Raw genomic sequence first — 101,250 nt, forward strand, 5'->3', positions numbered from 1 at the left:
GGGGTGGGTTGAATTTTTGTGGGGGGGGGGGGCGGTTCCCCCTCCGGGCCCCCCCCCCGCAAAAAATTGGGGGGGGGGGGGGGGGGGCCCCCCCCCCCGGCCCCCCCCCCCCCACGCCGTGGGGTCTCAGACCTCCAGCTCGCCCTCGATCCGGCGCAGCTGGTGGCGGGCCATCGCCAGGTTGGCGCGGTTGGCGTCGAGCACCAGGTAGAGGAACAGGCCGTTGCCGCCGCGCCCCTTGAGCAGGCGGATCAGGTGGTACTGGGTGCTGAGGCTGATCAGGATGTCCTCGATCTCCTCCTTGATGCCGAGCAGTTCCATCGTGCGCAGCTTGGCCCGCACCACGTCCGTGTTGCCGGCGGCGGCGACCTCCAGGTTGAAGTCCTTGCTCCCTCCCACGGTGCCGAGCGCCATGCCGCTGGTGTAGTCGACCAGCGCGGCGGCGGTCGCTCCGTCGATGGCGCTGAGGCATTCCTTGAGCGCGGTCTCCAGGTTGGCCATGCGTGGGTTTCCTTCCGTACGGATCGGTGGACACCTGACGGAGGTCAGGTGGGCCGGCGATGGCCGCCGGCCTGGGGTTGCGATGAGTGTGCGGGCCGTTGCGGGGTGCGCACCGGCAGGGTGCCGATCGGCCGCGCCGGGTCGGCGGGCGCCGTGGTGCCGTGCTCGCCCGCCAGCGGTCCGTCACCGGCGCGGCCGATGTGGGCGGCGACCAGCTCCGCTATGCGGGCGCCGGTGCGCCGGCCCTCCAGGTGCAGCCGGCCCACGTTGACGCGGCCGTCGGCGAGCAGGGTGAGGACGGCGGCCGGTCCGGCCGCGTAGGTGGCGACGTAGCCGTCGGCGCCGCGCAGCAGCAGTTCGCGGAAGCCGCCGCGTGCGGTGGCCTCGGCCATGCGGTGGGCGACGCCGAGTGCGGCGGCGGTGAGCGCGGCCAGGCCCTCGGGTTCGGTGCCCGGCGCGTCGTGGGCGAGGACGAGACCGTCGACGGTGGCCGCGAGCGATCCGGTGAGCTGGGGCACGCGGGTGCGCAGGCGGTGCAGTTCCTCCAGGACGTCGCTCTCGACGGCCATGATGAGCAGTCTCCTTTCGGCACGCCGGCGACGCGCGCGGATCACAGGGCCTCCAGGGCGTCTCGGAGCCGCCGCAGCAGTGCCGTGTCCGGGTCGGTCCAGGCCACCGGGTACTCCTGCTGTCCCGCCGGGACCGGCGCGGTGGTGCGCGGGGCGGCGGCGACGAGTCCGTCGGCGGCCAGACGGCGCAGTTCGACGAGGGTGTGGTACGTGCGGCAGGCGAGGGACGCGGCGATGTCCGCGGCGGTGCGGACGCCGTCGACCCGGTCCAGGATGCGGCGGCGCCGGGCCGGCAGGTCGCCGGCGCCGGCGCCGGGCACCCGCGCGATCGGTACGACGTCGATGTCGGGGTCCGGCCAGATGCTCTCCAGCAGGGCGCGGCGGCGCCGGGACTCCCGTACGACGGTGTCCACGGGCACGGAACGCACCGCGCCGAGCCAGTGCACGGCGCCGGGCCGGAAGCGGTGGGCGCGCGTGTCGTGGGCGAGGACGAAGTAGGCGGCGTCGAAGAGCGCGCCCAGGTGGCACACCTCCAGGGCACCGGCGGCGAGCCGGCCGCTGTCGACCAGCCGGTGCCCGACCCGGTGCTGGGTGCCGCCCCGGTCGACCGCCTCCCACCATCCGTCCGGCGGGACGGCGCCGCTGCGGGTGAGCAGCGCGCCGAGGTCGGGGGCCGAGGCCGACTCGACGTGCACGACGCGGCCCGCGCAGAGGTAGACGATGCCGCGCTCGCCCGACAGGGCGCCGGTCGCGCCCTCGGCGGCGAGGGCGCGCAGGGCCTGTGAGGTGGTCCTTCGGGCGGCCCAGGCCGCGGTCGCCGCGGTCATCCGAGCACCAGGCGGTCGGCTATCTCGGCCAGCCGGATGCGGGCCAGCGCGAGGTTCCCGTCGCCGCGGTCCAGCCAGAGGTGGAGGAAGACGGTGCTGTCGAAGGGGGTGCTGACGAACCGGAGCAGGTGGTAGGAGTCCGCCGTCGTGACGATCAGGTCCTCGACCGGCGGTTCCTTGGCCGCCGGCGCGGTCTCGCCCGCCGGGGCGAGACAGCCGCTCTCCGCGACCTGGCGGGCGAACTCCGCGGTCTCCGCCGCCGTCGCCTCCGCGTCGCCGCCGGGGGCGTCGCCCACCGCGCCGAGCGCGAGACCGCTGATCCAGTCGACCAGCGACGCGCCCCGCGCGCCGGGCAGCCGCACGGCTTCCAGCAGACTCTCGTCGATTCCGGGCACGCCGGATCCCCTCCCCACGCACGGCTGTACCGCGAACGTGACGCAGACACTACGGAAGGTGCACGCGTGCGGTGAGGGCTTTGGCATTTTCCAGAGGAACGTGCGCCCGCTGCGGCATACTGCGGCGTTTCGGGGGTCCGCGCGACCCCGCAGGCGTGATCGCGCCGCGGCGGGCTACCCGGGGCGGCATGGCCGAACAGCCCCCTTCCCACGACGACAGCCGCACACCGGACCGGGAACCGGAGGAACCCCGCGACTACGGACCGGACGCCTCCACCGAGCGGGCCGCCCCCGACTCCCCCACCGCGCTCCCCAAACGCTCGTGGTCCGCGCTGCTGCGGCGCGTGCTGTCCGAATTCAAGGACGACGAGCTCACCGACCGCGCCGCCGCCCTGACCTACTACGGGATCCTGTCGCTGTTCCCCGCCCTGCTGGTGCTGGTCTCCCTGCTGGGGATCGCCGGGAGCTCCGCCACCCAGGAGGTCCTGGACAACATCCGCAAGATCGCGCCCGGTTCGGCGCGCGACGTGCTCACCAACGCGGTCGAGCAGTTGCAGGCCAAGGCCGGACTCGGCTCCGCGCTGGCGGTGGTGGGCCTGCTCGGCGCCGTCTGGTCGGCGTCCGGCTACGTGGCCGCGTTCATCCGCTCGGCCAACGCCGTCTACGACGTGCCCGAGGGACGGCCGGTGTGGAAGGTGCTGCCGCTGCGGGTGGCCCTGACCGTGGTGCTGCTGGTCCTCGCCGTGGTCAGCGCGCTCATCGTCGTGTTCACCGGCAGCCTGGCCCGGCAGGCGGGCACCGCGCTCGGCGTCGGCGACACCGCCATGACGGTGTGGACCTACGCCAAGTGGCCGGTCCTGGTGCTGCTGGTCACGATCATGATCGCGGTTCTGTACTGGGCCACCCCGAACGCCCGCCTGCGCGGCTTCAAGTGGATCACGCCGGGCAGTCTCGTCGCCCTGCTGATCTGGCTGGCGGCCTCCGCCGGGTTCGCCGTCTACGTGGCGAACTTCGGCTCGTACAACAAGACGTACGGCACGCTGGCGGGCGTCATCATCTTCCTGGTCTGGCTGTGGGTGACGAACCTGGCGATCCTGCTGGGCCTGGAGTTCGACGCCGAACTGGCCCGCCAGCGCGTCATCGACGGCGGCCACCCGCCCGAGGACGAGCCCTACGTCGAACCGCGCGACACGCGGGCCTGGGACGACGCGGACCGGCGGCGCGCCCAGTCACCGGACGAGTGACCACATGGCTCCGCCCCGCAGGGGTACGCGGGACGCCATGACCGAACGCAAGAACCCGAACCCGCGGGACGAGGCACGGACCGAGCGGTCCGAGGAGGAACGTGCCGCGGCCCGCCCCTTCGACTACCGGTACCCCGAGCGGCGCGCGGGCGTGCGCGCCACCCGGCACATCAGCCGTGCACAGGCCGACGCCGACAGCGTGCCCGGCGTACCGGGCGGCTACGGCAGCACGGGCGGCGGACAGCCCGGCGGCCGGTCCACGCCCCGGCCCGGCGACGACACCGCCGACGAGTCCGGCGTCACCGACGTCGTCGGCGGACGCGAGCCCCGGCCGGCCCGGAGGAGCGAGAAGCGGTAGGCGGACCGGCCGCCGCCTACGGCAGGATCGAGTCGACGTACCCGCCGTCGACGCGCACGGCCGCGCCGGTCGTCGCGGACGCCTGTTCGGAGCTGAGGTAGACAACGAGGTTGGCGATCTCCTCGGGTTCGATCAGCCGCTGGAGCAGGGACTGCGGGCGGTGCTCGCGCATGAAGACGCGCTGCGCCTCGTCCCAGGGAAGGTCGCGGTCGACGAGCTGGTAGACGAACTCCTCGACGCCCTTCGTACGGGTGGGCCCGGCGATGACCGAGTTCACCGTGACGCCGCTGCCCGCCGCTTCCTTGGCGAAGCCCCGGCTCACCGCGAGCAGCGCCGTCTTGGACATCCCGTAGTGGATCATCTCGGCGGGGATGACGACGGCCGAGTCACTGGCGATGTACAGCACACGCCCCCAGCCCCTGTCCCTCATTCGAGGGAGAAGCGCCCGCGTCAGCCTGACGCCCGCGAGGACGTTGATCTCGAAGTAGCGGCGCCACTCGTCGTCGCTGATCTCCAGTGCGGGCGCGGCGCCGAAGATGCCGAGGTTGTTCACCAGGATGTCGGCGTCGGGCAGTGTCTCCAGGGCCCGTTCCGCGCCCTCCGCGGTGCCGAGGTCGGCGGCGACGGCGACGAAGTCGCCCTCCGGCACCTCGGCCCGCAGTTCGTCCAGGGTCTCCTCCAGGCGTGCGGCGTCACGTCCGTTGACGCCCACGCTGGCGCCGGCCCGCGCCAGCCCGACGGCGATCGCCGCCCCGATGCCCTGCGAGGAGCCCGTCACCAGAGCCGTCCGTCCGCCGAGGTCGATATTCATCGGGTCGCTCCTTGTCGTCGTGCGGTCTTCGCCGTCCCTCCTGCCCACCCTCGCCCACGTACCACCCCCGCCCCGGCAGACCCGGCCGCGCCCGCCCGGCGCCCGCCCGGTCGGCGGACCCCGGGTGACCTCCGGTGATCCCGGGCGACGATACTGGCCTTCCACCGTGCCCCCGTCTCACAGATGGACTCATGCCGACCTCACCCACCGCCCGCCCCACGACTCCGCCCACGGTGTGGCCGGCTCGCGGCCGCCACGTCGGAACGGGCGCGGAGGACACCGTCCGGCGCACCCTGCGACGGCTCAAGGACAGCGACGTCCTCGACGACTTCGCGGAACTGTCCGAGGATCCGCCCGTGGGCACGCGGATCTTCGAGGCGCGCTGGAAGGCGGGCGGTACCGTCACCGTGCGCGCCCGGCTGACGCTGGCGCCCGCCTCGGCGGGCGGACAGGAGTGGACGCTGCTCGCGGAGGCCGAGGAGGCCTGGGACCCGGCGTGGCCGTCGCCCGCCACCATGTTCTGGCCCGACGACCCCGACGTCACCTGGGACCGCGACATCGCCACCGGCCTGCGGCTGCGCGGGCTCAACACCCTGCCGGACGACGACAAGGCCGTACGGCGGCTGCTGAAGGACGCGGGGCGCGGCGCCTGGAACATCCACGTCGTCGTGCACGAGGCGATGACCCCCGACCACCGGGGCCGGGTGCCGCTCGCCGACCGGATGCCGCCGGGACTGCGCCACCGCGTGGTCGAACACCGCGCCGCGCCGCAGCAGTTGCGGGTCGTGAACTGGGCGCTGGAGGACTTCGGCGTCCAGGTGCCGCGCGGCGGCGCGGTGGTCCTGCCCGGCACCCCGGCCCCGGCCGGCTACGACGCCGAGGACTTCTCCGTCCGCACCGTCTTCCTCGACGGCACCGAGCCCACCGAGCTGGTCGCGGCGGTGACGGCCTTCGCCGAGCTGCCCAGACCCCTCGTGGACGGCGCCGAGGAGGCGCTCACGGCGCTGCGGGAGGACTGGCGGCTGCTGACGCTGGAGGAGGAACTGGCCCGCGAGCGCAAGCTGGTGGCCATGTACGCCGAGGCGCTGGAGGCCATGACGCAGTCCCGCGACCTGTACCGGGAGGCGGCCGAACGGGCGGCCGAGGCACTGGCCGCGTACCGGGAGTCCGCGGAGGCTGCGCCGGGCCGCCTGCCGCCGTCCGACGGGCCCGCCGTCTCCCCGCTGCGCCAGCTCGGCCGCACCCTGGAGCGCTTCCGCCTCCCCGGCAAGGCGTCCCGTCCCTCGCCGTCCCCCGGCACCGGTGACGGTCCGGGGCCCGAAGGCTCGCAGGACACCCCGCCGAAGGACCCCGGCGACTGACGGCACCCCGCCGCCCGGGCCCGGCGGCTGAGAGGCCCGGTCGGCCGACCGGTCCCTTGGTCCCGCGCGCCCTCGGCCGGGCAGCCGCCGTGCGGGCGGGGGCGGGGCGCACGGCTCGCCGGGACCCGGCAGACGGCGGGCCCCGCGCAGGCCCCGGAACCGCGGTGGTCCCCCGCGTCCCCCGGAGGGCCCCATGTGTCAGCGTCGCCAACCTGGATACGCGGTCTGGACATCACCACGGCCCGTCCCGGAAGGTCATCGACGCCATGGACAGCCAGCACCGCGGTGCCGCGCCCGCTTCCCACTCGTCCGGCCCCCCGCGCTCGGACACCACCCTGCGGGTCAACGGCAAGCCCCACACCCTCACCGTCGACCACCGCCGGGTCCTGCTGGACCTGCTGCGCGAGGATCTCGGCCTCACGGGCGCCAAGAAGGGCTGCGACCACGGGCAGTGCGGCTCCTGCACGGTCCTGGTGGACGGCCGGCGCGTCAACAGCTGCCTGCAACTGGCCGTCGCCCTGGACGGCTGCGAGGTCACGACCGTCGAGGGCCTCGCCGGGGACGGCGAGGAGCTGCACCCCATGCAGCGCGCCTTCCTGGAGCGCGACGCCTTCCAGTGCGGGTACTGCACCCCCGGCCAGATCTGCTCCGCGGTCGGCGCGCTCGCCGAGGCCGAGGCCGGGCACCCCTCGCAGGTCACCGACCCGGCGACGCCCTCCGGCCGGCCGGTGCCGCTGGGCCGCGAGGAGATCCGCGAGCGGCTCAGCGGCAACCTGTGCCGGTGCGGGGCCTATCCGCGCATCGCCGAGGCGGTCGAGGACGTGATCCCGTGAAGCCCTTCGCCTACGTACGGGCCGGCAGCGTCGAGGAGGCCGCCGACGCGTTCGCCGCCCACCTCGGCGCCCGCTACCTCGGCGGCGGCACCAACCTGGTCGACCTGATGAAGCTCGGCGTGGAGACGCCCGCCGCACTCGTGGACGTCACCCGGCTCCCGCTGGACGCGGTCGAGGAGCTGCCCGACGGTTCGCTGCGGGTGGGGGCGACGGTGCGCAACAGCGACCTCGCCGCCCACCCCGCCGTACGCGACCGCTGGCCGGCGCTGTCCCAGGCCCTGCTCGCGGGCGCCTCGGGACAGCTCCGCAACGCCGCGACCACCGGCGGCAACCTGCTCCAGCGCACCCGCTGCCCGTACTTCCAGGACGTGACCAAGCCCTGCAACAAGCGCGAGCCCGGCACCGGCTGCGGCGCGCTCCAGGGCGTGCACCGCGACCACGCCGTGCTCGGCCACTCCGAGCGGTGCATCGCCACGCACCCCTCGGACATGGCGGTGGCCCTGGCCGCCCTGGACGCGCGGGTCGAGCTGTACGGCGCGGAGGGCGCCCGCAGCGTGCCCGCCGCCGAGTTCCACCGGCTGCCCGGCGAGCATCCCGAGCGGGACACCGAGATCGGCCCCGGTGAGCTGATCACCGGCGTGGTCCTGCCGGCCGCCACCGCCGGACTGCCGTCGGCCTACCGCAAGGCCCGGGACCGGGCGTCGTACGCCTTCGCGCTGGCCTCCGTCGCCGTGGTGCTGCACCTGGCGGACGGGGTGGTGGAACGGGCCGGCATCGCGTTCGGCGCGCTCGCGCATCGCCCCTGGCGGGCCCGCCGGGCGGAGGAGGCGCTGCGCGGAGCGGCGCCCACCGAGGCGGCGTTCGAGCACGCCGTCGATCTGGAGCTGGCCGCCGCCGAGCCCCTGCGGGACAACGCCTACAAGGTGCCGCTGGCCCGCCGGCTGGCCCTCGACGTACTGGGCCGGCTCGCTCCCCCGGCCGCGATCTGAGACCGGCGTCCACGAGGAGGACTCCATGACCGGCACCGAGACCGTGCTGGGCGCTCCCGTCGAGCGCCGGGAAGGGCGGGAGAAGGTCACCGGCACCGCCCGGTACGCCGCCGAGTACCACTTCCCCGGCCGCGTCCAGGCCTGGCCCGTGCCCGCAGCGGTCGCCCGCGGCCGGGTGACCGGCGTGGACGCCGCGTCCGCGCTGGCGCTGCCCGGCGTCCTCGCGGTGCTCACCCACGAGAACGCGCCCCGGCTCGGAAAGCCGGACGATCCGACGCTCGCCCTGCTCCAGAGCCCTCGCGTGCCGCACCGGGGCTGGTTCGTGGGCCTGGTGGTGGCCGAGACGCTGGAGGCGGCCCGGGCGGGCGCCGCCGCGGTCCGCGTCACCTACGAGGCGGAGAGCCACGACGTGACGCTCACCGCCTCCCACCCCGGCGCCTACGTCCCCGAGACGGCCAACGGCGGCTTCCCGGCCGCCGCCGGGCACGGCGACCCCGACGGCGCCTTCGCCTCGTCGGCGGCCCGCGTCGACGTCGAGTACCGGGTGCCGCCGCTGCACAACCACCCCATGGAGCCGCACAGCAGCACAGCGGTGTGGGACGGGGAGCGGCTGACCGTGCACGGCTCCAGCCAGGGCGGCACCGCCGTACGGCGGGAACTCGCCCGGCTGTTCGGGCTGACCGAGGACCGGATCACGGTCCTCGCCGAGCACGTGGGCGGCGGGTTCGGGTCCAAGGGCACGCCCCGTCCCGACGTGGTCCTGGCCGTGATGGCGGCGCTGCACACGGGCCGGCCCGTGACCGTCGCCCTGCCGCGCCGCTACCTGCCCACCGTCGTCGGCCACCGCGCGCCGACGCTGCACCGGCTGCGCCTCGGCGCCGACGCCGACGGACGGTTCACGTCGGTCGCGCACGAGGTGACGACGTCCACGTCGCGGGTCAAGGAGTTCGTGGAGCAGGCCGCGGTCCCCGCGCGGGTCATGTACGCCGCTCCCGCCCTGCGCAGCCTGCACCGCGTGGTGGCGCTGGACGTGCCCACGCCGTCCTGGATGCGGGCCCCGGGCGAGTGTCCCGGCATGTACGCGCTGGAATCCGCGGTGGACGAACTCGCCGTCGAACTCGGCGTCGACCCGGTGGAGTTGCGGATCCGCAACGAACCGGAGACCGAGCCGGACAGCGGCAAGCCCTTCAGCAGCAGGCACCTCGTGGAGTGCCTGCGGGAGGGCGCGCGGCGCTTCGGCTGGGCCTCACGCGATCCGCGCCCCCGCTCCCGCGAGGCCGGGCCGCTGCTGGTGGGCAGCGGGGTGGCCGCCGCCACGTATCCGGTCATGGCGATGCCCTGCCGCGCCTCGGCCCGGACCCTGCCCGACGGCGGCTTCCTGGTACGGGTGAACGCGACCGACATCGGCACGGGCGCCCGGACGGTGTGCGCGCAGATCGCGGCGGACGCGCTCGGCGTCCCGCTGGACCGGATCCGCATCGAGATCGCCGACAGCGACTTCGGGTTCGCCCCGATGGCGGGCGGCTCGTCGGGCACCGCGTCCTGGGGCTGGGCCGTGCACGACGCGTGCACGGAGCTGGCCGGCCGGCTGACCGAGCGCGCCGGCTCGGTGCCCGCCGAGGGCCTCGTGGCCGAGGCCGACACCTCCGGCACCGCGGACGCCGAGAGTCCGTACGCGCGGCACGCCTTCGGGGCGCACTTCGCCGAGGTCACCGTCGACACGGTGACCGGGGAGGTGCGGGTGACGCGGATGCTGGGTGTCTTCGCCGCGGGGCGCATCCTCAACGCCCGCACCGCGCGCTCCCAGTTCATCGGCGGCATGACGATGGGGCTGGGCATGGCGCTGACCGAGGACAGCACGGTGGACCCGGCGTTCGGCGACTTCCCCGAGTCCGACCTCGCGTCGTACCACGTGCCCGCGCACGCCGACGTCCCGTCCCTGGAGGCGTACTGGGTGGACGAGGACGACCCCCACCTCAACCCCATGGGCAGCAAGGGGATCGGCGAGATCGGCATCGTCGGTTCGGCGGCGGCCGTAGGCAACGCCGTCCACCACGCCACCGGCATCCGCTTCCGGGAACTCCCCCTCACCCCGGACCGGGTGCTGACCGGTCTGCTCGAACACGAGCACCCCGCGGGCATGCTGGGGACGTGACACCGTCACGGCGAGGTCCGCGCCGGACGTGCGGCGCGGACCTGTCAGCGTCGTCGCGTGCGTCCGGCGGTCAGTCCACGACGCGGCGCACGAGGGCCACCGGGCGGGCGGGCCGGGGCCCGGCGGGCTCCCGCGCGGCGACCCGTACGCACAGGGCCGTCAGCGCGACCAGTGACGCGAGCACGGCGGCACCGACGGCGGCCCAGGCGGGTGCCAGGGTGAGGCCGACGGTCCCGGAGACTCCCGACGACGGGGTGGCGGTGCCGTAGAGCCTGGCCGCGGCCAGCGCCGCCGGTGCCACGACGGCCGCGGCGAGCACCGGTACGGCGGCGCGCAGGGTGAGCAGCAGGGCGACGACCAGGCAGAGCGCCGACAGCCCGAGCGCGACCGCGTAGGCGCCCGCGGAGGTGCCGTCCCGGTGCAGCGGGAAGTAGGCCACGCCGCAGCCGGCGAGGGTGGCGACGGTCAGCCACGTCGGCCACATCGCGAGGCCGACGGCCCACCGCGCCGCGGGATCGCCGTCGCGCGGCCCGCGCCCCCGGCTCCAGGAACGCCACAGGGTCGGCGCCGGACGGCGCCGTTCACGGCGGTCGGCCGCGGCGGGCGTCCCGGGGTCGCCGACCGCCCCCGCCGCCTCGGCCGCGTACGTCCGCGCCGGGGCGTACGGCGGCGGCGCCGGAAGCTCGTAGTACTCCCGCTCGTCCTCGGCGAGCCGGCCGATCAGTTCGACCAGCTCCTCCACGGGCCGGCCGACGGCGGCGGCCCGTACCGCGGCCCGGCCGCAGTGCGGCTCCAGGGGCGTGCGGTGCAGGAGGGCCATCAGGCGGGTCACGTCCTCCACCGAGCGGTACTCCACCGCCGCGCGGATCGCCTCGTCCGCGCTGTCGGGATGGCGCGGCGGGCGGGTCAGCAGGGCGGCCAGCCGGGCGACGTCCTCCACCGGCCGCCGCACGCCGGCCGCGCGCAGCGCGTCGCCGGTGGCCCAGGCGTACCGCGGTGACTGCTCCAGCATCGTGATGAGGTCGGCGACCTCTTCCAGCGGCCGGTCGGCCACGGCGGCACGCACCAGGTCGCCGACCGGGTCGCCGTGCGGCCAGGGCACCTCCACGGGGGCGGCGGCTTCCGGGGCGGCGTACTCGGCGGTCCCGTCGGGGCGGCGGTCCTCGCCGGTGCCGAGGTTCCCGTCGAGGTCCGGGCCGGTGAAGAGGTCCTCGTCGAACAGGTCCTCGTCGGACCGGTCCGGGCGCGGACCGACGGTGTGCGTGCCGGTCCCCGCGGTCGTCTCCCCGGCGGGCGGATCCATGGTGGATACGGCGTCCTCGGGCGAGCGGGGTGAGGAAGGTCCGGTGGTCATGCTCTCTCCGTCGAAGGGGGAAGTGCGGCCGCCCTGTGTCCCCGACGTGCGACACGCCTTGTGTGGTGCCCATTACTAAACGCGTCCGCCGTGCGGGGCCACCCGGTGTGGGCCATGAGGATGAGAGGCCCGGTCCCCGGCCTTGCCGGCGCCCCGAGGGGGAATACGACAGGCAGTCATGTGCCGCGCACCACGAGGAGGGGCGGGGTGGATACGACCACAGCGGTGATCGTGGCGGCGGCGGCGCTCGCGGCGGTCGCCCTCTGCGTGGCCGTCGTCGTCCTGGTGCGGCTGGTCCGCACCCGACGGGACCTCAGGAGGGCCGGGCTGCCCAGCGGTCCCCGGTGGGTGTTCTGGGGCGCCGTCCTCTACTTCGTGCTGCCGGCGGACCTCGTGCCCGACCCGGTGTACCTGGACGACATCGGCGTGCTGCTCCTCGCGCTGCGTTCGGCGCGGGGCTCCCTGGGCGCGCGCGAACGGGGCACGCGCCCGCCCCGTGACTACGCTGCGTAAGGAAACCATTCACCCGTTCGATTCGTATAAGTCTCTGGAAGCCGAAGGAAGTCGGCGGACCAGGCGACGGCGCACAGGAACCATCGCTTGATCGGCGCAGCACCGACCAGGGAGAGACGATGCAACCGTTCGCGCTCAACTACGCACGGCCGGCGGTGGAGTTGGAAGCCACCACTCCGTACGTCTACGACTCCGGGCTGCAGTTGAACGTGCTTCTCGACGGGAGGGTGGCGGCCTGCGATCACGCGCTGCTGAGAGAACTGGGGACCACGACCTCCACGGCGGGGTCGAAGACTCACTTCGACGACTGAACGCGGGCCGCCGAGAATGACCGTGCTGATCCTGACCTGTGAAGAGGACGTCACCGCCGACATGGTGGTCGTGCACCTCAACGCGTCGGGAGTGCCGGTGGTCCGTCTGGACCCCGCCGATCTGACCCGGAGCGTCTCCCTGTCCGGCGAGTTCGCGCACGGCGCCTTCCGCGGGCATCTGTCCGCGGGAGGCCGTCTGGTGAGCATCGGCGGGCTGCGGTCCGTGTGGGTGCGCAGGCCGGGCAGTGCGGCGGCACGGGCCGCCGAGCCGTCGGCGTGGCTGACCGAGGAGTCCGCGCAGGCGCTCTACGGGATGCTGCGCGGCTGCGGCGCGCGCTGGATGAACCAGCCCGACGCGGCCCACCGGGCCCGTCACAAGCCCTGGCAGCTCCGGCTGGCCCAGCAGTGCGGGCTGCCCGTGCCGGCCACGCTGATCACCACGTTCCCGCGAGCGGCCCGCGAGTTCGCCGAGCGCCATCCCGATCTGGTGGTCAAGCCGGTCTCCGGAGCGCATCCGCAGGATCCGCCGCTGGCGGTGCCGACCAGCCGGGTGCCGCCCGAGACGGACTTCTCCGCCGTCGCGCACGGCCCCACGCTGCTGCAACGCCGGATCGCCAAGCGCGCCGACGTCCGGCTGACCGTGGTGGGCGACCGGCTGATCGCCGCCCGCAAGACGGCCCTCGCGGACGTGGACCCCGAGGAGGTGGACGTCCGGTTCGTCCCGTCCGGCGGACCCTGGCGGCCCGCCGACGTGCCGGCGCGTGTGGCCGAGGCCGTCCTCGCCTATCTGCGCGCGGCGCGACTGGCGTACGGGGCCTTCGACTTCGCCGAGGACGGGGACGGCACCTGGTGGTTCCTGGAGTGCAACCAGTCGGGGCAGTTCGGTTTCGTGGAGGTGGACACGGGCCAGCCGATCGCCCGCGCCATCGCCGAGTGGCTCGCCCGTCCCGCCGGCGCCGAGCCGCCGGCCGGGGACGGCGCGGATCCCGTCTTCGCCGGGTGACGCGTCAGTGCGGGCGCGGGCCGGGCAGCAGGGCGGTGCGCTGCCAGCCGGCACCGGGGGACGGGGTGCGCTCGCTGCCGGGCAGATGGCCGGGCGCGTGCAGGGGGCGCATGACGACCTCCAGCTCCCTGTTCACGCGCTCGGCCTCCCGGCGCACCTGCGTGGGGACGTCGCCGCATTCGGCGACGAGTCGGTCGTAGATGGGGGAATCCTGGAACACCCGTCAACGCGCCTTTCGTCTCGTCCGTCTCCGTACGGAGACACGACTGAGCAGTCTAGGCGTCCGCCCGGGTGACGGTCGCGCTTTCCCCCCACGAGGTGACGGCTGCTCAGGTCCGCGCGTGCGCGGGGCCCGTCCCGCGGACGGGCTCGGTGTTCCGGCCCGGTCCGCGGGACGGGCCCCGGTACCGCGGTGTCAGACGGCCAGCGACAGGTCGCTCTCCCCGTCCGGGTCCCCCGCCCGGGTGGGTTCCGGTGTCCGCCCCTTGGCGAGCAGCAGCGCGTCCGCCTTGGCGACCGCGTCGTGGATGCCGGTGGTCGCCATCATCACGCACAGCGTGTAGCTGACGTCCGCCAGCTCGCGCGCCGCCGCGGAGCACTCCCTCTCCGCCTGAGCGATCCGCAGCGACGCGTAGCGCGTCAGCAACTCCCTGACGACCTTCGGGTCCGGTTCGAGCACGAAGCGCCCCTCTCTCGATTTTCGCTGCGTATGCCCGGACCGACACAAACCATTCACCCCATGCGTACCCCTACTCGCAATTGACGGAATTCGTGCGCTTCCTGTCCGATCCTGTCCGACTGCCACTTCAGGCAGAGAGGCAACAGGGTGGAAAGGGGGCGGATCGTCCATGCGGCGACGGCAGTCGCCTGCGTTCCGTACGGCGGGTGGGAGGCCCGCGCCTTCTCCCCCGCGGAGGGCGCGGGCCTCGGTCTCGGAGGGTGCGGATCCTCAGTCGCCGAGGGTGCGGGCCAGCTCCGTGGTGGCCCGCGCGATCTCGCTGTCGTCCTCGTCGAGCAGCCGCTTCAGCTCGTCCCGCCGGGCGCGCACGGCCTGGCGTGCGGCGCGCTCCCAGACCACGGGGTTCTCCCGGTGGTTGAGCAGCTTCGGGTAGACGGTGGCCGTGCTCTCCCACTGCCGGGCGTCGGCGATGCTCTTGAGCAAGCGGATGATCTGCGCGCGGCAGTTCACGTGGGGACGCTGCGCCAGCTCCCAGAGGAAGGGGACGGTGGCGGCGGTGGCCTGGTCGACGACGAAGCCGTACTGGCAGATCCGCCTGCGCAGGTCACCGAGGGCGGCGCGGGCGGTCTCGGCGTCGCCCCGGGCGACCTTGTCGAGCAGGCGGGGGATGGCCGCGGCGGAACCGCTGGAGTCGCGGATCTCACCCCAGGGCACGCGGTCCAGCCCGGCGAGGGGTGCGGTGCGGTGCGAACCGGCCGCACCCGACGCGGGTCGGTCGGTGCGCGGGATGCTCGGTCGTGGGGTCGGAGCGCTGCGCATGGTGTGGGGCCCTTCCGCGGCAGTCGGGTCAGGTGAGGGGGCGGGTCGACAGCGTCGCCCAGACGGTCTTGCCCGTCGGGGTCCTCGGGGTCCAGCCCCAGTCCTCGGCCAGGGCGTCGACGATGCGCAGTCCGCGCCCGTGCTCCAGCAGGTCCCGGTCGTCGGACGGGGTGGGGACGGGGGCGCCGTCCCCGGGGTCGGAGACGCTGAGCATCAGGCGCCCGGGCTCCAGGGCGAGCCCCAGTCGGATCTCCGGCTCGCCGTCCGTGGGGGTCGCGGACACGTGCGCCTCGGCGTTGGCGGCGAGTTCGGTGACCACGAGGGCCGCGTCGTCACCGTGGTGGTCGAGGGACCACCGGTGCAGCGTCTCCCGTGTGAAGCGCCGGGCCCGGGCGAAGCCCTCCCGGCTGCAGGTGACGCGCAGCACCTCCGGCGCGGGCCGGGCGAGCGGCGAGCACGGCGTCGCCGCGGTGACGGGGACCGGCCACTCGGCAGGGCGGACGACCTGCCGCGCCCTGCCCGGGAGCGCGCCCGACCGGCTCGCCGCTCCCGTCTCCGGCACGATCTCGCCGGGTGTCCGGAGTGTTCGTTGCGCAGATGACGGCGACACGGAAACTCCCTGATGCGACGTCAGGACCGGGCGCCCGCCGAGGGGTTGACGCCACGGCTATTATCCACGCAGACAGCGCTCGCGTGCAATTGCACGAGAAATTGCGCGAAAAAATCGGCCGGGAGCGCACGGGGCCTACGTGACGCGGTCCGCTCCCCCGAACGGCAAGGAGACTGCGGTGCCATCAGTGCGCAACGGAGTGCGGGCCAGCTCGTTGGACGCCTGCTGGAAGAAGAGCCGGCACAGCAACGCGGAGGGCAACTGCGTCGAGGTCGCCCTCGTGGACGGAGGCATCGCACTGCGCAACTCCCGCGACCCCGACGGCCCCGCGCTCGTCTACACCCCGGCCGAGGTCGCCGCATTCCTGGCCGGCGCGAAGGAGGGCGAGTTCGACCACCTGCTGTGACCCGCGGCCGCGGGGACCCGCCGGTGGTGAAGCGGAGGCGCACTACCCGATTCCGGCCGGCCCATGCCATGGACGGCGACGAGGTGGGATAGTGTTTTCATCAAGTCTGCCGTTCTGCTGGGAGCCAGGATGTCCGCCGCGTCACCTCGCATCTCCCGCCTCGAACCCTATCTGGACCGGACCGAGCCGGCGCCCACCCTGCTGAAGATGCTCGTCGGAGTGCAGCTCGCGGGCTTCCGCGAGGACGCCGGACTCTCCCAGGACCAGGCCGCACGCGAACTGGGGTTCAGCGGGGCCAAGCTGTCGCGCATCGAGTCGGGCAAGGGTCGCAGGCCTCCCACGGAGAAGGACGTCCGTGCCCTGCTGGAGCTCTACGGGACCGACCCCTACGAGGCCTCGGTGCTCTTGAAGCTGCTCCGGCGTGCCGGTGAGCCGGGCTGGTGGCAGCGGTACGACAAGCGCCTGATGCCCGAGTGGTTCGACCGTCTGGTCGGCCTCCAGGAGGCGGCGGCGACGATCCGCACCTTCGAGATCCAGTACGTCCCCGGACTGCTCCAGACGGCGGCGTACACCCGCGCCGTCGTCCAGCGGGGCCTGCCGAGCGCGCCCGCCGGCGAAGTGGAGCGCCGCGTCGAACTGCGGATGCGCCGCGCCCAGTTGCTGACACGGGCGGACGCCCCGCAGCTCTGGGCGATCATCGACGAGTCGGTGCTGTGGCGCGTACTGGGCAGCCGCGACGTCATGCGGGAACAGCTCGGGCACCTGATCAGGATGGCGGAGCTTCCCCATGTGACGCTGCAGATCGTGCCGTTGGACGTGACCAACGCGTCGGCGCCCGCGATCCCGGTGACCTATCTGCGCTTCGGCGGTGCCGACCTGCCCGACGTGGTCTATCTGGAGCACATCAGGAGCGCCAACTTCCTCGAGGACCGCGACGAGACCGAGGAGTACCGGGTCGCGCTGGACCGGCTGGCCGACGAGGCGCTGACCCCGCGCGAGTCGCTGGAGTCCCTGCGCTCGACGATGACGGCGCGCTACCCGGCGCCGTAGACGGGTGCGCGCCCCGACTGGCCGATGCGGCCGAGGCCCCCGAACTCGATCCACTCGTCGGTGAGTTGTCGGGGGGCCACCTCGTTGTCCGGACGCCAGGTGGAGACCTCCACCAGCCCAGGCTCCAGGATCTCCATTCCCTCGAACCAGGCCTCGACGTCCTTGGGTTCGCGCACACGGCCCCAGTTCCCGTGCGTCGCCTCGTTCATGAACTCCGTGACGGACTTGCGCACTTCGGGGTCGTCGCTGACGAGCTGGCACATCACGGCGTAGCTGCCGGGCACGAGCCGCTCGGTCACGCGGCGGACCACGGCAATCGGCCCGTCGGTCTCGCTGTCCGGTATGCAGTGGAAGACCGAGTTGAACAGCACCGCCACCGGCTGGGAGAAGTCGATCAGACGCCGGGTCTCCGGGTGGGAGAAGATCTCCTCGGTCGAGCGCATGTCGGCGTGAATGACGGCGGTGCGGTCGTTCTGGTCGAGCAGGGCCCGGCCGTGGACCAGGACCATCGGGTCGTTGTCGACGTAGACGACGCGCGACTCCGGGTCGACGCGCTGGGCGACCTGGTGCACGTTGTCCTGGGTGGGCAGGCCGGAGCCGTGGTCGAGGAACTGGCGGATGCCGTACTCCTGCGCGAGCGTCCTGACGACGCGCTGCAGGAAGCGCCGATTGTTCAGGGCGAGCCGGCGGGTGCTGGGAACGACCTTGTCGAGTTCCCCGACCGCCGCCCGGTCGGCCGCGTAGTTGTCCTTGCCGCCCAGGTAGTAGTCGTACATACGTGCGGCCGTGGGTATGTTGGCGTCGATCTCCGTGGACAACCGCTTGTCGGCTCGCATCGTTCTCCCAGCTCCGTACCGCGCCACCTGCACCGGCCTGACCGAGGGTACATCCTAGGGACCGGGCGGTCGGATGAACCAGTGCTCTGGCCGAAGGGACGTCAAGAGTGGTATGGCAAGGGTGACTTGGGCGCCCGTCGGGTACTGGACGCGGCACATGGCCGGCCGCGTCGACGGACGGGGAAGGGGGCACCCCGTCCGTGTGGCAGGCTCGCGGCCGGGTCGGGTTCACGTGGAGAGGCGGCGGTATGCGCATCGGACTGCTCGGTACCGGTCCCTGGGCGGACCTGGCGCACGCGCCCGCCCTCGGCGGGCACGACGGCGTGGACTTCGCGGGCGTGTGGGGGCGCCGCCCGGAGGCCGCAGAGGAACTGGCCGCGCGGCACGGCACACGCGCCTACGACGACGTGGACGCCCTCTTCGCCGACGTGGACGCCGTCGCCGTGGCGCTGCCGCCCGCCGTGCAGGGCGAGCTGGCGGTGCGCGCGGCTCGCGCCGGATGCCATCTGCTGCTGGACAAGCCGCTCGCGGCGACGGTCGCGCAGGGGCGGGCGGTGGTCGAGGCGGCGCGAGGGGCCGGTGTCGCCTCCGTCGTCTTCTTCACGACCCGGTTCCAGCCCGCGACTCAGGCGTGGATCACCGGGCAGGCGGGCACGGGGGGCTGGTTCACGGCGCGGGCCCAGTGGCTCGGCGCGGTGTTCACCGGCGACAGCCCCTTCGCGCGCTCGCCGTGGCGTCGGGAGAAGGGCTCCCTGTGGGACGTCGGCCCGCACGCCCTGTCCGTGCTGCTGCCGGTCCTGGGTGACGTACGGCGGGTGGCGGCGGCCGTTCCGGGCCCCGGGGACACCGTGCACCTGGTGCTCGACCACGCCGGCGGTGCGTCCAGCACGCTCACGCTCAGCCTGACGGCGCCGCCCCAGGCGGCGGGTGCCGCGGTGGAGCTGCGGGGCCGGGCCGGGGTGACGCTGATGCCGGAGAGCCCGGAGGGGCCCGTGCCCGCCCTGCGGCGGGCGGTGGACGCGCTCGTGGCCGCGGCGCGCGACGGGCGCCCGCATCCGTGCGACGCCGCGTTCGGACTGCGGGTCACCGAGATCCTGGCCGAGGCGGAGACCCTGCTCGGCGCGGGCGCCGGGTGACGCCGGTCAGGCGTCCGCGTCCGGCGTCCCGAACGGTTCCTCGCTCCACCGGAACCAGGCCCGGTCCCCGTCGATGTGCAGGAGGAACTCGGCCACCGGGCCGTCGGGCGAGGCCAGGGACACACGGGCTCTGATCTCGTCGTAGGCGGCCTCCCACTCCTCCCGGTGCCCCTCGCCGTCCCGCTCGACGAGGGCGAGTTCACGGGCGAACAGGTCCCGTACGGCGGCGTACGCCGGTTTGGGGGTGAACCGTCCGGAGAGCCAGGGGAAGTCCGCGTCCTCGATGACGATCTCCCCGACCTCCGCCTCCGCCCGGTCGCGTACGCGCCAGACCTCGCCCTCGAACCCCACCGTGCCTCCGCCGTCCGTTCCGGTGACCGACCCGCCGGCCAGCATGCCACCCCTCTCCGGCGTGCCGCCCGGCGCGAGGCCGCGTTTCCGGGCGAGGCGCGTTCCCCGGCGTGCGCCGGGCGGCCCGCCGTAGGAGCGTGGTGGTGTGCGAAAGGTGCCCGCCCCGCCGCAGCGCCGTAGTGAGGACCGGCGCGGCTGGCTGCGGGGGGCGCCACCGCCCCGCTGGGTCCGGGCGCTGCCCCCCGTCCTGATCGTGGCCATCTGCGCGGCGACGCTGATCAGCCACGACCCTCTCGACATCGGCTTCCTGCTGGGCGCCATCCCGCCGCTGGCCGTGCTGTCGTACAGCCCGCTGGCGACCGCCCTGCTGGGCGGCGCGGTGGTGGCCCTGCTGAACATCCCGGCCTTCCAGCTCGACCGGCCGGGCAACACCGACCTGCTGACCATCGTCTTCGTCTCCGTGCTCAGCGTGTTCGTGTCCTTCGTGCGCAGCCGCCGCGACGCCCAGCTCGATCTGGAGCGCACGGTCGCCGAGGCCGCCCAGCGCGCCGTCGCGCCCCCGCTGCCCGAGCGGGTCGGGGCCGTCGGCTGTACGGGGCTGTACCGCGCGGCGCAGCGCGGAACGCTGGTCGGGGGCGACTTCTTCGACGTGCGGGAGGGTCCCTTCGGCACCCGGGCCGTGATGGGCGACGTCCAGGGGCACGGCCTGGCCGCCGTCGCGACGGTCGCCTCGCTGCTGGGGGCGTTCCGGGAGGCGGTGCTCGACCAGCCCGAGCTGGTGTCGGTCGCGGCCCGGCTCGATCGCAGGCTGCTGACGGACTCCGCGGACGCGCGGCACGCCGAGCTGTTCGCGACGGCCGCGCTGCTGGAGTTCTCCGCCGACGCCCGGGAGGTGCGCGTCGTCGTCTGCGGCAGCCCGCCGCCCCTTCTGCTGCGCGGCGCGAGCGCCACGGAGCTGAAGGTCTCGCCGTGGACACCGCTCGGGCTCGGACTGGCGGACGCGGGCGCGATCGAGGTGAGCACGTTCTCCCTGCTCCCCGGCGACCGGCTCTTCCTCGCGTCCGACGGTGTGGTCGAGGCCAGGGACGACCGGGGGGCGTTCTATCCGCTGGCCGACCGGCTGGCCGCGTTCGCCGCCGGGGAGTCCGCCGCGCTCGCCGAGCGTGTGTGGGCGGATCTCGTGCGCTTCAGCGCGACCGTGGACGACGACGTCACGATGCTCGTGCTGACCCCTTCGCCGTCGCCCGCGCGCTGAGGTCCTGCTCGTGCCCCTCCGCGTCGATGCGGGGCAGGATCCGGTCGAGCCACCGGGGCGTCCACCAGGCGTGCCGTCCCAGCAGGGTCATCACGGCGGGGACGAGGAGCAGGCGTACGACGGTGGCGTCGATGAGCACGCTGACGGCCAGGCCGAGGCCGAGCATCTTGACCACGATGTTGTCGCTGACGACGAACGCCGCGAAGACGCTCACCATGATCAGGGCCGCGCAGGTGATGACCCGCGCGGTGATCTCCAGCGCGTGGGCCACCGCCCCCTTCGCGTCCCCGGTGCGCAGCCAGGCCTCGTGCACGCGGGAGAGCAGGAAGATCTCGTAGTCCATGCTCAGCCCGAAGATGATCGCGAACATCATCATCGGGACGTAGCTCTCGATGGGCACGGTGCCGGAGACCCCGAGCGCGGGTCCGCCCCAGCCCCACTGGAAGACGGCGACGACGACGCCGTAGGAGGCCGCGATCGACAGCACGTTGAGGACGGCGGCCTTCAGGGCGACCAGCAGGCCGCGGAAAACGGCCAGGATGATCAGGAAGGCCAGGGCGACCACGACGCCGATGATGAGCGCCAGCCTGCTCGCCACGATGTCCCGGAAGTCGACCTGGGCGGCGGTGGTGCCGGTGACGTAGCCCTTGGCGTCCGTGCCGGCGACCGCGTCCGGCAGGGTGCTGTCGACCAGGCGGTTGGTCAGGTCGGTGGTGGCGGCGTCCTGCGGTGACTGCCGGGAGTAGACGGTGGCGAGCAGGACGTCGCCGTCCGGGGTCGGCGTCACGGGCGTCACCGCGGCCGTGCCGGGCACGTCGTCCAGGCCCTTGGTGACCCGGGAGGCGAGGTCCGAGCGCTGCGACTGGGGTACGCCGCTCTGGTCGACGACCACGGTCAGGGGGCCGTTGGAGCCGGGCCCGAACGCGTCGGTCATCAGGTCGTACGCCCGCCGGTCGGTGAAGGAGGTGGGGTCGGCGCCGTCCCCGATGTGGCCGAGCTGGATGGAGAACACGGGGACGGCCAGCACCACGAGCACCGCCACGCCCGCGCTCAGGAAGTGCCACGGTCGCCGTTCCACCCGCCGCGCGTAGCGGTGCCAGGTGCCGTGCGGCTCCGTGCCCGGCTCGGCGTCGGTCTCGGCGACGGGGCGGCGCACCCGCAGGCGGTCGATGTGCCGGCCGACGAGGCCGAGCAGGGCGGGCACGAGGGTCAGCGCGCCGAGGACGGCCGAGACGACCGTCACCGCGGCGGCGATGCCCAGCTTGCCGATGAAGGACACCCCGGAGGCGTACAGGCCCAGCAGGGCGACGATCACCGTGCAGCCGGAGACGAGCACCGCGCGGCCGCTGGTGGCGGTGGCGTGTCCGGCCGCCCGGACGGGGTCGGCGCCGTTCATGAGGTTCTGCCGGTGCCGGGTGATCAGGAACAGGGCGTAGTCGATGCCGACGCCCAGTCCGATCATGGTGGCCAGGGTCGGGGACACGGTGGCGAAGGTGAACGCCGCGGCGAGCAGCCCGAGGCAGGCCAGGCCGCAGATCACCGCGATCAGCGCGGTCACCAGCGGGGCGACGGCGGCGAGGACGCTGCCGAAGCCGACCAGCAGGACGACGATGGCCACGGCGAAGCCGATCAGCTCGCTCACCCGGTCGTCGGCGGCGGGGCGTGCCAGTTCGCCGAGCGGCCCCCCGTACTCGACCTCGGCGCCGGCCGCGCGCAGCGGCCGGACGGAGTCGTCCACCCCGTGCAGGTAGCCGTCGCCGAGTTGGGAGGGCTGGATGTCGAAGCGGACCGTGATGTAGCCGGTGCGGCCGTCCGAGGACAGCGGGCCCACGTTCGGTCCGGACGACGAGCCGGAGGCGGGGGCGGAGGTGAGCGGGTTCTGCGCGGACAGGACGTGCGGCAGCTTCTGGAGGTCGGCCACCGTGGTCGACATCTGCGAGCCGAGCGAGGTCAGCGGCTCGTCGGCGTCGTGGACGACGATCTGGGCGCTGTAGCCGCCGGCCGCGGGGTCGTGCCGCTTCAGGACGTCCAGGCCCTTCTGCGACTGGGCCGAGGGCAGGGCGAAGTCGTCCGAGTACTCGCCGCCGAACGAGCGGTTCACGATCTGGAGGGCCACCAGGGCGACGAGCCAGGCGACCAGGACGACGACACCGTGCCGGGCACACCACTCGCCGCACCGGCGCAGAACGCCCGCCTTGCCCGCGGTCCCCGGTTTCGGGGCGTCGGCACCCATTTTTGACATGCGCCTGCCCTTACTGCCGGGCCGATTCGCTCGATGCGTCTCATTAGACGGCGCGTCGCCGGACGCGGCATGTCAGGGCCGCCGCCCTGCGGATGCGGGGTGTGCTCGGGCATTGAATGGTGTTATCGGGATAGTCGGGACCGATAGCGCAGCATCGGCACCGACGCAGCGATCCGGACCGAGGAGCAGTCACATGTCGACGTCAGAGCCTGATCCCTCCCGGCCGTCCGAAGTCCGCGCGAGCGACGACCGCGCCACTCCGGACGACCGGCTCCACGTCCGCACCGGCACCGAGGTGACCCCTGAGGACCTCGTTCTCGCGGCCGGCCGCGACATCACCCCCAAGAATCTCGAATGGGCCAGGAACAAGCTGGCCGACGAGGGTCCCGCCGCCCTCGACAAGTTGCTGCCCTGACCGAACCGCCGTGAGGGGACCGCCCGGCCGGGCCGGGCGGTCCCCTCACGGCGTCGGGCGCCGCTAGCGCTGCCCGCCGTCCGGCAGCGCCGTCCCGTCCTCCACGACGTGCATGGCGGCCTCCTCGGCGCCGGCGGCACCGCCGTCGATGCCCACGTCCTCGGCGACGGTCTCCTTGGTGGTGTCGGCGCGCACGCCCTCGTCGGGGGCGACCAGGCGCCCGGAGCGTTCGGTGCCCGCCTCGGGGTCGACCGGTTCGCCGTCGCCGTCGGACTTGTCGCCCACGCCGTCGCCGGCCGGGACGGACACGTCGGGGACCTCCTGGGACAGCCGTTCGTCGAGGGTCTCGCCGTCGTGCTGCTCGGCGGCCGTGGTGCCGTGCTTGGTCACGCCGAGGGGCTTCTCCGGCGGCGAGTAGCCCTCGTCGAGCGTGTCGTCGTAGTCCCGCTCGTCGACGGCGTCCTGAAGGTCGAGGGGCGCGGCGTCCTCCTGCTCCTCATTGCTCCCGGTGGGCTGGTAGGCGTCGTCGGCCATCGGGTCCGTGCCCATCGCTGCCTCCTTGCGCTGCGTCGGCTCGGTGGTCTCGTGTGCGGTTCGCGTTTCCCGATCCGCGATCTCTAACCCGGTGACGCGACCCGGATGTCCAGGTCGTCCACGCGGTGGGGGCTCCACGTGCGGGCGTACGCGGGCGGGGTACCGCCCGGGCCGGTGACGGCGGCGACGGGGATGCGGCGGGCGGTGTCCAGGATCTCCGCGGCCGTGGTGTTCCCGTTGTTGCCGCCGATCGCCCCGGAGGAGCAGCCGGCGTAGTAGCCGATCGGGATGGCCTCGTGCCCGGTGACCAGGCAGGGCGGGCGGACGCCCAGCCGGTGCAGGGCGTCGGCTGCGCGGGCCCACTCCTCGCGGCCCGCGGCGGTGCGGTCCACCAGGTACACGAGGACGACGAGCTGCACCGCCAGGTGTCCGGCCAGCCCCAGGGCGACGAGCGGCGCGCCCACCCGCCGCCACCCGCCGTCCGGCCTGCGGGCCAGGTGCCACAGCGCGTCGGCGACGGGGACGGCCAGCAGGGCGTAGGCGGGCTGGAGGAAGCGGGGCGCCGCGTATCCGATCATGAACAGGTACGGCAGGGCGGCCGTGGCGGCGCAGGCCAGCGGGACGAGCGTGCGCGCGGTGCGCCGGGCCCGGACCGCGACGGCCAGCGCGACGAGCGCGAGGACCGGCAGCAGGAACCACCACAGGGTGACCACCAGGGGCGGCATCGACCCGGTGCAGGGCCGGCACAGGGCGCGTCCGCCCAGGCTGCGGAGCTGGTCGTCGACGGCGATCTGCAGGCCGAGCCCGCCCTGGACGCGGGACGCCTCCTCCAGCCTCGCGCCGAGGCCGCCGTACCAGGCGTACGCCTCGATCACCCACTCCCCTCCCCCGGCGACGAGGCCGCCCGCGAGGGCGAGCAGCATCCGTCCGTGCCGGCGCGCCACGGCGAGGACCAGCAGGGGCAGGGTCACCCAGACGGCGTCGGTGGGCCGCACCCAGGCCATGAGCGCGACGCCGGCCACCACGCCCCACAGCGCCGCACGGCCGGACCGGTCCCGGCGGGCCCGCAGGAAGCAGCCGACGCAGATCAGGGCCCCGATGGCGACCCAGTAGTTGGGCATGGCCTGGGGGCCGTAGAAGAGGGTCACCCACAGGGTGGCGAAGAAGGCGCCCGCCGTGGTGAGGACACGGACCGGGAACAGGCCCCGCCAGGCCCGCATGCCCAGGTAGAGGCCGGCGCCGGAGAGCACGGCCAGATAGACGCGCAGCAGCGCGGTGGAGGAGGACCAGGAGGCGACGGGCGCCACCAGCAGGGAGACGCCGCGCGAGCGCGGGGCGCTGAAGAAGGCGGCCGGGTGGTGGGTGGCGACCTGGCTGACGTAGACCGTCTCGTCCCAGCCGAGGGCGAGTCCGGGGCGTACGAGGACCAGTTGGGCGAGGGTGAAGACGGCGGCCACCGCGGCGAACGGCAAGGCACCGCGCCGGCGCCCGGGGGTGCCGGGTCCCGGCGCCGTGCCGTGCCGGCGCCCGCCGGCGAGTGTGGTGTGCGCGCCGTCGGCCATGGTGCCCCTCATCCCCGCCGTGCGCGGGGCCGCTCGAACCTCGCCCCTGCCGCGGTCGGCAGAAGTCCGGCAAACCGGATGACAAGGGCAAGGTATCCGTCAGCGGGCGTTGGGGCTGCGATGCGGGGGCTGTTCGGGCGTCGGACGCCACTTATGGGCGGGGATGGCGCGGGTGACGGGGCCGTCGCCGTTCATGAACACCGGGCGGCCGTGGTGGTGGATCGTGATCGGGTCACCCATCAGCAGGGTGTACGTCGCCTTGTCGGCGTCGATGTCGACGCTCAGGCACCGGCCTCGGAACTGGAGCCGGAAGGCGAGCCGGCTGAACTTCTCGGGCAGCCGCGGCGTGAAGCGCAGGCTCTCGCCGTCGCGGCGGGTGCCGCCGAACCCGGCGACCAGCGCCATCCACGTCCCGGCCAGCGAGGCGATGTGGAGCCCGTCGCGGGTGTTGTGCTCCAGGTCCGCCAGGTCCATCAGGGCCGCCTCGGAGGCGTAGTCGTAGGCGAGACGGAGATGTCCGGTCTGCGCGGCGACCACGGCCTGGCAGCAGGCGGACAGGGAGGAGTCCCGCACGGTCAGCGGCTCGTAGTAGGCGAAGTTGCGGGCGATCTGCTCCTCGTCGCAGTGCTCGTCGAACCAGCTTCCGCAGGTGTACATGGCGAGGACCAGGTCGGACTGTTTGATCACCTGCTTGCGGTAGAGGTCGAAGTAGGGGAAGTGCAGCATCAGCGGGTACTGGTCGGCGCCGGTGGAGGCGAAGTCCCAGCGCTGGTGGCGGGTGAAGCCGGCGTGCTGCTCGTGGACGCGCAGTTCGTCGTTGTAGGGGATGTACACGGCCTCGGCGGCGTCCCGCCAGGTGGCGCTCTCCTCGTCGTCCACGCCGAGCCGGGCCGCCTGGTCGGGGTGGCGTTCGCAGGCGTCGGCGGCGGTGAGGAGGTTGGAGCGCGCCATGAGGTTCGTGTACACGTTGTCGTCGGTGATGGCGCTGTACTCGTCCGGACCGGTGACGCCGTCGATGTGGAAGACGCCGTGGTGGTCGTGGTGGCCGAGGGAGCGCCACAGCCGGGCGGTCTCCACCAGCAGCTCCAGGCCCGTGTCGCGTTCGAAGTCGGCGTCGCCGGTCGCCGCCACGTACCGCACCACGGCGTGCGCGATGTCGGCGGCCACGTGGAAGGCGGCGGTGCCGGCCGGCCAGTACGCGGAGCCCTCCGAGCCGTCGATGGTCCGCCAGGGGAACGCGGCCCCGGCCAGCCCGAGCTGCGCGGCGCGGTCCCGGGCCGCGGGCAGGGTCTCGCAGCGCCAGCGCAGCGCCTCGGCGACGGCCTTCGGCTCGGTGTAGGTCAGCACGGGCAGCACGAACATCTCGGTGTCCCAGAAGGCGTGGCCGTCGTACCCGGAACCGGTCAGTCCCTTGGCCGGGATCGCCCGCTGCTCGGCGCGGGCGCCGGCCTGCAGCACATGGAACAGGGCGAAGCGGACGGCCTGCTGGATCTCCTCGTCGCCGTGCACCTCGACGTCGGCGCGGGCCCAGAAGTCGTCGAGGTACGCCTGCTGTTCGGCGACCAGCCCCTTCCAGCCCTGCTGCGCCGCGGCGGCCAGCGCGGCCTCGACCTGGTCGCTCATCGCCGGCCGGGAACGGACGCTGGACCAGCCGTGGGCGACCGTCTTCTGCACGCACAGCCGCTGTCCCGGCTCCAGGGCGGAGGTGATGGTCAGGCGGGCCACGTCCACGTTGCTCTCGCTGCTGGTGGTGGTCTGCTCGGGGCCCTCCACCACGTGGTCGGCGGCGACGGCGACGCGCAGTCCGCTGCGGCGGGTGCGGTGGACCAGACGCAGCCGGGGGCCGAGCGCCAGGTCCTCCTCGGGCTCCAGCGGGGACTTGAGCGCCTTGGCCGTCCGCGGGTCGCCGTCCGGGCCGGGCAGGCTCTCGTTGGTCACCAGCTCGGACTGGATGACCACGCGGATGCGGCTGTCGACGGGCTCCACCTCGTACTCGACGGCGGCGATGGCCCGCTGGGTGAGGGAGACCAGGCGGGTGGAGCGCACCCGGACGGTCTTGCCCGCCGGGGAGGTCCACTCGCAGAAGCGTTCGAGAACACCGCGCCGCAGGTCCAGGGTGCGCTCGTGCTTGACGAGCCGCCCGTAGCGCAGGTCGAACGGCTCGTCGTCCACGAGCAGGCGCACCAGCTTGCCGTTGGTGACGTTGATGACGGTCTGCCCGGCCTCCGGGTAGCCGTAGCCGGCCTCGGCGTACGGCAGCGGGTGGAGTTCGTACACGCCGTTGAGGTAGCTGCCCGGCAGGCCGTGCGGTTCGCCCTCGTCGAGGTTGCCGCGCCAGCCGACGTGTCCGTTGGACAGGGCGAAGACGGACTCGCTCTGGGCGAGGAGGTCGAGGTTCAGCGCGGTCTCGCGCACCGACCAGGGCTCGACGGCGTAGGTCCGGTTGATGATCACGCGTGGCTCTCCAGTTCGGCGAGGTCCTTGACGACGCGGTCCGCGCCGTGGGCGTACAGGGCGTCGGTCTGGCCGACGCGGTCGACGCCGACGACGTAGCCGAAGCGGCCGGAACGGCCGGCGTCCATGCCGGCGAGGGCGTCCTCGAAGACGGCGGCCCGGGACGGCTCGACGCCGAGGTCGCGGGCGGCGGCGAGGAAGGTGTCGGGACGCGGTTTGCCGGGCAGTTTCCGCTCCCGCGCCACGACCCCGTCGATCCGTACGTCGAACAGGCGCTCGGCGTCGATGGAGCGCAGCACGTCCACCGTGTTGGCGCTGGAGGAGACGATCGCGGTGGCGAGGCCCGCGGCGCGGACGGCGTCGATGTAGCGCAGCGTGCCCTCGTACGCCTCGACGCCCTCGGTACGGATCTTCTCCAGGACCAGCCGGTTCTTGCGGTTGCCGACGCCGTTGACCGTCGGGGCGTCGGGCGGGTCGCCGGGATCGCCCTCGGGCAGTTCGATGCCGCGCGAGGCGAGGAAGGTGCGCACGCCGTCCGCCCGGGGGCGGCCGTCGACGTACTCGTCGTAGTCGGAGTCGGTGAAGGGCCGGAAGTCCGCGCCGTCCCGCTCGCGCAGGAAGGCGTCGAACGTCTCCTTCCAGGCGGCGGCGTGCACCACCGCCGTCCGGGTGACGACCCCGTCGAGGTCGAAGAGGCAGGCCTGGATGCCGTCGGGAAGTCCGAGCTGCGTCGTCATACCCGTCACAGTTCCCCGGCGGGCCGGATCCCATCGGGTGGGACGTGCCACAAAACGCCCCGGACCGGGGCGGGGCGGGCCGGGTGACACACTCGGGGTGTGCCGCTGACTTTCGACGACCTCCTCCTCCGGGCCCGTTCCCTGCCGCGGGACGGGCGGCGCGCGATCCTCGGCATCGCCGGAAGCCCGGGCGCCGGCAAGTCGACGCTCGCCGAGGCGCTGGTGCGGGAGCTGAACGGGACGGGCGGGGCGTGGGCCGCGCACGTCCCCATGGACGGTTTCCACCTCGCCGACGCCGAGCTGGAACGGCTCGGCCGCCGGGACCGCAAGGGCGCGCCGGACACCTTCGACGCGGCCGGGTACGCGGCACTGCTGCGCCGGCTGCGCGAGGAGGGGGACGGCGACACGGTCTACGCGCCGGGGTTCGAACGGGTGCTGGAGCAGCCGCTCGCCGGGGCGCTCCCGGTGCCGCCCGAGGCGCGGCTGGTCGTGACGGAGGGCAACTACCTGCTGCTGGACAACGGGCGCCTGGGCGCGGGTGCGGTCGTGCCTGGACGAGGTGTGGTTCTGCGAGGTGCCCGAGGAGGAGCGGGTGCGCCGGCTGGTCGCGCGGCACGAGGAGTTCGGCAAGTCCCACGAGGACGCGGTGGCGTGGGTGCTCCGCACGGACCAGCGCAACGCCGACCTGGTCGCCGCGACCGGCCGGCACGCCGACCTCGTCGTGCCGGAGGCGGCGGTACGGGGGGCGGGCGGGGCGGGGGTGGGCTCGGGTACGGATACGGGCTCGGGTACCGGTTCGGGCTTGGTTCACTGAACTCGGTCGCGGCAAGCGGGGCTTGGGGGTCTCGGGGCGCCGGTGGGGATGCCCTGAGGGCGCGCGTCCGGGGCCGCACGCCGGGTGCGCGGTCTGCCGGGGCGGGGCCGGCTCGGCGCCGGGTGGCACAGCGGCAGGGCCAGGCGGCCGGGCGCCGCGATGGCCTCCGGCCGCCCCCGTCGGCCACTCGGCCGGGGTCCGCCGCTACGCGCCCCGCCGGGACGCCGCCTGCGGGAACCCTTCGGCGCTGACGTGCCGCATCACGCCGCTCGCCACGCGGTAGCGGCCGTTGGGTACGTCGTCGGACCTGCCGACGTGCACCGTCAGCGGGCCGGCCCACTCGTAGCCGCGGCGCTCGGCGTGCCGGGCCAGGCTGTCGGTGAGCACCTGGCCCACCCGGCCCCCACGGCGCGCCAGTTCCTCGTGCACGACGCCGGCGAGTTCGACGTCGTAGGCGTTGGGGACCATGACCCGGCCCTCGGCGCAGATCACGGCCTTGCTGTCGCACTCACTGCGCAGGGCGTCCAGGATCTCGACGGGCTCCTTGTCGAGTACCCGCGCCCACAGCGCTTCCCATCCGTTCTCCAGGGCCTTCTCCAGAGCGCTGATGGCGCCCATGCGTTGTCACCTGCCGGTGGTATCGGGGTCGGATGCCGTGGGGGCGCGCGGTCGGCGCGCGGTTACGGCGCGGTCATTCCTCGTCGTAGTCGTCGGGGCGTACGTGGGCCTCCTCCAGGGCCTCGCGCATGGTCCGGCCGGTGCCGCCGGGCGGGCGGGGTGTCTCCTCGGCACGCTGGTCGAGGACGTCGTCGGTGGTGTCGGTCTTCGGCCGGTTCTCTTCCGGGACGGTCATGACGGGGACTCCTCGTCGACGGTGTCGGGTGCTTCAGGGGCGCGGGTTCCCGTCCGGCGCGGTGCTATCCCCGGCGGTCCGGTGGGCGTCGGGGCGTCCCGGGTTCGCGCCCGGGCGGTGGCGGCCGGTGGGCTATGTTGACCTTCGTGGGAGACAAGGGAGGCGCACCCGTGCCATCGCCGCAGCAGGCACGCGCGCAGGCATCGGCGATCAGCTCCGGACGGGCGGCGGTCCCGGAGGCGGAGTTCTCCCCCACGTCCCGGCTCAGGACGCTGTTCGACCGGCCCCGCCTCTCCCCCGGCCAGCGGCGCATCGCCCAGTACCTGATCGAGCACCTCACGGAGGCCGCGTTCCTCTCCATCACCGACCTCGCCGAGCGCGTCGGGGTCAGCCAGCCGTCGGTGACGCGGTTCGCTTCGGCGGTCGGCTTCAGCGGCTACCCGGCGCTGCGGGAGCGGCTCCAGTCCATCGCGCTGGGCGGGCGCGGCGGCACGCCGGCGGAGGAGAGCGGCAACGAACTGCAGGCGGCGGTGGACGCCGAGATCGAGAACCTGGAGAACCTGCGGCGTGACTTCGCCGACCCGGGACCGGTCGTCGAGGTCGGCCGGAAGCTCGCCGCGTCGACGCCCCTGACCGTGCTCGGGCTGCGGATCTCCGTCTCGCTCGCCGAGTACTTCGCCTACGCCGCCCGCCGGGTCCACCCCGACGTGCGCCTGGTGACCCGCGGCGGCAGCGTCGCCTACGACGCGCTGCTGCAGTCCCGCGAGGCGGGCGGGACGTGGGTGCTGGCCTTCTCGCTGCCGCGGCACGCCCAGGAGACCCTGGGCGCCGTGCGGGTGGCGCGCGGAGCGGGGCTGAAGGTCGCGCTGATCACCGACCTGGCGCTCGGCCCGATCGCGGACGAGGCCGACGTCACCTTCGCCACGGGCACCGGGTCGCGGCTGGTCTTCGACTCGTACGCGGCGCCGGGCGTGATGTGCGCGGCGCTGCTCCAGGCCATGACCGACGCGGATCCCGAGCGGACCCAGGCGCGGCTGGAGGAGTACGAGCAGATCGCCGAGCAGCACCAGTTCTTCCTGCGGGACTGAGGGCGGCGCCGGGGCGTTCGGGGCTGTCCCGACAAGCGGACATGAATGTTTTCATACGTCTTGCCAAGCGGATGGCATATATAAATACTGCTCACGGATCGCGGCCCGGACAACGCCCGGAACCGCGTCCGCCTCCGCGCGAACGGTCCTGGCTGCCGGACCCTGCCCGCTCCGGCGCCCCGGGCCGTTCGGTCGGGCGCCGCCTCCGCGAGCGCCCGTGGCGGCCCCGGCCAATTCCCCTGGGCCGGGGCCGCCCCGCACCTGTCGCCCCACCCCCGACGACGCCGCACCCCCGGAAGCGATGATCATGCACCTGACGACCACGCGCATCAGCCCGGACTGGCCGTGCCAGGTCAAGACGCCCGGCAGTTACGACTGGGAACGCTCGGCGGCCAAGTGGCTGCGGGAGCTGGTGCCGGCCCGCTACGCCGGCTACCCGGCGCTGATCCGGCACCCCGTACTGCTGGCCCGGCACGCGCAGATCCAGGTGCAGCAGGAGATCCGCGTGGCCCGCACCGCACTCCAGACCGCCCGCGCCGACCTGCCCCGGCTCGGCCTCCCCGAGTCGGTCATCGAACACACGATCAAGCTGTACGCCGCGGAGATCGGCCAGCTCCAGCACATCGCACGCAGCGTCCGCGCGGTGACGGAGGCCCTGACCGAGCGGGGAACGGCGGGACGGCAGCCGTAGCCCCGGCCGGGCGGGGCGGGCCCGGTCGCGCACCCGCCGGGCCGGACGGTGCAGGGCGCTGTACGCCACTGCCGAGCGCCCCTGGACCAGGACGCGGAAGTCGAGGGGCCGTCGCGGGCTGGGCTGTGCAGGGGCCCCGGCGAGCGTGGGTTCCGACCGCGCGGGACAGGGGCGGTGCCCCGGGCCGACGCACGGCACATCACTGCGTGCGCGCCCAAGCAGCCTGCCCACCAGCCCCCTCCCGCCCCGGCATGCCCCCGCCGCGCAGCAGCGTCCTCGGCCGACGCGGGACACGGCGACCGGGGGCGAGCAGTCCCACAGCCCCGCCGAGGCACGCGGCGGGTCATCACCGCGTGCACGCCCGAGCGGTCTGCCGACCAGACCCTCGCCCCGGCATGCGCCAAGCCTCGCAGCGGCGTCCCTGTCCGGTGCGCGCCACGGCGACCGAGGGCGAGCGGTCCGGCAGACCTGCGAGGCACGCAGCGCTCGCCCCGGCGTGTGCGCCCGGCCGCGCAGCGGTCCTCGACGCCCTGCCGGCCCGGCGAAACAATCAAGTGGCGACGACCTGCCGTCGAAGCCCGGTGTATGTGCCATGCTCGACGCGTGACGAGCGAGCACGCCACGCCGACGGAATCCGGCGCCGCGCCCGACCTGGGCACTCTGGCCGAAGTCGTCGCCAGGCAGCGTGCCGAGTTGGACCGGCTGCGCGACCTGGCCACGGCGTCTGCCGTCGTGGAGCGGGCCAAGGGCGCCGTGATGGCCCTCACCGGCGGCACCGCCGAGGACGCCCACGAGACGCTGGTCCGGCGCGCGAAGGCGGAGCGGCGCACGCTGCTGGAGGAGTGCCGGCGCACGCTCGGCGCCCTCACGCCGCCGCCCGCCGCGGCACCCGCTTCGCACGCCCTGGGCGCCATGCCCGTACCGCCCGCACCGGACCTCTCCGGCGACGCCGCTCTCGCCGGCCTCACCGATGCCCTGGCCGGCGCGGGCACGCCGCGGGACCTCGCCCGGTGTCTGCTGGAGCGGCTCGCGCCCGGCGTCGCCGCGGACGCCGTACTGCTCTACGCCCCGCTGCCCTCGGGCGGCCTCGAACTGGTGGGCCACGCCGGCCTCGGCGACGCGGCGGCCGCTCGGTGGCGGGAGGTGCCGCCGCTGAGCGGGACCCCGGCGCTGGACGCCCTGCGCACCGGTGAGCCGCGCTGGCTGGACTGCCCCGGGCACGACGACGGGCCCGATCCGCTCGGCGCCGGTCCGCGGGGACGCCGGCGTTCCCGGGCCTGGCTGCCGGTGCCGACCGGCCTCTGCCTCGGGGTGCGGCGCCGCGACGGCGCCCCCTTCCCGCCCGACGCCAGGGAACACCTGCGCGCCGTCGCCCGCCTGTGCGCCGGGTGGCTGACCACGCCCGGTCCCCGGCGCCCGCCCGCCGGGGACGGTGCCGCCGAGGCCGTACGACGGGTCTTCGACGCCCTGCCCGGCGCGGCCGTGCTGCTCACCCCCGTGCGCGCGCCCTCGGGAGAGGTACGGGACCTGCGGATCGAGGCCGCGACGGCGCAGGCGTCGCTGTTCACCGGCGGCCGGACCACCGACCCGGTCGGCCGGCGGCTCCTGGAGTGCGTACCGTCGGCCTGTGCCGGGCCGGTGCTGCGGGCGTGCCTGCGTACGCTGACGACCGGGGAGCCGAGCGAGGGCGAGCCGTTCCCGCTGCGCGAGCCGGCGGACGAAGCCGCGGAGCCGGTCACGCACCGGCTGCGGGTGGCACCGCTGGACGACGCGCTCGTGCTGTCCTGGGTCCGCGAAGACCCCTCCGACCGCCAGGAGCAGCGGCTGGCCGACGTGCAGCGGCTCGGCAACCTCGGCTGGGCGAACTGGGACCTGGTCACCGACGAGGCCACCTGGTCCGCCCAGGTCTTCGCCATCTTCGGCCGGGACCCCGCGCACGGCCCCGTCCCGCTGACCGGACTGCCCGCCCTCGCCGTGCCCGACGACGCGCCCGCGCTGACCCGTGCCGTGGGTGAGCTGACCGGCGAGGGGCGGCCCTGCGACGTCCCGTTCCGGGCCAGGACACCCGGCGGGGTCCGGCATCTGCGGATCGTGGCCGAGGCGGCGACGGACGGCCGGGGCACCCCCGTGGAGGTGCACGGCTTCGTCCAGGACGTGACCGCCCGGCGCCGCGCCGAACTGGCGCTGCTGGAGAGCGAGCGGGCGATGCTGACCCAGCACGACGTGCTGCTGGCCGAGCGGACACTGGCCGCCCGGCTCCAGGACGCGCTGCTCCCCCTGCCCCGCGGACCCGTGCGGCCGGCCGGGCTGCGGGTCGAGGTCGCCTATCTTCCCGCGCAGGCCGGCGTGCAGGTCGGCGGTGACTGGTTCAGCGCCATAGAACTGCCCGACGGGGACGCCCTGTTCGTCGTCGGCGACGTCGCCGGGCACGGGGTGGACGCCGTCGCCACGATGGCCCAGCTCCGCTTCACCGCCAAGGGCATGGTCGTCACCGGTTCCTCCCTGACCGGCGCGCTCGCCCGCCTCAACACGCTGCTGCTGCACTCCCGCGGCGCCCACGGCACGGCGAGCATGGTGCTGGCCCGCTACTCGGCCGCGCGGCGCCGGCTGGTGTGGGCGCAGGCCGGTCATCTGCCGCCGCTGCTGCTGCGCGACGGCACGGCCCGCTTCCTCGACCGGCCGAAGGGCATACTCCTCGGGGCCGGCACCGCCCCGGTGTACGAGGAGGCGGAGTGCCTCATGGAGCCGGGCGACCGCCTCATCCTCTACACGGACGGTCTGGTCGAGCGGCCCCCCGAGGGCATCGACCGGGGCCTGGACCGGCTGGCGGCGGCCGCCGCGGCCCACCACGCCAGGGAGGCGGGCACGCTGGAGCCGCTGCTGGCCTCGCTGCTGCCGGCCGCCGAACTGCGCGACGACGTCTGCGTCCTCGACATACGCGTGCCCGACGCCGCGGCGCACCGGCCCTAGCCGCCCGGGTCACTCCACCGGGTGGCCGGCCTCGATGGTGCGGGCGTCGGCGAGCCGCAGCAGCGGCCCGCCGGGCTTGTCGCGCCCGCCCCACTCCACGGGGTCGAGGACGTGACCGACGTGGTCGCCGCCGGGCACCCGCGCCACGACCCGGCCGACGAACCACGCCTCGGCGTCCTCCAGGAGGACCGTCCCGCCGTACCCGTGTCGCCAGCGGACACGCGCGAACTTGTCCACCTCGTCGCCGGTCTCACCGCCGAACACCTCGGCCGCCGCGCACTGGTCTCGGGCGAGCAGATGGACGGCGAGGTACTCGGCGGCCCCGGCGACCCGGAAGGTCCGGTTGACCTCGGACAGCCACACGACGAACCGCACCGGGTCCATGGAGCACTGGGAGGAGAACCCGACCAGGCAGCCCGCCCGCTCCCCGCCCGCGGCGGCCGTCACCACGCACATGTCCGGGTCGAGCCGGCCGAGAAACACGTCCATGACGGACATGCTAGGACCCGGCGGCCGGTCCGTCAGATCTCGAGCAGGCGGTGCAGGGCCCGTTTCATCGCCTCCACGAACGCGTCCCGGCGCCGCTCGTCGAGGGCGTCCAGCGACAGGTACGGGTTGAGGTCCTCCAGCTCGACCAGCAGCAGCGCGCCGTCGGGGGCGCGGCAGGCGTCGACGCGCTGGATGCCGTGCTCGATGCCGTTCCACTCGACGAAGCGGTGGGCGAACTCGAGGTCGTCCGCGGTGGGTTCGTACGGCTCCAGGTCCCAGCGGCGGTCGGGGTGGGGCGCGTGGAGGGCGTACTGGAAGTCGTGGTCGACGAAGTAGAAGGACACCTCGTAGGCGAAGTCGATGCGCGGCTGGACGAGGACGTCGCCGCTCCCGGCTCGCACCGCCTCCTGGATCCGGTCGGCGGGGACGAACCGCAGGCCCACCGAGTCGGCGCCCAGCTTCGGCTTGACGACGTACTCCGCGGCCGCGGGCAGCCGGTCGAGGTGCTCCGGCCGGTCGACCGTGGGTATGACGGGGTGCCCGGCCGCCGTCAGGTCGAGCAGGTACTGCTTGCCGGCCATGTCCGCCCGGCCGGTGAGCTGGCTGTAGACCCGGGTCCCGGACCGCGTCGCGCGCTCGCGGAAGGCGTCGTAGGCGGCCCGGTACCCCAGCACCGGGCCGCTGTTGCGGACGACGACGGCGTCGAAGGCGTCCATCAGCGCGGCGGCGTCGCGCGGGTGGCACAGGGCCAGGTCGAAGTCCTCGCGCAGCCGGGAGGTGAGGAAGATGTCCTCGTCGCAGTAGCGCCGCCCGCGAGCCGGGTAGGCGAGGTCGGTGACGTAGAGGACACGGGAACGGGCGGACGGCATCGGGAGCTCCTCGGGACGACGGCAGGCGATCGTATGCGATCGGTGCCGCCCCGCGGGCCGTCGACGGGCTTTCCCGCCGGCCGAACGGAAAGCCCGTCAACTACACTCAGTGCCTTTACGGGTGGCACTGAGTGCCATACGCTGTCGTCGTGCGCGGTGGCACGGTCTGCCGCGCACCGAGGTGCCCGGGCGACCGGGGCACGGAATTCCGGCCCGAGTGCAGGGAGTTGACAGCGTGTACCACCCCTCAGCAAGCGCCGTTCAGCAGGCAGCGGGCTCCTCCACGGGCCTGCTCGCCCCCAAGGCCCCGGAGACCGAGGCCGTCTACTTCCAGCGTTGCACCTGGTGCGGGACGGCGATGTACCACCGGCTCCTGTGTCCCGTCTGCCGCGGCAGCGACCTGCGGACCGAGCGCAGCCAGGGCACCGGCACGGTCCGCCACTCCACCGTGGTGCACCGCAACACCCCGGGCGCGCGCAACGTCTCCCTGATAGAGATGGCCGAGGGTTTCGTGGTGCGCGGCCGGGTCATGGGCCCGCTCATCGGCATCCACAGCGGGGACCGGGTGCGGCTGTCCACGGCCAAGGACCCCGTACGGGGCGAGCCCGTCTTCCAGTTGGTCGACGAGCCGTACCGCGCCTGGACCTGAGGGCGCGCTCAGGGCGTGAGCGTGATCCGGATGCCGACGGTGCCGTCCAGGCCCCGGCGCAGCCGGCTGCCGAGGAGCACGATCCTGCCGGTGATGCCGTACTTGCGGGCGATGAGGGCGCGGAAGCGGCCCGCGGTGGCCGCGTCGCCGATCTCGGCGGTCGCGGGGATCCGGTCGCCGGTCGGGTTGCCGCGGACGTCGCAGGGGCCGACCAGGACGTCGGCCCGCCTGCGGATGCGCTTGACCTTCCAGGAGTCGGCGGCGGTCCACACACCGAGCGTGCCGCCGTCGCGCACGACCCACACCGGGGTGGCGACCGTGCTGCCGTCCTTGCGGTAGCTCGTGACCAGCAGGTACTTGCCGGCGCCGAGCCGGGCCAGTGTCGCCTCGTCCATGGTCCGGCAGTCTAGGGGCACCGGCGGCCGGGGAGCCGCGGGCACCCTCCGGACACCCCGAGGTGCCGCCCGCCCGGCGCCCCGCCGCTCAGGTCAGGGCCGACGCCATCCGCCGGACCGCCTCGGTGAGGACGTCAGGGGAGGTCGCCAGGTTGAGCCGTACGTGTCCCGCGCCGCCGGTGCCGAAGTCGGTGCCGGCGCTGAGGGCCACCCGGCCGCGTGCGAGGAAGACCTCCGCCGGGTCGTCGCCGAGGCCGAGCGCGCGGCAGTCGAGCCAGGCGAGGTACGTCGCTTGCCCCGGGCGGTGGACGACGCCGGGAAGGTGCGCGGCCAGCAGGTCGGTGAGCAGCCGCCGGTTGTGGTCGATCCCGCCGAGCACGGCGTCCAGCCAGTCGGTGCCGTCACGCAGGGCGGCCGTGTGCGCGATGACGCCGACATGGCTCGGCCCGTGCCCGACCTCCTCGGGCATCCGGGCCAGGTCGGCGGCGGCTCCGGGTCCGGCCAGGGCGAGGGCCGCCTTGAGGCCGGCCAGGTTCCAGCCCTTGGACGCCGACATCAGCGCCAGGCCCCGCTCGGCGCCGGGAACGCTCAGATAGGGCACGAACCGTACGCCGGGCGTGACGACGGGCGCGTGGATCTCGTCCGCGACGACGCGGACCCCGTACCTCTCGGCGAGGGCGGCGACGGCGGCCAGTTCGTCGGCGGTGTGCACGGTGCCGGTCGGGTTGTGCGGGCTGCACAGCAGGTGAGCGGCGCGTCCCCCGCCGGCGACGGCACGCCGGAACGCCTCTTCCAGCGCCCCGAGGTCGATCCGCAGGTCCGGGCCGAGCGGGGCCTGAAGGACGCGCCGGTCCAGGTGGGTCACGAACTGGTAGAACGGCGGGTACACCGGCGGGTTGACGATCACCGGGTCGCCGGGGCCGGTGACCAGCTTGAGCATCTCGACGACGCCCAGCATCACGTCGGGCACGATCGCGGTGCGTTCCACGGCGAGGTCGTCCCAGCCCCAGCGTTTGCCCGCGAAGGCGGCCAGCGCCTCGGCGTAGGCAGTGCCGACGGGGTAGCCGGTGTCGCCGAGTTCCAGGGCGTCGGTGACGGCGCGCACGACGGGTGCGGCGAGCGGCACGTCCATCTCGGCCACCCACAGCGGCAGCACGTCCGCGGGGTGGGTGCGCCACTTCATGCTCGTCCGCCGGCGCAGCACGTCGAGGGTGAGGGCGTTCAGGGGACTGGGTTCACCGGGCGTCTCCTGCGGGATCCTGGTCATGGGGCCCAAGGTTAGGGGGCCGTGGTGTGACCGGGAAGCGGGACGACGGGGTGCCCAGGGCGCCGGAGGGAGCGTTCCTGGAGGTGGCGTGCGACGAGTCGGGCTCGGACGGGGAGAACCTGACCGGCGGGAACACCGACGTGTTCGCGCACGCCAGTGTGTGCCTGCCCGTGGCCCGCGCGGCCGGGGCCGTGCGGGAGATCCGGGACCGCATCCGCTCACCCGCCTCGGAGTACAAGGCGAACCACCTGCTGCGGGTCAAGCACCGGGCCGTGCTGGAGTGGCTGCTCGCCCCGTCGGGGCCGCTCCACGGGCACGCCCATGTGCATCTGACCGAGAAGGCGTACTTCGTGGTGGACCGGACCGCCGCCCTGCTGCTCGGCGACCCGGCCGAGGCGCTGCCACTGTTCCGGGAGGGGCGGCGGGGCTTCGGAGCGGACGGCTGGCGGGAGTTCCTGACGACGGCCAACCGGCTCCTGTGGGTGCGCGGCGACGGCTCCGGGGAGCGGGCGGTCGAGGCGTTCTTCCGCACGGTGGACGCGCTGCTCCGGGCCGGGCCGCCGTCCGGTGCGGCCGCGGTCCTGGGGCGGCTGGCGGCCGCCCGGCCCCGGGCGGCCGCCTTCCGGGCCGGGCTCACCGCGGGACCGGTGACGATCCCGGTGCTGGACCCGCTGCTGCCCGCCGTCGTGGCGACCGCCGCGTACTGGAGCGCGGCGGGACGTCCGGTCCGCCTGGTGCACGACCGGCAGAACACGCTCACGCCGGAGCGCATCGCCTGGATCGAGGAGCGGGCGCGGGCCGGGGGCGTCCGCCTCGACGGGCTGCGGCTGGTGCACGCGCGGCTCGACGCGCGGATCCAGCTCGCCGACTTCCTGGCCGGGATCGCCCGGTCGATCGCCTCCGACGTGCTCGACGGGGGCGGCGACGCCGTGCTCACCGGGCTGCTGCGGCCCTACCTGGACCCGGCCTCCGTGTGGGGCGACGAGGGCAGTTGGCTCCGGCTCGCCGACGGCCCGCCACCCGCCGGGGGCCGGGCACGGTGAACGCGGTCCGCCCCGGCGGTGATCACCTCGCCGCCGGACGGATCCGTCCGCCCCGGCCGCGGGGGACGGTGGGGCGGGTGCGGGTGGCCGGCCCTGGTGTCACGGCTCACGGACGGCCGTGCCGTGGGGCCGGGCCCGCTGGTGATCACGGGAAGCCTGGCCGCGCCGGCGGCCATACGGCGTCCGCGTACGGAAAGGGACCGCGAGGCGGTCCGGCGGCATCGCTCGGCCACGTGGGGCAGAGCTGCCGAGGTGACGGAAAGGGCACCCCGCACGGGGTGCCCGGACCGGGACGGCGAGGCGCCGAGGAGCAGCGGGCGCCGTCAGGCGGCCTTCACGGACTCCGGGGCCGCGGCGGCCCACTCCAGGACGAGCCGCTGGTACTCCTCGCGCTGCTCGACGCTCAGTGTCCCGCCCGACCGGAGCCACAGGGCCCGGATCTCCTCGTTGACCTCGGCAGCCGATCGCTCGGAGGAAGGTTCAACACTGGTGGACATGATGTGAAGCATACGGGGCCGGACGTGAAGACGATGTGAGTAATCACCTTCGAAAGGGACATAACGGACCGTGTTACTGATCACGTCGACCACCCCATCTGTCAAGGGGCGGCGGGGAGTTCGTTGCGACGGGTGTGTTCCGCCACACACGGCACGCCCGTTCACCGTTCACCGCCGCCCCCGTCCCGGTCAGGTGCCCGGCTTGCGGCCGTACACGTAGACGTCGTCGCCCTTCTTCAGCAGCGACCAGTACTTCTTGGCGTCGTTCTTCGTCATGTTGACGCAGCCGTGGGAGCCCGGCGGGCTCCACACGCTGACGCCGACCGAGTGGAAGGCCTGTCCGCCGTCGAAGAACTGGCTGTAGGGCATCGGCACGTCGTAGATGGTCGAGACGTGGTCGATGTTGCGCCAGTAGATCTTCTTCAGGCCGGTGCGCGTCTCGTAGCCGTTGCGCCCGGTGCGGACCGGCACGGGGCCGTAGACGAGCTTCTTGCCGTCCTGGATCCAGCTCAGTTGGAGGGTGAGGTCCACGCAGGCGATGCGGCCCTTGTTCACCGGGCACTTGCCGGACTTGTTCGGGTTCTTCCCGACGGCCTTCTGCCTCTGCATGAGGTCCATCACACCCCAGGTGACGGGACCCGCGTAGCCGATGTTCGGAGAGATGCCGTGCTTGGTCTGGAAGGCGCGGATCGCCTTGCAGTCGGTGGTGGACTGCCTGCCGTCCACCGGGCGGCCGAGGAACTTCTCGACCTTCTTCTGGTACGGGCCCGTCTTCGTGGTGCAGCTCGCGGCCTGCGCCGGCGTGGCGCCCAGCGCGATTGTGAGCGGCGCCACCAGTGCGGTGAGCCCGAGTGCGACGGCACCCCGTCTGCGGATGTCCCCCATGGGCCGGTCAGCCTTTCGCGTCGAAGCGTTGGAAGGGCGGAAGGTCGCCCCGAGTGCGATCCCCCTGTGTTGGACATCCGTCCGGCCCCTTCGGTTGCCCGCCGGCCCGCACCGCGACAAAAGAGTGATAATCGACACCGGCCGCCCCCGTCCGGCGGCCCGCTCACCGGTGCCGGGCGGATCAGCGGTAACCGGCCACGTCCGCCGGTTTGTTCGCGTCCTGCACCTCGACGAGGTAGCGCCAGGCGTCGGGCCGGCTGCCGTCGAGGTCGGTGAAGCCGTACTCACGCGCGAGCCCGCCGCTGGAGAGGGACTGGCCGTTGAAGCGCGCCACGCCCGGATCGGCGGCCAGCGCGGCGACGGCACGGCCGGGGTAACGGGGGCTCTCGGAGATGGCGAAGTGGGGGACGCGGTCGAGGGCGTCGCGCCAGTTCTCCTCCCGTACGCCGAAGTGGTCGAGCATGATCTCCGAACGCAGCCAGCCCGGCGTGAGGGCGACGGCCGTGGCGCCGCGCGGGCCCAGCTCGTGGCCGAGGGCGAAGGCCATCCGCAGCACGGAGGTCTTGGCGAGGTCGTAGAAGAAGGAGACCCGGTAGTGGTCCCGGTTGTAGTCGGCGGTGCCGTCGGTGACCTCGACCACCAGTCCGCCGGGGCTGCGCAGCATCAGGGGCAGGGCGTGGTGGCTGGTGATCGCGTGGGTCTCGACGGCGAGCCTCAGGAGCCTGAGCCCCTTGTCGAGGTCGTGCTCCCAGACCGGGCTGTCCCACTCGAAGAGCGTCTCGCCGCCCCAGATGTCGTTGACCAGGACGTCGAGGCGGGCCTGTTCGCGGGCGATGCGGTCGACGAGGGCCGCGACCTCGGCCGGTTCCAGGTGGTCGGTGGGGACGGCGATGCCGTGGCCGCCGGCCTCGGTGACCAGGTCGGCGGTGTCCTCGACGGTCTCGGGCCGGTCGTACTCCGAGCGCCGGGAGCGGGTGGTGCGGCCGGTGACGTAGACGGTGGCGCCGGCCGCGCCGAGTTCCACGGCGATGCCGCGTCCGGCGCCGCGGGTCGCCCCGGCGACCAGTGCGACCCTGCCTTCGAGTGACTTTGCCATGCCCGGCTCCCGTTCCCTCTCCTCACGGACGCTCCCGCGCGGGGCGCGGGAGCGGTGTCGTGATCGAGAGTGCCCGGGAAGCCGGACATCTTCTGTCACCTTTTCCGCGTGTCTCCCAGCTTCACCGCGTCACCGGCGCGGTGAAGCTGGGAGGGCGGTTCAGTGGCCGCGCCGGATCCACTCGTCCAGGTGCGGGGCCTCGGCGCCGATCGTGGTCGCATCGCCGTGGCCGGTGCGCACCTCCGTCCCGGGCGGCAGCACCAGCAGCCGGTCGCGGATCGAGTCGATGATCGTCGGGAAGTGGGAGTAGGAGCGGCCGGTGGCGCCCGGCCCGCCCTGGAACAGGGTGTCGCCCGTGAAGACGGTGCCGAGCCCGGGGTCGTACAGGCAGACGGCGCCGGGCGCGTGCCCCGGGGTGTGCAGGACCGTGAGGTCGGCTCCGGCGGCCTCGATGACCTGACCGTCGGTCAGCCAGGCGTCCGGCTCCCGGTCGGGGTGGGTCTGCCGCCACAGGGGCAGGTCGTCGGGGTGCAGCCAGATGGTGGCCCCGGTGCGCTCGGCGAGGGCGGGCGCGGCGTTCACGTGGTCGTTGTGGGCGTGGGTGCACACGATGGCCGTGAGGCGGCGGTCCCCGACGGCCTCGGCGATGGCGTCGGCGTCGTGGGCGGCGTCGATGACGACGACCTCGTGGTCGTCGCCGACGAGCCAGACGTTGTTGTCGACGTCCCAGGTGCCGCCGTCGAGGCTGAACGTGCCGGAGGTGACCAGGCGTTCGATGCGGGTGGTCATCACAGCACCACCACCGAGCGCAGCACGTCGCCCGCGTGCATCCGCTCGAAGGCCTTCTCGACCTCGTCGAGCCGGATGGTCTCGGTGACGAACCTGCCGAGGTCCAGGCGGCCCTGGAGGTGGAGGTCGATGAGCATCGGGAAGTCGCGGGAGGGCAGGCAGTCGCCGTACCAGGACGACTTGAGGGAGCCGCCGCGGCCGAAGAAGTCCAGCAGCGGCATGTCGAGCCGCATCTCGGGGGTGGGGACGCCGACGAGGACGACGGTGCCGGCCAGGTCGCGGGCGTAGAAGGCCTGCCGGTAGGTCTCCGGGCGGCCGACCGCGTCGATGACGACGTCGGCGCCGAAGCCGCCGGTCAGTTCGCGGATCGCCTCGACGGGGTCGGTGTCGCGGGAGTTGACGGTGTGGGTGGCGCCCATGCCGCGGGCGGTCTCCAGCTTGCGGTCGTCGATGTCGACGGCGATGATCTTCGCCGCCCCGGCCAAGCGGGAGCCGGCGATCGCCGCGTCACCGACGCCGCCGCAGCCGATGACGGCGACGCTGTCGCCGCGGCCGACGTTGCCGGTGTTGATGGCGGCGCCGATGCCGGCCATCACGCCGCAGCCCAGCAGTCCGGCGACCTCGGCGGAGACGGCCGGGTCGACCTTGGTGCACTGGCCGGCGGCGACCAGCGTCTTCTCGGCGAACGCGCCGATGCCGAGGGCCGGGGAGAGCTCCTGGCCGGTGGAGGCGAGGGTCATCTTCTGCTCGGCGTTGTGGGTGTCGAAGCAGTACCAGGGGCGTCCGCGCAGACAGGCGCGGCACTTGCCGCACACCGCGCGCCAGTTGAGGATCACGAAGTCGCCGGGGGCCACGTCGGTGACGCCCGCGCCGACCGATTCCACGACGCCCGCGGCCTCGTGGCCGAGCAGGAAGGGGAAGTCGTCGCTGATGCCGCCCTGCTTGTAGTGCAGGTCGGTGTGGCACACGCCGCAGGCCTGGATCTTGACCACGGCCTCGCCCGGTCCGGGATCGGGCACGACGATCGTCTCGATCCGCACCGGCTCGTCCTTGCCCGGTGCGATCACGCCGCGTACTTCCTGCGCCATGGTCCTGACTCCTTCTTCGGCCACTCGTGGTTCCTCCCCGACCCTACGCGCAACTGATCGCCGGGAGGCGGGTGGCGGGGCGTTTCGGCGGGGCGCCGGGCGGTGGTCCGGCCACCCGACGCCGGAGCGTTGCGGTCACGGTCCGCAGACGTCCGGGGGCCGCCTGTACCCGGACGGCCGTACGGCTTGCCGCGGCCACGTGGGCGGAGGAAGCTCGAAGAAGAGGCCCTCAGCGGCCCGTTCCCCCTCGGGCCGCGACCTTCGAAGGAGGTCGTCATGGCCACCACCAAAGGCTCCGGCTTCGACACCGAAGCGCTGCGCCGGGGCATCGAGGACGAGACGGCGGCAACACTCCTGTCGCTCTACGCGGACGACGCGGAGGTCCGCATCGTGGACCGCTACACGCAGCCCAGCAGTCCCAAGGTCCTGCACGGCCGCGACGAGATCGCGGAGATGCTCGACGACGTCTACAGCCGCGACATGACCCACCGGTTGGAGAACTGCGTCGTCCAGGGCGACCAGGCCGCGTACACCGAGTCCTGCGCCTATCCCGACGGGGCCCGTGTCCTCGCGGAGTCGATGATGTCGCTGCGGGACGGCAAGATCGTGCGGCAGACCATGATCCAGGCGTGGGACGAGTAACAGCTGTCCGAGGACGAGTCACGGCGAGGGAGCGGCGAGCGACAGCAGGGATGCGGGGAGTCCGGAGGGACGGCGGGGTCCTTTCTCGTGCACACGGTCTTGTGCGGGAGGACCCCCTTCCTTACTTTTCAGTAAGTTCCTCCGAACGCGGCCGTGTTCAGCTCCACGCCCCCACCTCCCTCCAGAAGAGAGAGCCGCATGCCCGTCCTCGGCCCCAGGCGTCTTCGCTCCGTCGCCGCCGCCCTCGCGCTCGCCGTCACCGTCCCCGTCACCGCCGCCACGGCGTCACCGGACTCCCCCGCCGCGCTGCGCGAGGTGATGTTCGTCGGCAACAACTGGGACGGCACCGCCGACGTCATCGCCTCCACCGGCGACTTCGCACGGATCGGCCGGATCGACGTCGTCCCGGACCGGGAGCAGCGGATGGCCGAGATCAACGCCGATCCGATCCGGTGGATCTACTTCCAGGCCATCCGCAACGGCGTCGGCGAGGGGCACGACCAGTTCGTCGACGACATGTACTCGACGCCGGACGGCGCCTCGGTCGTCGTCTCCCGCCCCAGCTTCGCGGACGTCGTCTCCGTCGACCTCGCCACGGGGCGGATCAACTGGCGGTTCCCCGTGTCGGGTTACCGCTCCGACCACATGGCGGTCTCGCCCGACGGCACCCGCGTCGCGGTGTCGGCCTCCACGTCCGGAAAGGTGCACGTGCTGGACATCCGCACGGGCGAGCAGCTCGGCTCCTTCGGCACGGGCGACAAGCCGCACGAGAACATCTTCACCAGGGACGGCAAGTACATCTGGAACATGTCCATCGGCGACGTGAACACGGCGCTGGACGCCCCGTGGCTGGACTGGACGAAGGGCGACCGGCGCATCACGGTCGTCGACGCCACGACGTACCGCCAGGTCAAGGTGATCGACATGCGTGAGCGTCTCGACGCCGCCGGGCTCGGCGGCCATTCCGACGCCGTACGTCCCGCCGTGTTCTCGCCCGACGAGTCGAAGCTGTACTTCCAGGTCTCCTTCTTCAACGGCTTCTTCGAGTACGACGTCGCCGGCGACCGGATCACCCGGACCAAGAGCCTGCCGAAGAACCCCGCCACGAGCGAGGACCGCACCACCTGGGTCAACGACTCGCGGCACCACGGGCTGTCCATGAGCCCGGACGGAGCCAAGCTGTGCGTCGCGGGCACGATGGACGACTACGCCACCGTCGTCGACCGCGCGACGCTGAGCGAGGGTCCGCTCGTGACGGCCGCCAAGCCCTACTGGGCCACGGTCAGCGGTGACGGCACCCACTGCGTGATCTCGGAGAGCGGCGCCGACCGGGTCACCGCCATCGACTTCGCCACCGGTGAGAAGTCGGTGTCGGTCCCGGTCGGCGACCACCCCCAGCGCGTCCGCCTCGGGCATGTCCCGGCCGGCTGGGCCGGTCCCTCGGCCGGCTGAGGCTCCCTCCGCGGTCCCCCTTCTCACATCTCGGCCGTCCCGGGTGTGTGAAGCGGGAGGAGAGGGGTAGTCGCCCGGCATCGGATGAGGCATGCATGTCCTCGGCAGTACTCCTGACGGAAGGAGGTCCGTGACAGCGCACACTCGTGTCGCCCGGGCCGCTTCCCCCGACATGGAGCGACCCGGTACGCACAGGGCAGCGTCCGCTCGGGCGCTGCCCGTCCCCGTGCTCGCCTAGCGCCGCGGCAGGCGGTGCAGGACGAGGTCGTCGAGGCGGCCGCCTACCGCCGTGGCCGTCATGTAGGTGCAGTACGGCTGGCGGCGGCGGTCGGTCGGAGAACCCGGGTTGAGCAGCCGCAGACCCGTCTCCGCCGTGGTGTCCCAGGGAATGTGGCTGTGCCCGAAGACCAGGACGTCGAGGCCCGGGAAGCGGGCGGCGCACCTGGCCTCCCTGCCCCGGGCGGCGCCGGTCTCGTGGACGACGCCGAAGCGCAGGCCGCCGAGGTCGGCGTACGCCACCTCGGGCAGCCGGGCGCGCAGTGCGGGTCCGTCGTTGTTGCCGTACACCCCGATCAGCCGTCTGCTGCGTTCCTCCAGCAGGTCGAGGGTGGCCGTGTCGACCCAGTCCCCCGCGTGCAGCACGACGTCGGCGCGCGGGATCTCCGCCAGCAGGGGCGCGGGCAGTTCCTTGGCCCGCTTCGGCAGGTGGGTGTCGGAGACGAGGAGCAGGCGCACGTCTCTCAGGCTAACGGTGCTCCGGCGGGCGGCTCGAGCCGAGCGGACGCCTCGGGACCGGTCCGGAGACGGGCCGCGCCGGCACGATGGCCGGCGCTCGGCTGTCCCGGTTCTCAGGGGTCGCGGTTCAGTCCTCACCCCTGACGATGTTCGAGTCCTGGCCCGCCTGCGGCGCGCGCGGGCCGTCGCCGTCCTCGACGGCCGGTACCCAGGTGCGCAGGGCGCCCTTGGCCCGCAGGCGGCGGGCCGTCGACCAGCCCGTCTCCAGGCGGCGGACAACGGGTTTCTCGCTGGTGTCCGCGGTCACGGTGGCATCATCTTCCTTCTGTCTGCGGTTCGGGCTGCCCTTCCGGGTCCCCGGACGGGCGGCGCTGAAACAACGGGGGGCCGGGGCGCGCCCCCACGCGTGGGCGGGCCGGTCCGGCCACGCCGGCGCCCGCGCGGACGGGGTCAGCGGCTCAGGGCGATCTCGCTCCACACCTGCTTGCCTCCGCTGACCGGCAGCGTCCCCCAGGCAGCGGACACCGCCTCGACCAGCAGGATGCCGCGTCCGCCCGTGGCCTCCCAGCCGATGCTGGTCGGTTTCACGGGGCTCCGCGGCGACGCGTCGGCGACCGCGACGCGCAGCCGGCCGCCCACCAGGGTCAGGTCGAGGCGGACCGCGCCGTCGGTGTGCACCAGGGCATTGGTGACCAGCTCCGAGACGACCAGGAGGACGGCGTCGGTGTCGGCCGGCGGCACGCCCCAGGAGCGCAGGGTGCGGTGGGTGAAGCGGCGGGCGTGCCGGACCGCCTCGGGCAGCCGCCACACCGTCCAGGTCTCGCGCAGCGGATGGGTGTCCGTGCCGTCGTAGCGCACCAGCAGCAGGGCGACGTCGTCGCTGCGGCGGGCGTTGCCGAGCAGGGCGTCGGCGACGAGGCCGAGGTGCGCGGGGTCGGACACGGCGAGCGCGTGCGCGAGGGCGTCCATGCCCTCGTCGATGTCGGCGTCGGCGGACTCCACGAGCCCGTCCGTCGTCAGGGCGATCACGGTGCCGGGCCGCAGCCGCAGCGGACTCATCGGAAAGGCGGCCTGCGCCACCACGCCGAGCGGCGGGCCGCCCTCCGCCTCCGCGATCTCCGTGGTGCCGTCGGGGTGGCGCAGCACGGGCGGGAGGTGTCCGGCGCGGACGCACCAGGCGGAGCCCTCCTCCAGGTCGAGGTCGACGTAGGCGCAGGTGGCGAAGAGGTCGCCGCCCATGTCGGCCAGCAGGCGGTTGGCCCGGGAGACGACGACGTCGGGCGGGTGCCCCTCGACGGCGTAGGCGCGCAGGGCGGTGCGCATCTGCCCCATGAGGGTGGCGGCGCCGGTGCTGTGTCCCTGGACGTCCCCGATGACGAGGGCGACGTGGTGGTCGGGCAGCGGGATCACGTCGTACCAGTCGCCGCCGAGCTCCAGTCCGGCCGTGCTGGGCAGGTAGCGGGCGACGGCGACCGCGCCGGGCAGTTCGGGCAGGCGGCGTGGCAGGAGCTGGCGCTGGAGCATGCCGACGAGTTCGTGCTCGGCGTCGAAGGCGCGGGCCCGCATCAGGGCCTGCCCGGCGAGGCCGGCGGAGGCGGTGAGCAGGGCCCGCTCGTCGGGGCCGAAGTCGTGCGGGGCGTCCCAGCCGATCAGGCAGACGCCCGCCGTGCGGCCCGCGGCCGAAAGCGGCAGGACGGCCAGGCCGCCGGGGCCGACGTCGGCGAGCGCGGGTTCCAGGGCGGTGCCCGCGGGCCAGATCTGGGCGCGGCCCTCGCGCAGCGCCGTGGCGAGGGTGGGCATCGCGCGCACCGGCGCGTCCGGCCACTCGGTGCGCCACTCCAGCCGCCACAGTTCCGGCCAGGAGTCCGGTTCGGGCGGATCGAGGACGGTGACGGCGAGCCGGTCGTTCTCCAGCTCGGCCAGTGCGATCCGGTCGGCGCGCAGGGGCCGGCGCAGGGCGGCGACCACGGCCTGGCTGACGTCGCGGACGGTGCCCGCGGTGGCCAGCGCGGCGGCGAGGCGCTGGACGCGGGCGACGTCGGTGACGTCGGGGCGCAGGGTGGAGGCGTCGGCGACGGTGCCGACCAGGCGGGCGGGGCGGCCGTCGCCGCCCGGCTCCAGGCGCCCGCGCAGTTGCAGCCACTTCGGCGGGCCGGTGGGCTGGAGTACCCGGAACTCCAGCTCGCGGTCGCCGATGGACATGTGGTCGGCCTCCACCACCGACATCAGCGAGGGCAGGTCCTCGGGCACGGTCAGGCCGAGCAGCGTCTCGACCCGGCCGTCGAAGTCGGCCGCGGTGAGGGCGAACAGCCGCAGGATCTCGGCGCCGACCTCGACCCTGCCGGTGTCCATGGCCAGGGAGAACGCGTCCGGCCGCAGCTCCGGGCCCTCGTCGGTTTCGGCCGGGGCGGGGGCGACGACGGCTTCGGCGACCCGTTCCAGACAGGCGCGGTCCTCGGGGCCGAAGCCGCCGGTGCGCTCGGTCAGGGCGAGGAGGCAGCCGCCGTCGCCGGGCAGGGGCAGGACGGCGAGGGAGAAACCGCTCGACGGGACGCGCCGCGATCCGGCGGACCCGGCGAACTCCTCGGGGCCCAGCCACACCGGCGCGCCGGTCCGGTGGGCCTCGGCGACCGGGGAGCCGCCGGCCGCGGAGTAGCTGTCGCGCACGCCGTACAGCGTCCTGGGCGCACCGGCCGACTCGGCGAGGCAGAGCAGTTCCCGGTCCTCGCCGGGGGTGTACGCGGCGGCGAGGGCGGCGCCGCCGAACACGAGCGCCTGTTCGAGGACCCTGCGCAGCCGTCCGGCCCGGTCCGGGAGGGCGTCGACCGCCTTCAGGGCGTCCTCGACGCGCAGAACCCTCGTTCCGCGTGCGGCGGCGCCCTCTTCGACCACGTCGCCATTACAGCGTGTACGGGACGGTCGCGCAGCCCCCGTGCGCGGGGGAACCGCTGGACGGGACACGCGGGGCGTGTCCGGGACGGGCGGAAATGCCCTCACCGCGGGAGCTGCGGGCCGGCTCACCCGGCGCCCGTACGGGCGCGGCCCCTCCGGCACACGCGGACCGGGACCCTCCGCTCACATCCGGGAACCCTGCGTACAGGGCACGTAGCGGAATCACCGCTTCAGCGAATCTGCACACCGGCTGCCCAACCCGGTCACCGCGACTGGCCGATCTCCACAATCCCCGGGCGCCGCGCACGCCTTTGGGGTGGGAGTGCCGGATTCACCACAGCGCGGGCAAGGGACGGCGCGGGGCGATGCCGTGACCCGTGTGAAGAAGTCGCCGCGAAGACGTGCGCAGGCCTGCACGGTTGGGTGCCCCGGCGTTGCAACTTCCCAGGTGGGAGGGGTGATTGATTGGAAGGGCGGACCGGCCGCGTGCTTTGATCCATCGCACCGCGGCGGTGCGGACGCTCCGGAAGCGGGGCCCCGGCCGCCCGTGGCCGCGGCCGTCATCTGTCCCCAGAGGGGGCCGCTCCCCCCTTGTGAAATGGCTATACGAAGGGAAGTTCCATCATGAACTCCACCCCCCAGGTCGAGACCGTCGAGATCTCCGACGCCGAGCTGGACAACGTCTCCGGCGGCCTGAGCGTCAACGCCGTCGGCACCGTCACCGGCCTGGTGGACGGCGTCGCCCCGGTCTCCGGCCTGCTGAACACGGCCGTCGGCACGGTCGAGGGCGTCACCGGCCTGAACACGGCCCCGGTCACCGGCCTGGTCGCCGGTCTCTGATCGCGCCCCCGTGCCGCTGAGTCCCGGAGCCGTTCCCCCGGCTCCGGGACTCTTCGGCCGTTCCTCTCTGGCTTCTCCGGGATCTTCTGGGATACGTCCGACGTGCAGTTCCGCCAACAGGCCCTCACCAAACTCCAGTCACCGGAGGAACTCGACCTCCCGGTGCGCCTCGCCCGCCCTCAGGGCTGGCTGGTGCTGTCCGTGACCGTCCTCGCCATGGCCGCCGCCTCCGTGTGGGCGGTGACGGGCTCGGTGACCTCCACGGTCGGCGCACCGGCCGTCCTCACCCACGGGCAGGGCAGTTACGTCCTGCAGAGCCCGGTCTCCGGCCAGGTCACCGCGGTCCTCGCCCGGCAGGGCGAGCGGCTGGCCGCCGGCTCCCCGGTGCTGGAGGTCCGTACGTCCGAGGGCGAGTCCGTGGTCCGCTCCCTCGACGCGGGCCGGGTCAGCGCGCTCGCCGCCTCCGTGGGACAGATCATCTCGACCGGCGCGGACGTCGCGTCGGTGGAGAAGGTCGCCCGCGCCGGCGACCCGCTCCACGCCACCGTCTACGTCCCCGCCGAGAAGGCCGCCGCCATCCCCGCCGGCGCCCCGGTCGACCTGACCGTCCAGTCGGTGCCGGCGCAGGAGTACGGCGTGCTGCGCGGCCACGTGACGTCGGTGGACCGCTCGGTCCAGTCGGCGCGGTCGATCGGCGCGTTCCTCGGCGACGCGCAGCTCGGCGAGCAGCTCACGAAGGAGGGCAGGCCGGTGGCCGTCACGGTCCGGCTGGACACCTCGAAGTCCACCGAGAGCGGCTACGCCTGGTCGTCCGCGCAGGGGCCGCCGTTCCGGCTGACCTCCATGACACCGGCCACGGGCTCCATCCGGCTGGCCGACCGGCGTCCCGTCGACTGGCTGCTGCCGTGAGCGCCGCGACCGGCACCCGGGGCAGACGCCGGGCCGCCCCACCGAAGCGCACGGTGCCCCGGGGGCGGGCGAAGGCGGTGCGCACGCACACCGTGCTCCAGATGGAGGCCGTCGAGTGCGGCGCCGCCTCCCTCGCCATGGTCCTCGGCCACTACGGCCGGCACGTGCCGCTGGAGGAGCTGCGCATCGCCTGCGGTGTCTCCCGCGACGGGTCGCGCGCCAGCAACCTGCTGAAGGCGGCCCGCGGTTACGGGCTGACCGCCAAGGGCATGCAGATGGACCTGGCCGCGCTCGCCGAGGTGACGGCGCCGGCCATCCTGTTCTGGGAGTTCAACCACTACGTCGTCTACGACGGCATGGGACGCCGCTTCGGCCGGCGCGGGGTGTTCGTCAACGACCCGGGCAAGGGGCGCCGTTTCGTGTCCCTGGAGGACTTCGACGGCAGCTTCACCGGGGTCGTGCTGACCATGGAGCCCGGCGAGGACTTCAGCACGGGCGGCCGCCGGCCCGGCGTGCTCGGCGCGATGCCGGCCCGGCTGCGCGGAACCGCGGGGACGCTGCCGGCCGCGGTGCTGGCGAGCCTGCTGCTGGTGGCGGTGGGCGCCGCGGTGCCCGCGCTCAGCCGTACCTACATCGACACGTTCCTGATCGGCGGGCAGACCTCGCCTCTCGGGGTGCTGTTCGCGTCGATGGCCGCCTGTGTGCTGCTCACGGTGGTGCTGACATGGCTCCAGCAGGCCAACCTGCTGCACGGCCGCATCATCTCCTCCACCCTCTCCAGCGCCCGGTTCCTGCGCCATCTGCTGCGGCTTCCGGTGACCTTCTTCTCCCAGCGCAGCCCGGCCGACCTGGTGCAGCGGCTGCAGTCCAACGACGCGGTCGCCGAAACGCTGGCCCGCGACCTCGCGGCGGCGGGCGTCGACGCGATCGTGGTCGTGCTCTACGCGGTGCTGCTCTACACGTACGACCCCCAGCTCACCTTCGTCGGCATCGGCGTGGCACTGCTCAACATCGCCGCGATGCGCGTCGTGATCCGGCTGCGCGCGACGCGTACCGCGAAGCTGCGTGCGGACACGGCCCGGCTGACCAACACGGCGTACACCGGCCTCCAGTTGATCGAGACGATGAAGGCGACCGGCGGCGAGGACGGCTACTTCCGCAAGTGGGCGGGGCAGCACGCCACCACGCTGGAGGAGCAGCAGCGGCTCGGGGTGCCGGGTGCCTGGCTGGGTGTGGTCGCGCCGACGCTCGCCACGGTCAACAGCGCGCTGATCCTGTGGATCGGCGGTGTGCGCGCGGTCGAGGGCCACATCTCGGTCGGACTGCTGGTCGCGTTCCAGGCGCTGGTCACCCGTTTCACCGCCCCGCTGACCCGGCTGAACGGGGTCGCGGGCCGCATCCAGGACTTCGCGGCCGACGTGGCCCGTCTGAAGGACGTCGAGAACTTCCGGACGGACCCGCTCTACGGCAGGCGCGGCGCGGGCGACTCGACGCGCCGGCTGCACGGGCACGTCGAGCTGGAGAACGTCTCGTTCGGCTACAGCCCCCTCGACAAGCCGCTGCTGAGCGGCTTCGACCTGACCGTCGGACCGGGGCAGCAGGTGGCGCTGGTCGGCGGCTCGGGCAGCGGCAAGTCCACGGTGTCCCGGCTGATCTCCGGCCTCTACACCCCCTGGGAGGGCGTGATCCGCATCGACGGGCAGCGGCTGGAGGACATCCCTCGCGGGGCGCTGGCCGCGTCCGTCTCCTTCGTCGACCAGGACGTGTTCCTCTTCGAGGGCACGGTGCGCGACAACGTGGCGTTGTGGGACCCGTCTGTCCCGGACGACGCAGTGCTGGAGGCGCTGCGGGACGCCGCGCTGTACGACGTCGTGATGCGCCGCCCCGGCGGCATCCACAGCCCGGTCGAGCAGGACGGCCGCAACTTCTCCGGCGGGCAGCGCCAGCGGCTGGAGATCGCGCGGGCGCTGGTGCGCAGGCCCAGCATCCTGGTCCTGGACGAGGTGACCAGCGCGCTGGACGCGGAGACCGAGCTGGTGGTGATGGACAACCTGCGTCGGCGCGGCTGCGCGTGCGTGGTGATCGCCCACCGGCTGAGCACCGTGCGCGACAGCGACGAGATCGTCGTGCTGGAGCACGGCGGGGTCGTGGAACGCGGGCGGCACGGGGAGCTGGTGGCGCGCGGCGGCGCGTACGCGGCACTGGTCGGGGAGCGCTGAGATGACGACGGTGCACGAGGGGCAGGGCGATCTCGTCCTCGGCGCGCTGGGCACGCTCGGCACGCGCGTCGACTGCGCCGGGTTCAACCGGCTCGACCTGGAGGGCCCGCAGGTGCTGTGGCTGGTGGCGTCCGGCGCGGTGGACCTGTTCGCGGTCGACGCCGGACAGCAGGGCCACTGGCACCACCTGGGCCGGCTGGAGGCGGGCTCGGTGCTGCTCGGGCCGGTGGCCGGGCCGCGGCACACGCTGGTCGCCCGCCCGTTGCGGGACTGCGTGGTGCACCGCATCGGGCTGCGCGAGCTGTACCAGCCGGCGCCCACGCAGACCTGGTCGTACGACGCGTACGGCAACCCGCAGTACGTGCCGCCGACCACGAGCCCGCTGGAGTACGCCCTCGCCCTCGGCGTGGGCCGCGGGCTGTCCGTCCTCTTCCAGGCTCCGATGGCCTCCGAGGGCGCGGCGGCACCCGCCGACGACGACGTGTTCTGGATGCAGGTCCCGCCCGGCAGCGTGCGCTACGGCGCCGAGTACGGCGACGAGGCGGCCGCCGACCTGCTGATGGACCCGGCGCTGTGGCAGAGCATGGTCGACCAGCAGTACCGGCTGCTGACCACGCTGGACCGCTGGATCGAGCAACTGGAGCAGACCCACGAGACCCGGACGGCGGCCGGCATCCGGGCCGGGGAGGCGGTGCGGGCCCGGGCCGACCGCACGCTGCTGGCCTCCATCGGCAGACGGCAGGGCACCCGCACCACGGCCGCCGACGCCGACGCCACCTGGGCGGCCTGCGAACTGGTCGCCCGCGCGGCCGGGATCACGCTGGCCGAGCCCGCGCGCGACGGCACCGGGAGCGACCGGCTGGACCCGGTGGAGCGGGTCGCCCTCGCCTCCCGGGTCCGCACCCGGGCCGTACGGCTCCAGGGCCGCTGGTGGCGCGACGACGTGGGCCCGCTGGTCGGTCACCGGGCCCTGTCGGGCGCGCCGGTGGCGCTGCTGTGGCGGCGCGGCGGCTATGTGGCCGTCCATCCGTCGACCGGCCGGGAGACACCTGTCGAGAAGGCCAACGCCGAGGAGTTCGAGCCGCGAGCGGTGATGTTCTACCGGCCGCTGCCCGAACGCGGGCTCGGGCCGCTGCGGCTGCTGCGGTTCTGCCTGCGGGGCACCCGCCGTGATCTGGGCGTCCTGCTGCTCGCCGGTCTGGTGACCGTGGCGATCGGCGCGCTGGTGCCGGTCGCCACCGGGAAGGTGCTCGGCGAGTTCGTGCCGAAGGCGCAGACCGGGCTGATCGTGCAGGTGTGCCTGGCGGTGATGCTGAGCAGTGTCGTCGCGGCGGCCTTCACCCTGTTGCAGAACCTGACCGTCCTGCGCCTGGAGGGCCGGATCGAGGCGACCCTCCAGCCGGCCGTGTGGGACAGGCTGCTGCGGCTGCCGACCGGGTTCTTCACCGAGCGCTCCACCGGTGAGCTGGCCAGCGCGGCCATGGGCATCAGCGCGATCCGCCGGCTGCTGGCCGGGGTCGGCCCGACGGTGGCCCAGTCCGTGACCGTCGGGGCGACGAACCTGGGGCTGCTGCTGTGGTACAGCGTGCCGATGGCGCTCGCGGCGATCGCCATGCTGGTCGTCGTCGCCGGGGTGTTCCTCGGGCTCGGACTGTGGCAGGTGCGCTGGCAGCGACGGCTGGTGCGGCTCACCAACAAGCTGAACAACCAGGCGTTCCAGACGCTGCGCGGGCTGCCCAAGCTGCGGGTCGCGGCGGCCGAGAACTACGCGTACGCGGCGTGGGCGGAGCGGTTCGCGCACAGCCGTGAGCTCCAGCAGCGGGCCGGGCGGATCAAGAACCTCAACGCGGTGCTCGGCGCGGTGTACCTGCCGCTGTGCACACTGGTGATGTTCATGCTGCTGGCCGGCCCGGCGCGCGGTTCGATGTCGGCGGCGGACTTCCTCACCTTCAGCACCGCGGTGACGATGCTGCTGACCTCGGTCACCCAGCTCACCGGCGCCTTCGTGTCGGCGGTGGCCGCACTGCCGCTGTTCGAGGAGATCCGGCCGGTGCTGGAGGCGACCCCGGAGGTGCGCACGGCGAGCACCCGGCCGGGGCCGCTGTCCGGGGCGATCGAGGCGCGGCGGCTGTCGTTCCGGTACACCGACGACGGGCCGCTGGTCCTGGACGACGTGTCGTTCGAGGTGCGGCCGGGCGAGTTCGTGGCGGTGGTCGGGCCGAGCGGCTGCGGCAAGTCGACCCTGCTGAGGCTGCTCATCGGCTTCGACCGCCCGCTGTCGGGCAGCGTCCTGTACGACGGCCAGGACCTGGCGGCGCTCGACCAGTCCGCCGTACGCCGCCAGTGCGGGGTGGTGCTCCAGCACGCGCAGCCGTTCACCGGTTCCGTCCTGGACGTCATCTGCGGCACCGAGCCGTACACGCCGGAGGAGGCGATGGCGGCGGCCGAGATGGCGGGGCTCGCGGAGGACATCGGGCGGATGCCGATGGGGCTGCACACCATCGTGTCGGGCAGCGGTGCGGTGTCAGGGGGCCAGCGGCAGCGGCTGATGATCGCGCAGGCGCTGATCCGCCGGCCGCGGATCCTCTTCTTCGACGAGGCGACCAGCGCCCTGGACAACGCGACGCAGCGCACGGTGATCGAGTCGACCAAGGCCCTCGACGCCACCCGCGTGGTCATCGCGCACCGCCTGTCCACGGTGCTGGACGCCGACCGCGTGATCGTGATGGAGGAGGGCAGGATCGCCCAGCAGGGTCCGCCGGCGGAGCTGCTGGCGGACACGGGCGGCCGGCTGCACGAGCTGGTGCGGCGGCAGCTCGCCTGAGAGGCAGGCCGTCCGTGGCGGCCGGGTGCCGTTGTTTCGGCGCACAAGTGGGTACCAGCGCCTGCATGCGTATCAGTGTGGTGGACGTGGGGTCGAACACCGTCCGGCTGGTCGTGGCGGACGCGGAGGGCGGGGTCCCGTTGCCGGTCCACACGGCGAAGTGGCGGCTGCGGCTGTCCGAGCAGGTACCGCCGGGCGCCCCGGTGCCCGAGGAGGCGGTGGAGCGGCTGGTGGCGGCTGTCGCCGACGCGAGCCGTACGGCGGACCGGTGGGGCGCGTCCGGGCCGCCGGCCTTCGCCACCGCCGTGGTGCGTGCCGCGCCCAACCGCCAGGAGGTGCTGCGCGCCGTCCGTGACCGCACCGGGGTCGCCCTGTGCACGCTGCCGGGCGAGGTGGAGGCCGAGCTGACGTTCCTCGGGGCGCGGCGCTGGATGGGCTGGCGCTCGGGGCCGCTCGCCCTGCTGGACATCGGGGGCGGCTCGCTGGAGGTGGCCTTCGGCCGCGGCCGGCTGCCCGACTTCGTGGCCTCGCTGCCCCTGGGGGCGGGCCGCCTCACCCACGAGTTCCTCGCCGGCGGCCAGGACCCGCCGCATCCGGAGCAGCTCAGGGCGCTGCGCCGCAGGGTCCGCCATCAGCTCAGGGACGTCGCGGCGCGGATCCGCTGGGAGGGGCCGCGCACGGCGGTGGCGACCTCGCGCACCTTCCAGCAGCTCGGGCGGCTGTGCGGGGCGCTGCCCGGCCGTCACGGCCCCTTCGTGGAACGGCGGATGACCCGCGCGGACCTGAAGCAGGCTGTCGCCAGGCTGGCCGCCCTGCCCGCCGCCGAGCGGGCCGGGCTGCCGGGCATCTCCGCGCCGCGCTCCGCGCAGAGCCTGGCCGGCGCGGTGGTCGGGCACACGGCGATGAAGCTGACCGGCCTCACGTCGGTGACGCTGTGTCCGTGGGCGATCCGCGAGGGAATCCTGCTGCGCCACATCGAGGACGGACCGTCCTGGTGGGCGGAGATCGCCCGCCGCGACGACGAACCCGCGGCCCCCGGCCCGGTGCCCCTGCGCATCGCGGCCACGTCCCCCTGACACCGAACCGTACGAGAAGACCGCACGAGAAGGAGAGCTTCGTGACCCACGACGGCGAGCACGGCGGCAAGCGGCCCGAGACGGCCATCGAGGAGGTCCTGCGCGAGATCGAGGACGCCGGGAGGCGCGATCCCGAGTCCGCGCGGGAGCGGCGGCACCGCGGCGAGGCCGGCGACGCCACCTCGCCCAACGTCGAGGCGCAGGAGGAGTCCGGCAAGGAGTAGGGACGACGTCGCGGGCACCCGGCGCGACGCGGATGCGAGGGCGCCGGCCGGGTACCCGCGACGCATGGAGAACGTCCGCGAAGAACCACTGCCGCCGACGGCCCGGGGCCCGCTCTCCGCGGCCGTCGGCGCCTTTCTGCTCGGCACCGGCCCGCTGCCCCGCGTCGAGGACGCCGCCGCCGCCGAGCCGTACGGAGACGACCTGCAGCTCGCCCTGTACCAGTGCTACGAGATGCACTACCGCGGCTTCGCCGGCGTGTCGCCCGGCCTTGAGTGGGACCCGGGCCTGCTGCGCGTCCGGGCGGCGCTGGAGGACCGCTTCCTGTCCGCGCTGCGCGCCGACACCCCGGTCCACGACAGTGTGGAGGAGGCGGTCGGGGCGCTGCTCGTCGAGCCCGTCGACGGCACCGGCGTCAGCCACTTCCTGCGGGACGAGGGCGAACTGTGGCACCTGCGCGAGTACGCGGCCCAGCGCTCCCTGTACCACCTCAAGGAGGCCGACCCGCACGCCTGGGTGCTGCCGCGGCTGTGGGGCCGCGCGAAGGCGGCGATGGCGGCGGTGGAGTTCGACGAGTACGGCGGCGGCCGCGCCGACCGGGTGCACGCGCGCCTGTTCGCCGACCTGATGACGGACCTGGGCCTGGACACGACGTACGGGCGTCATCTCGACGCGGCGTCCGCCGAGTGCCTGGCCACGGTGAACATGATGTCGCTGTTCGGCCTGCACCGGTCCCTGCGCGGGGCGCTGGTCGGTCACTTCGCGGCCGTGGAGATCACTTCCTCCCCCGGGTCCCGGCGGCTCGCGGAGGCGATGCGCCGCACCGGTGCCGGTCCGGCCGCCGAACACTTCTACGACGAGCACGTCGAGGCCGACGCGGTGCACGAGCAGATCGTGCGGCACGAGGTGATCGAGGGGCTGCTGGAGCAGGAGCCCCACCTGGCGGCGGACGTCGTCTTCGGCATCGACGCCACCGGGTACCTGGAGGACCGTTTCGGCGACCGGCTGCTGGCCGACTGGCGGGCCGGCCGGTCCTCCCTGCGCACCCCCCTGGCCCCCCTGCCCCGCACCCCGTCCGAAACAGCCCATATTTCGTGACGGCGGGGGTACGTGGGTGCCGTGAATTTCATGGTGCTACCGGGCGTCTACGCCCCTCAGGAGGACACCGCCCTGCTGGTCGGGGCCCTGTCCGACGAGTCGCTGCCACCGGGCGCGGCCGTGCTCGACGTGGGCACCGGCTCGGGCGCGCTGGCGCTGGCGGCGGCCCGGCGGGGCTGCCGGGTCACCGCCGTGGACGTGTCCCGGCGCGCCGTGTGGGCCGCCCGGCTCAACGCGGCGCGGACGGGGGTGCGGCTGCGGGTCCTGCGCGGCAACCTCTTCACCCCCGTGCGGGGGGAGACGTTCGACCTCGTCCTGGCCAATCCGCCCTACGTCCCCGCGCCGGGCGGCGGCCCGGGGCCGCGCGGCGCGGCGCGGGCCTGGGACGCGGGCCACGACGGCCGGCTCGTCCTGGACCGGATCTGCGAGCAGGCGCCGGCCCTGCTGCGGCCCGGCGGTGTGCTGCTGCTGGTCCAGTCCTCGCTCAGCGATCCGGACCGCACGGTCGCGCGTCTGCGGGACGCCGGTCTGAAGGCGGCGGTGACCCGGCGGCAGCGGATCGCGTTCGGTCCGGTGGTACGCGGCCGGGTGCACTGGCTGCGGCAGCGGGGCCTGCTGTCCCATGCCGACAACGATGAGGAACTGGTGGTCGTCCGTGCCGAACTCCCCGTCTGACCGGCCCCGCCGGATCACGGTCCGGCGGCGGGGGCCGATGCTGGTGGAGGGCCCCGTGGAGGTCGAGCTGGAGGACGGTACGACGGTGTCCTCCGACCGTTTCCGGGTCGCCCTGTGCACCTGCCGCCGCAGCCGCCGCTTCCCGTGGTGCGACACCAGCCACCGCGCGAGGTCGTCGGGTGCGGGCGGGAGGCCGGCGGACGGGGACTGAGCGCGGGTACCGGAGAACGGCGGACGGCCCCACTCCGTCCGCCGTCCCCGGTGCGGGGCCGCCGCCTTCCCACGCGCGGGCGCTCGCACTCCCCAGCAGCGAGCAGCCGGTCACGGCGCGCGAGCCGCACGGCCCCGGTCCCCGCCGCCGCCCCGTTCGGTCGGCACCGGGGGCGGCGAGCGCGAGTCTGCCGACTCCGGCGCAGGAACTCACATCGACCCCATGGATTTCAGTAACCTTGCGTATTGAATCAGTGGCGTGAAGTGACGGAGTCGGAGCGTTTCGCACCCGGAACGGTGCGGTTCTTGATCACGCGGCCCGGCTGGATGGCGTGATCCACTCGTTCGTCAATAGACCGGAAACACTCCTGGAACAGTCCGGCCTCCGCCCGCCCCCCCCATGACCTACTCACGAGTATGGTGCTGGCGGCGCGCGGGTCCCACGACGAGAGGCGGACGTACGGTGGCGAAGCACTGGGCGGACTTCCAGTACGAGATCTACCTGAACGGGACGACCGGAGCCGTGCCCCGGCTGCCGACCGACCTGACCCGTCTGGAGGAGCTGGCGGAGCGCCGTCTCGGGCCGGGTCCCGTCGGGTACGTCGCGGGCAGCGCGGGCGACGGCAGCACGGCCCGCGCCAACCGCCGGGCTCTGGAGCGGCGTCGGATCGTGCCGCGGATGCTGCGGGACGTGCGCGAGCGCGACCTGACGGTCGAGGTGCTCGGGCGCCGCCTGCCGGCCCCGGTGGCGCTGGCACCCGTGGGCGTGCTGTCGATCATGCATCCGGACGCGGAGCCGGCCGCCGCCCGGGCCGCCGCCGCGCAGGGGGTGCCGTTCGTGCTGTCCTCGGCGTCCAGCACACCGATGGAGGAGGTCGCCGGGGCGATGGGCGACGCCGAGCGCTGGTTCCAGCTCTACTGGCCGAAGGACCGCGAGGTCGCCCGCAGTTTCCTGGGCCGGGCGAAGGCGGCCGGGTTCACCGCCCTGTTCGTCACCCTGGACACCCCGCTGCTGTCGTGGCGCCCGCGCGACCTCGACCAGGCCTACCTGCCGTTCCTGCACGGTGTCGGCACCGCCAACTACTTCACGGACCCGGCCTTCCGCGCGGGCCTGGCCAAGCCGGTGCACGAGGACCCGAACGCGGCCGTGATGCACTTCGTCGGCATGTTCTCCGACCCCGGCAAGACCTGGCCGGACCTGGCGTTCCTGCGGGAGAACTGGGACGGCCCGATCGTCCTCAAGGGTGTGCTGCACCCGGACGACGCCCGCCTTGCCGCCGACGCCGGGATGGACGGCGTGGTGGTGTCCAACCACGGCGGCCGCCAGGTGGCCGGCGCCCTCGCGGCGGCCGACGCGCTGCCGCGCGTGTCGGAGGCGGTCGGCGACCGGCTCGCCGTGCTCTTCGACAGCGGGGTGCGCACCGGCGACGACGTCTTCAAGGCCCTCGCCCTCGGCGCCCGCGTGGTGCTGCTCGGCCGCCCCTACGTCTACGGCCTCGGACTGGACGGGCAGGCGGGCGTCGAGCACGTGGTGCGCTGTCTGCTCGCCGAACTCGACCTCACCCTGGCCCTGTCCGGCCACGCCTCCCCCTTGACGCCCGGCCCGGCCGACCTGGTGGAGCAGCACGTGTGAGGCCGCGCCGTTTCCGGCTTCTCCGACGCACCCCGTGCGAAAGGCGCGCACTCGCCGGGTGCGCCGCGCACGCTCCCGGTGCATGCCCCGGCGTAGTGGACTGGCGCCGGCCCTTCCCGGAAGGCCCAGCACGGGACGGCCGCTCTCCCGCGCGCACCGGCCGCCGGCCCCGATCCTCCCGCCCTCGGCCGGCGGCCCCGGGAAGGCACCGGGCGCGGGACTGCGTCAGATCTGCCAGGAGCGCAGCCGGTCGGCCGCCGCGTAGACGTCGGCCTCACCGGCCAGCAGGTCGCGCGCCAGGTCGACCAGCGCACCGTAGGGCGGGTCGATGCCGGCGCCGCTGGCGAACATGTACGCCACGGCCGTCGCACAGGCGAAGCGGGCGTTGGCCGCGGGCAGGGGCCGGAGCACGGCGAGGGTGTGCAGCAGGGCGGCGGCCCGCCAGGCGGGGTCGGAGTCCACCCCGAGGCGGGGCGGATCGACGCGGTGCCGGGCGACGGCCGCGACCAGGGCGGAGAAGTCGTTGATCACGGGCTGCTCCGGCAGCACCTCCTCATGACGCTGGAGCAGCCAGGGCACGTCGATGTGCAGGGCGGATGCCATGGATCAGGCGGCCCGCCCCTCGCCTCGCGCGGGCGGCGGTTCGTCCTCGGGGAAGGCGGCGGCGAACTCGTCGGCGTGGGCGGTGAAGAACCGGCGGAACGCCTCCGCCCCCTCCTGGAGCGCCCGGTGCCGGGCGATGTCGGCGGCGGCGGCCTCCCGCACGAGCGCCTTCATCGACGTACCGCGTTCCTTGGCGATCTGCCGCAGGTCCTCGAGCTCGCGGTCGCTGAACTCCACGTTCAGAGCTGGCATGGCCCCACGGTACCGCCCGGGTACTGACGCGTAAATACCGCCAGGTCAGCACCGTAGTGCGGCGGTACCCCGGTCCGGCGGGCCCGGTCCGCCGGGCCGAGAACCGTCCGGGACGCCCGCGCCGTCCCGCCGGTGGGGGCGCCCTCCCGCAGGGCCCCCGGGACGGGTGGTTCGGGTCCGCGCGGAGCCCGGACGCACTACGCTGGTGACCAGGTGACGCGCTGATCACTGTGAGTGTGCGCAATGGAGTGGCGACGATGAGTCCGGTCAACCCGTACGACGATGCCGCCGCGGCCCGCGTCGTCGTCGACGACTCCGGCACACTGCGGGAGTGGAACGAGGGCGCGCGTCTGCTGCTGGGGCACCCCGCCGCGGACGTCGTGGGGCGTCCCGCCGCCGAACTGCTGGCCGACGGCACCGAGCCCCCGGCGCCCCGGCCCGGCGACCAGCGCTGGTGCGGCACCCTGGCGCTGCGCCACCGCGACGGGCACACAGTGTCCGTGTGGGTGCTCGCCCGTCGCAGGCCCCCCGGGGACGGCGGCCCGGGCACCTGGCTCGCCGTCACTCCGCTCGACCCCGGCCCCGACCAGCCGGACGACCCGCTGATCAGGGCCGCTCTGACCCAGTCGCCCTGCGCCACGCTCATCTTCGACGACCGGCTGCGGCTGCGCGGCGTCAACGACGCGATGGCCCGGCTCCTCGGACTGCCCGCGGACCGCATCCGCGGGCTGAGGGCCACCGACGTCGGCGGCCGGCCGCACTCCGCGGAACTCGAGGAGCACATGCGCGACGTCCTCGACACCGGTCGCGGCCACGACATGCACACGCATCTCAAGGCCCCCGGCGAGAGCCGCGCCCACGCCTGGCTCGCCAGGATCGCCCCGCTCACCGACCCGGAGGGCCGGGTGCGCGGGGTCTGCGTCAGCGCCCACGACTTCACCGAGCAGCACCTCGCCCGGGAACGGCTGCAACTGGTCAACGAGGCCAGTGTGCGCATCGGCACCACGCTCGACGTCACCCGCACGGCGCAGGAGCTGGCCGACGTGTGCGTCCCGGCGCTCGCCGACTTCGTCAGCGTCGACCTGCTGGACCCTCAGGAGCACGGCGGCGAGCCCGTCCGGGCACCGACGCCGCCGGTGACCCTGCGCCGGACGGCCCACCAGTCCGTCAACCCGGGCTGCCCGGAGGCGGTGGCGGAGCCGGGCCGGCTCGACCTCTACCCGGCGGGCTCCCCGCAGGCCGAGAGCCTGGTCACCGGCCAGACGGTCGTGGCCGCGGTGCCCTCCGGGGACCTCGAGCAGTTCCGGGGCTGGGACCCCGTCCGCCTGGAACGCGTCGAGGAGTTCGGCATCCACTCCACGATGTCCGTGCCGCTCCAGGCCCGCGGCACCACGCTGGGCATCGCGGTCTTCACCCGGTACCGGCACCCCTACGCCTTCACCCACGACGACGTCCTGCTCGCCGAGGAGGTCAGCGCCCGCGCCGCCGTCTGCATCGACAACGCCCGCCGCTACTCCCGCGAGCGCGAGACGACGCTGATGCTCCAGCGCAGTCTGCTCCCCCGGTGGCTGCCCCCGACCGCCGCGGTGGAGGCGGCCTCGCGCTATCTCCCGGCGGCCCGCTCGGGGGTGGGCGGCGACTGGTTCGACATCATCCCGCTCTCCGGGATGCGGGTGGCGCTGGTCGTCGGGGACGTCGTCGGCCACGGCATCCAGGCATCGGCCACCATGGGCCGGCTGCGCACCGCCGTGCGCACCCTCGCCGACATCGACCTGGCCCCGGACGAACTCCTCACCCACCTGGACGACCTGGTCGTCCGGCTGTCGGAGGAGTCCGGCGGCGACGACACGGGCGAGGTCGGCGCCACCTGTCTGTACGCGGTGTACGACCCGGTGTCCCGGAACTGCACCCTGGCCCGGGCCGGGCATCCGGCGCCCCTGCTGATCCCGCCCGGCGAGGCGCCCCGGCGGGTCGAGCTGCCCTCGGGACCGCCGCTCGGCGTGGGCGGCCTGCCGTTCGAGTCCGCCGAACTGCACCTGGGCGAGGGCAGCGTGCTCGCCTTCTACACCGACGGGCTGGTCAAGAGCCGGGGCCTGGACGCCGAGGCCGGCCAGGAGGTGCTGCGCGAGGCGCTGGCCGCCCCCGCCGGCACGCTGGACGCGGCCTGCGACCGGGTCCTGCACGCCCTGCTCCCGGCGGGCGGCACCGCCGACGACGTGGCGCTGCTGCTGGCCCGTACCCGCGGGCTGCCCACCGGCCAGGTCGCCACCTGGGACATTCCCGCCGACCCGTCGCTGGTCGCGCCGATCCGCAAGCAGGTCCTCGACCAGTTGTCCGAATGGGAGCTGCTGGAGGCGTCGTTCACCGCCGAACTGGTGGTGAGCGAGCTGGTCACCAACGCCATCCGGTACGGATCGCCGCCCATCCGGCTGCGGCTCATCCACGACGCGTCGACGCTGATCTGCGAGGTCTCCGACACCAGTCACACCGCGCCGCACCTGCGCCGGGCCAGGACGTGGGACGAGGGCGGGCGCGGTCTGCTGCTGGTGGCCCAGCTCACCCAGCGCTGGGGCAGCCGGCACACCCCCGAGGGCAAGACGATCTGGGCGGAACTGGCACTGATCGACGAAGGGTGAGCCGCGGTTTCCCGGCCCGTGCCGCGGGACACTCGTCAAGGCAGGGCGTACGGCGCCCGCGCCGGGCCGTGCGCGACGAACCTCACGGGAGTGTGGAGCAGCGATGGCGAAGAGGTCCCAGCCCGTACGCGGGACGGCCCTGCTGGCGAGCACGGTGGCCGTGCTCGGCGTGCTGAGCGCCTGCGGCACCCAGAACGGCACGGCGGGCGCGCCCCGCTCCGGACAGGCCGACACCACGGCCGCCGCGACCAGCGGTTCGGCCGCCCCGCACGACACGGGCGGCGGGCCGTCGGCCGGCACCGTGCCGGGCGCCACGGCCGCCGGATCCGCGTCCGCCTCCGCCCGCACCGACGGCCGCTGCCACACGTCCGAACTGCGCGCCTCGGTCGGCCGCGTCGATCCCGGTGCCGGACAGCGGAACTTCCCGGTCGTGCTCACCAACATCTCGCAGCGCACCTGCACCGTGCACGGCTATCCGGGCGCCGCCTTCGTGGACGCGTCCGGCAAGCAGCTCGGCCCGGACCCGCACCGCGCCCCCGCGTCACCGCGGACGGTCACGCTGACGCCGGGCAGCAGCGCGTGGGCCGGACTGTCGTTCTCCAGCCCGCAGATCAGCGGCGCCCGTACGGCCACTCCGGCGACGCTGCTCGTCACGCCGCCGGACGAGCGGGACCCGCTCACGGTGCGGTGGACCGCCGGTGAGGTCCCGGTGGGCGGCAACGCGTCGCAGGTGTCCGTCACCGCCCTGGAGGCCGGGACCGGTCCGTGAGCGCCGGGCGCCCGCGCGGTCAGTGACCGGCGATCGGGTGCGGGGCGTAGGGCCGCTCCAGTTCCTCCAGCTCCTTGTCGGTGAGCGCGAGTTCGACCGCCGCCACGGCGTCCTCGATGTGCCGCGGCCTGGCGGCACCGATGATCGGGGCGGTCACCGTGTCCTGGTGCAGCAGCCAGGCGAGGGCGACCTGGGCGCGCGGCACGCCGCGCTGCTCGGCGATGCGGGTGACGGCCTCGACGACGGCGCGGTCGCCCTCCTGGTAGAGGGTGCTGCCGAAGGTGTCGGTGGCGCTGCGTCCGGTGGCGGTCCCCCAGTCGCGGGTGAGCCGCCCGCGGGCGAGCGGGCTCCAGGGCAGCACGCCGACGCCCTGGTCGGCGCAGAGCGGCAGCATCTCGCGCTCCTCCTCGCGGTAGAGGAGGTTGTAGTGGTTCTGCATGGAGACGAACGTCGTCCAGCCGTGCCGCTCGGCGGTGTACTGCATCTTGGAGAACTGCCAGGCGTACATCGAACTGGCCCCGATGTAGCGCACCTTGCCGGCCTTCACCAGGTCGTGCAGCGCCTCCATCGTCTCCTCGACGGGCGTTTCGGGGTCGAAGCGGTGGATCTGGTAGAGGTCGACGTAGTCGGTGCCCAGGCGCCGGAGGCTGTGGTCGATCTCGGTCATGATCGCCTTGCGGGACAGTCCGGCGCCGTTGGGTCCGGGCCGCATCCGGCCGTGCACCTTGGTGGCGAGCACGACGTCGTCGCGGCGCGCGAAGTCCCGCAGCGCCTTGCCGACGATCTCCTCGCTGGTGCCGTCGGAGTAGACGTTGGCCGTGTCGAAGAAGGTGACGCCGGCCTCCAGCGCCTGCCGGATCAGCGGGCGCGAGGCCTCCTCGTCGAGCGTCCACTCGTGCGTGCCGCGGTCGGGGACACCGTAGGTCATGCATCCCAGGCAGATCCGCGACACGTCCAGACCCGTCGAACCAAGCTTCACGTACTGCATCGTTGCTGCTCCCGCCTTCAGGATCGGTACGGGGGGAGCGTACGTCCTCGGGCGGACGCGGACCCTCGACGGGTCAGCGCTCCTCCAGCAGGTCCAGGGCCCGCTCCCAGGCGATCGCCCGGCGGCGGCCGTCCCCCGGGCCCGGTCCCGCGTACGGGTCGGCGAAGCGCACGCCCATGCCGCGCAGCCGGGTCAGGCTCTCGCGGTAGGCGGGGTGGGCGGCCAGGGCGTCGGCCACGCACGGCAGTACGGCGACGGGAATTCCGAGGCCACTGGCTTCGCACAGGGTGGCCACGGCGAGGGTGTCGGCGAGGCCGGCGGCCCACTTGTTGATCGTGTTGAAGGTCGCGGGCGCGACCACGACGGCGTCGGGCGCCAGAAAGGGGCGCGGATCGGCGGGCCGGCGCCAGGCGGAGCGGATCGCGCGGCCGGTCGCCGCCTCCACGGCCTCGGTGTCGAAGAAGCCGCCCATGGCGACCGGCGTCGCGAGGACGCCGACCTCCCAGCCGCGGCGCCGGGCCTCGGCGATCAGTTCGCCGACGCCGTCGGCCGCGCCCGCGGCGCAGACGACGACGTAGAGGAAGGGCTTCTCGGTGGTGGGGGCCGGTCGGGTCACGCCGCAACCCTACTCGCCGCGCCGGACCGTCAACCGCGGTGGGCGGAAAGCTCTTCCCTCCGGCCGAGGAGGCATGGCGGCGGGCCTCCCGGCGGTACGGAACCGGCGCGGGAGGCGCGCGAGGCGGCCCGGATGCTGCGCGGGGCGGGGCGGTCTGCCGGGCAAGGGGAGCTGCGCCGCGCGGGTGCCGGGGGTTCGCGGGCCGGATGCGGTAGGGATGGAGGTGCACCGCACGAGGACGCACCGCGGTGCCGGTCAGCCGTACGACGCGACGAATGGGACGGAAACCATGCCTCTTGAGGGCGAGTACGAACCCAGCCCGACGAAGTGGGTGCGCGAGCAGGTGGAGCTGTACGAGAGCTCCGGCGGCACGAAAGGGGGGACCCTCGCGGACACGGGTCTGCCGGTGATCGTGCTGACCACGCGCGGCGCCCGCACCGGCAAGATCCGCAAGACGCCGCTGATGCGCGTCGAGCACGAGGGGCGTTACGCCGTGGTCGCCTCGCTGGGCGGGGCCCCCAGGCATCCGGTCTGGTACCACAACGTCAAGGCCGATCCCCACGTGGAGCTCCAGGACGGCCCGGTGAAGCAGGACATGACGGCCCGTGAGGTCACCGGCGCGGAGAAGGCCCAGTGGTGGGAGCGCGCCGTCGCGGCCTACCCGCCGTACGCCGAGTACCAGGAGAAGACGGAGCGGGAGATCCCGGTGTTCGTCCTGGAGCCGGCCGGCGGGAGCTGACCGGAACGGGGAACGCACCGCACCCGCGCGCATGGTTCGGCCGTCGCCGGGCACCCGTGGGTCAGGCCCCGCCGCGTTCCCCCGTCGCGGCGGGGCTTTGCGCTGCCTCGCCCGCGGGCCGGTCGGTGACGTCGAGGAAGATCTGCCGGGCCTCGGGCACGGTGTGCGCGATGGACCTCTTGATGCGCACGGACACCTCCTCCACCCGCTCGCTGTCCAGACCGGGCACCAGGTCGACGCGGGCGGCCACCAGCGCGGAGTCGAGGCCCGTCTTCATGGTGAACAGCGCCTCGACGCTGTCGATCTCCGGCTGTGCGCGCAGCAGCGCGCGGATCCGGCCGCTCGCCTCCGGGTCCGCGGCCTCGCCGATCAACTGGTCGCGGGCCTCGCGGCCCAGCCGGTAGGCCACGTACACGAGCAGCGCGCCGATGGCGAGCGAGGCGCCGGCCTCCCACGCGACCTGTCCGGTGACCATGTGCAGGGCCATGCCGGCCATGGCGAGGGTGACGCCGAGCACCGCCGTGCCGTCCTCGGCGACGACGGTGCGCAGGGCCGGGTCGCGCATCCCGGCGGCGGCACCGCCCTGCTTGCGCACCTGGTGCAGGGCCCGTACCAGCGAGGCGCCCTCGGCGAGCAGGGCGACGCCGAGCACGATCAGGCCGGCGACGTAACCGCTGAGCTTCTCCTCGGCGCCGGTGCGCAGAGCCTCGACGCCCTGGAAGAAGGAGAAGCAGCCGCCCATGACGAAGATGCCCACGGCGGCCAGCAGCGACCAGAAGAACCGTTCCTTGCCGTAGCCGAAGGGATGGCGGCGGTCGGCGGGGCGGCGGCTGCGGCGCAGCGCGGCGAGGAGGAAGACCTCGTTCAGGCTGTCGGCGACCGAGTGCGCCGCCTCGGACAGCAGAGCGGGGGATCCCGCGAGAAGGCCGCCGATCGCCTTGGCGACCGCGATCACCAGGTTGGCGCCGAGGGCCACCAGCACGGTGATCCGCGTCCTGCGGTCGGCCCCGCGGTCCGTCGCGCCGCCGTCCGCCCTTCCGCCCGCCTCGCCGTCCGTCGTCGCGTCCGCCTCGCCGTCCGTCCGGCCGTCCGTGGTTCCGTCCCCCTCGCCGCGTCTCCTGCCGTCCGTCGCGCCGCCCTTGTCGGGTTCCGTGGGGCGGTCCGCCTCTCCGTCGGCGTGTCCTTCGTTCGCTGTCCTGTCCGCAGGTGTCCGGCTCACGATTCGCCGACTGCCCTGCCGCGGCCCGGCTCACACCCGCCGCGTGGGGTGGCTGGGCAGTGCCGACGGCAGAAAACTGGGAACGCGTTCACCAGGGCACGGCGACGACAGGGAGGTACGTCCGATGAGCGGCGGCGACGGCGGGACGGCCGGCAACAGCGCCTACGGCAGGAAAGCGTTCAAGCGGTCCAGGAGCCACTTCGCGGACCGGATCACCGCCGACGGCCGGGACGGCTGGCCGGTGGAGGCGGGACGCTACCGGCTAGTCGTCAGCCGCGCCTGCCCGTGGGCGAGCCGGGCCCTGGTCTCCCGGCGGCTGCTGGGGCTGGAGGACGCCCTGTCGCTGGCGGTCGCGGACCCGGTCCAGGACGACCGGAGCTGGCGGTTCACCCTGGACCCGGACGGCCGTGACCCGGTCCTCGGCATCCGCTTCCTCAGCGAGGCCTACGACAAGCGGGAGACCGGCTACCCCGGCGGGGTGAGCGTGCCGGCGATCGTGGACGTGCCCAGCGGGAAGCTGGTGACCAACGACTTCCAGCGGATCACCCTCGATCTCGCGACCGAGTGGACGTCCCTGCACCGGCCGGGCGCGCCCGACCTGTATCCGCACGCCCTGCGCGACGAGATCGACGAGGTGATGGCGGGCGTCTACGAGGACGTCAACAACGGCGTGTACCGGGCGGGCTTCGCCACCGGCCAGGAGGAGTACGAGGCCGCCTGCGAGGGCGTGTTCCGGCGGCTCGACCTGCTGACGCCCCGGCTGGAACGGCAGCGCTACCTGGTCGGGGACACGATCACGGAGGCCGACATCCGGCTGTTCACGACGCTGGTGCGCTTCGACGCCGTCTACCACGGCCACTTCAAGTGCAACCGCTGGAAGCTGGCGGAGAACCCGGTGCTGTGGGCGTACGTCCGCGATCTGTACCAGACGCCCGGCTTCGGCGACACCGTCGACTTCGACCACATCAAGCGCCACTACTACCAGGTCCACACCGGCATCAACCCGACCGGCATCGTGCCCGTCGGCCCGGACCTGTCCGGCTGGCTCACCCCGCATCACCGGCAGGAGCTGGGCGGACGCCCGTTCGGCGACGGCACGCCTCCCGGACCGGTGCGCGCCCAGGAGGAGGTGCCGGCCCGCGGCAGGCCCTGACCCGGGGCCCCGCATCCCGACGTCCCGTTCCCCGACTCGAACTCAAGGAGACCCACGTGGGCAAGAAGAAGAAGCAGAAGCTCCCGCTGGCCTACAAGCCCGTCGGCTTCGTCCTGGGCTGGGCCGGCGGTGCACTGGCCGGGATGGCCTTCCAGAAGACGTGGAAGGTGCTCCGGCACGAGGACGACGCGCCGGACGCGCTGGACCCGGACCGCGGCTGGGGCGAGATCCTGCTGGCCGCCGCGGTCCAGGGCGCCATCTTCGCCGTGGTGCGCAGCGCCCTGGACCGGACGGGCGCCAAGGCCATCGAGCGTTCGACCGGTGTCTGGCCGGCCGCCGACAGGAAGGGTCGGGACTGACCGGAGGCAGTCCGGCCGCCCGGCACGCGCGCCACGCCGGCGGCACCCGGCCGCGGGGTCTCAGCCCTGCTTGGGTGCCGTCGGCGTCGTGTCGCGGCGCAGGGTGAAGGAGTGGCCCGCCGGGTCGGAGAAGCCGCGCTCCTCGTGCGGGCCCGCCGCGTCCTTCGCCTCCAGCGGACGCCCGCCGAGTCCCACGATGCCGCGCTCGGCAGCGTCCAGGTCGTCCACCACGAAGTCCAGGTGGGCCTGGAGGGAGTTCTCGGGCCGGGGCCAGCTCGGCGGGGTCGCGTTGACGTCCCGGCGGAACGCCATGCGGAAGCCGCCGGGTCCCCCGATCTCGATGCGGTTGGCGGTCGCCTCGGTCTCCACCGCGCCCAGCAGGCCCTTGTAGAACTCGGCGAGCCTCTCGGGTTCCGCGCAGTCGAGCACCACGACGCCCGCGTTGACCAGTGCCATGTCTCCTCCGAAGGATTCCGGGCACGGGACGCTCGTGTCCCGCGGCCCCTTGCCTTGCGGATGTCCCGGCCCGGCGGATTCAGTCGGCGTCCGGTCAACCCGGGCCGCCCACAGACGAGGTGACTGGGCGTCAAGCACCGGCCGCGGCGCGGAACGTACGGCGGTACGCCTGGGGCGAGACGCCGATCGACGCCTGGAGGTGCTGCCGCAGCGAGGCACCGGTGGCGAAGCCGACGCGGCCGGCGATCCGGTCGACCGGGAGGTCGCTGGACTCCAGCAGATGCCGGGCCCGGGCGACGCGCTGCTGGATCAGCCAGCGGCCCGGGCTGACGCCCACCTCGTCGTGGAATCGCCGGGCGAAGGTGCGCAGGCTCATCCGGGCGTGCGCGGCGAGATCGGCCAGCGTCAGGGGCTCGTCGAGGTGGTCCAGCGCCCAGGCGCGGGTCGCCGCCGTGCTCGCGGCGCCCTGCTCGGGCACCGGCTGCTCGATGTACTGCGCCTGTCCGCCGTCCCGGAAGGGCGGGACCACGCAGCGGCGGGCGACCTTGTTGGCCAGTTCGCTGCCGTGGTCCTCGCGCACGAGGTGGAGGCACACGTCGACACCGGAGGCCGCGCCCGCCGAGGTGACGACGCGGCCGTCGGCCACGAAGAGCACGTCCGGATCGAGGGGGATGTGCGGGTACGTGCGGCGGAACAGGTCGGCCAGCCGCCAGTGGGTGGTCGCCCGGCGTCCGTCGAGGAGCCCGGCGGCGGCCAGGACGAAGGCGCCGGTGCATATGGAGACGATGCGGGCGTCGGGTCGTACGCGGGCGAGAGCGGCCATGACCGCGGGGTCCGGTTCCCCGGTGACCAGCGAGGGCGAGACGGCCGGGACGACCACCGTGCCGGCCGAGTCCAGCACCTCGGGGCCGTGGTCCGCGGTGATGGTGAAGTCGGCGTTGGTGCGCACCGGACGGCCGTCGACGGTGCAGGTCAGCACCTCGTAGCGGTCGTCGGCGGCGCCGAGGATCCGGCTGGGGATGCCCAGCTCGAAGGGGTAGACGCCGTCGAGGGCCAGGACCACGACCCGTTCCGTCCGCCCGGCCGGGCGCTGCTCATGCCGCATGGCACGATTCTATCGGAGCATGGCAATCATGCCGTTTCTCCGGGAGCCACCGCCCGGCAGGCTGGGGCGTCATGAGCGATGTGAACACGATGCGGGCCGTCAGCCAGGACACCCTCGGCGGTCCCGAGGTACTGCGAGAGGTACGGCTGGAGCGGCCCGAACCGCGCCCGAACGAGGTGCTGGTGCGGGTGCGTGCCGCCGGGGTGAACCCGACCGACTGGAAGCACCGCGCGAACGGCGGCTTCCTCGGCGAACCGCCCTTCGTCCTGGGCTGGGACGTCTCGGGCGTCGTGGAGGCGGTGGGCATCGGGGTCGCCGCGTTCCGGCCCGGCGACGAGGTCTTCGGCATGCTGTCCTACCCGTTCGGCCACGGCTCCCACGCCGAGTACGTCACGGCGCCCGCCCGTACCTTCGTCCGCAAGCCGGCCGCGGTCGACCACGTGCAGGCGGGCGCGCTTCCGCTGGTGTCGCTGACGGCGTGGCAGGCGCTGGTGGAGCGGGCCGGAGTGCGGCAGGGGCAGCGGGTGCTGATCCACGCGGCGGCCGGCGGCGTGGGCCATGTGGCGGTGCAGATCGCCAAGGCCCGGGGCGCGTACGTGATCGGCACCGCGAGCGCGGGCAAGCACGAGTTCCTGCGCTCCCTCGGTGTGGACGAGCCGGTGGACTACCGGGAGACGGACGTCACCGAGGCCGTGAAGGACGTCGACGTCGTCCTGGACACCCTCGGCGGCGAGACGTCGCTGCGGTCCCTGCGGGTGCTGCGTCCGGGCGGGATCGTGGTGTCGATCCTGCCGGTCGGCTCGGACGAGTTCTACGAGGAGGCCGAGCGGCTCGGGGTGCGCGCGGTGCGGATGCTCGTGGACGCGGACCGCGCCGACCTCCAGGAGATCGCGGGCCTGGTCGAGTCGGGCGCGCTGCGGCCCACGATCGAGCGGACGTTCCCGCTGGCCGAGGCCGCCGAGGCCCACCGGCTGGGCGAGAGCGGCCGTACGACGGGGAAGCTGGTGCTCGTGGTCGACTGACGGGCCCCGCTGTGAGAAATCGATGACATATGTCAATCGAGCATGCTCAAATTCGCTCGACCGGGGTAACTTTCGAGTGAGGCTGGGCAGTTGGCCCCCGGAATCGGCTGGAGGCGTTGTCGTCGTGCGGCAGGAACCCGCGTCGCTCACCCGGCATCTGCGCGTCCGGCGCGACCGGGGGCACACCGTGCTGGAGTTCATCGGCGAGATCGACATCGCGTCGGCCGCCGAGATCGGCCCGCATCTGGACCGGGAGACGGGGCGGCCCGGCGCCCGGGTCGTGCTCGACCTCGGCGGGATCGAGTTCTTCGACTGCTCCGGGCTGCGGCTGCTGTACCGGGCCCGTCGCCAGGTACTCGAGGGCGGCGGGCAGGTGCACCTGGTGTGCGCCCACCCGCTGACCCTGCGCATGCTGCGGATCACCGGGCTCGCGCGGCTGCTGCCCCCGCGGCCGACCCTGGAGGAGGTGCTCGGCGTCAGTCCGACGCCGGAGGATCGAACAGGGCGCTGACCGACTCGCCGTTGTGGATGCGGCGCACGGCCTCGGCGAGCGCGGGGGCGATGGACAGCACCCGCAGCTTCTCGGGGTGCCGGTCCGCCGGGACCGGCACGGTGTTGGTGCACACGATCTCCAGCACGTCGCTCTGTTCGCCGAGCTTGTCCAGCGCGTCGTCCGCGAACAGCCCGTGCGTGCAGGCCAGCCGGATGGTGCGCGGCCCCTGCTCCCGCAGCCGGTCGAGCAGTTCCAGCACCGTGCTGCCCTTGGCGATCTCGTCGTCCAGCACGATCACGTCGCGCCCGGTGACGTCCCCGATCACGGTGCTGATGCTGACCCGGTCGTCGGCGAAGCGCTGCTTGGCGCCGGCCGCGACCTGCGCCCCGAGCATCCGGGCGAACGCGGCGGCCTCCTTGGCGTTGCCGAGGTCCGGCGAGACGACCGTGGTGCGGGACAGGTCGTACCGGCGGAAGTGCGCGGAGAGTTCGCGCAGCGCGTGCAGGTGGTCGACCGGGACCGGGAAGAAACCGTGCACCTGGGGCGAGTGCAGGGTCATGGCGAGCACCCGGCCGGCGCCGGCCGCCACCAGCAGGTCCGCCACCAGGCGCCCGCCGAGCGAGATGCGGGGCGCGTCCTTCTTGTCGGAGCGGGCGTAGGAGTAGTGCGGCATGACGACGGTGATGCGGCCCGCCGACGCCCCGCGCGCCGCGTCGCACATCAGCAGCAGCTCGACGAGGTGCTCCTGGACCGGCTTGACCAGCGGCTGGACCAGGAAGACGTCCCGCTCGCGGCAGTTGGCCCGTAGCTGCACCTCCAGGCAGTCGTTGGCGAACCGGCTGACCCGGGTCGGGCTGAGGGGCACCCCCAGATGGGCGCAGACCTCCTCGGCCAGCTCGGGATGGGCACTACCGCTGAAGACGGCGATGTCTCGCACGGACCGCTCCTCGCGTGATCCTGTCCGGCCGGAATCCTCAGCTTACGGAAATCCGGTTGCGGCGGAACCGGGGGCAGGGGCCATGATGACGCCGTCCGTGTTCCCTCAGGTCAGGATCCCTCGCATGCGCCGACTCCTCGACATCACCCAGTGCCCCTTCCGGCCCACGGTTCTCGAGGACTCGACCCCGCATGCACACCCTGAACATCGGAATTCTGGCCCACGTCGACGCCGGTAAGACCAGCCTCACCGAGCGGCTGCTGTTCGACCACGGCGCCGTCGACCGCCTCGGCAGCGTCGACGCCGGTGACACCCGTACGGACGACGGCGAGATCGAGCGCCGCCGCGGCATCACGATCCGCTCGGCCGTCGCCGCGTTCACCGTCGGCGGCACCCAGGTCAACCTGATCGACACCCCCGGGCACTCCGACTTCGTCGCCGAGGTCGAGCGCGCCCTGGAGGTCCTGGACGGCGCGGTGCTGCTGCTGTCCGCGGTGGAGGGCGTCCAGGCGCGGACGCGCGTGCTGATGCGCACCCTGCGCCGGCTGCGGCTGCCCACGCTGGTCTTCGTCAACAAGATCGACCGGCCCGGCGCCCGCACCGGTGACCTGCTCGCCGACATCCGGCGCCGGCTCACCCCGCACATCGCGCCGCTGAGCGAGGTCACGGACGGGCTCGGCACTCCCGCCGCGCGGGTGCGGCCGCTGCTCCTGACCGATCCCGCGGTCCGCGCCCGTACCGCCGAGGCGCTGGCCGAGGTGGACACGGACATGCTGGCGGCGGTCGTGGACGGCCCGCGGCCCACCGCCGGCGAGGTGCGGACCGCGCTCGCCGCCCGTACCGCCGACGGCTCGTTCCACCCGCTGTACTTCGGCTCCGCGCTCGGGGGCCAGGGCGTCGCCGAGCTGGTCGAGGGCCTGGTCCGGCTGGTCCCCTCCCCCGCCCCGGCGGCCGGACCCGGCCCGGCACGCGGCACGGTGTTCGCCGTACGCCCCGGACCGGGCGGCGAGCGGACGGCGTATCTGCGCCTGTACGACGGCGAGGTGCGCCCGCGTCAGCGGCTGACCTTCCTGCGGCGCGAGGCGGACGGCCGGACGGGCGAGGTCGCCGGCCGGGTGACCCGCCTCGACGTGGTCGGCGGGTCCGGCACGCTCACCGCCGGCAACATCGCGGCCCTGTCCGGCCCGTCCGTGCGGGTCGGCGACCGGCTCGGCGACGCCGTCGGCGGCGCCCCGCAGTTCGCGCCGCCGACGCTGGAGACCCTGGTGCGGGCCCGGCGCCCGGAGCAGGCGGCGCCGCTGCGGTCGGCGCTGCTCGCCCTCGCCGACCAGGACCCGCTGCTGCACGCCCGGCCGGCGGAGTCCGGCGCCACCGCCCTGCTGCTGTACGGGGAGGTCCAGATGGAGGTGCTCGCGGCGACCCTGGCCGGGGACTTCGGCATCGAGGCGGAGTTCTCGCCGGGCCGCGTCCGGTTCCTGGAGCGCCCGGCCGGCACCGGTGAGGCCGTGGACGAGCTGCCCTGGCACGACCACACCCGCTACTGGGCCACGATCGGACTGCGCGTCGAGCCGGGACCGCGCGGCTCGGGCGGGGTGTTCGCCTACGAGACGGAGCTCGGCGCGCTCCCCCGCGCCTTCCACCAGGCCGTCGAGGAGACGGTCCACGCCACGCTGCTGAACGGCCTGAGCGGCGCCGCCGTCACCGACTACCGGGTGACACTGATCCGTTCCGGATTCTGCTCGCCGGTCAGCACGGCCGCCGACTTCCGCGGGCTGACCCCGATCGTGCTGCGCCGGGCGCTGCGGCGGGCGGGCACGGTGCTCCACGAGCCGTACCACGCGTTCGAGGCCGAGGTCCCGCCCGACGCCCTGGCCTCCGTGACCGCCCATCTCGCGTCGCTGGGCGCGGACTTCACCGGCACGACGGGGGGCGATCCGGCCTGGCTGATCACCGGCGAGCTGCCGGCCAGGCGGGTGCGGGAGGCCGAACTGCGGCTGCCGGGGCTCACGCGCGGGGAGGCGGTCTGGTCGTCCCGCCCGACGGCGGACCGTCCGCTGAGGCCGCGCTGAGCCCGCCCCTCACCCGTGCGGCGACGCCAACCCGGCTGTCTGACGGGGGAGATGGCGGGCATCCGGACAGCAGGAAGGAGGACCGTCGCCATGACGACTCCCATGAGGCACCTCCCTCGGCGCGTGCCCGGCTGGGCGAAGGCGGTGAGCGCCGTCGTGCTGGTGCTCGCCGTCCTGTTCGCGGGTCTGCGGCTGAGCGTCGTACCGGGGCTGAAGGACCTGTTCGGCTCCGAGACCCACGACCGGTCGGGGCCCGCGCTGCTGAAGTCCGTACGGGACCTCAGCCGTTACGAGGCCGCGTCCGGCAGTTTCCAGGTCGTCGTGGACCTGGAGAAGGACACCAGGTTCCTGCCCGACGCGATCCGCGGCACCCGCACCCTGTACGTCGGCGCGGGGACCGTCGACGCCTACGTGGACCTCGGGAAGGTGGGCGAGGACGACGTGACGGTGAACGAGGACCGCACCTCGGCCACGCTGCGGCTGCCGCACGCCGCGCTCGGCGAACCGGCCCTCGATCCGGAGCACTCGTACGCGGTCTCCAAGCAGCGCGGGCTCCTCGACCGGCTCGGCGACCTGTTCTCGGACAACCCGAACGGCGAACAGGCCGTGCAGAGGCTCGCCGCCCGGCACATCGGCGAGGCGGCGAAGGACAGCGGGCTGACCGCGCGGGCCGAGGGCAACACCACGGCCATGCTGCGGGGCCTGCTGCGCTCCCTCGGCTTCGAGGAGGTGCGGGTGACCTACGGCCCCTGAGGCCCGTGAGGCCGCTCAGCCGGAGAGGATCGCCGGCAGGGCCAGCACCGCCAGCAGCGTCGTCCCCACCAGCAGCCAGGCGACGTAGTCACCGATGTGCCCGGACTGGAGCCGCCGCAGCGGGAGCATCCGGCCCGGCGCGCCCAGCGCCTCGGGGCGGGCGACGGCCGCGGCGGCCAGTGCGACGGCCAGCACGGTGGACAGCAGCCCGAGGCCGGCGCCGAGCGGCGTCCAGTGCACGGAGGAGTGCACCAGCCCGGCGGTGGCGGCCTCGCTCATGGCGCGGGCCACCGCGTCGCCGAAGCCCGGGACGACGCCGGCGGCGAGCGCCCCGGCGAGCAGCAGCGCGGGGACGGCCGTCATGGTGTCCGGGACCCGCCCGAGGCGCCGCCCGGTCTCGGGCTCCTCGCCGCTGCCGGTCGTCTCGTAGGCGTCGGGGCCGCGCACCCGGTCGGCGTCCGGCGGCGGGGGGCCGAGGCCCAGGAAGACGCGGGCCGCGACCCGCAGCACCGCCGCCGCGGTCACGGCGCTCGCCGCCACGTACACGACGGTGAGCGGTGCGCCCACGGCCTCCTCCGCGACGGACTTGCCGAGCGCCGTGCCGAACGGCGGGAGTCCGGCCAGGCCCAGGGCCCCGGCCGCGAACATCACGGCGACGGCGCGCAGCGGGCGGGCCCTGCCGTGCAGGGCGTGCTCGTCGACGCTTCCGTAGCGGTCCAGGAGGATGCCCGTGCAGGCGAACAGCGCGGCCTTCACCCCGGCGTGGCCGACGACGTACAGCGCGACGCCGTCGTCGCCCTCGGGGGTGAGGGCGCCGACGCCGAGCAGGAACAGGCCGGTGTGGGCGATCGTCGAGCAGGCCAGCAGCCGTTTGATGTGCCGCTGGTACCAGCACATCAGCGCGCCGACGGCCGCCGTCAGCACCCCGAGCACCGTCAGGGCGCGCTCCACGTCGGCGGCGGGGAGGCCGCCGGGGCCGGAGAGGACGCCGTCGAGGACGCGCCACACGCCGAAGACGCCGAGTTCCACCATGACGCCGGACAGCAGCATGCACACGGGGGTCGGGGCGACGGCGTGCGCGTCGGGCAGCCAGAAGTGGAAGGGCACGGCCGCCGACTTGACCAGCAGGCCGGTCAGCACCAGGACGAACCCCGCGAGGACCAGCGCGTCGGGCGGCCCCTGGGCGTCCAGGGCGTGCCCGATCCCGGCCATGGACAGCTCGCCGGTGCGGGCGTACAGCAGCGCGATGCCCATCAGGAGGGCGTAGGCGCCCAGGGAGTTGACGGCGGCGAAGGCGAGCGCGCCCTGCACGGCCTTCGCCTCCTCGACCCGGTGGCCGGTGAGGGCGTAGGCGACGACGCTCATCAGCTCGAACCAGACGAACGCGTTGAACAGGTCCCCGGCGACGGCGAAGCCGCACATGCCGGCCTGGAAGAGCAGCACCAGCGCCGGGAAAGCGCCGGCGTGACCGTGCGGCGGCTCGTCGAAGGAACGCCAGGAGTACGCCAGGGCCGCCAGGGTCAGCAGCGAGACCAGCGCGGCCATGCCGAGGCCCGGACCGTCGCCGACGAGGACGATGCCGACGCTGTGGCCGCGCACGGGCTCCCAGCCGCCGACCCACTCCACCAGCGGCGGGGAGGCGTGCGGCAGCAGGGCGACGGCGAGCGCGGCGGTGCCGCCCGCCACCGCGCAGGCGACGGTCTCGGCGACGACCCGGGGCACGACGCGGCCCAGCGCGGCCAGCAGGGCGGCCCCGAGCAGCGGGACGGCGACGAGGAGGGGCAGCAGATGGCGCATCAGCCGCGCAGCTCGGACAGTTCGTCGGGGTCGACCGTGCCGTGCCGTTTGGCGACCTGGACGACGAGGGCGAGCAGCAGGGCGGTGACGGTGGCGCCGACGACGACGTCGGTGAGGGCCAGCGCCTGCACGACGGGGTCGACCACGGGCCGGGAGCCGGGCCGGACGTCGGAGAACACGGGGGCGGTGGCGCCGTCGCGGTAGCCGACGGCCAGGAGCAGCACGTAGGTGGCGGCCTGGCAGACGGACAGGCAGCCGACGGCGTGGATGAGGTTGCGGCTGGTGGCCAGGCCGTAGCAGCCGGCGAGGAACACCCATGCGGCGACCAGGTAGGGCAGTACGCGCAGCACGTCGGTCACAGCGGTCTCACTTCCCGTGCTCCTTGTCGTGGTCGTTGCCGTCGTCCTCGGTCTCGTCGACGATCTCGACGGCCTGGTCCAGGAAGCCGGCGAGCAGGACGACCACGGCGCAGGCGACCTCCATGCCGACGGCGGCGTTCAGCAGCGGGACGGTGCCGCCGGAGGAGAGGGTGTTGAACGTGCCGTGGGGCAGCAGGGTGTTGGCGAGGAAGGAGCCGGTGCCGAGCAGACACGCGACGCCCGTGACGAGGTAGGCCGAGGTGGCGACCGCGTCGGCCGCCTCGTACACGCCGACGGGCCGGACGCGTTCGAGGGCGTGGTAGTCGGCGCCCAGGTAGAGCAGGTGCAGGGCGGTCGCGGCGACGACGCCGCCCTGGAAGCCGCCGCCGGGGCTGAGCTGTCCGTGGGCGATGACGTAGAGGCCGGTCAGCAGGGCGACGGGCAGGACGAGCAGGGCGTAGCGCCGCACGGGGGGTGCGACGTCGGCGGGTTCGGGGCGGGCGCGGTGCTCGTCGCGGGTCTGCCGCAGCAGGACCACGCAGCCGAGCACGGCCGCGAACAGGATGGTCAGCTCGCCGAGGGTGTCGAAGGCCCGCAGGTCGAAGTTGACGGAGGCGACGGTGTTGGCGGTGTGCCGGGACAGGGACGCCTCTACGGCCCGGTCCCCGTACGGGTGCCGGTCGCCGCCGAAGCCGGGCAGCCGCAGGCAGGCGGCGACGAGCAGCGCGGCGAGGCCCGCGCCGCCCGTGGCGACCAGCCAGAGCCTTACGCGCCGGGTCACCGTCCGCCCTCCTCGTCCCGCCGGGCGCGGCGCCGGACCTTGCGGACCGTCAGCAGCAACAGCAGCGGCGTCAGCGCGGAGCCCACCGCCAGTTGCGACAGGCCGACGTCGGGAGCCTGGAGCACGGTGAACAGCACGGCGAGGACGACGCCCATGACGGCGAGCACGAGGGACTGGCGCACGGGGTCGCGGGTGGTGACCGCCGCCGTGGCGGACGCGGCGACCAGCAGCAGGGCGACGACGATCACCGCGTCAGTCATGGCGCGCCTCCTCCGCCCCGCCGGACAGCGCCCTGGAGGCGACGAGGTTCCCGCCGATCAGCAGGACGCCGACGACCAGCAGCTTCACCAGGGCCCTGCTCGGTCCGACGGCCACGCACACCGCGACGACGACACCGCCGCCGAGGGCGGCGGACGCCCAGGTCGGGCCGCGGGCGCAGGGCGGGTCGGCGGCCAGTTCGCCGGCGAGGAGCCGGGCGAAGACGAGGGTGCCGACGGGGCCGAGGAGGGCGAGGACGAGGGCGAGGTCGACGTACGCGGGGCGGTCGTAGCCCTGGGCGAGCAGCAGGAGGACGGGGCAGGCGAGCGCGGTGGACAGGTTCTGGGCCACGGCGCGGCGGCGCAGGGGGCCGGTGGCCACGCCCCACAGGGTGGTGCCGACGCCCGCGGTGAGGACGACGGCCGCCGCGAGGACCCAGCCGTTCACCGTCGGGACACCGCCCGCCGTGCTCCGCGTGCCGCGAGGGCCGCGACGGCGGCCGCGACGGCGCCCACCGCGCACTCCAGGGTGTCGACGGTGCCGACGAACACGAGCCACAGCGCGGTGAGGAGAACCCACCAGGCGGCCGTCTCGGCCACGGCGAGGAGTGTCCCGCGCCCCTTCACACGCCACCTCCACGGTCTGTTCCCCGCGCCCGGCGGTCCGTGATGCCCGCTGTGCCGCCCTTGGCGGTTTTCGTTCCGGCTTCGCCGGTCATCCAAGCACCGCGCGGGCGGTGCCGGGGGGCGGCGCGCTGCGCCCCGCCGCCCGGAGTGCCCCGGCGGGGCGGCGGAAAACCGGGGCACACGCCCGGCCCCGTTCCGGCATCGTCACCCCCTTCGCGGGTAACCGCCTCTTCACGCGGGGAAGTTGACCACTGGAGGACCGAATGGCCCGTGCCGTCCCACGACCGCGTTTCCTGTCGCGCCCCCGCGCCGCCGAGCCGAAGGACGCCGGCCGGCGCGAACGGCGCCCGCTGGCCCTGCCGCTGCGCCTGCTGGCGATGGCCTGCGCCTTCGTGTTCATGGTGGCGTTCGCCGTCGTACTGGCGCGGCTGACGCTGCACCCCTCCCCCGCCTCCGAGGCGCTGACGCACACCAACATGCGTCCGGGCCGTTCCCTGCGGGCCTATCTGGACCAGCCCGCGCTGCGCGACGCGGTGAAGCAGATCGGCGGCAACCTGCTGCTGGGCGTCCCCTTCGGGGTCCTCGTGCCGGTGGTCGCTCCGCGCACGCGCGGGGTGCTGCGGGTGCTGCTGCTGACCGCCGTGGTGATGCTGCTGGTGGAGTTCGCGCAGGGCGCGCTGGTCACCGGGCGGGCCTTCGACATCGACGACGTGATCCTCAACAGCGCGGGCGCGCTGGCCGGTTACCTGCTCGTGGGCCGGCGCGTGAGCCGCGCGGTGCACGCCCGCCGGTCCCGCGCCTGAGGCCGCGGCGCCGGCTCGACCCTCACGCTGCGGGAGGCCGCACACTCGTCGCCGTGGACGATTACTGGACCGTGGGACATGTGGCCGGGCTGGCCGGCGTGAGCGTCCGCACGCTGCACCACTATGACGAGATCGGGCTCGTCCGGCCGTCGGCGCGGACCGCGGCCGGGTACCGGGCCTATTCGGCGGGCGACGTGGAGCGGCTGCGCGAGGTGCTGGCCTACCGGCGGCTGGGCTTCGGGCTGCGCGAGGTCGCGGAAACTGGTCGGCGACCCGTCCACCGACGCCGTCGCGCATCTGCGCCGGCTGCGTGACCTGCTGCTGGAGCGGCGTGACCGCGCCGACGCCATGGTGGCGGCCATCGACAGGGAACTCGAGGCACGGGCGAGGGGGCTGAGGGTGACACCCGAGGAACAACTGGAGCTGCTCGGTGCCCGGCTGTACGACACGATCGGCGGCTTCTACACCGCGACACGGCGTACCGAGCCGCGGATCGCCGCGCGGATCCGGGACGCGCTCGGGGACGCGCGGACGGTGCTGAACGTGGGGGCGGGCACCGGCTCCTACGAGCCCGTCGACCGTGAGGTGACCGCGGTGGAACCCTCGGCGGTCATGCGGGCGCAGCGGCCCGCCGGCGCGGCGCCGTGCGTGGCCGCCGCCGCGGAGAGCCTGCCGTTCGGGGACCGGTCCTTCGACGTCGCGATGGCCGTCTCCACCGTTCACCACTGGAGGGACCCGATGGCGGGGCTGCGCGAGATGCGGCGTGTGGCCCGCCGGGTGGTGGTGCTCACCTTCGACACCGACGAGCCCGGATGGCAGGGCCGGTTCTGGCTCACCCGCGACTACCTGCCCGAGTTCGCCGGCGCTCGCCGGCATGGCCGACGCGATCGGGGCCCGCGTCGAGCCGGTGCCCGTCCCGTGGGACTGCGCCGACGGCCTGTTCGAGGCGTACCGGCGCCGGCCGGGGGCGTATCTGGAGGATCACGTGCGCCGCGCGGTGTCGGTGTGGACGAGGGTGGGCCCCGAGGCCGAGCAGCGGGCGGTGCGACACCTCGGCGACGACCTCGCCTCCGGCCGGTGGGCCGAGCTCAACAGCGACCTCGCCGGCCTCGACGCGGCGGATCTCGGCCTGCGCCTGCTCGTCGCCCGAGGCGACCGGACCGGGGCGCTGCGGCCTCGACGGCCCGCGGGCGGGCCGGGCCGTGTCTAGTGCGGCGTCCAGGTGAACTTGTCCCCTCCCACCCAGCGGACCACGTCGGGGTCGTCGAGGTCGTGGACCTTGATGCCGAAGGCGGCGGCGGCCTCGAGTACGTCGATGAGGGTCGTCGCCTCTCCGACCACCTGTCCGTCGATCTCCACGATCCGGAACGGCGGCGTGCCCGGCTGCACCCCGAGCACGAGGATCCGCGGACTGCCGATGTGCGGGCTCGCGATTTCGGTCATGGATAGAGCGTAGGCCGCAAACGCCGCGAGCGGCCTCGTGAGGGCGTGCCGCTCAGGGCCTGCGCCAGTCGTCGCCGGTCAGATGGGACCCGGCCATCGGGCCCATGCGCAGCATCCCGCCGTCCACGCTCCAGGACGCTCCGGTGACGTACGAGGCGTCGGGTCCGGCGAGGAAGGCGATGACGGCGGCGACCTCGCGGGCGTCGCCGGGGCGGCCGAGGGGGACGCCGGGGCGGTGCTCGGTGTGCGGGTCGGTGTCCTCCTGGCCGGTCATCGGGGTGGCGATCTCACCGGGGGCCACCGCGTTGACGGTGATGCCGTGCTCGGCCAGCTCGATCGCCATGACCTGCGTGAGCAGGCCGAGGCCGCCCTTGGCCGCGCAGTACGGGGCCGCGCCCACCCGCGGCTGGTGCTCGTGCACGGAGGTGACGTTGACGATCCGGCCGCCGCCGCCCTGGCGGATCATGCGCCGTGCGGCCCTCTGCGCGCACAGGAAGGGCCCGGCCAGGTCGACGTCGAGGACGTGCCGCAGGTCGTCGAGACCCAGGTCGAGGAAGGGCGTCGCGGTGCCCGTGCCGGCGTTGTTGACCAGTACGTCGATCCGGCCGAGGCGTTCGCACAGCCCGTCCACCGTGTCGGCCGCCTCCGGCAGCCGCGTCAGGTCCACCCGGGCGGTCTCGGCGCGGCGTCCCAGGGCGCGGACCTCCCGCGCGGTCCGTTCGGCGCCCTCCTCGTCGGTGTGCCAGGTGATGCCGATGTCCATGCCGGCCTCGGCCAGGCGTACGGCGGTGGCGCGGCCGATGCCCGAGTCGGAGCCGGTGACGACGGCCACCTCGGGACGGGTCGGTGTGGGGCTGGGCACGACGGGCCTCCTCTGCGTCTCGGGGCGGGGCGTCGCAGTACCCGGGCGCGGCGGGGCCAAACCACCGCGGCCGTGGTGCGCTCCTCCGCCCGCTGGGCAACCCTGGAGGTGCCGGACGAGGAGGTGGCGATGGATCCCGTCACGGCGCTGGAGCGGATCGCCTTCCTGCTGGAGCGGTCCCAGGCGCCGACGTACCGCGTGCGTGCCTTCCGCACCGCGGCCCGGGTGCTCGGCGAGCTGCCCGCCGACGAGCTGCGCGAGCGGGCGGGGCGGGCCGGGGCGCTGGAGTCGCTGAAGGGGGTCGGTCCGAAGACGGCGCAGGTGGCGCGGGAGGCGCTGGACGGACAGGTGCCCGGCTACCTGGAGAAGCTGGAGGGCGAGGCCGGGGCCCCACGGGCCCAGGGCGGTCAGGAGCTGCTGGCCCGGCTGCGCGGTGACTGCCATCTGCACTCCGACTGGTCGGACGGCGGCAGCCCGATCGAGGAGATGGGCCGGACCGCGGCGGCGCTCGGGCACGAGTGGGCGGCGCTCACCGACCACTCCCCCCGGCTGACGGTGGCGCGCGGCCTGTCCCCCGAGCGGCTGCGCGAGCAGCTCGACGTGGTGGCGGAGCTGAACGAGACGTGGGCGCCGTTCCGGCTGCTGACGGGCATCGAGTGCGACATCCTCGAGGACGGCTCGCTCGACCAGGAACCCGGGCTTCTGGAACGGCTGGACGTCGTGGTCGTGTCCGTGCACTCCAAGCTGCGCATGGACGCCCGCTCGATGACCCGGCGCATGGTGGCCGCCGTCCGCGACCCGCACGCCGACGTCCTCGGCCACTGCACCGGGCGGCTGCTGACCGGCAGGGGGCGGCCGGAGTCGGAGTTCGACGCGGACGCGGTGTTCGCGGCGTGCGCGGAGTCGGGAACGGCCGTGGAGATCAACAGCCGGCCGGAGCGGCTGGATCCGCCGCGGCGGCTGCTGCGCCGGGCCCTGGACGCGGGCGTGCTGTTCTCCATCGACACCGACGCGCACGCTCCCGGGCAGCTCGACTGGCAGATCAACGGCTGCGCGCGGGCCGAGGAGTGCGGGGTGCCCGCCGAGCGGGTGGTGACCGCCTGGTCGCTCGACGAGCTGCTGGCCTGGACCCGCGAGGGCCGTACGCCGGCCGGAGTGGCGGGCCGCTGAGGTGGTACCCGGCGGTCCCACGCAGCACCGAGAGGGGAATGTGCATGGAACGGGCGGCCGTGTTCGACGTCGACGGAACCCTCGTCGACACCAATCACCTGCACGTCGTCACCTGGTGGGAGGCCTTCCGGCAGGCGGGGCACCGGGTGCCGATGCACGCCGTGCACCGGGCCGTGGGCCTGGCCTCCACGGACCTGATCGCCCATCTGCTGGGCGAGGACCGGGACACCGACCAGGACGCGCAGCTCAGCGCCGCCCACAAGGCCCTCTACGGGCAGTACTTCGACCGGCTGCCGGCGCTGCCGGACGCCGGTGAGCTGCTGCGGCGCCTGGCCGGCGACGGCTGGACGGTCGTCCTCGCCACCTCGGCGGGCGGCGCGGAGCTGGACGCGCTGCGGCGGGCGATCGGCGCGGACGACGCGATCACCGCCACCGCGAGCGCGGACGACGTGGACGCCGGCAAGCCCGCTCCGGAGCCGGTGGAGCACGCCCTGGAGCTGGCCGGGGTGCCGGCCGGGCGGGCGGTGTTCGTCGGCGACACGGTGTGGGACATGCGGGCGGGCAGCAGGGCCGGGGTGCGGTGCGTGGGCGTGCTGTGCGGGGGCCTGCCGCGCACCGACCTGGAGGAGGCGGGAGCCGACGCGGTGTACGCGGATCCGGCCGGCCTGCTGGCCTCGCTCGAGGACAGCCCGCTGGCATGAGGGAGGACGTGATCGTGGGGACCGTCGAGCGCCTGTGGACCGCATGACGGAGACGGAACGCGCCGCCCGGCGTGAGGCCGGGGGCGAGGGCGCGAAGGACGCGGAGGGGCGCCGGGGCCGGTGGCGGGCCGCCGGAAGGCAGATGCTGCGGGGGACGCGTCCGCTGGACCGGGTGCGGCGGGAGGCCGTCGCCGTCGGGCAGGCCGTCCGGGCCGCCTGGCAGGGGCCCGGGCGGGAACGCGACCTGGTCGTCCAGTCGCTGAAGGCCGCGGGCGCGGGTCTGCTCGCGTGGGCGGTGGCCGGTGTCTGGCTGGGCGATCCGATGGCGCTGATGGCGCCCTGGGTGGCGGTGGTGCTCGTCCAGGCCACGGTGTACAGCTCCGTGCGGCAGGGAGGGCAGCAGTTCGCGGCGATCTGCCTCGGGTCGCTGGTGGCGTCGGGGGCCCAGGCGATCACGGACGACAACACGGGTGCGCTGGCGCTGTCGCTGCCGCTGCTGATGCTGCTCGGCAACTGGTCCCACTTCGGCCGGCAGGGCGTCTACGCCGCCACCACGGCGGTGTTCGTTCTGGCCGCGGGGACACCGGTGTCCGCGTCCGCGGTCGGGCACCGGGTGGGGCAGGCGGCACTCGGCGCGCTCATCGGCATCGCGGTGAACGCGTTCGTGCTGCCGCCGATCCATCTGCGGGACGTGCGCGAGAACCTCGCGGCGCTGCCCCGGGAGGCGGGCGACGTGCTGCACACCGTCGCGGCCGACCTGCGGGAGACGGAGTGGGACGCGCAGACCGCGGCCGGCTGGACGAGCGAGGCGGCACGGCTGCAGCGGCGCGTCGAGGCGCTGTCGTCGGCCAGGTCCTGGAGCCGGGAGAGCCTGCGCCTGACGTACGGGCCGCTGCGGGTGCTGCACCGGGCGCCCCCGCCCGCGCCGCCCGAGGACGAGGACCACCGGTGGCAGCGGGTCACCGGGAACATCACGGCGCTCACGCGGACGCTGGCGGTGGCCGCCGACGAGCACCGCACGCCCGCCCCGCCGGAGGGGCCGGTCCTCGACCTGTACGCGCGGCTGCTGGGGCTGATCGGCGACTCCTGCCACGCGGAGGCCGCCCGGCTGCTGGGCGAGGACACGGGCTCCGGTCCCGAGGACGCGACGGAGGAGACGATGGAGGAGCTGCACCGGCAGTTGCAGGACGGTCTGCGCGAGCACGCCGGCCAGGGGGCCGCGCAGGCGGCGGTACTCGGGACGCTGCTGCTGCAGGCGGAGAACCTGTGGGCCGACGTGGTGCCCGTGTCCCGGGACCGGTGACCCGGATCACGCCGCAGGGCGGAACAGCGGGCGGGGGTCCGCCGTTGAAGACGGCGTGGGTACGGACGGGACAGCGTCCCCGGGCCTCACCTTTTGCCCACAGGGACGATCGTTCGGCTGAAGCCCTGTGGAGCCTTTCGCCGAGAGGCGACCGCCGTCCGTATCCACCACTGACCGCCCCGACCGTGATCCCCCCGTCCGGTCGGGGCTTTTCTCTGCCCTTTGCCGGGCTCCGTGAGGGGTACCCGGGCGCCTGCGACCGGGCAGCCGGACGGGAGGAGCCGAAGGTGAGCAGCTCGACGGGCAGCAGGATCGTGGTCACGGGTGCCACGGGGAACGTGGGCACCAGCGTGGTGAAGCTTCTCTCGCAGGATCCGGAGGTCGGTTCCGTACTGGGGCTGGCCCGGCGGATCCCCGAGTGGTCGCCCCCGAAGACGGAGTGGGCCGCCGTCGACCTGGCCTCCGACCTGGCCGGTGCCGCCGGTCATTTCGCGGGCGCGGACGCGGTGATCCACCTGGCGTGGGCGTTCCAGCCGACGCACGATCCGGCGACGACCTGGCGCACGAACGTCCTGGGCTCCCTGCGGGTCTTCGACGCGGTGGCCACGGCCGGGGTGCCGACGCTGGTGCACGCCTCGTCGGTCGGCGCGTACTCGCCGGGGTCGAAGGAGCGGGCCGTGGACGAGTCGTGGCCGACGCACGGCTGGCCGGACGCGGCGTACTGCCGGGAGAAGGCGTATCTGGAGCGGGTCCTGGACACCTTCGAACGCGACCATCCAGGCATCCGGGTGGTGCGCATGCGGCCGGCCTTCCTCTTCAAGCGGGAGTCGGCGAGCGAGCAGCGCCGGATCTTCGGCGGCAGGTTCCTGCCCGGCCCGGTGGCCCGGCCCGAGCGGCTGCCCTTCCTGCCGGACGTTCCCGGGCTGCGGGTGCAGGCGCTGCACACCGACGACGCGGCGGGCGCCTACCGGCTGGCGGTGCGGACGGAGGACGCCCGGGGCCCGTACAACCTGGCCGCCGAACCGGCGGTCGACGCCGCGCTGCTCGGCGAGATGACGGGCGCGCGCCCGGTACGGCTGCCCCGCACGGCGGCCCGTTCGGCGATCGCCGCGGCGTGGGGGCTGCATCTGCTGCCGGCGTCGCCGCACCTGTTCGACGCGGTCCTGCGGCTGCCGCTGATGGACTGCACGCGCGCGCGTGCGGAACTCGGCTGGCGCCCGGTGCACACGGCGACGGAGGTGCTGGAGGAGTTCCTGCGGGGCTTCCGGCAGGGCGCGGGTGCGGCAACCGAGCCGTTGCGGGGGCGGAAGGTCGGCTGAGGGGCCGTCCCGTGGGTGCGGGCCGGAGGCGACGCGCCCTCCGGCCCGCACCCACGAGCACCGTCCGCCAGCCGTCAGCCGTCAGCCGTCAGCCGTCACCCGGAGGATTCGTCGGGCACCGGGTGCTCGGGGTGGACGTTGCCCGACTGCGGGGCGCCCCGGCGGCCGGAGCCCGCCTCGTCCGTGTCGGGGACGTCGGTCTCCTCGGAGTCCGAGGGCTCGCCGGCGCCGGAGCCGCCGGTGCCGGGCTCCCGGGCCGTGTCCTCGGTGTCCTCGGACGTGCTCCCGGTGTTCTCGGACGCGCTGGAGGACGCGGCCTCCCAGGGGTCCTCACCGGCGCCGGCCTGCTGGTCGGGCATGTCCCTCGGCACGGGGGCGCCGTTCTCGCCCGGTCCTTCGAGGCGGTGGTCGGTCACGGCGCTCTCCCTTCCGCATGCGGTCCGCGGTCGTGCGGACGCGTCGGGTACCTCCGCGCCGGCCGGCGAAACCTCCCGCCGCACCTCGAGACGTGGCCCAAGAAAAACCGTTGGCCTCTTCGCCGCACAGCTATTTACCCTAGGTGAAAACCTAGGCTCCCTAGGATTGCCGGGACGTCCGGCGATCACCTCCGGAGGTTTCCCATGAGAACACTGACCGAGCGGGACATCCGCGGCTCCTTCGTGAACTGCTCGAAGGGCGAGGCCAAACGACTGGCCGTCCCCCGCGATCTCGAGGAGCGGCCGTGGGAGGACCTCGACTTCCTCGGCTGGCGCGACCCCGGAGCGCCCGACCGCAGCTACCTGGTCACCGAGCAGGAGGGTCGTCTCGTCGGCGTGGCCCTGCGCTTCCAGCAGGCCCGGCCCGGCTTCTTCCACCGCAGCATGTGCTCGCTGTGCCTGACCACGCATCCCCGGGGCGGGGTCTCGCTGATGACGGCGCGCAAGGCTGGCCCGGCCGGCCGCGAGGGCAACTCGGTCGGCCTGTACATGTGCACCGACCTCGCCTGCTCCCTGTATCTGCGCGGCAAGAAGGTGCCGGAGACCGGACCCCGCTTCGAGGAGACCCTCACCCTGGAGGAACAGATCGCCCGTACCACCGGCAATCTGTCCGCCTTCCTCGCCAAGCTCGCCGCCTGACATCTCACCGAGAGCGCCGGAACGGCGCTCCCGGCCATCCCGGCACATCGGACGCCGTACGGCGCGTGAGAACCGCCCGGGCCGCCCGCGTCCGGCTACCGTCCTGTCGGGATACGTTCGAAGCTCCTGGGGAACCGGATGCTATCGATGCGCCTGGGGAAGGGAACCAGCCCGAGGATGCTGGATGTACGTGAGACCGTGGCGTCGGCCAAGCGCGAGGCGAAGCGCCTGACCAAGTGGCACCGGGATCCCATGGTCGTGCAGGCGCTGCGCTCGGCCGCGGCGGCGTCGATCGCCTACGTGATCGCGGTGCGGCTGAGCCCGGACAAGTCGGCGGCGCCGCTCACCGCGCCCCTGACCGCGCTGCTGGTCGTCCAGGTCACCCTGTACGCCACGCTGAAGATGAGCGTCCGACGGGTGAACGCCGTGGTGGCCGGAGTCCTGGTGGCCATCGTCTTCAGCTCCGTGGTGGGACTGAGCTGGTGGAGCCTCGCACTGGTGATCGTGGCCGCGCTGGGCGTCGGGCACCTGGTGCGCGCGGACGAGTTCGTCGCCGAGGTGGCGATCAGCGCGATGCTGGTCCTCGGCGTGACCGCGCACGGCACGCTGGCGTGGGCCCGGGTCGTGGAGACACTGATCGGGGCGATCGTCGGGCTGGCCTTCAACCTGCTCTTCGCTCCGCCCGTGTGGGTGGAGCAGGCCGGGGAGTCCATCGAGGGGCTGGCCCGGCGGGTGCGTCAGCTCCTGCTGCGCATGGGCGAGCAGGCCGCGGGCACCACGGCGTTCCACGAGGCGGCGGCCCGGCTGCACGAGGCCCGCCGGCTCGACCACGACATCGCCGAGGTGGACGAGGACCTGCGGCAGGCCGAGGACAGCCTGCGGCTCAATCCCCGGGTCCGCGAGGGGCTGCTGCACCGGGTGGTGCTGCGCACCGGCCTCGACACCCTGGAGATCTGCACGGTGGTCCTGCGGGTCCTGGCCCGCACCCTCACCGACCTCGCCAAGGAGCGTGAGCCGGACCCCCTGTTCCCGCCGGAGACGGGCGCCACCATCCAGCAACTGCTGTCCGAGATCGCCGACGCGGTGGTCAGCTTCTCGGTGCTCGTCACCACCAGCGTCAGCGAGAACGCCGAGTCGGCGGAGGAACGGCTGAGCGCCGAACTGCGGCAGGCGGCCCTCACCCGGGACAAGCTCGCCGGGCTGCTGCTGGACCACATCCAGCAGGACACCCGGCAGTGGCAGTTGCAGGGGGCGGTGCTGACCGAGGTCAACCGCATCATCGACGAGATGGACACCGAGCACCGCTCGCGCCGGCTCCTGGAGGAACTGGACCGCCACACCCGCGAGCAGCGCGAGCGGCGCCCGCGGCTGATGCGCCTGTGGGACCGGGTGCGCGGAGGGGTGCGGCCGCGCCGGAACCGGAAGACCTCCGGCCGTCGTTCTTCATGACGGACAGGGCCGGCACGGGCGCGGGCCCGCCGGCGGAAGAAGAGGGGGCGTACGGATGACCGGAACCGGCGTGCGGATCGACGGGAACACGCTGCGGCTGCCGGGAGGGGCGGCGGTGCGGTTCGTCCGCACCCTGCGCCTGCCCGAGACGGGCACCCATCCCCTGCCTCCGGGGCTGGGCGAGTTCCCGGTCCGCCGGGTCGCCGACTACGCCGACACGGTGCCCGAGGCGTGGCGGGCGCGTGGCGGGGTGATGCTGCCGGTGTACCTGCGCGAGGCCATGTGGCTGAGCTTCGCCGGGACGAGAGAGCCGGCGGCCCTCCAGGTCGGCGTGGGCAAGGTGTGCGCGGTCTCGGGCCGGCCGTGGAGCGACCGGCTCTGCCGCGAACCGCAGAACTACGTGGTGCTCCCCCGCCAGCCGTGGCTGGACGGCATCAACTCGGGCACGGGCACGGTCCGCCAGTTCGTGGCGGTGCCGCTGGGCATGGGAGCCACCGTCGAGGGCCAGGTGACCGGCGAGGAGGTGTGGGGCGGTGTGCAGTTGCAGGCCTTCACCCTCAATGACGGGGAACTGGCCCGCTGGCGCGAGGAGGAGCGGCGCCGGGCCGAGGCGCCGCGGCCGAGGGGCGCGGGGCCTCACGCGGCGTTCGGGGCCGCGATGCCGCCGGCGGCGCCGGCCGCCCCGGGGGCGGCCCCTGCGGGCGCAGCGGGCCGGCAGCGGTCCGCGCCCGCCATGGGGCTGGGCGTCGGAGGGTCCATGCGCCAGGAGGTCTACCGGGACGAGCGGCCCCTCACGGACTGGGCCGAGCGCCCTGCGGGCCGGGTCTTCGTACACCTGGTGACACCTCCCGAGTGGCGGCGCATCACCGGCGAGGCACCGCCGCCCTCCCCCGTGGACCGGGCCGCGTACACCAGAGCCGGCTTGCCCTGGTTCGACTACTACGACCAGGACGCCGAGGACCTGGCGCCGACCGGCACGCTCCAGGACGTCAAGCCGGTCGGGGACTGGATCGGCGACGACCACGAGCCCTGGCAGGCCCCGGCGCCGCAGCAGGTGCAGCCGCTGAAGGACGCGCCGGGAGCGCCGGTCGAGGACGGCGACTGGTAGGGGCGCGCGGCGTCGGGCCGGCGGCCGGGAGGCGATGCGGCTCACGCCCCGCCGTCGGTGCGCCGACGCCGCGGCGCACGCGGGCAGGAAGCCGCGGCCGCCTGCCCGAGCAGCACGTGCATGCGCTCGGTGAGCTGGGCGACGTCGTCGGCGGGTGCGTGGAACGGCAGGCGTACGTCGCCGTGGGCCTGGGCGCGTTCGACGCGCAGCGTCAGTCCGTGCCGGTCGACGGCGAGGGGCAGGACGCGCACCGCGCCGTGCAGGCTGTCGGCGTCGACAAGCCGGGTGAGCCGCTCCACCGCGTCGGCGTGGCAGTCGGCGAGGTGGGTCAGCAGCCGGGCCTCGGCCGTGGCCAGCGGGTCGGGGGACGCGGCGGCGAACTCGTCGGCGTCGGCCACCAGCGCACCGGACGGCCGGCGCAGCACCACGCGGGTGGGCCGCAGGGCCAGGTGTCCGTCCTCCAGGACGAACCGGCCCGCCAGCCAGAGCCGGGCGCGGATGCGGCTGCGCATCGGGACCGGTGCCACGTCGGCGAACTCCAGCACGGCGGACGGCTCGCCGCGGGGCGCGCAGATCGCCGCCGCGAGCAGCGCGCTGTCCTCCGGCACGTGCAGCAGCACCCGGCCGTCCCCGGCCACGGTGTGCGCGCCGGTGAACTCCTCGCGGCCGCCTTCCGCGGTCACCGCGCAGGACCAGGCGGCGGCGAGCACGGAGCGGGCCTGCTCCGCCGCGGCGGGCGCGGCCGTCCAAGAGTGGTCACCCATCCCGACCTCCGTCACTTCATTAGGTAAGCCTTGCCTAACCTATAGGAGGCGAGGGTGTGCGCCAACCAGCGGGTGCGCGACTTCGATGCACGAGGGGCGCGTTTCGGCGGGCGCAGCGCATGGGGCGGCGCGGGACACGGCGTCCCGCGCCGTCGACCGGGCCGGGACGCGGGCGCCCTACCGCGCGATCGCGCCCAGCAGCGCCCGTGCGCACAGGTCGCGCACCTGCTCGTGCGAGGGCCGCGGGTCCCGCAGCCACTCCAGGCAGACCGCCGTGGTGAACGCCAGCCAGCCGCGCACGGCCAGGCGTACGTCGGACCGCTCCTCGAAGGCCGGGCCGAACTCCGGGTCGGCGGCCAGGGCCGCGAGGATCTGCCGTTCCTGCGCGGCCAGCGCGTTGCGGTAGACCCGGCGCACGGCCGGGTCCCCCGTCGCGTCGGCACGGTGGAAGGCGCGGTAGCCGTGCGCGTGCGCCCGGACGTACTCCAGATACGCGTCCAGGCCCGCGGTGAGCTGTTCGCGCACCGGAACGCCGGGCACGGCCGCCGTCATCCGCAGCATGCGCTCGCTCTCCCGCTCGACGACGGCCGCGAAGAAGTCCCGCTTCGTCGGGAAGTAGTGGTAGAGCAGACCGCGCGAGACCCCGGCGATCTCGGCCACCCGCTCGATCCACACGTCGTCGTAGGGGCTCTCGGAGAACAGCCGCGCGCCCACCGACAGCAACTGCTCCCGGCGCTCCTCGGTGCTGAGCCGGCGACGCGTGCGCTCCCCCTGGTTCGCGGCCATGCGCGCACTCTACTTGACGCCGGTTCAACAACGGGACGAGACTGGGGCCGCTTATTGAATCCACGTACAACACGTTCGAACCCGGCGCCGCTTCGAGGGAGATCGCGTCATGGCGGAGACGAGGACGGCAACGGCGGCGGACGGGCTGCCGAAGGGATTCCGCAGCGCCGAGCTCGGCTGGCCGGAGCTGCACCGCATCCCGCGTCCGCCGTACCGGCTCCCGCTGCTGGGGGACGTGGTGGGCGCGGGCCCGAGTACGCCGATGCAGGACTCGCTGCGCTACGCACGGCAGTTGGGGCCCATCTTCCGGCGGCGGGTCTTCGGCAACGAGTTCGTGTTCGTGTGGGGCGCCCGGCTCGCCGCCGACCTGGCCGACGAGTCGCGCTTCGCCAAGCACGTGGGCCTCGGCGTGGCCAACCTGCGGCCGGTCGCCGGTGACGGGCTGTTCACCGCGTACAACCACGAGCCCAACTGGCAGCTCGCGCACGACGTCCTGGCACCCGGGTTCAGCCGCGAGGCGATGGCCGGATACCACGTCATGATGCTGGACGTGGCGGGACGGCTGACGGAGCACTGGGACCGTGCCGAGGCGGCCGGACGCGCGGTGGACGTGCCCGGTGACATGACGAAGCTGACGCTGGAGACGATCGCGCGGACAGGGTTCGGACACGACTTCGGGTCCTTCGAGCGCTCCCGGCCGCATCCCTTCGTGACCGCGATGGTGGGCACGCTCGGCTACGCGCAGCGCCTCAACACCGTGCCCGCGCCGCTGGCGCCCTGGCTGCTGCGCAGCGCGAGCCGCCGCAACGCCGCGGACATCGACCACCTCGACCGCACGGTCGACGACCTGGTCCGGGCCCGCCGCGCCAAGGGCGGCGGCGACGGCGACCTGCTCGACCGGATGCTGGAGACGGCCCACCCCGGCACCGGTGAGCGCCTCTCCGTCGAGAACGTCCGCCGCCAGGTCATCACCTTCCTGGTGGCCGGGCACGAGACCACCTCGGGCGCGCTCTCCTTCGCGCTGCACTACCTCGCCCAGCACCCCGACGTCGCGGCCCGGGCCCGCGCCGAGGTGGACCGCGTCTGGGGCAGCGCGGAGGCTCCCGGCTACGAGCAGGTGGCCAGGCTGCGGTACGTGCGCCGGGTGCTGGACGAGTCGCTGCGGCTGTGGCCGACCGCGCCCGCCTTCGCCCGGGAGGCACGCCGGGACACGGTGCTGGACGGGACGCATCCGATGCGGCGGGGGGCCTGGGCGCTGGTGCTGACCGGGATGCTGCACCGCGACCCGGACGTGTGGGGGCCGGACGCCGAGCGGTTCGACCCGGACCGGTTCGAGGCGAAGGCCGTACGGGCGCGCGCCCCGCACACCTTCAAGCCCTTCGGGACAGGCGCGCGGGCCTGCATCGGGCGGCAGTTCGCGCTGCACGAGGCGACGCTGGTGCTCGGCCTGCTGCTGCGCCGCTACGAGCTGCGCCCCGAGCCGGACTACCGGTTGCGGGTCACCGAGCGGCTGACGCTGATGCCGCAGGGGCTGAGGCTGCTCCTGGAACGGCGGACCGCGGCACCGGCCGCCGCGGAGTCCGGCAGCCGGAAGGCCGGTGCCGCGAAGGCCGGCGCGGACGGCGCCGGATCGCGGACGGCCGGGGCCACGGAGCCCGGCACCGAGCCGCCCGGCGCGCCGGGAGCCGTGTCACAGGCCGGCTGTCCAGTGCACCGGCCGGCCCAGTGACGCCGGCAGCCTCGTGCCGGCGCTGCCCCGGGCGGCGGTGAGCTGGGGCTGGGTCAGGAAGAAGGCGCCGGTGAGGTCGGCGTCCGTCAGGTCGGCATCGCGCAGGTCGGCGCCGATCAGGTCCGCGCCCCGCAGGTCGGCGCCGGTGAGGTCGGCGGCGATGAGACAGGCTCCGCGCAGATCCGCCCCGCGCAGGTCGGCGCCCTTGAGGCGGGCGCCCATCAGGTCGGCGTTGCGGCGGTTCTTCTTCTTGCCGCGCGTCCCGGCCCGCGCCAGCTCGCTGGAGCGCAGCAGAAGCACGTTGACCCGCTGCCGGTGCGCGGCCAGGTCCAGCGCCGCCAGTTCCCCGGGGGTCCCCTCGGTGAGCCGCCGCGTCTCGGCCAGCAGCCGGCGCAGGTCGGCGTGGACGGGGCGGGCGGCGGGCAGCTCCAGCGCCTCCGTCAGGTACCAGAGCAGTTCGTGCAGGTGACGGACGACGGGGAACACGTCGAACATGCGGCGGGCGTGCCCGGGCGGGCCGGTGCGCCAGTCCTGTCCGCCGAAGGTGACCTGGGAGACCTGCTGACCGGCGCCGAAGCAGTCGTAGACCGTGCAGCCGGTGAAGCCCTCCTGCCTGAGCCGCGTGTGGATCCCGCACCGGCTGTCCTCGCGCAGATTGCGGCAGGGGGTTCCGGCGTCCTTGGTCACCGCGAAGTCGGCCGACCGGGCGAACGGCAGGGCCACACAGCACAGCCCGAAGCACCGTTCGCAGTCGCCGCGCAGTGCCGTCCGGCCGGCCTCTCGTTCTCGCATGGCGTTCAGCATACGGAGGGCCGGCCGGCGCCCGGCCCGGGCGGGGTCAGCCGCGGTCGTCCGGCACCTCCAGGCGGGCCAGCCGGTCCGGGTCGGCCAGGATGAACAGGCCGGTGATGCGGCCGTCGGCGACGGTGGCGGTCAGGACCGAGCGGAGGCGGCCGTCGACCACGCTCACGAGGCCCAGCGAGTCGTTGACCACGACCGTCCGCGCCTCGGCGTTGAACTTGGAGAACATGAAGGCGGCCTTCGCCACGGCGTCCGCGCCCCGGAGCGTCTTGGACCCGCCGGCACCGCGGACCAGGGCGCCCGCGTCGGCCCGCAGGACGACGTCCGGGTGGAGGACGGCGAGCAGGGCCTCGAAGTCGCCGCCGCGCGCGGCGGCCCGGAAGGCGTCGAGCGCCTCCCGCTGGCGCCCCAGGTCCGGCTCGGCGGGCGGGCCCGCGTCCCGGACCCGGCGCCGGGCGCGGGACGCGAGCTGCCGGGTGGCGGCCGGGCTGCGCTCCACGACACGGGCGATGTCGTCGAAGGGCACGGCGAACATGTCGTGCAGGACGAACGCGAGCCGCTCGTCGGGCTCCAGCGTCTCCAGTACGACGAGCATGGCCACGCCCACCGAGTCGTCGCGCAGCGCCTCCTGTTCCGGGTCGACGGCCGACAGGGGCCTGAGCACCGGGTCGGGGACGAAGGTGTCGTCGATCGGCTGCTCGCGGCGCGCGGCGCGCGAGCGCAGCAGGTCCAGGCAGATCCGGCCGGTCACCGTGGTCAGCCAGCCGGCGAGGTTGTCGATGCCGGCCGCGTCGGTGCGGCCGAGGCGCAGCCATGCCTCCTGGACGGCGTCCTCGGCCTCGGCGGGTGAGCCGAGCATGCGGTAGGCGACGGCCTTGAGCTGTCCGCGGTGCTCCTGGAAGCGCTCCGCCAGCGCGGTCGTGTCGGTCATCGCGGTCACCGCGCGAACAGTTCGAAGGCGACGGCGGGCCGGCCCCCGAACCGCCGGCCCGTCTCCTCGGCGTACCGCGTCAGGAACCCTCGTGCGTACGCCTCGGGCTCCTCGTCGGTCAGCACCTCGATGTACGTGCGGTGTTCGAGCAGGGAGCGGACGGCGCGCTCCAGTCCGGCCGTCGCGTCCACGGCGTGGGTGGGGCTGGCGGAGCCCGCGACGGCGACCCAGCGGACGCCGTCCCAGGGTTCGAGGCCCTGCTCGGTCAGCTCCGGGAAGATCCACCGGTTGCCGGCGTCGCCCGCGGCGTCGAGCGTCGCGCGGCCGACGGCGACGTGGTCCGGGGTGTTCCAGGCCACGCCGCCCCAGGTGTCGCGGTGGTTGAGCGTGATGACCAGCTCGGGCCGGTGCCGGCGGATCGCGGCGGCGATGTCGCGGCGCAGGGCGGTGCCGTACTCGACGACACCGTCCCGGTGGTCGAGGAACTCCACCTCGCTCACCCCGACGACGGCGGCGCTCGCCCGCTGCTCCCGCTCCCGCAGCGGGGCGCACTCGGCGGGCGCCAGGCTGTCGATGCCCGCCTCGCCGCGGGTCGCGAGGACATAGGCGACCTCGCGGCCCTCGTCCGTCCAGGCGGCGATCGCCGCCGCGCAGCCGTACTCCAGGTCGTCCGGGTGGGCCACGACGGCCAGGGCGCGCCGCCAGTCGGCGGGCATGAGCTCCAGTCGCGTGATGGTCGGCTCCGTCATGCCCGCACACTAACCGGTGGCACCGACATCGCACCCGGCGTCACCGCGCCGCCGCGCCCGTCGCCGGGGCCTGCCCGGGGCGCTTTTCACGCCTCGTCGCGGGCCAGGGACAGCAGCCGGTCCAGCACGCGGGGGCCGCCGGCCCGTACGCCGTCGTGCTCGAACTCGTCGGTGACCCAGGTCCGCAGGCCGCGGATCGCGCGGGCCGTGGTCAGCGCGTGGGCGGTGTCGACGTACATGTCGTCGTGGTAGACGGCCGCGGCGGTGGGGACCTCGTTGGCGGCGAGGCGGGCGGGGTCGTACAGGGGGGTCCAGTCGGTGCGGGCGGCGAGCAGTCGGGCCGTCTCGCGCAGCGGGCGCAGGGCGGGGTCGCAGTCGAACATCCAGGGGTGGATCGACTCGCCGGTGAACAGCAGCGGTTCGTCGCCGGTGAGGGTCTTGGCGGCGTCGAAGCGGGGGAACTCGGCGCGGACCCGTTCGGCGGACCAGTTCGTCGGGCGGGCGTCCTGCGCGTAGATCGCCTCGTGGACGAGCGCGTAGAGCGGGTGACCCGCGTACGACAGCAGTCCCTGGACCTGCTCCTGGAAGCCGTCGGAGAGTTCCGGGCCGCCCGGGGTGCGCACGAAGGCGTCCTCCAGCAGGAAGTGCAGGCGGTGGCTTCCCTCGCCGCCGCCGAGGAGGATGCCGAGGGACTGGAAGGCCTCGACGGTGAGCCGGTAGCCGTTCGGCAGGACCACGTCGTGGGTGAGCAGGTGCTCGGCGATGCGGCGGGCGCGTTCGACGTCCTGCGGGTAGCGGTCGTAGTGGGCGGCGACCTTGCGCTCGATGCGGGGGTAGGCGGCGCGGTAGACGTCGTCGGCGTGGGCGTCCAGGGAGGGCAGGCCGCCGGTGATCAGCGCGGTGCGCAGGCCCTCGGGGGCCAGGGAGAGGTAGGCGACGGTGCAGAAGCCGCCGAAGCTCTGGCCGAGGACGGTCCAGGGGGCGCCACCGGTCACCTGCGGGCGGATCGCCTCGCAGTCGCGGACGATGGCGTCGGCGCGGAAGTGGGTGAGGTAGTCGGCCTGCTCGGCGGGGCCGCCGCGCAGCGGGAGCGTCTGCCGGTTGGCGGGCGTGGAGGCGCCGGTTCCGCGCTGGTCCAGGAGCAGGACGCGGTACTCCTGAAGGGCGCGGCCGAGCCAGGCAGGACGGCCGATGAAACGGTTCGCCCCGAAGCCGGGGCCGCCCTGGAGGTACACCAGCCACGGGAGGTCGTCCTGGTGCGCCTTCTCGGTCGCGACGGCCTCGCGGGCGTACAGCTCGATCGTCTCCCCGGCCGGGTCGGCGTGGTCGAGGGGGACGGTGAATCGGCGGTCGGTGAGGACGACGCCGGGCTGGCGGTAACTGGCGCTCAACAGGACTCCCGGGACGGACGGATCTCGGTGGCCGGATCTTCCCGGCCGGGTCCCAGTTCAGCACAGGGCCCCGCGGGTCCGGCCGCCCGGGACCGGAAGAGGGTGCCGCGGGGCGGGGCGGGCGACGCGCCCCCGGTGAACGCACGGTGTCGCACCCGTGGGCCCGGCGACTACCCTGCCCTCGTTCGACGATCACAGTGATCGACCGCGAGGAGCCGCGATGCGTGTCGCCCTGTTCCTGACCTGTGTCAACGACACGCTCTATCCGGACACCGGCCGGGCCGTGGTACGCCTGCTCGGCAGACTGGGCGTCGAGGTCGACTTCCCGATGGGCCAGACCTGTTGCGGGCAGGCCCACTACAACACCGGCTACCGGCACGGCGCGGAGCCCCTGGCCCGGCGGTTCGCCGAGGTCTTCCGGGACTACGAGGCGATCGTGACGCCGTCGGGCTCGTGCGGCGCGATGGTGCGGGAGCTGTATCCGCGCATGGGCGAGCGGGCCCGGGCCGAGGGCCGCGGGGAATCCCTCGCCGCCACGCTGGCGCCGGTGGTGCCGAAGACGTACGAGCTGACCGAGTTCCTGGTGGACGTGCTGAAGGTGACGGACGTGGGCGCGTACTTCCCGCACACGGTGACCTACCACCCGACCTGCCACGGGCTGCGCGGCCTGGGCCTCGGGGACCGGCCGCTGAGGCTGCTGCGGGCGGTCGAGGGGCTGGAGCTGGTCGAGCTGCCCGGTGCCGAGGAGTGCTGCGGCTTCGGCGGCACCTTCGCGGTGAAGAACGCCGACGTGTCCGCGGCGATGGGCGCGGACAAGGTGCGCAACGCCGAGTCGACGGGCGCGGGGGTGCTGTGCGCGGCGGACAACTCCTGTCTGATGCACATCGGCGGGACCATGGCGCGGCTGCGGACGGACATGCGGCCGGTGCACATCGCGGAGATCCTGGCGAGCACGGAGGAGGAGACGGCCGTATGAGCGGGACGTTCGTGGGCATGCCTGCCTTTCCCGAGGCGGCCCGGGACGCCGTGCGCGACGCGACGCTGCGCGGCAATCTGCGGCACGCGACGCACACGATCCGGGACAAGCGGGCGCGGGCGGTGGCGGAGCTGGAGGACTGGGCGGCGCTGCGCGAGGCCGGCAAGCGGATCAAGGACCACACGCTGCGCCACCTCGACCGGTACCTCGTGCAGGTGGAGGAGGCGGTCACCGCGGCGGGCGGCACCGTGCACTGGGCGGCCGACGCCGGCGAGGCGAACGAGATCGTCGCCCGGCTGGTCGAGGAGACCGGCGAGAGCGAGGTCGTCAAGGTCAAGTCCATGGCCACCCAGGAGACCGGCCTCAACGAGGCGCTGGAGGCCCGCGGCATCCGCGCCTACGAGACCGACCTCGCCGAACTGATCGTGCAGCTGGGCAAGGACCGCCCCTCGCACATCCTGGTGCCCGCCATCCACCGCAACCGGGCCGAGATCCGCGACATCTTCCGCTCCGAGATGGGCCGGTGGGGCCGCCCCGCGCCAGAGGGACTGACCGACACGCCCGCCGAACTCGCCGAGGCGGCCCGGCTGCACCTGCGCGAGAAGTTCCTGCGCGCCAAGGTCGGCGTCTCCGGCGCCAA

General features: G+C 74.2%; 105 protein-coding genes and 2 pseudogenes. 53 read left to right on the forward strand and 54 right to left on the reverse strand.

Annotated features, from left to right (window positions below):
- Positions 1-126: 126 nt before the first annotated feature.
- From ACH499_RS07610 to ACH499_RS07625, 4 genes are read right to left on the reverse strand one after another with little or no spacing between them, the layout of a single operon-like run.
- On the reverse strand, positions 127-501 hold the full coding sequence (locus ACH499_RS07610; RefSeq protein ID WP_356203556.1) for a hypothetical protein: 375 nt from the start codon (positions 499-501) through the stop codon (positions 127-129).
- A gap of 44 nt (positions 502-545) precedes the next feature.
- Positions 546-1,070 (reverse strand): roadblock/LC7 domain-containing protein, encoded by a 525-nt coding sequence (locus ACH499_RS07615; RefSeq protein WP_399014258.1) that lies wholly within the window; start codon positions 1,068-1,070, stop codon positions 546-548.
- 41 nt (positions 1,071-1,111) lie between these two features.
- A complete protein-coding gene (locus ACH499_RS07620; protein ID WP_399014259.1) occupies positions 1,112-1,897 on the reverse strand; it encodes a hypothetical protein in 786 nt (261 codons plus the stop codon).
- Positions 1,894-2,292 carry a hypothetical protein gene (locus tag ACH499_RS07625; RefSeq protein WP_356203561.1) on the reverse strand — a complete coding sequence of 133 codons (399 nt, stop codon included), beginning with the start codon at positions 2,290-2,292 and terminating at the stop codon, positions 1,894-1,896. The genes ACH499_RS07620 and ACH499_RS07625 overlap by 4 nt, the downstream gene beginning before the upstream one ends.
- A gap of 188 nt (positions 2,293-2,480) precedes the next feature.
- On the opposite strand from ACH499_RS07625, the gene ACH499_RS07630 reads away from it, so the two are divergent.
- Together ACH499_RS07630 and ACH499_RS07635 are read left to right on the forward strand one after the other, a co-directional pair.
- Positions 2,481-3,536 (forward strand): YihY/virulence factor BrkB family protein, encoded by a 1,056-nt coding sequence (locus ACH499_RS07630; RefSeq protein WP_356203563.1) that lies wholly within the window; start codon positions 2,481-2,483, stop codon positions 3,534-3,536.
- Between the two features lie 37 nt (positions 3,537-3,573).
- Positions 3,574-3,894, forward strand: a complete 321-nt coding sequence (locus ACH499_RS07635; RefSeq protein WP_399014260.1) for a hypothetical protein — start codon at positions 3,574-3,576, stop codon at positions 3,892-3,894.
- 16 nt (positions 3,895-3,910) lie between these two features.
- Here ACH499_RS07635 and ACH499_RS07640 read toward each other — a convergent pair whose 3' ends face one another.
- Positions 3,911-4,705 carry an SDR family NAD(P)-dependent oxidoreductase gene (locus tag ACH499_RS07640; RefSeq protein WP_399014261.1) on the reverse strand — a complete coding sequence of 265 codons (795 nt, stop codon included), beginning with the start codon at positions 4,703-4,705 and terminating at the stop codon, positions 3,911-3,913.
- A gap of 191 nt (positions 4,706-4,896) precedes the next feature.
- Here ACH499_RS07640 and ACH499_RS07645 point away from each other — a divergent pair, with 191 nt between their 5' ends.
- The 4 genes from ACH499_RS07645 to ACH499_RS07660 all read left to right on the forward strand — a co-directional run bounded on the left by ACH499_RS07645 (position 4,897) and on the right by ACH499_RS07660 (position 10,043).
- Positions 4,897-6,066 carry a hypothetical protein gene (locus ACH499_RS07645; RefSeq protein ID WP_399014262.1) on the forward strand — a complete coding sequence of 390 codons (1,170 nt, stop codon included), beginning with the start codon at positions 4,897-4,899 and terminating at the stop codon, positions 6,064-6,066.
- Between the two features lie 266 nt (positions 6,067-6,332).
- Positions 6,333-6,899, forward strand: coding sequence for a 2Fe-2S iron-sulfur cluster-binding protein (locus ACH499_RS07650; protein WP_356203570.1), 567 nt, complete (start codon positions 6,333-6,335; stop codon positions 6,897-6,899).
- Positions 6,896-7,888, forward strand: coding sequence for an FAD binding domain-containing protein (locus tag ACH499_RS07655; protein WP_399014263.1), 993 nt, complete (start codon positions 6,896-6,898; stop codon positions 7,886-7,888). Before ACH499_RS07650 ends, ACH499_RS07655 begins: the two co-directional genes overlap by 4 nt.
- Before the next feature lie 25 nt (positions 7,889-7,913).
- Positions 7,914-10,043: a xanthine dehydrogenase family protein molybdopterin-binding subunit gene (locus ACH499_RS07660; RefSeq protein WP_399014264.1), complete on the forward strand. Its 2,130-nt coding sequence runs from the start codon at positions 7,914-7,916 to the stop codon at positions 10,041-10,043.
- Between the two features lie 70 nt (positions 10,044-10,113).
- Here the strand turns inward: ACH499_RS07660 and ACH499_RS07665 are convergent, their stop codons facing one another.
- Positions 10,114-11,397 carry a hypothetical protein gene (locus ACH499_RS07665; protein ID WP_399014265.1) on the reverse strand — a complete coding sequence of 428 codons (1,284 nt, stop codon included), beginning with the start codon at positions 11,395-11,397 and terminating at the stop codon, positions 10,114-10,116.
- A gap of 207 nt (positions 11,398-11,604) precedes the next feature.
- Here ACH499_RS07665 and ACH499_RS07670 point away from each other — a divergent pair, with 207 nt between their 5' ends.
- The 3 genes from ACH499_RS07670 (at position 11,605) to tgmB (ending at position 13,224) form a co-directional block, all read left to right on the forward strand.
- A complete protein-coding gene (locus ACH499_RS07670; protein WP_356203578.1) occupies positions 11,605-11,910 on the forward strand; it encodes a YkvA family protein in 306 nt (101 codons plus the stop codon).
- 119 nt (positions 11,911-12,029) lie between these two features.
- Positions 12,030-12,221 (forward strand): putative ATP-grasp-modified RiPP, encoded by a 192-nt coding sequence (gene tgmA, locus ACH499_RS07675; RefSeq protein WP_003978169.1) that lies wholly within the window; start codon positions 12,030-12,032, stop codon positions 12,219-12,221.
- A 16-nt stretch (positions 12,222-12,237) separates the two neighbouring features.
- Positions 12,238-13,224, forward strand: coding sequence for an ATP-grasp ribosomal peptide maturase (gene tgmB / locus ACH499_RS07680; protein ID WP_356203580.1), 987 nt, complete (start codon positions 12,238-12,240; stop codon positions 13,222-13,224).
- A gap of 4 nt (positions 13,225-13,228) precedes the next feature.
- Here the strand turns inward: tgmB and ACH499_RS07685 are convergent, their stop codons facing one another.
- The 4 genes from ACH499_RS07685 to ACH499_RS07700 form a co-directional block, all read right to left on the reverse strand.
- Complete coding sequence (locus ACH499_RS07685) at positions 13,229-13,444, reverse strand: hypothetical protein (RefSeq protein ID WP_399014266.1); 216 nt, start codon at positions 13,442-13,444, stop codon at positions 13,229-13,231.
- A 195-nt stretch (positions 13,445-13,639) separates the two neighbouring features.
- A complete protein-coding gene (locus tag ACH499_RS07690) occupies positions 13,640-13,903 on the reverse strand; it encodes a DUF5133 domain-containing protein (protein ID WP_356203584.1) in 264 nt (87 codons plus the stop codon).
- A gap of 270 nt (positions 13,904-14,173) precedes the next feature.
- The gene (locus tag ACH499_RS07695) at positions 14,174-14,722 is read right to left on the reverse strand and encodes a hypothetical protein (RefSeq protein WP_399014267.1); all 549 of its coding nucleotides are present in this window, start codon (positions 14,720-14,722) and stop codon (positions 14,174-14,176) included.
- A 28-nt stretch (positions 14,723-14,750) separates the two neighbouring features.
- A complete protein-coding gene (locus ACH499_RS07700) occupies positions 14,751-15,332 on the reverse strand; it encodes an ATP-binding protein (RefSeq protein WP_399014268.1) in 582 nt (193 codons plus the stop codon).
- Between the two features lie 178 nt (positions 15,333-15,510).
- Between ACH499_RS07700 and ACH499_RS07705 the strand changes: the two genes are divergently transcribed.
- The gene (locus ACH499_RS07705) at positions 15,511-15,738 is read left to right on the forward strand and encodes a DUF397 domain-containing protein (protein WP_356203590.1); all 228 of its coding nucleotides are present in this window, start codon (positions 15,511-15,513) and stop codon (positions 15,736-15,738) included.
- Between the two features lie 129 nt (positions 15,739-15,867).
- Positions 15,868-16,788, forward strand: coding sequence for a helix-turn-helix transcriptional regulator (locus tag ACH499_RS07710; RefSeq protein ID WP_356203592.1), 921 nt, complete (start codon positions 15,868-15,870; stop codon positions 16,786-16,788).
- Here ACH499_RS07710 and ACH499_RS07715 read toward each other — a convergent pair.
- Entirely contained in the window at positions 16,773-17,624 is an 852-nt protein-coding gene (locus ACH499_RS07715) for an SAM-dependent methyltransferase (protein WP_356203594.1), read from the reverse strand. The genes ACH499_RS07710 and ACH499_RS07715 overlap by 16 nt on opposite strands.
- Positions 17,625-17,872: 248 nt before the next feature.
- Between ACH499_RS07715 and ACH499_RS07720 the strand changes: the two genes are divergently transcribed.
- A complete protein-coding gene (locus ACH499_RS07720) occupies positions 17,873-18,760 on the forward strand; it encodes a Gfo/Idh/MocA family protein (protein WP_399014270.1) in 888 nt (295 codons plus the stop codon).
- A 6-nt stretch (positions 18,761-18,766) separates the two neighbouring features.
- Here the strand turns inward: ACH499_RS07720 and ACH499_RS07725 are convergent, their stop codons facing one another.
- On the reverse strand, positions 18,767-19,111 hold the full coding sequence (locus ACH499_RS07725; RefSeq protein ID WP_399014328.1) for a hypothetical protein: 345 nt from the start codon (positions 19,109-19,111) through the stop codon (positions 18,767-18,769).
- 145 nt (positions 19,112-19,256) lie between these two features.
- Here ACH499_RS07725 and ACH499_RS07730 point away from each other — a divergent pair, with 145 nt between their 5' ends.
- Positions 19,257-20,366 (forward strand): PP2C family protein-serine/threonine phosphatase, encoded by a 1,110-nt coding sequence (locus ACH499_RS07730; RefSeq protein WP_399014271.1) that lies wholly within the window; start codon positions 19,257-19,259, stop codon positions 20,364-20,366.
- Here ACH499_RS07730 and ACH499_RS07735 read toward each other — a convergent pair.
- On the reverse strand, positions 20,323-22,608 hold the full coding sequence (locus tag ACH499_RS07735; protein ID WP_399014272.1) for an MMPL family transporter: 2,286 nt from the start codon (positions 22,606-22,608) through the stop codon (positions 20,323-20,325). The two genes, ACH499_RS07730 and ACH499_RS07735, sit on opposite strands and share 44 nt — an antisense overlap.
- Before the next feature lie 193 nt (positions 22,609-22,801).
- On the opposite strand from ACH499_RS07735, the gene ACH499_RS07740 reads away from it, so the two are divergent.
- On the forward strand, positions 22,802-23,023 hold the full coding sequence (locus tag ACH499_RS07740) for a hypothetical protein (protein WP_356203601.1): 222 nt from the start codon (positions 22,802-22,804) through the stop codon (positions 23,021-23,023).
- Positions 23,024-23,086: 63 nt separating this feature from the next.
- On the opposite strand, the gene ACH499_RS07745 is transcribed toward ACH499_RS07740, so the two are convergent.
- The 4 genes from ACH499_RS07745 to ACH499_RS07760 form a co-directional block, all read right to left on the reverse strand.
- Positions 23,087-23,572: a DUF5709 domain-containing protein gene (locus ACH499_RS07745; protein WP_356203602.1), complete on the reverse strand. Its 486-nt coding sequence runs from the start codon at positions 23,570-23,572 to the stop codon at positions 23,087-23,089.
- Positions 23,573-23,640: 68 nt separating this feature from the next.
- On the reverse strand, positions 23,641-25,119 hold the full coding sequence (locus ACH499_RS07750; protein WP_399014273.1) for a hypothetical protein: 1,479 nt from the start codon (positions 25,117-25,119) through the stop codon (positions 23,641-23,643).
- 99 nt (positions 25,120-25,218) lie between these two features.
- Positions 25,219-27,573, reverse strand: coding sequence for a glycoside hydrolase family 65 protein (locus tag ACH499_RS07755; protein ID WP_399014274.1), 2,355 nt, complete (start codon positions 27,571-27,573; stop codon positions 25,219-25,221).
- Positions 27,570-28,310: a beta-phosphoglucomutase family hydrolase gene (locus ACH499_RS07760; RefSeq protein ID WP_356203607.1), complete on the reverse strand. Its 741-nt coding sequence runs from the start codon at positions 28,308-28,310 to the stop codon at positions 27,570-27,572. The genes ACH499_RS07755 and ACH499_RS07760 overlap by 4 nt, the downstream gene beginning before the upstream one ends.
- Before the next feature lie 99 nt (positions 28,311-28,409).
- Between ACH499_RS07760 and ACH499_RS07765 the strand changes: the two are divergent.
- Positions 28,410-29,124: pseudogene (locus ACH499_RS07765) on the forward strand (nucleoside/nucleotide kinase family protein).
- 204 nt (positions 29,125-29,328) lie between these two features.
- Here the strand turns inward: ACH499_RS07765 and ACH499_RS07770 are convergent.
- Together ACH499_RS07770 and ACH499_RS07775 are read right to left on the reverse strand one after the other, a co-directional pair.
- Positions 29,329-29,742, reverse strand: coding sequence for a DUF3662 domain-containing protein (locus ACH499_RS07770; RefSeq protein ID WP_356203611.1), 414 nt, complete (start codon positions 29,740-29,742; stop codon positions 29,329-29,331).
- 73 nt (positions 29,743-29,815) lie between these two features.
- The gene (locus ACH499_RS07775; RefSeq protein WP_356203612.1) at positions 29,816-29,977 is read right to left on the reverse strand and encodes a hypothetical protein; all 162 of its coding nucleotides are present in this window, start codon (positions 29,975-29,977) and stop codon (positions 29,816-29,818) included.
- A 170-nt stretch (positions 29,978-30,147) separates the two neighbouring features.
- Between ACH499_RS07775 and ACH499_RS07780 the strand changes: the two genes are divergently transcribed.
- From ACH499_RS07780 to ACH499_RS07790, 3 genes are all read left to right on the forward strand, one after another.
- Positions 30,148-31,065, forward strand: a complete 918-nt coding sequence (locus ACH499_RS07780) for a MurR/RpiR family transcriptional regulator (protein WP_399014275.1) — start codon at positions 30,148-30,150, stop codon at positions 31,063-31,065.
- A 301-nt stretch (positions 31,066-31,366) separates the two neighbouring features.
- Positions 31,367-31,756, forward strand: coding sequence for a hypothetical protein (locus tag ACH499_RS07785; RefSeq protein WP_356203615.1), 390 nt, complete (start codon positions 31,367-31,369; stop codon positions 31,754-31,756).
- Between the two features lie 585 nt (positions 31,757-32,341).
- Positions 32,342-34,726 carry a SpoIIE family protein phosphatase gene (locus ACH499_RS07790; RefSeq protein ID WP_399014277.1) on the forward strand — a complete coding sequence of 795 codons (2,385 nt, stop codon included), beginning with the start codon at positions 32,342-32,344 and terminating at the stop codon, positions 34,724-34,726.
- Positions 34,727-34,735: 9 nt separating this feature from the next.
- On the opposite strand, the gene ACH499_RS07795 is transcribed toward ACH499_RS07790, so the two are convergent.
- Together ACH499_RS07795 and ACH499_RS07800 are read right to left on the reverse strand one after the other, a co-directional pair.
- Positions 34,736-35,224 (reverse strand): flavin reductase family protein, encoded by a 489-nt coding sequence (locus tag ACH499_RS07795; protein WP_356203619.1) that lies wholly within the window; start codon positions 35,222-35,224, stop codon positions 34,736-34,738.
- Between the two features lie 23 nt (positions 35,225-35,247).
- Positions 35,248-36,084 (reverse strand): hypothetical protein, encoded by an 837-nt coding sequence (locus tag ACH499_RS07800; protein ID WP_356203621.1) that lies wholly within the window; start codon positions 36,082-36,084, stop codon positions 35,248-35,250.
- Between the two features lie 235 nt (positions 36,085-36,319).
- Here ACH499_RS07800 and ACH499_RS07805 point away from each other — a divergent pair, with 235 nt between their 5' ends.
- The gene (locus tag ACH499_RS07805; RefSeq protein WP_356203623.1) at positions 36,320-36,733 is read left to right on the forward strand and encodes a zinc ribbon domain-containing protein; all 414 of its coding nucleotides are present in this window, start codon (positions 36,320-36,322) and stop codon (positions 36,731-36,733) included.
- 8 nt (positions 36,734-36,741) lie between these two features.
- Here the strand turns inward: ACH499_RS07805 and ACH499_RS07810 are convergent, their stop codons facing one another.
- Together ACH499_RS07810 and ACH499_RS07815 are read right to left on the reverse strand one after the other, a co-directional pair.
- Positions 36,742-37,128 (reverse strand): PPOX class F420-dependent oxidoreductase, encoded by a 387-nt coding sequence (locus tag ACH499_RS07810; protein WP_356203625.1) that lies wholly within the window; start codon positions 37,126-37,128, stop codon positions 36,742-36,744.
- A gap of 88 nt (positions 37,129-37,216) precedes the next feature.
- Positions 37,217-38,395 (reverse strand): MalY/PatB family protein, encoded by a 1,179-nt coding sequence (locus tag ACH499_RS07815; RefSeq protein WP_399014278.1) that lies wholly within the window; start codon positions 38,393-38,395, stop codon positions 37,217-37,219.
- Between the two features lie 26 nt (positions 38,396-38,421).
- On the opposite strand from ACH499_RS07815, the gene ACH499_RS07820 reads away from it, so the two are divergent.
- Positions 38,422-39,438, forward strand: coding sequence for a hypothetical protein (locus ACH499_RS07820; RefSeq protein WP_399014279.1), 1,017 nt, complete (start codon positions 38,422-38,424; stop codon positions 39,436-39,438).
- Between the two features lie 323 nt (positions 39,439-39,761).
- On the opposite strand, the gene ACH499_RS07825 is transcribed toward ACH499_RS07820, so the two are convergent.
- The 5 genes from ACH499_RS07825 to ACH499_RS07845 form a co-directional block, all read right to left on the reverse strand.
- Positions 39,762-39,947 (reverse strand): hypothetical protein, encoded by a 186-nt coding sequence (locus ACH499_RS07825; RefSeq protein ID WP_356203630.1) that lies wholly within the window; start codon positions 39,945-39,947, stop codon positions 39,762-39,764.
- Between the two features lie 177 nt (positions 39,948-40,124).
- On the reverse strand, positions 40,125-40,820 hold the full coding sequence (locus ACH499_RS07830) for a L,D-transpeptidase family protein (RefSeq protein WP_356203631.1): 696 nt from the start codon (positions 40,818-40,820) through the stop codon (positions 40,125-40,127).
- Positions 40,821-41,001: 181 nt separating this feature from the next.
- Positions 41,002-41,916, reverse strand: a complete 915-nt coding sequence (locus tag ACH499_RS07835) for an SDR family oxidoreductase (protein WP_356203633.1) — start codon at positions 41,914-41,916, stop codon at positions 41,002-41,004.
- A 159-nt stretch (positions 41,917-42,075) separates the two neighbouring features.
- Positions 42,076-42,705: an MBL fold metallo-hydrolase gene (locus tag ACH499_RS07840; RefSeq protein WP_356203634.1), complete on the reverse strand. Its 630-nt coding sequence runs from the start codon at positions 42,703-42,705 to the stop codon at positions 42,076-42,078.
- Positions 42,705-43,793, reverse strand: a complete 1,089-nt coding sequence (locus tag ACH499_RS07845; RefSeq protein WP_399014280.1) for an S-(hydroxymethyl)mycothiol dehydrogenase — start codon at positions 43,791-43,793, stop codon at positions 42,705-42,707. The genes ACH499_RS07840 and ACH499_RS07845 overlap by 1 nt, the downstream gene beginning before the upstream one ends.
- 276 nt (positions 43,794-44,069) lie before the next feature.
- On the opposite strand from ACH499_RS07845, the gene ACH499_RS07850 reads away from it, so the two are divergent.
- Together ACH499_RS07850 and ACH499_RS07855 are read left to right on the forward strand one after the other, a co-directional pair.
- Positions 44,070-44,435 (forward strand): nuclear transport factor 2 family protein, encoded by a 366-nt coding sequence (locus ACH499_RS07850; RefSeq protein WP_356203638.1) that lies wholly within the window; start codon positions 44,070-44,072, stop codon positions 44,433-44,435.
- 198 nt (positions 44,436-44,633) lie between these two features.
- Complete coding sequence (locus tag ACH499_RS07855) at positions 44,634-45,887, forward strand: YncE family protein (RefSeq protein ID WP_399014281.1); 1,254 nt, start codon at positions 44,634-44,636, stop codon at positions 45,885-45,887.
- Between the two features lie 234 nt (positions 45,888-46,121).
- On the opposite strand, the gene ACH499_RS07860 is transcribed toward ACH499_RS07855, so the two are convergent.
- From ACH499_RS07860 to ACH499_RS07870, 3 genes are all read right to left on the reverse strand, one after another.
- The gene (locus ACH499_RS07860) at positions 46,122-46,622 is read right to left on the reverse strand and encodes a metallophosphoesterase family protein (RefSeq protein WP_399014282.1); all 501 of its coding nucleotides are present in this window, start codon (positions 46,620-46,622) and stop codon (positions 46,122-46,124) included.
- Between the two features lie 127 nt (positions 46,623-46,749).
- Positions 46,750-46,929, reverse strand: a complete 180-nt coding sequence (locus tag ACH499_RS07865; RefSeq protein ID WP_356203644.1) for a hypothetical protein — start codon at positions 46,927-46,929, stop codon at positions 46,750-46,752.
- 143 nt (positions 46,930-47,072) lie between these two features.
- On the reverse strand, positions 47,073-49,514 hold the full coding sequence (locus tag ACH499_RS07870) for a SpoIIE family protein phosphatase (RefSeq protein ID WP_399014283.1): 2,442 nt from the start codon (positions 49,512-49,514) through the stop codon (positions 47,073-47,075).
- A 624-nt stretch (positions 49,515-50,138) separates the two neighbouring features.
- On the opposite strand from ACH499_RS07870, the gene ACH499_RS07875 reads away from it, so the two are divergent.
- The 10 genes from ACH499_RS07875 (at position 50,139) to ACH499_RS07920 (ending at position 61,220) form a co-directional block, all read left to right on the forward strand.
- Positions 50,139-50,354 (forward strand): type A2 lantipeptide, encoded by a 216-nt coding sequence (locus ACH499_RS07875; protein WP_217143451.1) that lies wholly within the window; start codon positions 50,139-50,141, stop codon positions 50,352-50,354.
- 102 nt (positions 50,355-50,456) lie between these two features.
- Positions 50,457-51,263 (forward strand): HlyD family efflux transporter periplasmic adaptor subunit, encoded by an 807-nt coding sequence (locus ACH499_RS07880; RefSeq protein WP_399014284.1) that lies wholly within the window; start codon positions 50,457-50,459, stop codon positions 51,261-51,263.
- Positions 51,260-53,482: an NHLP family bacteriocin export ABC transporter peptidase/permease/ATPase subunit gene (locus ACH499_RS07885; protein WP_399014285.1), complete on the forward strand. Its 2,223-nt coding sequence runs from the start codon at positions 51,260-51,262 to the stop codon at positions 53,480-53,482. The genes ACH499_RS07880 and ACH499_RS07885 overlap by 4 nt, the downstream gene beginning before the upstream one ends.
- Before the next feature lies 1 nt (position 53,483).
- Positions 53,484-56,306 carry an NHLP bacteriocin export ABC transporter permease/ATPase subunit gene (locus ACH499_RS07890; RefSeq protein ID WP_399014286.1) on the forward strand — a complete coding sequence of 941 codons (2,823 nt, stop codon included), beginning with the start codon at positions 53,484-53,486 and terminating at the stop codon, positions 56,304-56,306.
- Positions 56,307-56,371: 65 nt separating this feature from the next.
- The gene (locus ACH499_RS07895; RefSeq protein ID WP_356203651.1) at positions 56,372-57,382 is read left to right on the forward strand and encodes a Ppx/GppA family phosphatase; all 1,011 of its coding nucleotides are present in this window, start codon (positions 56,372-56,374) and stop codon (positions 57,380-57,382) included.
- A gap of 41 nt (positions 57,383-57,423) precedes the next feature.
- Entirely contained in the window at positions 57,424-57,606 is a 183-nt protein-coding gene (locus ACH499_RS07900) for a hypothetical protein (RefSeq protein WP_356203653.1), read from the forward strand.
- 64 nt (positions 57,607-57,670) lie between these two features.
- Positions 57,671-58,702, forward strand: coding sequence for an iron-containing redox enzyme family protein (locus ACH499_RS07905; RefSeq protein WP_356203655.1), 1,032 nt, complete (start codon positions 57,671-57,673; stop codon positions 58,700-58,702).
- A gap of 30 nt (positions 58,703-58,732) precedes the next feature.
- Positions 58,733-59,377 (forward strand): HemK2/MTQ2 family protein methyltransferase, encoded by a 645-nt coding sequence (locus ACH499_RS07910; protein ID WP_399014287.1) that lies wholly within the window; start codon positions 58,733-58,735, stop codon positions 59,375-59,377.
- Positions 59,358-59,588, forward strand: coding sequence for a CDGSH iron-sulfur domain-containing protein (locus tag ACH499_RS07915; RefSeq protein WP_356203658.1), 231 nt, complete (start codon positions 59,358-59,360; stop codon positions 59,586-59,588). Before ACH499_RS07910 ends, ACH499_RS07915 begins: the two co-directional genes overlap by 20 nt.
- Positions 59,589-60,050: 462 nt before the next feature.
- Complete coding sequence (locus tag ACH499_RS07920; RefSeq protein WP_399014288.1) at positions 60,051-61,220, forward strand: lactate 2-monooxygenase; 1,170 nt, start codon at positions 60,051-60,053, stop codon at positions 61,218-61,220.
- Between the two features lie 225 nt (positions 61,221-61,445).
- On the opposite strand, the gene ACH499_RS07925 is transcribed toward ACH499_RS07920, so the two are convergent.
- Both ACH499_RS07925 and ACH499_RS07930 read right to left on the reverse strand, forming a co-directional pair.
- Positions 61,446-61,823, reverse strand: a complete 378-nt coding sequence (locus ACH499_RS07925; protein WP_356203661.1) for a toxin Doc — start codon at positions 61,821-61,823, stop codon at positions 61,446-61,448.
- 3 nt (positions 61,824-61,826) lie between these two features.
- Positions 61,827-62,075 (reverse strand): hypothetical protein, encoded by a 249-nt coding sequence (locus ACH499_RS07930; RefSeq protein WP_356203663.1) that lies wholly within the window; start codon positions 62,073-62,075, stop codon positions 61,827-61,829.
- 257 nt (positions 62,076-62,332) lie between these two features.
- Here ACH499_RS07930 and ACH499_RS07935 point away from each other — a divergent pair, with 257 nt between their 5' ends.
- Positions 62,333-64,711, forward strand: a complete 2,379-nt coding sequence (locus tag ACH499_RS07935) for a SpoIIE family protein phosphatase (protein ID WP_356203665.1) — start codon at positions 62,333-62,335, stop codon at positions 64,709-64,711.
- A 103-nt stretch (positions 64,712-64,814) separates the two neighbouring features.
- Positions 64,815-65,480 (forward strand): DUF4232 domain-containing protein, encoded by a 666-nt coding sequence (locus ACH499_RS07940; RefSeq protein WP_399014289.1) that lies wholly within the window; start codon positions 64,815-64,817, stop codon positions 65,478-65,480.
- Positions 65,481-65,499: 19 nt separating this feature from the next.
- On the opposite strand, the gene ACH499_RS07945 is transcribed toward ACH499_RS07940, so the two are convergent.
- Positions 65,500-66,468: an aldo/keto reductase gene (locus ACH499_RS07945; protein ID WP_399014290.1), complete on the reverse strand. Its 969-nt coding sequence runs from the start codon at positions 66,466-66,468 to the stop codon at positions 65,500-65,502.
- A gap of 73 nt (positions 66,469-66,541) precedes the next feature.
- Positions 66,542-67,084, reverse strand: coding sequence for a flavoprotein (locus ACH499_RS07950; protein ID WP_399014291.1), 543 nt, complete (start codon positions 67,082-67,084; stop codon positions 66,542-66,544).
- Between the two features lie 289 nt (positions 67,085-67,373).
- Between ACH499_RS07950 and ACH499_RS07955 the strand changes: the two genes are divergently transcribed.
- Positions 67,374-67,823, forward strand: a complete 450-nt coding sequence (locus tag ACH499_RS07955; protein WP_356203671.1) for a nitroreductase family deazaflavin-dependent oxidoreductase — start codon at positions 67,374-67,376, stop codon at positions 67,821-67,823.
- Between the two features lie 61 nt (positions 67,824-67,884).
- Here the strand turns inward: ACH499_RS07955 and ACH499_RS07960 are convergent, their stop codons facing one another.
- The gene (locus tag ACH499_RS07960) at positions 67,885-68,805 is read right to left on the reverse strand and encodes a cation diffusion facilitator family transporter (RefSeq protein ID WP_399014329.1); all 921 of its coding nucleotides are present in this window, start codon (positions 68,803-68,805) and stop codon (positions 67,885-67,887) included.
- 361 nt (positions 68,806-69,166) lie between these two features.
- Here ACH499_RS07960 and ACH499_RS07965 point away from each other — a divergent pair, with 361 nt between their 5' ends.
- Together ACH499_RS07965 and ACH499_RS07970 are read left to right on the forward strand one after the other, a co-directional pair.
- Complete coding sequence (locus ACH499_RS07965; protein ID WP_399014292.1) at positions 69,167-70,195, forward strand: glutathione S-transferase family protein; 1,029 nt, start codon at positions 69,167-69,169, stop codon at positions 70,193-70,195.
- 56 nt (positions 70,196-70,251) lie between these two features.
- Positions 70,252-70,554: a DUF4235 domain-containing protein gene (locus ACH499_RS07970; protein WP_356203674.1), complete on the forward strand. Its 303-nt coding sequence runs from the start codon at positions 70,252-70,254 to the stop codon at positions 70,552-70,554.
- Between the two features lie 60 nt (positions 70,555-70,614).
- Here the strand turns inward: ACH499_RS07970 and ACH499_RS07975 are convergent, their stop codons facing one another.
- Together ACH499_RS07975 and ACH499_RS07980 are read right to left on the reverse strand one after the other, a co-directional pair.
- Positions 70,615-71,010, reverse strand: coding sequence for a VOC family protein (locus tag ACH499_RS07975; protein WP_399014293.1), 396 nt, complete (start codon positions 71,008-71,010; stop codon positions 70,615-70,617).
- A gap of 130 nt (positions 71,011-71,140) precedes the next feature.
- Positions 71,141-72,115: a GlxA family transcriptional regulator gene (locus ACH499_RS07980; RefSeq protein ID WP_399014294.1), complete on the reverse strand. Its 975-nt coding sequence runs from the start codon at positions 72,113-72,115 to the stop codon at positions 71,141-71,143.
- Between the two features lie 71 nt (positions 72,116-72,186).
- On the opposite strand from ACH499_RS07980, the gene ACH499_RS07985 reads away from it, so the two are divergent.
- Positions 72,187-73,137 carry an NADP-dependent oxidoreductase gene (locus ACH499_RS07985; RefSeq protein ID WP_399014295.1) on the forward strand — a complete coding sequence of 317 codons (951 nt, stop codon included), beginning with the start codon at positions 72,187-72,189 and terminating at the stop codon, positions 73,135-73,137.
- A gap of 124 nt (positions 73,138-73,261) precedes the next feature.
- Positions 73,262-73,648, forward strand: a complete 387-nt coding sequence (locus ACH499_RS07990) for an anti-sigma factor antagonist (protein ID WP_356203682.1) — start codon at positions 73,262-73,264, stop codon at positions 73,646-73,648.
- Here ACH499_RS07990 and ACH499_RS07995 read toward each other — a convergent pair.
- Complete coding sequence (locus tag ACH499_RS07995; RefSeq protein WP_399014296.1) at positions 73,614-74,567, reverse strand: ribose-phosphate diphosphokinase; 954 nt, start codon at positions 74,565-74,567, stop codon at positions 73,614-73,616. The genes ACH499_RS07990 and ACH499_RS07995 overlap by 35 nt on opposite strands.
- Positions 74,568-74,758: 191 nt before the next feature.
- Here ACH499_RS07995 and otr(A) point away from each other — a divergent pair, with 191 nt between their 5' ends.
- A complete protein-coding gene (otr(A), locus tag ACH499_RS08000) occupies positions 74,759-76,636 on the forward strand; it encodes a tetracycline resistance ribosomal protection protein Otr(A) (RefSeq protein ID WP_399014297.1) in 1,878 nt (625 codons plus the stop codon).
- Positions 76,637-76,726: 90 nt separating this feature from the next.
- Entirely contained in the window at positions 76,727-77,389 is a 663-nt protein-coding gene (locus ACH499_RS08005) for a DUF4230 domain-containing protein (protein ID WP_356203687.1), read from the forward strand.
- A gap of 15 nt (positions 77,390-77,404) precedes the next feature.
- Here the strand turns inward: ACH499_RS08005 and ACH499_RS08010 are convergent, their stop codons facing one another.
- From ACH499_RS08010 to ACH499_RS08035, 6 genes are read right to left on the reverse strand one after another with little or no spacing between them, the layout of a single operon-like run.
- Complete coding sequence (locus ACH499_RS08010) at positions 77,405-79,186, reverse strand: complex I subunit 5 family protein (RefSeq protein WP_399014298.1); 1,782 nt, start codon at positions 79,184-79,186, stop codon at positions 77,405-77,407.
- Positions 79,186-79,533: a sodium:proton antiporter gene (locus ACH499_RS08015; protein WP_399014330.1), complete on the reverse strand. Its 348-nt coding sequence runs from the start codon at positions 79,531-79,533 to the stop codon at positions 79,186-79,188. Before ACH499_RS08015 ends, ACH499_RS08010 begins: the two co-directional genes overlap by 1 nt.
- 19 nt (positions 79,534-79,552) lie before the next feature.
- A complete protein-coding gene (locus tag ACH499_RS08020) occupies positions 79,553-80,326 on the reverse strand; it encodes an MnhB domain-containing protein (RefSeq protein ID WP_399014299.1) in 774 nt (257 codons plus the stop codon).
- Positions 80,323-80,586: a hydrogenase subunit MbhD domain-containing protein gene (locus ACH499_RS08025; RefSeq protein ID WP_356203693.1), complete on the reverse strand. Its 264-nt coding sequence runs from the start codon at positions 80,584-80,586 to the stop codon at positions 80,323-80,325. Before ACH499_RS08025 ends, ACH499_RS08020 begins: the two co-directional genes overlap by 4 nt.
- A complete protein-coding gene (locus tag ACH499_RS08030; RefSeq protein ID WP_399014300.1) occupies positions 80,579-81,031 on the reverse strand; it encodes a monovalent cation/H+ antiporter complex subunit F in 453 nt (150 codons plus the stop codon). The genes ACH499_RS08025 and ACH499_RS08030 overlap by 8 nt, the downstream gene beginning before the upstream one ends.
- Positions 81,028-81,183, reverse strand: coding sequence for a hypothetical protein (locus ACH499_RS08035; RefSeq protein WP_399014301.1), 156 nt, complete (start codon positions 81,181-81,183; stop codon positions 81,028-81,030). The genes ACH499_RS08030 and ACH499_RS08035 overlap by 4 nt, the downstream gene beginning before the upstream one ends.
- A 290-nt stretch (positions 81,184-81,473) precedes the next feature.
- Here ACH499_RS08035 and ACH499_RS08040 point away from each other — a divergent pair, with 290 nt between their 5' ends.
- A complete protein-coding gene (locus ACH499_RS08040; protein ID WP_356203699.1) occupies positions 81,474-82,013 on the forward strand; it encodes a VanZ family protein in 540 nt (179 codons plus the stop codon).
- Positions 82,014-82,084: 71 nt separating this feature from the next.
- Positions 82,085-83,160 (forward strand): annotated as a pseudogene (locus ACH499_RS08045) (MerR family transcriptional regulator); the annotation flags it as partial.
- A 59-nt stretch (positions 83,161-83,219) separates the two neighbouring features.
- On the opposite strand, the gene ACH499_RS08050 reads toward ACH499_RS08045, so the two are convergent.
- Together ACH499_RS08050 and ACH499_RS08055 are read right to left on the reverse strand one after the other, a co-directional pair.
- Positions 83,220-83,456 (reverse strand): hypothetical protein, encoded by a 237-nt coding sequence (locus ACH499_RS08050; RefSeq protein ID WP_239769172.1) that lies wholly within the window; start codon positions 83,454-83,456, stop codon positions 83,220-83,222.
- A gap of 52 nt (positions 83,457-83,508) precedes the next feature.
- Entirely contained in the window at positions 83,509-84,318 is an 810-nt protein-coding gene (locus tag ACH499_RS08055) for an SDR family oxidoreductase (RefSeq protein ID WP_399014303.1), read from the reverse strand.
- A gap of 129 nt (positions 84,319-84,447) precedes the next feature.
- Here ACH499_RS08055 and ACH499_RS08060 point away from each other — a divergent pair, with 129 nt between their 5' ends.
- From ACH499_RS08060 to ACH499_RS08075, 4 genes are all read left to right on the forward strand, one after another.
- A complete protein-coding gene (locus ACH499_RS08060; RefSeq protein ID WP_356203734.1) occupies positions 84,448-85,488 on the forward strand; it encodes a PHP domain-containing protein in 1,041 nt (346 codons plus the stop codon).
- A 44-nt stretch (positions 85,489-85,532) separates the two neighbouring features.
- On the forward strand, positions 85,533-86,189 hold the full coding sequence (locus ACH499_RS08065) for an HAD family hydrolase (RefSeq protein WP_399014304.1): 657 nt from the start codon (positions 85,533-85,535) through the stop codon (positions 86,187-86,189).
- 142 nt (positions 86,190-86,331) lie between these two features.
- Entirely contained in the window at positions 86,332-87,492 is a 1,161-nt protein-coding gene (locus tag ACH499_RS08070; protein WP_399014331.1) for an aromatic acid exporter family protein, read from the forward strand.
- A 287-nt stretch (positions 87,493-87,779) separates the two neighbouring features.
- On the forward strand, positions 87,780-88,811 hold the full coding sequence (locus tag ACH499_RS08075) for an SDR family oxidoreductase (RefSeq protein WP_356203705.1): 1,032 nt from the start codon (positions 87,780-87,782) through the stop codon (positions 88,809-88,811).
- A gap of 95 nt (positions 88,812-88,906) precedes the next feature.
- On the opposite strand, the gene ACH499_RS08080 is transcribed toward ACH499_RS08075, so the two are convergent.
- The gene (locus ACH499_RS08080) at positions 88,907-89,227 is read right to left on the reverse strand and encodes a hypothetical protein (RefSeq protein WP_399014305.1); all 321 of its coding nucleotides are present in this window, start codon (positions 89,225-89,227) and stop codon (positions 88,907-88,909) included.
- A gap of 204 nt (positions 89,228-89,431) precedes the next feature.
- On the opposite strand from ACH499_RS08080, the gene ACH499_RS08085 reads away from it, so the two are divergent.
- From ACH499_RS08085 to ACH499_RS08095, 3 genes are all read left to right on the forward strand, one after another.
- Positions 89,432-89,926 (forward strand): FBP domain-containing protein, encoded by a 495-nt coding sequence (locus tag ACH499_RS08085; RefSeq protein WP_356203710.1) that lies wholly within the window; start codon positions 89,432-89,434, stop codon positions 89,924-89,926.
- Positions 89,927-90,103: 177 nt separating this feature from the next.
- Entirely contained in the window at positions 90,104-91,375 is a 1,272-nt protein-coding gene (locus tag ACH499_RS08090) for an FUSC family protein (protein WP_356203712.1), read from the forward strand.
- Positions 91,376-91,430: 55 nt separating this feature from the next.
- A complete protein-coding gene (locus ACH499_RS08095; RefSeq protein WP_356203714.1) occupies positions 91,431-92,483 on the forward strand; it encodes a hypothetical protein in 1,053 nt (350 codons plus the stop codon).
- A 41-nt stretch (positions 92,484-92,524) separates the two neighbouring features.
- Here ACH499_RS08095 and ACH499_RS08100 read toward each other — a convergent pair whose 3' ends face one another.
- Positions 92,525-93,247: a DUF2470 domain-containing protein gene (locus ACH499_RS08100; RefSeq protein WP_399014306.1), complete on the reverse strand. Its 723-nt coding sequence runs from the start codon at positions 93,245-93,247 to the stop codon at positions 92,525-92,527.
- 177 nt (positions 93,248-93,424) lie between these two features.
- Complete coding sequence (locus tag ACH499_RS08105) at positions 93,425-94,033, reverse strand: TetR/AcrR family transcriptional regulator (RefSeq protein WP_356203718.1); 609 nt, start codon at positions 94,031-94,033, stop codon at positions 93,425-93,427.
- 109 nt (positions 94,034-94,142) lie between these two features.
- Between ACH499_RS08105 and ACH499_RS08110 the strand changes: the two genes are divergently transcribed.
- A complete protein-coding gene (locus tag ACH499_RS08110; RefSeq protein ID WP_399014307.1) occupies positions 94,143-95,762 on the forward strand; it encodes a cytochrome P450 in 1,620 nt (539 codons plus the stop codon).
- Here the strand turns inward: ACH499_RS08110 and ACH499_RS08115 are convergent.
- The 4 genes from ACH499_RS08115 to ACH499_RS08130 form a co-directional block, all read right to left on the reverse strand.
- Complete coding sequence (locus ACH499_RS08115; protein WP_399014308.1) at positions 95,724-96,566, reverse strand: pentapeptide repeat-containing protein; 843 nt, start codon at positions 96,564-96,566, stop codon at positions 95,724-95,726. The two genes, ACH499_RS08110 and ACH499_RS08115, sit on opposite strands and share 39 nt — an antisense overlap.
- Positions 96,567-96,600: 34 nt before the next feature.
- Positions 96,601-97,494 (reverse strand): sigma-70 family RNA polymerase sigma factor, encoded by an 894-nt coding sequence (locus ACH499_RS08120; protein WP_399014309.1) that lies wholly within the window; start codon positions 97,492-97,494, stop codon positions 96,601-96,603.
- 5 nt (positions 97,495-97,499) lie between these two features.
- Positions 97,500-98,243, reverse strand: coding sequence for a PIG-L deacetylase family protein (locus ACH499_RS08125; protein WP_399014310.1), 744 nt, complete (start codon positions 98,241-98,243; stop codon positions 97,500-97,502).
- Positions 98,244-98,329: 86 nt separating this feature from the next.
- Positions 98,330-99,634 carry an alpha/beta fold hydrolase gene (locus ACH499_RS08130; RefSeq protein WP_356203726.1) on the reverse strand — a complete coding sequence of 435 codons (1,305 nt, stop codon included), beginning with the start codon at positions 99,632-99,634 and terminating at the stop codon, positions 98,330-98,332.
- Positions 99,635-99,854: 220 nt separating this feature from the next.
- Here ACH499_RS08130 and ACH499_RS08135 point away from each other — a divergent pair, with 220 nt between their 5' ends.
- Together ACH499_RS08135 and ACH499_RS08140 are read left to right on the forward strand one after the other, a co-directional pair.
- Positions 99,855-100,610 carry a (Fe-S)-binding protein gene (locus ACH499_RS08135; RefSeq protein WP_399014311.1) on the forward strand — a complete coding sequence of 252 codons (756 nt, stop codon included), beginning with the start codon at positions 99,855-99,857 and terminating at the stop codon, positions 100,608-100,610.
- The coding region (locus ACH499_RS08140; protein ID WP_399014313.1) for an LUD domain-containing protein at positions 100,607-101,250 on the forward strand (644 nt) is incomplete at its 3' end. The genes ACH499_RS08135 and ACH499_RS08140, both read left to right, overlap by 4 nt.

This window comes from Streptomyces sp. NPDC018947 (assembly GCF_044390505.1).
Classification (GTDB): domain Bacteria; phylum Actinomycetota; class Actinomycetes; order Streptomycetales; family Streptomycetaceae; genus Streptomyces.

Bases quoted from the DNA above. Each gene is read 5' to 3' on its own strand.
- ACH499_RS07875 (WP_217143451.1), top strand. From the start codon at position 50,139: ATGAACTCCACCCCCCAGGTCGAGACCGTCGAGATCTCCGACGCCGAG.
- ACH499_RS07630 (WP_356203563.1), top strand. From the start codon at position 2,481: ATGGCCGAACAGCCCCCTTCCCACGACGACAGCCGCACACCGGACCGG.
- ACH499_RS07905 (WP_356203655.1), top strand. From the start codon at position 57,671: ATGGAGAACGTCCGCGAAGAACCACTGCCGCCGACGGCCCGGGGCCCG.
- ACH499_RS08050 (WP_239769172.1), bottom strand. From the start codon at position 83,456: ATGACCGAAATCGCGAGCCCGCACATCGGCAGTCCGCGGATCCTCGTG.
- tgmA (WP_003978169.1), top strand. From the start codon at position 12,030: ATGCAACCGTTCGCGCTCAACTACGCACGGCCGGCGGTGGAGTTGGAA.
- ACH499_RS07665 (WP_399014265.1), bottom strand. From the start codon at position 11,397: ATGACCACCGGACCTTCCTCACCCCGCTCGCCCGAGGACGCCGTATCC.
- ACH499_RS07660 (WP_399014264.1), top strand. From the start codon at position 7,914: ATGACCGGCACCGAGACCGTGCTGGGCGCTCCCGTCGAGCGCCGGGAA.
- ACH499_RS07740 (WP_356203601.1), top strand. From the start codon at position 22,802: ATGTCGACGTCAGAGCCTGATCCCTCCCGGCCGTCCGAAGTCCGCGCG.
- ACH499_RS08100 (WP_399014306.1), bottom strand. From the start codon at position 93,247: ATGGGTGACCACTCTTGGACGGCCGCGCCCGCCGCGGCGGAGCAGGCC.
- ACH499_RS08125 (WP_399014310.1), bottom strand. From the start codon at position 98,243: ATGACGGAGCCGACCATCACGCGACTGGAGCTCATGCCCGCCGACTGG.
- ACH499_RS08110 (WP_399014307.1), top strand. From the start codon at position 94,143: ATGGCGGAGACGAGGACGGCAACGGCGGCGGACGGGCTGCCGAAGGGA.
- ACH499_RS08120 (WP_399014309.1), bottom strand. From the start codon at position 97,494: ATGACCGACACGACCGCGCTGGCGGAGCGCTTCCAGGAGCACCGCGGA.
- ACH499_RS07735 (WP_399014272.1), bottom strand. From the start codon at position 22,608: ATGTCAAAAATGGGTGCCGACGCCCCGAAACCGGGGACCGCGGGCAAG.
- ACH499_RS07745 (WP_356203602.1), bottom strand. From the start codon at position 23,572: ATGGGCACGGACCCGATGGCCGACGACGCCTACCAGCCCACCGGGAGC.
- ACH499_RS07790 (WP_399014277.1), top strand. From the start codon at position 32,342: ATGTGCCATGCTCGACGCGTGACGAGCGAGCACGCCACGCCGACGGAA.
- ACH499_RS07940 (WP_399014289.1), top strand. From the start codon at position 64,815: ATGGCGAAGAGGTCCCAGCCCGTACGCGGGACGGCCCTGCTGGCGAGC.
- ACH499_RS07615 (WP_399014258.1), bottom strand. From the start codon at position 1,070: ATGGCCGTCGAGAGCGACGTCCTGGAGGAACTGCACCGCCTGCGCACC.
- ACH499_RS07635 (WP_399014260.1), top strand. From the start codon at position 3,574: ATGACCGAACGCAAGAACCCGAACCCGCGGGACGAGGCACGGACCGAG.
- ACH499_RS07930 (WP_356203663.1), bottom strand. From the start codon at position 62,075: ATGCCAGCTCTGAACGTGGAGTTCAGCGACCGCGAGCTCGAGGACCTG.
- ACH499_RS07955 (WP_356203671.1), top strand. From the start codon at position 67,374: ATGCCTCTTGAGGGCGAGTACGAACCCAGCCCGACGAAGTGGGTGCGC.
- ACH499_RS07980 (WP_399014294.1), bottom strand. From the start codon at position 72,115: ATGCGGCATGAGCAGCGCCCGGCCGGGCGGACGGAACGGGTCGTGGTC.
- ACH499_RS07620 (WP_399014259.1), bottom strand. From the start codon at position 1,897: ATGACCGCGGCGACCGCGGCCTGGGCCGCCCGAAGGACCACCTCACAG.
- ACH499_RS07810 (WP_356203625.1), bottom strand. From the start codon at position 37,128: ATGGACGAGGCGACACTGGCCCGGCTCGGCGCCGGCAAGTACCTGCTG.
- ACH499_RS08085 (WP_356203710.1), top strand. From the start codon at position 89,432: ATGAGAACACTGACCGAGCGGGACATCCGCGGCTCCTTCGTGAACTGC.
- ACH499_RS08040 (WP_356203699.1), top strand. From the start codon at position 81,474: ATGGCCCGTGCCGTCCCACGACCGCGTTTCCTGTCGCGCCCCCGCGCC.
- ACH499_RS08090 (WP_356203712.1), top strand. From the start codon at position 90,104: ATGCTGGATGTACGTGAGACCGTGGCGTCGGCCAAGCGCGAGGCGAAG.
- ACH499_RS07640 (WP_399014261.1), bottom strand. From the start codon at position 4,705: ATGAATATCGACCTCGGCGGACGGACGGCTCTGGTGACGGGCTCCTCG.
- ACH499_RS07815 (WP_399014278.1), bottom strand. From the start codon at position 38,395: ATGACCAGGATCCCGCAGGAGACGCCCGGTGAACCCAGTCCCCTGAAC.
- ACH499_RS08135 (WP_399014311.1), top strand. From the start codon at position 99,855: ATGCGTGTCGCCCTGTTCCTGACCTGTGTCAACGACACGCTCTATCCG.
- ACH499_RS07760 (WP_356203607.1), bottom strand. From the start codon at position 28,310: ATGACGACGCAGCTCGGACTTCCCGACGGCATCCAGGCCTGCCTCTTC.
- ACH499_RS07795 (WP_356203619.1), bottom strand. From the start codon at position 35,224: ATGTCCGTCATGGACGTGTTTCTCGGCCGGCTCGACCCGGACATGTGC.
- ACH499_RS07720 (WP_399014270.1), top strand. From the start codon at position 17,873: ATGCGCATCGGACTGCTCGGTACCGGTCCCTGGGCGGACCTGGCGCAC.
- ACH499_RS08070 (WP_399014331.1), top strand. From the start codon at position 86,332: ATGCTGCGGGGGACGCGTCCGCTGGACCGGGTGCGGCGGGAGGCCGTC.
- ACH499_RS07895 (WP_356203651.1), top strand. From the start codon at position 56,372: ATGCGTATCAGTGTGGTGGACGTGGGGTCGAACACCGTCCGGCTGGTC.
- ACH499_RS07965 (WP_399014292.1), top strand. From the start codon at position 69,167: ATGAGCGGCGGCGACGGCGGGACGGCCGGCAACAGCGCCTACGGCAGG.
- ACH499_RS07925 (WP_356203661.1), bottom strand. From the start codon at position 61,823: ATGGCATCCGCCCTGCACATCGACGTGCCCTGGCTGCTCCAGCGTCAT.
- ACH499_RS08010 (WP_399014298.1), bottom strand. From the start codon at position 79,186: ATGCGCCATCTGCTGCCCCTCCTCGTCGCCGTCCCGCTGCTCGGGGCC.
- ACH499_RS07770 (WP_356203611.1), bottom strand. From the start codon at position 29,742: ATGGGCGCCATCAGCGCTCTGGAGAAGGCCCTGGAGAACGGATGGGAA.
- ACH499_RS07785 (WP_356203615.1), top strand. From the start codon at position 31,367: ATGATCATGCACCTGACGACCACGCGCATCAGCCCGGACTGGCCGTGC.
- ACH499_RS08060 (WP_356203734.1), top strand. From the start codon at position 84,448: ATGGATCCCGTCACGGCGCTGGAGCGGATCGCCTTCCTGCTGGAGCGG.
- ACH499_RS07715 (WP_356203594.1), bottom strand. From the start codon at position 17,624: ATGCGAGCCGACAAGCGGTTGTCCACGGAGATCGACGCCAACATACCC.
- ACH499_RS07835 (WP_356203633.1), bottom strand. From the start codon at position 41,916: ATGGCAAAGTCACTCGAAGGCAGGGTCGCACTGGTCGCCGGGGCGACC.
- ACH499_RS07775 (WP_356203612.1), bottom strand. From the start codon at position 29,977: ATGACCGTCCCGGAAGAGAACCGGCCGAAGACCGACACCACCGACGAC.
- ACH499_RS07845 (WP_399014280.1), bottom strand. From the start codon at position 43,793: ATGGCGCAGGAAGTACGCGGCGTGATCGCACCGGGCAAGGACGAGCCG.
- ACH499_RS07935 (WP_356203665.1), top strand. From the start codon at position 62,333: ATGAGTCCGGTCAACCCGTACGACGATGCCGCCGCGGCCCGCGTCGTC.
- ACH499_RS07850 (WP_356203638.1), top strand. From the start codon at position 44,070: ATGGCCACCACCAAAGGCTCCGGCTTCGACACCGAAGCGCTGCGCCGG.
- ACH499_RS08005 (WP_356203687.1), top strand. From the start codon at position 76,727: ATGACGACTCCCATGAGGCACCTCCCTCGGCGCGTGCCCGGCTGGGCG.
- ACH499_RS08105 (WP_356203718.1), bottom strand. From the start codon at position 94,033: ATGGCCGCGAACCAGGGGGAGCGCACGCGTCGCCGGCTCAGCACCGAG.
- tgmB (WP_356203580.1), top strand. From the start codon at position 12,238: ATGACCGTGCTGATCCTGACCTGTGAAGAGGACGTCACCGCCGACATG.
- ACH499_RS07830 (WP_356203631.1), bottom strand. From the start codon at position 40,820: ATGGGGGACATCCGCAGACGGGGTGCCGTCGCACTCGGGCTCACCGCA.
- ACH499_RS07855 (WP_399014281.1), top strand. From the start codon at position 44,634: ATGCCCGTCCTCGGCCCCAGGCGTCTTCGCTCCGTCGCCGCCGCCCTC.
- ACH499_RS07610 (WP_356203556.1), bottom strand. From the start codon at position 501: ATGGCCAACCTGGAGACCGCGCTCAAGGAATGCCTCAGCGCCATCGAC.
- ACH499_RS07800 (WP_356203621.1), bottom strand. From the start codon at position 36,084: ATGCCGTCCGCCCGTTCCCGTGTCCTCTACGTCACCGACCTCGCCTAC.
- ACH499_RS07840 (WP_356203634.1), bottom strand. From the start codon at position 42,705: ATGACCACCCGCATCGAACGCCTGGTCACCTCCGGCACGTTCAGCCTC.
- ACH499_RS07975 (WP_399014293.1), bottom strand. From the start codon at position 71,010: ATGGCACTGGTCAACGCGGGCGTCGTGGTGCTCGACTGCGCGGAACCC.
- ACH499_RS07985 (WP_399014295.1), top strand. From the start codon at position 72,187: ATGAGCGATGTGAACACGATGCGGGCCGTCAGCCAGGACACCCTCGGC.
- ACH499_RS07645 (WP_399014262.1), top strand. From the start codon at position 4,897: ATGCCGACCTCACCCACCGCCCGCCCCACGACTCCGCCCACGGTGTGG.
- ACH499_RS07710 (WP_356203592.1), top strand. From the start codon at position 15,868: ATGTCCGCCGCGTCACCTCGCATCTCCCGCCTCGAACCCTATCTGGAC.
- ACH499_RS08115 (WP_399014308.1), bottom strand. From the start codon at position 96,566: ATGCTGAACGCCATGCGAGAACGAGAGGCCGGCCGGACGGCACTGCGC.
- ACH499_RS07890 (WP_399014286.1), top strand. From the start codon at position 53,484: ATGACGACGGTGCACGAGGGGCAGGGCGATCTCGTCCTCGGCGCGCTG.
- ACH499_RS08095 (WP_356203714.1), top strand. From the start codon at position 91,431: ATGACCGGAACCGGCGTGCGGATCGACGGGAACACGCTGCGGCTGCCG.
- ACH499_RS08065 (WP_399014304.1), top strand. From the start codon at position 85,533: ATGGAACGGGCGGCCGTGTTCGACGTCGACGGAACCCTCGTCGACACC.
- ACH499_RS07825 (WP_356203630.1), bottom strand. From the start codon at position 39,947: ATGCTTCACATCATGTCCACCAGTGTTGAACCTTCCTCCGAGCGATCG.
- ACH499_RS08025 (WP_356203693.1), bottom strand. From the start codon at position 80,586: ATGACTGACGCGGTGATCGTCGTCGCCCTGCTGCTGGTCGCCGCGTCC.
- ACH499_RS07750 (WP_399014273.1), bottom strand. From the start codon at position 25,119: ATGGCCGACGGCGCGCACACCACACTCGCCGGCGGGCGCCGGCACGGC.
- ACH499_RS07910 (WP_399014287.1), top strand. From the start codon at position 58,733: ATGGTGCTACCGGGCGTCTACGCCCCTCAGGAGGACACCGCCCTGCTG.
- ACH499_RS07945 (WP_399014290.1), bottom strand. From the start codon at position 66,468: ATGCAGTACGTGAAGCTTGGTTCGACGGGTCTGGACGTGTCGCGGATC.
- ACH499_RS07650 (WP_356203570.1), top strand. From the start codon at position 6,333: ATGGACAGCCAGCACCGCGGTGCCGCGCCCGCTTCCCACTCGTCCGGC.
- ACH499_RS07695 (WP_399014267.1), bottom strand. From the start codon at position 14,722: ATGCGCAGCGCTCCGACCCCACGACCGAGCATCCCGCGCACCGACCGA.